Raw genomic sequence first — 113,735 nt, forward strand, 5'->3', positions numbered from 1 at the left:
ATACGGTGGTCGATGACCGGCTTGTGATTCATCAGGCCACCTCCTGCCGAGGCGTGCCCGGTGTTTTTGCGGCGGCCACCCGAGCCAGGTGCAGGCCCGTGAGGTAGCCGAAAGTCATGATCGGCCCGAGCGTGATACCGGCGGCGGGATAGTTGCCGCCCATGATGCTCGCGCGGTCGTTGCCCACCGCGTACAGCCCATCGATCGCCTGGCCCTGAAGGTCGAGCACTTCACCGCAGACGCTGGTTTTGATGCCGTCAAAGGTGCCGAGATCGCCCATGATGACTTTGAGGGCGTAGTAAGGGCCGTCGCCAATCGGCGCCACGCACGGGTTCGGCAGGTTCTGCGGGTCGGCAAGGTAGCGGTTGAAGGCAGTGGTGCCGCGGCCGAACTGCCGATCCACGCCCTGCCCCGCCGTGCGGTTGTAGTCGCGCACGGTCTGTTCCAGCCCGGCCGCGTCGAGCCCGGCGCTCTGCGCCAATTCAGCCAGGGTGCGGCCGCTGTGCAGGTAGCCATTGCGCAGCAATGGCCCGAGGGGCATCGGCGCCGGCTTGGCGTAACCCAGGCCGTACTTGGCCATGGTCCGGCGGTCGCAGATCAACCACATGGCGGTTTCGCTCTGATCGGCACAGGCTTCGATCATCGCCGCGCCGACGTCGTGGTAGGAGTTGGACTCGTTGGTGAACCGTTGGCCATTGCGGGTCACACCGATCACGCCGGGCTTGTAGCGATCGAGCAAATGCGGAAAGGCCGTGAACGTGCCGTGCCCCATCGGCACTTTCGAGACGGGCATCCAGGCAGCGGGCGCCTTGAGCCGGATATCGACGCTGCCGCCCAACGCCTCGGCCATGCGTGCGCCATCCCCGGTGTTGGTCTGCGGCACCGGTGAGAAATGCTCGCCACCGCGACGCACATGGGGATAGGCCTGCTTCAAGCGTTGCAGGTCATGGGAAAACCCGCCGCTGGCCAGTACCACCGCGTGGCGGGCTTCAAACCGCAACTCGCCGCCTTCGGTCTGAGCGATCACCCCCGTTACCCGGTCTGCGCTTTTCAACAATTGCCGGGCGCTGGTTTGCGTCAGGATCGGAATCCCCAGGTCCAGCGCCGATTTCGCCAGCCGCGCGGCCAAGGCATTGCCGCTGGTGACCTGGATGCCGCGCCGGTAAAGCAGCAATTCCTTGGCATGCGTCATCAGGCGCTTTGCGACATAAAGGAACGAGGTCAGGGATTTGGTCGCATTGAAGAAATGCTTGAGGTCGGCATTCGACGAATTGAACATCATCCCAATGAACGTGATGGTTTTGAGCGGCGGGCGCAGACGTGCCATGTCGGCGCCCAGCCGGCGAATGTCGAAAGGCGCGGCGAGGATCGAACGGCCGATATCGACGCCACCGCCCACGTCCGGGTGGTAATCCGGATAGAGGGTCGGAATGAACCGGACCTCGGTCTCTCGCTGGAAAAAGTCGATCATCTGCGGCGCGTTATCGAGAAACGCATCGACAGCCTCGGCATCGTAAAAATCGCCCGTTTCGTTCTTCATGTAGGTCAGCGCGGCCTCCCGACTGTCCGCGATGCCCTTGGCCTTGGACAGCGTGTTGCCGGGAATCCACAGCACCCCTCCCGAGAACGCGGTGGTGCCGCCGAAGTACGCATCCTTTTCAATCACAATGACTTCCAGCCCCTGCTTGCGCGCGGTGATGGCGGTCGCCAGGCCACCGGCACCGGCGCCGATCACCAGTACGTCGCACCGACGGATCGCCTCGGTAGTTGTCGTCGTCATAGTCAGTCTCACTCGGTAAAAGCCAGCCGAACGCTCGCCGTCATCGACAGCACGACAGGCACAGGTTGGCTTGGGTATTCGGAGTCGGCCATCAGCGGCCGGACGCGGGTCAGGCCTGGCGGCTGGCCATGGGGGATTCGTAGCCGGGGCGAGGAATCAACGCCATCAGCATGCTTTCCAGGCCACCGTCGACGGTCAGTTCGGCAGCGTTGACATAACCGGCCCGCGAGCTCGCGAGGAAGAGCACGGCATCGGCGATGTCCTGAGGCTCGCCGATGCGCTGGTTGGCGGTCATCGCCTTGCGCTGCTGCTCGACCTTGGGGTCGGCGTAGAACGCCGCCGACAGCGGCGTGCGGATCAGGCCCGGGCAAATGGCATTGCTGCGAATGCCCCGTGGCCCCCACTCCGCGGCGATCTGCCGGGAGAGCATGGCGACCCCGGCCTTGGCGACGCTGTAGGCGCCGCTGAAGGTTTGCGGGTAATGCGCGGCGATCGACGCGATGTGCACGATGCTGCCGCTGTGCCGGGCCAGCATCAGCCGCCCGAACGCCTGGGCACACAGCAAATAGCCCGTCAGGTTGACCGAGAGCACCCGGTTCCATTCGTCCACGGTCAGCGCTTCAAGCGCCCCGGCCTGCAGCACGCTGGCGTTGTTGATCAGCACATCGCAGCGCCCATGGAGCGCCTGCACGTGTTCGGCGGCCTGTTGCACGCTGACGGGATCGGCAATATCGCAGTGCAGCACAGAGACATCCGCTGCACTGTTTTGCGCCAGCTCGGCGGCCAGTTCACGGCATTTGTGTTCGTCGCGATCAAGCAGCACCACATGGGCGTTCTGGCGCACCAGCGCGGCGGCAATCGCGGCGCCAATACCGCCGGCCGCGCCGGTGAGCACACACACCCTGGAATCGAGGTTCAGCCAGCTTTTCTGCAGGTCGTTATTATTCATTGTTATCTCCAACACGCATTTCAAGACAGTTCGCCCACTGCACGGGAAGCCGCAGGCGCTGCTCAGGATAGAAGCGTGGGACGGCGCGCAAGAATGGACAAAACGTTCAACCGTCGAGACTTTTACGACAAATCTGCGGCAAATTGCCCAACGCGCGGATTCTTCGCTAAGGTAGAAAACTCGTGCCCGTAGACTATAAAAATAATGAACAAGATTCCCAGCTATGCCCTGTACGGCGAAGCGGCGGCGCCGATATGGCACGACTCCCTGCATGTCGAGTCGATCTCCCTGCGCTCCGGCGCCTATAACTGGGAGATCGCCGCCCATCGACACGACGGGTTGTTGCAGATGCTGTACCTGCAAAGCGGCGAAGGCGAGGTGCTGCTGGACAACCAGCGGGTCGAGGTCAAGGCGCCGTGCCTGCTGTTCATCCCTGAGCAGATCGTGCATGGCTTCGCCTGGCACGGACGGGTCGAAGGGCATGTGATCACTGCCGTGCAACACCCGCTGGAAAGCATCGTCCAAGTGCTCTCCCCGGGCCTGTTGGCGCAGATCCAGAAACCCTGCGTCGTCGCCCTGCCGCATTGGGAACCGGCCGACAATCCGCTGGAGCCGCTGTATCGGGCCTTGTACGAGGAGTATCACGGTCGTGGCCGGGAGCATGTCGCGTGCAGCATGTCATTGCTGCTCGCGCTGGTGATCCAGATGCTGCGCCTGAGCGAGCACACCCACGACCTGCATGCGCACCGTCACGATCGCCGCAGCCAGCAGATGATCGCGTTCCGCGAACGGGTGAACCGGCACTTTCGCGAACACCTTTCGCTGCATGACTACGCCAATTTCCTCGGGATCACCGTGGTCACCCTGGGCCGGCTGTGTCATGAACAACTCGGCATGACCCCCATGACCTTGATCAACGCCCGACTGATCCTCGAAGCCAAACGCGAACTGGCCCATTCGCCCCAAAGCGTCAAGCAGATTGCCCACGGCATGGGGTTTTCCGATGTCGGCTACTTCAGCCGTTTTTTTCGCAAGCACGCCCAGTGCAGCCCCAGTGAGTTTCGCCTTCAGGCCCAGGCCGCGCGGCAATGAGGCTCAGGGCGCGGCAACGCCTGCCCGTCGTACACCGCCTCAGCCTTCAGCCATCGCCCGCAGCTGCGCCAACTCCTGCTCCGCGATTGCCACGCCGTGCTGCGCGCAATGTTCGCGTTCGCGGTAACGACGTTCGCCCGGCATACGTTGCACGCCGACTTCATGCATATGCGCCACCAAGGTCTGGGCACGCTGGGCAAAACGCTCGCCCACGGACTTGCGCGGATCGATCACGATAATTAGTTGCCCGGTCCACGGGGTTTTCGCCCCGGGGTGCTGGTTCCAGTCGAACTCAAAAGAGAAGTTACCACCGGTCAGCGCGGCCGCCAGCAACTCCACCATCATCGACAGGGCCGAGCCCTTGTGCCCGCCAAACGGCAACAATGCGCCGCCATTGAGAATCGCGTTGGGGTCCTGTGTCGCCAGCCCCTGGCTATCGACACCAATGCCCGGCGGCAAGGTCTCACCGGCACGCGCAGCGATCTGCACATCGCCATGGGCCATGGCACTGGTCGCCATGTCGAAAACGATCGGATCGCTTCCCGCACAAGGCGCCGCGAAGGCAATCGGGTTGGTGCCAAACAGGGGGCGTCGAGCGCCATGGGGCACCACGCAGGTCATGCTATTGACCACGCTCAAGGCCACCAGCCCTTCCTCGGCGAAGGGTTCAACGTCTGGCCAGAGCGCCGCGAAATGGTGGGAGTTGTGAATCGCCAGCACGGCAATCCCGGCACTGCGGGCTTTTTCCAGCAACAACTCGCGGGCAGCGGCCAGGGCCGGTTGGGCGAAACCGTTGCGCGCATCGACCCGGACATAACCCGAGGCGACATCTTCCACCACCGGTACCGCCCGGCCGTCGACCCAGCCACTGGCCAGGGTCGAGACGTAGCCGGGAATCCGGAACACCCCGTGGCTGTGAGCGCCGTCGCGCTGGGCGCTGGCGCAGTTATGGGCCAGTACCGCAGCGACTTCGGCCGACGTGCCATGACGCTCGAAAATGGCGCGCAGCAACACGACCAGATCGCTGAAAGCAATAGGCTCTACAGCAGAATGTGCAGGTGAAGACATTTGAAAACTCCCGGATCGAGGTAGGGCAAAGCCAGCGCCGTTGCAAGCATTCGACTATCTAGTCATGACAGCAAACTGTCAAATGTTGACTTGGTGACAGAAAACATTCATTTTCTGTCGCAAGCAAAAAAATACAGTGAGTCGTACCGTGAGCCAACCGATCAAGCAACGTCTTGAAAACAGTCTGTCGACAGCTGCCGCTTCCGGTCGGACGATTGCCACGTACATGCTCGCCAACCTGCATGAGCTGCCCTTTCAGACCGCCGCCGATATCGCCCAGAAACTCGGGGTCAGCGAGTCGAGCGTGGGGCGCTTTTGTCGCGCACTCGGTTACAGCCATTTCAAGGATCTGAAAAACGACCTGAAAGATGACCTCGGCGATGGCCCGTGGCTGGTGGGCGACCGCTTGCAAGAATTTCGCCAGCAACAGAGCCACAACCCGCAAGGCCCTTCACGCAGCCTGGAACTGGAAGTCGCCGCGCTGGTACGCGTCTATGAACACAGCCAGACGCCCGCCTGGAATACCGTCAGCGAACGCTTGGCAAACACCCCAAAAATCTTCGTTGCCGGCTTTCAAACCGAACGCGGCATCGCCCTCTCGATGGTGCACCTGTTGCAGTACCTGCGCGATGGCGTGCAGGTGGTGGACGGCTCTGCCGGGCATTTCGGCGATGTGTTGCTGAGCAACCCGGAACACACCGCGCTGGTGGTGTTCGAGGCGCGCCGCTATTCGCGCCACGCCCTGACCCTGTGCCGCAAGGCCCGGGCGGCAGGCATCCCGGTGACGCTGATCACTGACACCTTTTGCGATTGGGCCGAACTGCACGCCGACGAGGTCTTTCGCCTGCCTACCGAATTCAATCTTTTCTGGGAATCGACGGCGACGATGTTGTCGCTGGTGCACCTGATGGTCAACGAGGTCTGCAAGAAACTCGGGCCCGATGTAGAAAAACGCTTGGAAGCAACTGCCGCGCTACACAACGAATTCGTGGGTTACACATCGTCACTCGCGAGCAAACAAGAGCAATAGGCCAGCAGATTGAGAGGCAACGATGAAACGATTCATTCGCTTTGCAAGTGTGTGTGCGGTATTCGCCGCCAGTGTCGGTGTCGCTCAGGCCGACGTCTTGAAAATCGCCACTGAAGGCGCTTACCCGCCGTTTAACTATGTCGATTCGGATAACAAACTCCATGGCTTTGACGTCGATATTGCCCTCGCCCTGTGCGAGCGCATGCAGGCCCAATGCACCCTTGTGGCGCAGGACTGGGACGGCATCATTCCGGCCTTGATGGCCAAGAAATATGACGCGGTCGTGGCGTCGATGATCGACACCGAAGAGCGTCGCAAGAAAATCAGCTTCACCCGTCACTACTACAAAACCCCACTGTCGGTTGCGGTTCCCAGCGACTCGGACATCAGCGATGCGCAGACCCACTTCAAAGGTAAAACCGTCGGCGCACAATCCTCTTCTACCCAGTCAATTTATGCCGAAGACGTGTATGGCAAAGCCGGCGCCAATGTGAAGCTCTACCCGACCCTGGACGAGGCCAACAGCGACCTGGCGTCGGGTCGGCTCGACGGTGTGATTGCCGACAAATTCCCGCTCGCCGACTGGATCGACAAGGCCGGCAAGAGCTGCTGCAAAATGCTCGGCGACGTCAACGGCACCCAGGCAGATGCCTCGATTGCGGTGCGCAAGGAAGACAACGCGCTGCGCGAACGCTTCAACAAAGCCATCGATGAAATTGTTGCCGACGGCACGTATCAGAAGATCTCCAGCAAGTACTTTGCTTTCGACATCTACCACTGATTCGTCGCCGCTCCGAGCACTGACTGTCCACCCGCTGCCTGAGCCCGGCCCTGGCCGGACGCAGGTTGGCCGATGTTCATTCCACGATGTCCTTTCACGAGGGTTCGAGCATGATCGAACATCTATCGCTGTTGTCGTTTGCCAGCGGCGGCTGGGGGCAAGCGCTGCTGGCCGGGGCGCTGGTGACCCTGGGACTGGCGCTGGCCTGCTTGCCGATCGGCTTGCCCCTGGGGCTTGGACTGGCCTTGGCCGCGCGTTCGAAAAAGCCTTGGCTGCGATCATTTTCCACGCTGTTTTCCACGGTGTTCCGTGGCTTGCCCGAGTTGCTGACGCTGCTGATCATTTACTATGGCTGCCAGATTGCGGCACAAAAAATACTCGCGGCCATGGGCTACGAAACCCAGGTCACCATCAATACCTTTCTGGCCGCCATGGTCGCCTTCAGCTTCGTCTTTGCGGCGTTCTCCAGCGAGATCTGGCTCGCTGCGTTCAAGACTGTCCCCAAGGGTCAATACGAGGCGTCTGCGGCCCTCGGCCTGAGCAAGGCGACGACCTTTCGCAAAGTGGTGTTCCCGCAACTGGTGCGCATCGCCCTGCCCGGGCTGTCGAATAACTGGTTGTCGCTGCTCAAGGACACGTCGCTGGTCTCGACTATTTCTCTGGTCGATCTGATGCGCCAGACCAACCTGGCGGTGAGCGTGACCAAGGAGCCGTTGTTCTTCTATGCCGTGGCCTGCTTCGGTTACCTGTTCTTCTCGGCCCTGTCGGGGCGCGTGTTCGCGTTTATCGAGCAGCACTTCAATCGGCATCTGCGGAGCGCACGCCCATGACGCTCGAGAGTTTTGCGCAGTTTTTTATCGACCTCGACCTGTTGCAGCGCTATGGCCCGCGCATGCTCGAAGGCTTGCTGGTAACGGGCAAACTGGTAGCCATTTCATTCACCCTCGGCGCCCTGCTCGGCCTGCTGATTGCCTTGGCTCGGGTGTCCAACAGCCTGCTGTTGCAGCGCTTGAGCGCCCTGTATGTCTACTGCTTTCGTGGCTCGCCATTACTGGCGCAGTTGTTCCTGCTGTATTACGGCCTCGGGTCGTTCAAGGGGTTCTGGCAAGACGTCGGGCTGTGGTGGTTTTTCCGCGACGCGTGGTTTTGCACGCTGCTGGCCTTCACCTTGAATACGGCGGCGTATCAGGCAGAGATTTTCCGCGGCAGCCTGCTCTCGGTGTCCCAGGGGCAGCATGAGGCGGCCAAGGCCTTGAGCCTGAAACGCTCAACGACATTCTTCAAAGTCATCCTGCCGCAATCGCTGGTGGTCGCCATCGGCCCGCTGGGCAACGAGCTGATTCTGATGATCAAGGCCAGCGCCATCGCTTCGCTGGTGACCATTTACGACCTGATGGGCGTTAGCAAGCTGGCCTTCTCGCGCAGCCTCGACTTCCAGATTTACCTGTGGGCAGCCGTGCTTTATCTGCTGATCGTCGAGATTATCCGCCGCGTGCTCAAGCGCGTCGAAGCCCGACTGGGTCGCCACCTGCTCTGATGCCTGTCGTTTACCCCCACGCCCACACGGCGCGTTACAAGGAATTTTTCATGCACTGCCAAACCATCGTTCTGGGCGCCGGGATTGTCGGCGTCTGTACTGCACTGCACCTGCAAGCGCGTGGTGTTCAGGTCATCCTGATCGACCGCCAGCAACCCGGGAACGGCACCAGCCATGGCAATGCCGGGTTGATCGAGCGCTCCAGTGTGATTCCCTATGCGTTCCCGCGAGAGCTGTCGAGCCTGGTGCGCTACGGCCTCAACCAGCAATCCGATGTGCGGTATAGCTGGCGCTACCTGCCCAAGGTCGCGCCGTGGCTGTTCACCTACTGGCAGAACTCGTCGCCGCCCAGGTTGAACCAGGCCGCCCGCGCCATGCTGCCGTTGGTGCAGCGCTGCGTGGATGAGCACGATGTGCTGATCGAGGCCGCCGGCATGGGCGACCTGATCAAAGCCAATGGCTGGATCGAGGTGTTTCGCAATCAACCGGCCTTTATCAAGGCCCAGGCCGATGCCCATGCCTTGCAGCCTTATGGCTTGCGTTATGAAGTGCTGGACGGCGAGCAATTGCGCGAGCGTGAACCGTCGTTGAACGAACAGGCGGTGGGCGGCATTCACTGGCTTGATCCGAAAACCGTCAGCGATCCCGGGGCGCTGACCCGTGGCTACGCCGCGCTGTTTATCAAGCGCGGCGGGCAGTTCATTCAGGGCGATGCGCTGACGCTCAAACAACTCGACGGCGGCTGGCAGGTTCAGACCGAACAAGGCCCGGTGAGTGCCGAACAGGCGGTGATCGCGCTCGGCCCACAGGCGCCCGAGCTGTTCAAGCCACTGGGCTATCGCATTCCGCTGGCAATCAAGCGCGGCTACCACATGCACTACAGCTCTTTGCACGATGCACAGTTGCAGCATTCAATTTGCGATGCCCAGGGCGGCTATGTCCTGGCGCCGATGGCTCAGGGTATCCGGTTGACCACGGGCATCGAGTTTGCCGAGAGCAGCGATCAGGCCAATGACATTCAGCTCAGTCGCTGTGAAGCCCTGGCGCGCAAGCTCTACCCACTCGGCGAGCGTCTGGACCCCGAACCGTGGCTGGGTCGCCGTCCGTGCCTGCCGGACATGCGCCCGGTGATCGGCCCGGCGGTGCATCACCCGGGCCTGTGGTTCAACTTCGGCCATGCCCACCACGGCCTGACCCTCGGCCCGGTCAGCGGGCGCCTGCTCGCCGAAATGCTCACCGGCGCCGCGACCTTTACTGACCCGGCGCCTTACAGCGCAGAACGTTTCCACTGATTAGCGGAGTAACCGCCATGCCAGCGACAAACACCCAACGTCACCTGCCCGGCAACGCTGGGTTGCCGGACACACGCGATGTCGTGGTCAGCATTGAAGGGCTGAACAAGTTCTACGGTGCCTACCATGTCTTGCATGACATCGAGCTGAACGTGCGCGAAGGCGAACGTATCGTGCTGTGTGGGCCTTCCGGTTCGGGAAAATCAACACTGATCCGCTGTATCAACCGCCTGGAAATCGCCGAGAAAGGCCATATCCGGGTCAACCACACCGACCTGGCGCTGGACACCCGCCAAGCGGCTCAGGTGCGTAGCGAGATCGGCATGGTGTTCCAGCACTTCAACCTGTTCCCGCACATGAGCGTGCTGCAAAACTGCATGCTGGCGCCGATGTCGGTGCGAGGCCTGTCGCGCAAGGAAGCACAAGAGCTGGGGCGTTTCTACTTGAACAAAGTCGGTATCGAGAACCAGGCCGACAAGTTCCCCAGCCAGTTGTCCGGCGGGCAACAGCAGCGCGTGGCCATTGCCCGGGCGTTGTGCATGAAACCCAAGATCATGCTGTTTGATGAACCGACTTCAGCCCTCGACCCGGAGATGGTTGCCGAGGTGCTGGATGTGTTGGTCAAGCTCGCCGACACCGGCATGACCATGCTCTGTGTCACCCATGAAATGGGCTTCGCCCGGCAGGTCGCGGAGCGGGTGCTGTTTCTCGACGGTGGCCGGATCATTGAAGACAGCCCACCAGAGGCTTTCTTCAATAACCCGCAAAGCCCCAGGGCGCAGAGCTTTCTTGCGCAGATCCTGCATTAGCGTTCAGTGGGTTCCGAAGCCACTGCATGCCCTGCGAATCGCTGCGCCATGACCCTCAACAATCGATCATCCTCCCCCGCTGCGCCAATGACCTGCAGCCCCACCGGCATCCCTCTCACCAGCCCCACCGGCAGGCTGATTGCAGGTAACCCGGTGAGGTTCCAGGCACTGGTATGACTGAGCAAGGCGGCGCGCACATCAATGTCCTGCGCGCCAACCTGCACCTCACGCGCATCAACCACCGTCGCCGTGATCGGCACGCTGGGCGAGACCAGCAAGTCATAGCGCTTGAACACCTGCGCCATCGCAGCCTTGAGGCGTGCCTGGCTGGACTGTGCGCGGATGTATTGCCAACCCCGGACTTCACACGACAACTCAAGGCGTTCGCGCACCTCGGCCTCGAACATGTGCGGCGCACTCTGCATGCGCTCGGCGTGAACATTGAAAGCCTCGGCGCGTTGTAGCACCTGCAAGGTCGCTTTCATGTCGGCCGACAGTTGCGCCAGTTCGTCGACCTCTTGCAGCCCCTCGCCAAAGAGCTGTTGCGCCGCCTGGTACACCTGGCTATCCAGTTCCGCGTCTACCGGGCCGAAACTGCCGGACTTGATCCAGCCGACCCGCAACGGCCTGGGGTTAGCCAACGGCGCGCACGTGCGCCCGGCGATCACCTCGAACAACAGGCGCGCATCCTCGACGTGGTTGGCGATCGGGCCCACATGGTCGAGACTCGACGCAAGCGGGAACACGCCGTCCAGCGGCACGCTGGCAAACGATGGCTTGAAGCCGACCACGCCGCACAACGCCGCAGGAATACGGATCGAGCCACCGGTATCGGTACCCAGCGCCAGCGGCACCATGCCGCTGGCGACTGCGGCGGCGCTGCCGGCGCTGGAGCCGCCGGTGATGCAGTTGGCGTTCCAAGGGTTGCGCGCGGCGCCCTGCAGCGAGCGGTCGCCCGTCGGCCCATAGGCGAATTCATGCGTCAGGGTCTTGCCCACGATCACCGCGCCCGCCTCGCGCAAACGCTTCACGCACACAGCATCGTGCTCGGGTTTGAAGCCTGCAAAATGCGCCGAACCGTAGGTGGTGACATAGTCGAACGTATCGATGTTGTCTTTGACCGCCACTGGAATACCCTGCAACGGCCCCAGGTCCAGGCCCTGTTCGAACAGTTCATCAGCCTTGCTCGCCTGCGCCAGCGCCACGCTTGCATCGACGCACACGAAGGCGTTCAAGATCGGATTCAGCCGCTTGATGCTGTCAAGCGTCGCCTGGGTCAGCTCGACACTGGTCAGGCTGCCCGCACGAAGGCGCTGAGCCAAATCAGTGACCGATTGAGCAAAAAAATAGCCAGCATGGGTAGGCTTCGTCAGGTTCATACAAACAGCTCCATCAAACCACGGCGGGTAAAGGGGACGGGGCAACGTGCCGACTGCCGGGGCGCACCATCAACATCGCGCCCATGCCCAGCGCAGTGGCCACCGCCGCCGCGACGAACATCGACGAGTAGCCGTAGCGGACGGTCAAGTAACCGGTCAGCATCGGTGCGATGAACGAGGCAGTGTTGGCAATGAAATGCGTCATGCCGCTGTAGGCGCCCACACGGTTCGACGGCGCGGTATCGATCACCACGGCCCAGTAAACCGAGTTCGGTAGCGCATTGAGGGCGTTGGCCACGGTCATCAGGGCAATCACACCCCACACCGTCTGGGCCTGCGAGACCAAGATGAAGCACAGCGTGGTCAACAGCAGGCAGGTCGCGGCCAGCCAACTGCGCGCCACCTTCAGGTTGCCGGTGCGGCGTAGTAGCCAGTCGGAGATCTTGCCGCCCAGCAGCACGGTGAAGCAGGCGCCGGTCCAGGGGATCATGCCCATGTACCACAGCGACGAGAGGTTGTAGTGGAACTCGTCCTGCAGGTACTTGGGGGTCCAGGTCAGCAGCAGGAAGGTCACATACACGAACGAGAAGTAACCGACAGCGTTGAGCAGCAGGTCCTTGTTCTTGAAGAAATGCCACACCGGCGTGACGCTTGTGTCAGGGGGCGAGGCATGGGTTGCCGTGGCACGCTCCTGACGCAGGAAGTCGAGCTCGGCCTTGGACATCCGAGGGTTCTCATCAGGGGTGTTGGTGAAGCGTGTCATAAAGAAAATCAGCAGCGCCAGGCTGAGCACGCCCAACACCACGAACATGCTGCGCCAGTCGCCGGTCAGGGTTTGCAGGCCCACCGCCACCGGTGCCGTGAGCAGCGCACCGAGCGGTGTGCTCAGCAGGCCGACCGAAACCACGAAGCCTCGCTCCTTGGGCGTCGCCCAGCTAGCGACGCTCTTATTGATCACCGAATACGCCGGGCCTTCGGCAAAGCCAAACAAAACGCGAATGGTGGCGAAACCGGCCATGGCCGAGCCGCCCATGAACGCGAGCCCAAAGTCGCCTGCAAACGCGGTGGCGATCTCAAAGATCGACCAGGTGGCCCCGGCAATCAGCCAGATGCGCTTGGCGCCAAAGCGGTCGGCCAGAATGCCGCCGATCAACGCCCCGAGAATGTAGCCGTAGCCGAAGAACCCCAGCACATTGCCCCAGTCAGCCTTGTCGAAGCCGTACTCCGGAAGGATGCTCGCCGAGGCATAAGAAATCGCGCCACGGTCGATGTAGTTGAGCAATGCCATCAGCATGATCAGGAAGAAAATCTGGTAGCGGAAACGTGGGATAGCGGGACTGTTCATAGGAACTGACTCTTCAAATGATGGCAGAAGTCAAAAAATCGGCCGCGTCCGGCGTTTTTTTATTGTTTTACCCAAACGTTTGGGTTGGCAAAATGTAGAGATTGAAAAAGTGTTAGTCAATCGTTTGGGTAAAGATTTATTTCGCGGGCTGGCGCGTCGATTGAGATAGAATCGCGCGCTGGAAATAGATGCTTGGAAGCCTCTCAGACATGCCGAATCAATCTCGCCCCGCCACACTGAAGTCCATGGCGACTGCTCTCGGGGTACACGTCTCTACGGTGTCGCGGGTGCTCAATGGCGACCCGGCAGGGGTCGAGCGAGCGGCTTCGACGGAGGTCGTGGCGCGTATTCGTGCGTTGGCCAAAGAACTGGATTATCGGCCGAACACGCAGGCATCCAACCTGAAATTGCGTAAAAGCCAGGAGATCTGCGTGCTCATGCCACGCCTCACCGACCTGGTGATGGCGACCATTTACGACAGCATCGACAGCGCGGCCGAGCAAGCGGGCTATCTCACATTCGTCTCCAACACCGACGACCAGCAGGCACGCCAAATGGCACGTGCCGAGCACGCTTTACGCCGCTCGGTGGCCGGGCTGATCGTCGGTGACTCTCACGTGGGTGAAACCCAGCCACTGCTTGACTTGCTTCAACGCAAACACACGCCCTACGTACTCGTCAGCCGACAGATTTGCGGGCACCTGACGGCGGGCAGCGACGACGAAATGGGCGGCTGGTTGGCGGCCGAACACCTGTACCAACAGGGCTGCCGCGATGTGGCGATACTGGCGGGCGAACGGCATGCATCCACCGGGGCAGATCGGACCCGTGGGTTCATCCGCTATTACCGCGAGCAGGGCATAACACTGCGCCCGGAGTGGACCCTCAATGGCCCTTTTGACAGCCTCACCGGGCACAAGCAAGGCGAGTACCTGTTGGGACTCAACCCTGCCCCGCAGGCGTTTTTCGCGGTCAACGACTTCCTTGCCATCGGCCTGATGGGTGCGGCGCGTGATAAGGGATTGGCGCCGGGCAAGGACATTGCAGTGGTTGGCTTCAACGACACCCCACTGGCCAAAGAACTTTTCGTGCCGCTGACCAGTGTGCGCCTCCCGCTGGCGCAGATGGGCCTGCATGCGGTGGAGTTGCTGCACAAGCGCATTCAGGGCGAACCTGCCGAGTCGATCATCCTGGCGCCGCAGTTACAGGTGCGGGCTAGCTCCTCGCTGGTGCGGCGCACGGATTGAAGGGTGACCCGCCTAGACGTCTGTGCCGGCCAGCGCTCGGCGCAGACGCCATTACCGGCCTCACGAGCCACCATCGGAACTGCGGCGTAGGTCTTAGCGCTGGTCACATCGAGGAAATCGACCCTGGGTAATCGAAACTACAGACTCAAGTAGCCCGAGAACAAGCCCAGCAGCCCCGCACACGCCATCGCTACCACCCCCAGACACACGACCCATTCCACGGGGCTGAGCTTTTGCCGCTGTTCCCGCTTGCCAAGGATAAACAGCGGTAGACCGACCATCCACACCACGGCGGCCAATAACACGTACTTCAAGCCAGCGCCGTAAAGCATGAACAACACAAAGCACACCGCAAAGCCTGCCAAGGCCATTTCCCAGTAACGCCCGGGCGCCTTTTCAGGCTCGTAGCCTCGTCCATTAAAGCCGCACTTGAACGAGTACATTGACGAGAGCAAATAAGGAAACAGCGCCAACGAGGTAGAGAACGACAGTAGCGCCAGGTAACCGGCGTTACTGAAGCCCGCCACCAGGATCATCGCTTGGGCGATGCCCGTGGTCAGCCACATGGCATTGCGCGGCGCACCGCTTTTGTTGAGTCGGCCCAGCCATTGAGTGGCACTCTTGCCGCGTCCTGCGAGCATCACCTCTTCGGCGCTCAGGGCCACCCAGGCAATTAACGCCCCGACGACCGAGACGATCAGGCACAGGTTAATCAGCAATCCGCCCCAGGGGCCGACCATCGACGCCATCAACCCCGCCATGGACGGCTGGTGCAAGGTGGTTATTTGCGCGGCCGGCATGATGCCAAGCGCCAATACCGAGGTGCCCACTAACAGCAGCGAGACAATGATTGCCCCCAATGTCGAGGCTTTGGCCACATCCGACAGTTTGCGCGCCCGCGTGGCGTAAATAGTTCCCGACTCCAGTCCGATCAGCGTCCACATGGCGGCCAACAATACCGTCTTGCTTTGATCGAAGATCGAGGTGGCATGGCGTTCGCCACGGAAATCCTCCATGAACACCCGGCTGTCGAAGTGATAGAGGGCAAAGCCAATAAACAGCACGATGGGCACCACCTTGGCGACGGTGGCGATGCTGTTCAACGTGGTACTGGTCTTGACCCCCCGCAGCACCAACAGATTGACGCCCCATAACAACGCCGAGGCGGCAAGGATCGCGGTCCAGGTGGTGCCTTCACCAAAGAAGGAAAATACCCCGAACGCCCCCAGGGCGCTGAAAATCACCACCAGATAAGAGGCGTTACCGATGGCATCCCCGGCGCCATGCCCGTAAGCCGCGATAAAACCGCCGATGTGACCGAAGCCGGCCTTGGACCAACCGTAGATGCCATCGTCGATGTCCGGTTGGCGCAGCGTCAGGTTGCGGTACACCGACACCAACGAAAGCATGCCAAACACAACAATGCCCCAGCCGCACAGAATGCCGAGGGTTCCTGCGCCGCCTGTCAGAGTGGCCGGCAGAGCGAAAATCCCCGAACCGATTGCACTGCCGACAATGAGTGCGGTCAGGCCGAATAGGCCGACCTTGCCATCGCCGACATCGCCAGCCTTGGCGTGATGAAAAACCCTCATCTTGAGTTGCTCCGTTTTCAAACATCAGTGGGTGCCGCTGCACAGGCACCATTAGAGTGTGAAATCAGGAACGTGACTTGATCTGGCGCAAGGCAACGAGGGGGGCGCCCTGACCCGCTACAACGCCAAAACCGTGAGACATGCGAGATGGCCGAATACAGCCGCCCCCCATTGGCACCGGCAGAACGGTAAAGGTTGATCTGCCGCCGGACGGGCGACCGGCCTATTGCAATGAGGCGGCGCCTAATCCTGACTCGGTAAACGCAGGAACAGCAGCGCTGACACAATGGTCAGCGCCCCCAGACTGAGATAAACCTTGGAGAAAACATCCATGACGCCCAACAGGCGCAACACGCCCTCATTCGGATTGAATAGCACCAGCAAGGCCCCCGCCGCCGAAACTGCCAGGCCAGTCGACAGTTGGGTAGTCACCGACATCAAACTGGTGCCTGCGCTTGCCTGATGATCATTCAGTTCGATCAGCGTCACTGTGCCCATGGCGGTAAACTGGACGTAGTTGGCGACGCCGATCAGCGACAGCAACGGGATAATCAGCCACAACGGTGTTTTCGCTTCGACAAGTGCCATGCTGCAAATCAGCACGCCTTGAGCCAGCGTGTTGCAACCGAGCACCGCACGATATCCGAAACGCTGTATCACTGCGCCGATAAACGGCTTGGTGGCCATTCCGGACACGGTCAGCGGGATCATGCTCATCCCCGCGACTGAGGGTGAATGGCCAAGCCCCACTTGCATCATCAACGGCGTCAGAAATGGCATTGCCCCACTGCCCAAGCGCGACATCAGGCTGCCAATGATGCCGACGGAAAAGCTGCGCAGGCGAAACAGCGACAGTGCGAACAACGGGTATTGGCTGCGGGAGGCATGTAGCCAATACAGCACCAGCGCGCTCACCGCGATGCCAAAGAACCCACCCGAGGCGTGCAGCGAGTCCTGGGACAGACTTTGCAGACCCAGGATGATTGACAGGGTAAATGCGCCGAACAAGCTAAAACCAACCACGTCAAAGCGTGTGCGTATGGCGCGGCGAAAATCGGGCATCAACTGATGAGCAGCGTAAGCGCCAAGTAATCCAATCGGCAGGTTGATCGCGAAAATCCAGCGCCAACTGGCGTACTCCACCAGCCATCCGCCAAGGGTTGGCCCCATCAGTTGGCCGACCAGTCCGGGGAATGTGACAAAGCTCATGACCCGCACCAGGTCGCTGCGCGGATAGGCGCGCAGCACCACCAGTCGTCCGACGGGCATCATCAGGGCACCGCCCAGCGCCTGGATGACACGTGCGATGATCAGCGAGTCGAGGGTGTTGACCTGGGTGCACAGCAACGAACCGGAGCAAAACAACATGATCGCCGTGTAAAAAGTCCTGCGGGTACCGAAGCGGTCGGCCAACCAGCCGGAAGCCGGGATCAGGGTGGCGACGGTAATGAGGTAGGCGATCAACACACCATGCATGCGCAGTGGGCTTTCTCCCAGGTCGACGGCCATTGCCGGCAATGCCGTGTTGAGGATGGTGCCATCCAAGGTTTGCATGAAAAACGCCACTGCCACCAACCAAGGCAATAAGCGTGCAGTGCGAGGGTCAAGCACAGCCTGTATGGTCACACATCACCTTTGCGTGGATTGTGATCGTCGATCAAAGCGAAACAGGCCACGCAGCATTGAAGTTGCGTGACCTGCGCAGTGGGGACAGAGGGTAACGCGCAAGGGCTACATCACACGGGCGCAGCGTCGGGCTGCATCACGCGAACGTCATCGGCGATCAGCAGTTCCATATCGGTCAGTTCCAGGATCTCCTCTACGGAAAAGCCTGGAGCGATTTCTTCAAGGACGAACCGGTTTCCTCGGCGCACCAGCAATGCCAGGTCAGTCACGATCACATCGACACACTGCGGAGCGGTGAGCGGGTATTGGCATTCACGCACGAGTTTGGAGCGCCCCTTGCTGTCACTGTGTTCCATCACGATGATGAGCTTGCTGGCGCCGGCGATCAGATCCATTGCCCCACCGATGCCTCCGCCGACCTGGCCCGGCACGCTCCAATTGGCGAGGTCGCCGTTCTGCGCCACTTGGTATGCGCCCAGCAACACGGCCGACAGTTTTCCCGAGCGAGCCACTTCGAACGACACCACGCTATCGAACAAGGCGCCACCCGGACGCATGTCGATGAAACCGCCAGCGGCATCGAAAAAGTCAGGATCGGGTACACCGGTATCGCCAAGCAATTCATAGCCCAGCGCCCCGTTCTCGGCATGCAGCGTGATGCTGCGCCCGCTGACATGCGAGGCGACTAACGTTGGCAAGCCGGAACCCAGGTTGACGTAACCATGCTCCGGCAACAGCGCCGCAGCGCGTTGCGCAAATTCCAACCGCGAGAGTGCCGGTTTGCCGAAATACTCGCGCCGGGTGTCTGGCGCCCGGCGGCCCAGCGCGCCTTTGGGGATTGCGATCTTCTTGGTGGCAAGCACCACCCGCGCCACAAACACGCCAGGCAAGCCGACTCTTTCCGGCGGGATAGCGCCTACCTCGACAATTTCATCAACTTCAACGATGGCGACGCGCGCGCCTTTGGCGAAGCTCGGGTGAAAATGCATGCTGCTGCCGCGAAACTCGACGTTGCCACTCGCATCCGCACGGAAACCCCGCACCAGCGCATAGTCGACCGGCAGTGCGCGCTCAAGCACATACTCCTTGCCATCAAACTCGCGCAGCTCCTTGCCCTCGGCCAGGCGCGTGCCCACGGTCACCGGGCTGTAGAACGCTGGCAAGCCGGCGCCGGCTGCACGCAAGCGCTCCACCAGAATCCCTTGCGGCACCATCTCCAGCTGCACGTCGCCGGCAGCGGCGCGTTGCTCCACCAGAGACGCAAGGCCGGGCCGCGCGGAGAACGACAAAATCACCTTACTGACCTGCCCGTTTTCAAGCAGCAGTTCCGGCCGGTATTCACCAGCCCCCAGCGAGTTGGCAACCACGCAGAGGTCACGAGCGCCCTGCTCCTTGAGGGCGATTACCAGGCTGTTCGGATAGCTATGGCCCACGCCAAAGCCGGCAATGGCAACGGATGCACCGTCGGGAATATCGGCGACAGCGGCCTCGGGAGAAGAAAATATTTTTGTCATGGGGCTTACTCAGTCAGGAGTGGACGGAATCGCAACAACGCAGCGCTGTCTCCCGCATCGCAGAACACAGCGCTCACGGGCTGACCGATCTGAAGTTGCGTGGGGTCGCAGTCGATGATGTTTGTCATCACGCGCGGGCCTTCGTGAAGGTCGACGAAGGCAAGCACATAAGACGGCGTTTCGCGGTACGCGCCTTCGCCACGGCGCACGATGGTGAAGCTGTAGATCGAACCGCGTCCGCTCGCTTCAAACCATTCGACGCAATCGTGTCCACATTCCGGGCAGAACTGGCGCGGATACCAAATCACAAAGCTGCACCGCAGACAGCGCGGCAACATCAGCCGACCGGCCTTTGTCCCCTCCCAGAAGGGCTGGGTTTCCGGGACAACCAGTGGGGTTGGCGCCGGCAGTTCAGAACCACTCATGCATCACCTCGACCAAGAATTAATGTCGCACTGCACAGGCGTGAAATCCCGCCGCCCGTGCCATGGGCCAAGGCCAGTCGGCAATTGTCGACCTGCACTTCGGGATGGGCCTCGCCGCGAAGCTGGCGAACGGCTTCAATGATTTTGATCATGCCGCCTTGATAGCCGGGGTGGTTGTTGCACAGGCCGCCGCCATCGGTGTTAATCGGAAGCCGCCCACCCACACGCAACGCCCCGTCCGCCGCGAACGCGCCGCCCTGCCCCTTCTTGCAAAACCCAAGATCCTCCAGGGTCATCAGCACCGTGATGGTGAAGGAGTCGTAAATGGACGCGTAATCGATGTCGGCCGGTGTCACCGCAGCCTCCTCGAACGCTGCGGGTCCCGACCACACGGCAGCGGTGTAGGTCATGTCCAGACGCCCACCCATGGTGTGCTTGATCGCTTCGCCATGCCCCAGGATGTCGACCGATTGACGCTGCAATCCGGCGGCTATTTCCGGCGTCGTGACGATCACGGCACCGCCGCCATCGGTGACCACACAGCAATCCATGCGCCGCAGCGGATCGGCAACGAAGGGCGACGCGAGCACCTCGTCGAGGGTGACGGGTTTTCGCAGCATCGCGTTGGGGTTGAACTGTGCATGAAACGACGCGGCCGCCTTCACTTCAGCCATTTGCCGCGCAGTCGTTCCGTATTCGTGCATGTGCCGCCGTGCGGCCAGTGCGTAGATCCCCAGGTTGGTTTCGCCGTAGGGCGCCTCGAAGGCGTACTCGGGCGTGTCCGGCGCCAGCTTCGGGCCGCGGACTATGCCGCGAACCCGCGCGCCTTGTGTCACCAAGGCGATACGGCACTTGCCGCTCGCCACGGCAAGCGCGGCGTGGCCGACATGACACAGATAGGAAGACCCGCCCGTAAACGTAGAGTCGGTGTAACGCAGTCGTTTAAGACCTATGTATTCCGCCAGCGAGATGGCGCCGAAGCCAAGTTGGCCGGTGCAGAAAAAACCATCGATATCCTGCAGCCCCAGCCCCGCATCGGCGAGCGCGCCAAACGCCACCTCCGCGTGAATCTGCTGTGCCGAGCGATCCGGTAGGTCTCGGCCCGGGTGCTCATAAGCACCCACAATTACCGCCTTTGCATTTAAGCTCACGTAGTACTCCAAGACACATTGCGATCACTACACGTTAATGGCCCTGGTACCGGGCTGCCAGGCGCAGCGCGCTAGTGTCCGCAGTGTGAATCCGCACGTAATCGGCCTTCGCTTCACACCGCCGAAGAGGCCTGTGCCTTGGCCCCTTCGAAGCGTTGAGCCAGCTTGAGCCGCCACTGCTCGATCCCTTGAAACCCGGGCTGCGTGCGGCACAACGCTTCCGTTTCGCGACGCAATACGTCTTCGGGTTGGTCCAGATCGATCGGTGCGCGAAACGGCTGGTCGACATACCACGGCGTATCGACAAACGCCTCGGCGCGATTGCCTTCGGGGTCGCGAAAGTAAATCGACCACGCCGTGCCATGGGTGATGATGTCGAGGTCTTCGATCTGCTCGCCCCTGAGCGCGCTGCCGATGCGTTTCAATTCAGCCAGGCTCGACACGCGAAACGAGATCTGATTGATGACGCGCGAGTGGTCGTCGGCCGCCCGGCCGTTGGCGATAACAAACTGGTGATGGACCTCGGGCTCCGAAGTCAGAAACACAATCGACCGCTCCGGGCCGCGCTTGATATCGCTGATCACGAAGCCGAACACGCGCTGATAGAAACCCAGCATGGCTTCGAAATCGCGCACATGAATCCCCACATGTCCCAAGTCCATAGTCTTTAACCTTTTCAGTTGGAGTAACGCGGTTCGTCAGTGACGCACAGGCAGCGGAAACCGCTCCAGGTAGGTCACGAATTCCGGTTCCAGATCGATATGAAGCGCCGCCATGATGCGAACCATGCCGTTGTATTCGCCGATGGCGATGAGTAGATCGATGAGCGATTCGGCGTCCAGTGCTTCACTCAATACCGCGAACGTCGCATCACTTAAGCTCAGCCGCTCGGTCATCTCGCGGGCGGCCTGCAACACCGCACGGGCCAGCGGTTCGAGTGTGGTTGGCTGCCCGGCGCTGTCGGCGGCGATGGCCAGGATGTCGGCTTCACTGACACCGAACGACAACGCGACATCGACGTGGTGCGCATACTCGTATTCGCTGCCGGTCGAGTAGCCCACCTGCAAAATGGCCAGCTCGCGCAGGCGCGCATCGAGCGTGCTCTCGTGCCGCAGGTACATGCCGGTGCCGGCAACATGCCGGGCGCCGCGTGGGCTGTTGGCGAGCGCACGGGTGATATTGGATTTCATGCGCGGCATGTCCTGGAATTCAGGTGCCAGGTCTTCACGGTCGAGATAGCGTACACGGGCCATGATCAGACACCCTCGCCAACGATCAACGCCAGAGGGTCAAGGCCGGCCCGCGCAAACTCCACGATCTGCTCTTCGTAACCCACTTGCGAACTGATCAAGAACTTCTCTTGCAGCAGCCCCTCGATCAACGTAGATGCCGCGAACTCCGCCGTCGCCGGCTTGCCGCGCCGAGGGTCAACGCCGTCAAGAAACTCGGCCATGCTCGGGATCGCGGTGCCCGAGGTGGTCTGGCTTTGACCGCCAGGGCGATCGGACGTAGCCGTGATGCCTGGACAGAACACCGACACGCGCACGCCATGGGGTTTCAACGCGTGCGCCAGGCCGTAGCTCATGGCCAACTGCGCGCCCTTGGTGGTCGTGTACGGAATCTGAAAGCGCGTGGGGGGATCGGGCAGGATGGCCAGTGACGACGCGGTATTGACCAGGTAACCGCTGCCCCGCTCCATCATGGCGGGCAACACGGCGCTGATCATGCGCACGTAGCCCAGCACGTTGACTTGCAGCGCGGTTTCCCAGGCAACAAAAGGAATGTCCTCGATGCGCCCGGCAATGGGCGGCATCGACGCATTGTTGATCAGCACGTCGACCGGGCCGTAGGTGGCGACGACCGTGGCTATCAACGCAGCGACGTCCGCGTCCTGGGTCACGTCGCAGCGCACGCCTATCGCATCGCCACCTTCGAGTTGAATCGACTTCGCGACTTCCTCGGCTTTTTCGCCGTTGAGATCGGCGATGACGACGCGGCTGCCCAGCAGGGCCAGTTTCTTGGCGGTCATGCGGCCGATACCGGTTGCCGCGCCGGTAATCAGGACGGTTTTATTCGCAAATTCCATCAGTCTTTTCCCATGTCAAAGGTCTCATTCAGAAATACGCCCAGCGCCGCCCAGGAACGATGATCGGACGCTGCCGAGTAACCGAAGCCGGGGCGCGGGTTGCTGCCGGCCTCGGGGCTGGTGAACCCATGGCCGGTGCCGCCATACAAGTGGACTTGCCAATCAACCCCCGCCGCAGACATCTCCTGCGTGAACGCGGTGATTTGTTCCGTAGGCACCAGGGGGTCGGATGCACCCGAGCAGACCAGCACCTTGCCCTGGATCCGGTTGGCGGTATTGGCCTGCGTCGGAATCAAGGCGCCATGGAACACCCCGACGCCCAGCAGCGGTGCGCCGGTGCGCGCCAGTTCCAGCGCACACCAGCCGCCAAAGCAGTAACCAATCACCAGCATGCGCTGAGGGTCCACCTGAGGGACCTGCGCGAGCGCTTGGAGGCTCGCTTGCAGACGCTGGATCAGTCGCTCGGGTTGGCTTTTGAGTTGGTCGATATTCGCGCGCATGGTCGTGGGATCGTCGAACAGCACGCCCTCTCCGTGGACGTCTGCGGCGAGGGCGACGTAGTTCATCCGTGCAAGGGCGCCAGCGCGGCGGATCACATGCGGCCCGACGCCTGGCGCCTCCGGAAAGATCAGGATGCCGGGCACCTTGCCTTGCACATCCGGGCAGGCCAGTTGACCGCAGAAGCTCAGGTCATCGGCGCTATAGCGAAGCGGCGTTGTACTCAAGGCTGTTGCTCCCATTCGTCGATCAGCACTGGAACGGGGTGCACCACAGCGTGCACCCCCATGCTGGTGATCAGCTTGCACACGTCGATGATTTCGTTTGGAGTTGCGCCGTTCGCCAGCGCCGCCCGCATGTGTTGTCGCACGCCTGGGCCCGACAGTTGCGTGCATTGCGCATAAGCGGCCAAGGCGATCAGATGACTGTCCTTGGGCGAGAGCAGCCCGTTGGCACCCATCGCGGCCTCGGCAAAATTCAACCAGACCTCATAGAACGCAGGATCGACATTGATGGCGGCATCGACCTCAGGCAGGGCTGCGCCCAGCAATTGGAGATGCCGGCTGTGTATTGCCTTGACATGCGCCTGATGGTCGCTTGAGGTCAGTGCACCCGGCACAAGCTCCTCAAGCGCGGCCGCCCCCAGCAGATAGGTCTGAATGCCGACCGTACTGACAATCATCGCCACCGCGATCAGCTCCTCGAGCGAGGCCCCGAATTGCCGGGCGAAACGCGCATGCTGTCGCACGCCGCGCTCGAAGAAGTGCGTGGGCGAACAGTTGGTGGCCACGTAGATCAACTCCCGCATCTTCGACGAAAGGCTGCCGCGCTCCGACGTGTAGGCGGACAACTCCAGATACGCCGCCACATAGGCCGGGTTGCTGTGCATCAGCCGTTCCCAATCATCGTTCCAATAACCGCGTCGCTGTTTGAAACTCTCCCGGATGCGGGAGGCCGTCGCTTCAGAGGGCATGGTCGCTTTCCTTAGAACGGTGACAAGGGCGCGAAGCCGAAGTGAATGCGCGCAAAGTTCACCGCGGTTCGGTCCATCTGCTGGGTGAAGTGCGTGCGTTGAATCGCCAGGTCACGGTAGTAGCGCCCAAACATCGACGTGCTTTGGCCGGTCTGGGTGCCTGCCGTAGTGAAGAGCCGGTCGGCGGCTTCGAAGGCCAGGCGGGTCGCCTGCTGGACCATCAGGAATATGCGCCGGTCTTCCTCCTCCGAGAATTCGATACCCTGTTCCGACTGCGCCGTGCAGGCATCCATGTAGTCCTGCGCCGCTTTGAGAAGCGCGGCGTCGGCGTTGTCCATCAGCGCCTGCGCCACACCGAAGTAATGCTGAAACTCGTGATGTTCCATGAGCTTGGTCTTTGGCGCGAAGCGCATGGGTTTGTTGCGCAGCAGTTCGTCGTAGAGATCGAGCATGCCCCGCGCGGTGCCCATCAACACGGCCCCGCCCTCGATCATGAAGAACCCGGCCTTGCGCCCGTTGTACATCGGATTGGGATGCACTTTGTCGCCAGCGGCCCCCACCCACATCGCCAGTGGTGCCACGCGGTGCTCCGGCACAAACAGGTTTTCCACCACCACCCGGCGCGAGCCGGTGCCCTGCATGCCGAGCATGTTCCAGTTATCGACGATCGAATAATCCTGGCGATCAATCAGCATCAGGACCGGCTTGGGCGCGGCGCCTTCCTGCGCAATCAAGCCGCTCGCCATGATGTGGGTTGCAATGTCGCAGCCAGAGGCAAAATCCCAGAACCCCGAAACCCTGTACCCACCCGGCACAGGCTGCACCGGTATCGGCGAGCCCAGGGACGGGCAACGGTATTCGCCGTCGTTGCCGTAGGCTTCGATCTGAGCCTGTTCGGAATGATCGGCCAGGATGATGGGGTGACCCGAGGTCAACGCCAGCACCCAGCCGCTTGAAGGACAGCCGCGTGCGACTTCGCTCATCACCCGGACATAGGTGGTCAGATCGAATTCGTAGCCGCCGAACCGGCGCGGCTGCACCACGCGGTAAAAGCCCGCGTTGATGAATTCCTCGTTGGTTTGCGCCAGCAGGCGACCCTCTGCCTCGGTGGCCGCCTGCCGCTCGCGCAAGGTGTGACGCATCGCCGTGGCACGGCGAATCATCTCCTGCGGCGTCAAGTTGAGCTCGGGAACCGGGATGGCGCCGCCAGCCGTCGACGCCGGTTGTGATCTCTGCCGATCACGGGCTTGTTCAGCGTCGATCACGGCTGCTTGCTCCCTTGGCGTTGGTCGCGTTCTGCGAACAATTGTCGAGCCAGGTCGGCGGCCTTCAGCTCGAACTGCAACCCAGGGTTGGTGCGAGCCATGGAGATATCGCGGAAGTAGCGCTGCATGCGCGTTCCATTTTTCGCCGCAGCGCTGGTCGCCGAGGCGCGGTACAGCATGTCGACGGCCTCGAAAGACAACTGCGCCGCATGCTGCAGCCCCGCTTGCAGACGCTGGTCATCGGAGCGCAGGTAGGTGCGTTTGCCTTCCATGCTCAGGCGTGCCAGGTCCATATATTCCTGCGCTGCGCCAACCACTGCGTGACGCGCCGCTTCAAGCTTGCCGAGGGCAATCCCATAAGGGCGCTGGTAATCGGGGTGTTCCGATTGCAGCACTGCGTTAGGGCCGAAAGCCTTGCGGGCACGGATGATGTTCTCGTACTCATCCAGCGCGGCAAAGCCAACGCCCACCATGATCGAGCTGATCTCGGTCTGGAAAAACCCCAACGTGCCGCCGGCGTACATCGGGTTGCCATGCAACCGCGCACCTTCGGTGCCTTGAGAGATATTCGGTGCGAAGAAATCCTCGCGCACCAGGAAGTGTTCCGGGATCCAGGCGCTGTGCATCTCCACGCTGTTGGAACCACTGGCGCGCATGCCGATGAAATCGCCCCAGTTGTCGAGCATCTTCCACTCCGAGCGCGGTACCAACGCCACCGCCGCCTGCGGCGCGCCGCCTTCCTCGATGATTCTGACACCGACCATCACGTGGGTTGAGTACGGCACCCCGGAGCAATAATCCCAGGTGCCTTCCAGGCGCCAGCCACCATCGGCACGGGTGGCGGTACCTGACGGAATGGCGCGTGCCGCTGCGGCGAAGTGCCCATCAACCCCAAAAGCCTCGGTCTGCGCGCTCTCGCCAAACAGTTGCGCCACATTCAGTGCGTGCCCCGCCGACAACGCCAGGCACCACGCACTCCCCGGACAGCCGCGTGCAACCTCCATGACCATGCGCGCGAACGTCGGCACGTCGAACTCGTATCCGCCATAACGTTGCGGCTGCAAGGTCCGATAAAAGCCCGCCTCCTCAAACGCCTTGTGCATTTGCGGCGAGTAGGTTCCGCGCTCCTCTGCAGCAGCCTGCCCCTCCAGCAACGCAGGACGCATTGCCACCGCGCGCGCAATCAAAGTTTCGGCAGTCAAGCCTGGCTCAGGCGGCGCCATGTAACCGGCCATGTTTTTCTTAAGCGTACTGACCATCGGTATCTCCTTAGCAATCTTCTATGGATAGCTACTATGAGAAGCCACAGTAGTCCTCCCGGATCAGGCGGAACAAGGCGCGGTTGATGGCTGTCCGGCCTGTGTATCTGAGGCCGAAATCGGCAAGCCAAACGTCGACCAGGATGCCGACAGGCGCGTCCGGCGGCGTGCAGCCGACACAGCGCCAACCCCACACGCTGCGCCGAGAGGGCTTGCGCACTCAACTCACCCAGGCCGCTGGGCGGCGCGTCGATTTACCACCACGTGTTTGGTGTATAACCTTGATCGTTGAAGAGAATGAATCACGGCAGGCTGGGTGTTATTCGACAAACACCGGACTCAGGCACGCCGCCCCTCTTCAATGGCTACTTCATCCCGCACACAAAAAATCGACCATAACGAACGCCGGGAAACGCTCATGACTTATAAGACGATTTGTTCGTTGGACCGAGGGCTCAGAGTGCTTGAGTACCTCAATACGGTTCGCGCCTCCACCGTGCACGAGATCGCTCTGGAACTCCAACTTCCACGCCCCACCGTGTATCGCATCCTCGAAACCCTGGAAGACCGCGGGCTGCTCTATCGCAGTGTGTCCGACAGCGTATTTCGCTTGACCGACGCGGTGCGCCAGTTGAGCGCAGGGTTCACCGATGAAGAGTGGATTCGCACCCTCGGGGCGCCGCTGCTGCAGCGCCTGGGCGAGAAGGTCTTGTGGCCAACCGATCTGGCGACCTTCGAGCGCGATGCGATGATCATTCGGGAAAGCACCCATAGCTTCAGCCCCTTTTCAGTCGACGTGGGGATGATCGGACGCAAACGCCACCTTCTGAAAAGTCCGCTTGGGCGCGCGTATCTCGCGTTTTGTCCCGAGGACGAACGTGAGGACATTCTCGCCTCACTGCGCTGCTCGCAGGATCCGGACAACGCCTTGAGCCGTGACGAAGCGTTCCTGCAAAAAATGATCAGCAGCTCGCACGCCAATGGCTACAGCAACTGCCGCGATCTGGAGCATCCCAAGTGCGCGAGCATCGCCGTTCCCATCATGTACCAACAGAGCGTGATCGCCTGTATCAACATTGTGTGGGTGGCCGCGACGATTGATTACGACGAGGTGGTCAGCCGTTACCTGCCTGACCTCTTGCAGACCAAGCTCGACATGGAAGCCGGCCTGATAAAGATGGGGTTCGAGCGCTCGCGGGGTTAACCGCGAGTTCCACCGCAACGCAGCGGAAGTACCGTCACATCGACCCGATACGACCTTTGATCCACCCGCGAACACATGGACGTTCGCGGGGACGGACCGTCACTCCGTGCGTGCGTTTTTTCAGTTGCCGAATTGCGTCTTCAGACCTTCCAGTGCGCCATCGATATCTGCGCCGATACCCTTGGGCGCCAACTCCACCATGGGCGGAGGAACATCCGCTTCAATGGTGTAGGTGACGTCGGAGCCCGAGCCGTCAGCGACCACTACAAAGGTTGCATCCAGGCTCTTGATCGGTGGTGCACCTGGCGGGGTTTCCTGGCCGGGAACGAGTTCGTAGGTCAACGTCTTCGACTCATCGCTCAGATGCTTGATGCGATCGAGCATGGTGTTGCCACGCTTGAATAACACCTTGCGATCGCCATTGGGCAGCATCTCTACCGAATTGATGTGGGGCTGCCAGGCGGCGAAGCCGGCAAAGTCCTTAACAAATTCCCAGACATCCGACGCGCCAGCTTTCAATTTGACACTCTTGCTCACTGTGACAATCGTCATCGCTACTTCCTCTCTCGGTGGACAGACTGCGGCGGGCAGCCGCATACGCTATTGGGCAGTCGCTAGGGTGGTTGAGCTCAGGCGACTGCCGTAGACCTTCTAAACATGCAAGACGTCTCGAAGTCTATCGTGTGCCACGCGCGCGTGATCGTATGTTCTGGCGAGTGTCCGCTGGGTGTACCGACCACCCGATTGCCGTATTCGGCGCCAGGTTCAAAACCCATCGCACGCCCCCTCCTCTAATGGCAATCGCCCTCCCCAATGTGTCTTCAGCCGCTTGCCAGTCCGCGCCCGTACACCCAGCGGACAGCAACCAGGTGTTGGGTTAACTCCATAGGGTCGCTCGTTATGCTTCAGCGCGTTGACTCAACAATAAATACAATGGAGGAAACACATGAAACGCTTCATCAATGTCACGCGTGCCAAAACAATTGTCTTCGCACTGGGATTCTCAGCCCTTACCGCGACAGCTGCCGAATCAGGTCAGCAGACGCCAATAGCTTCGACCGATGCAACAAACAACCCACTGGATGCGAGCGCTGCAGTCGCCGCCAACAGCTCAATCGATCCCACAAAAAAGCTCATCAGAGGCGTCTTCCTGCAAGCCCAGACTGAAACCGGGCAGAACCCACCCGGTGTCGCGAGCGTCAGCGTAAGACCACCGGCCGATATTCCCCCACCCACCCGAAAGGGGCCACTTAGCGAGTTAGGCGATGAACTGGAAAAGCAGGGCTTCACGTTCGGTCTGTTCTTTACCAATGGCTATTTCACAAACCCTACGGCGGGTATCAAACCGGGCAGTTCCATGGACTCCCCGGCATTGTTCATGTCGGCCAACGCCGATCTGACCAAGCTCCTAGGGGTTCCCAATACACAACTGCACATCACGGAGGCGTGGGAGCCGCTGTCTCAAAACAACGGCGATTACTCCTATAAAGTCGGTTCCTCCCTTGCGCCCTTTCCCGCGACAACCACGAGTTCGAACCTGGTCAAGCTGACACTGTCGCACGACGTCTTCGATAAACAGCTTCACCTTGAATATGGCCGCATGAATCTGGGCGATGACTTCATGGTCTCGACAATGTGCGCCGGATGCATCACATCGACCCCGCTGATCACGGTGGGCGTGCCGCCCTTCGATAAATCACTTTGGGGGGCACGCGCCTCCTACAAACTGTCGCCCCATACTCGCCTGGGATTGGGCGTGACCGAGGACAATTACGGCCTTTTCAGCCAGTCGTCCGGATGGGATTGGATCTCTGACACCAGGAAAGGCTGGATATGGCTGGGGAATATGACGTACACCAGCGACTTCTCCGACAGCCGATATCCACTGAACGCTGAAGTCGGTGTGTACCACAACACAAGTCCGTACACGGATGACCTGTACAACAAGGACGGATCGACTCAGTCGCAGAATCCCTTTGGCACCGCAGTTACACATGACAGCGGCACCTCGGGCTTTTACGGCCAGGCAAGAAAGGTGCTCTGGACCAAAGCCGACGCGGACAGCATCGTTCCACCTAACGTTGCGGTGTACGGGGGCGCATTTGTCACCCCAGGCTCCGGTCAGTCATTTCCCCTCGAACTGTACGCAGGTAGCGAATATGGTGGCTTTATCAAAGGCAACCCGGCGGCACTGGTGGGCTCGACTGTGCGCTATCTACAGCTGAGCAAGGGGCGCGCTTTAAACGAGCAACAGACCAGTGCGGCAAGCGGCTGGGGCGACGATAAGGTTCACCGAGACACGTTCACGTTTGACGTGCACGGTCAGTACGGCGTCGCCCCTGGCGTGTTGGCCAACGCCTCGGCCCAGTACTTTCTGAATCCGAACAGGCAAGGTCCAAACGCGCTGGTAGGACCGACTCAAAGCGGCTGGTTGTTCGCCCTGACGTTTGTCATCGACATTGGCCGCATCAGTGGTCTGTCCCGATAAAAGCCGTCGACGCTGACTCCGGCAGCACGTGCGTGCGCCGGAGTTCGGGCCGATCGATCATCGGCAGATAAACAGTTGAACCCATTGATTGTCGCGCCGGGCCTCATTGGCCCGAGCGCGTTTCAGACCGTCAGGCCATTTCGAATAGCTTGCCAAACCCGTGCACAGGCTCAGTTCGCCCCAGCAGGCGCAAGCAATGCCACAACATCGCCTGATTGCTCGTAACGACCGGCCGTCCCAACTCAGCCTCCAATGTGTCGATGATCGAAGACACGTTGATCGCCGTGCAGCTGAGAAAGTAAATGTCGGTGGAGTCGTCTCGATAGCTTCGCGCGAGTTCAAGCCATTTGGCAGGCGGTACCGCGGCCATGCTAGTACCTTCCAGCAGGCCTAATCCAACCTGGCTCAGCACCTCAAATCCAAAATGCTTGAGATACTCGACTTCACGCAGATTCACCTCCTCGATATAGGGTGTGATCAGTACGATGCGCTTGGCCCGCAGCACCTTGAAGGCGGCCAGCAACGCATCCGATGTCGCCGTCGCCGGACAACCGCTGGCGTCAGCAATCCGCGAAGACAGCTGTTCACCCATGCTCGGATCAAACGTCGAGACCGCCGTGCAGTTGAACACGATCAAGTCCACGGCAGCGTCGGCCAGCAGGCTGCTGGCTTCTTCGATCTTCTCGGTCATGCCCAGCAGCGCGGCCTTAGACGAGCCGGCCAGTTTCAAGCGGGTCGTCAATATATTCACGCCCGGCGGCAGCATTCGTTGAATCTCGGGTTCGGCCATGGCGTTACTCGAGGGCAACAGCATGCCAATTTTCAGCGGCCGCGCCAGGTCGGCTAGCGCTGATACTTCATGTACGGCGTGAGTGCTCATTTTCGTTTCCTCCGGGGAGATAGGTTGATACGTGATCCAACGCCTCGACACTATTGGCAACCGCCAGGATGTACCGATCGGGACGAATGATTACCGCCCTGGCATTCAGTTCGTCCAGGCACTGCTGCGCCTCGTCCGGCAGGCGTATGACGCCATTGAGGTCCCACAGCATCCTGGTCGCCGGCGAAACCGAATCCAGCAACTGGCGATCACCGATGACCGCGAAGTTCGAACCCACGAACTCATCGAGGGGCACGCCGGATTCGAGTATGGGTTGCGCGAAGATAAACCCTGCGCAGGCGTCCTCGGCCCGATGCAGCCCCGCCCCGAGCCGAGGCACGAGGGAGCTCATTTTTCGAGGCCCCTGGCCGAGTTTGGCGTCCCTTTCGCGGGCTTGTTCGGGGTCGATTGTCTGGATGATCTCGCCGACTTCGATCGCGTGTTCGATGGTCGCGCGAACGTGTGCAGAGCGCTCCTGTTCATAGGTGTCGAGCAGGTCCGCCGATGCGCGCCCCTTGATCACCCAGTCCAGTTTCCAGGCCAGGTTGGCGGCGTCCCGCAGACCTGCACACAACCCTTGACCGAGGAAAGGAGGCATCAGGTGAGCGGCATCCCCGGCCAGCATTACCCGCGACCGACGCCACGGGTGGGCAATAACCCCATGGAACATATAGGTCACGGCGCGTTCGATTTGCGCGTCGTCGGGAACCAGCCACGGAGACAACAACCCCCAGACGCCTTCAGGCGAGGTAAGTGCCTCGATGTCATCGCCCGGCATGACCATGAATTCCCAGCGTCGCCGCTGGCCAACGCATCGCATGTAGGTCGTGGGGCGCTGGGGGTCGCAGAATTGAACGGTACCGTCGGTGAGGCCCGCGACTTCGCGATTCATGATCACGTCGACCACCAGCCATTTTTCGTGGCTGCCCAAGTCCTCCAGAGGCACGTCGAGGATGCCGCGCACCGGCGATCTGCCGCCATCGCAGCCGATCAGATACTGCCCGTTGACGACCTCTGGCGTGGTCTTGCCTCGGGCGATGAATTGCGCCTGCACCCCGTCTTCCGATTGCACCACGGACAGCAGTTCGCATCCGGTCCTGAGGCTCACGTGCGCAAAACGATCGAGCCCTTTGCGCAACACCGCTTCCAGCGCGGGCTGGTGAAACCGATAGCTGGGGTGCCAGTTGTGCGGGCCGACGGTGTCCGGCCTGGGCCAACTCAAAATCACCTCGTGCTTGAGGTTCACAAAGGTCATGCCGGGGTTCACATGGGTGAACGGCAGCGCCTCTTCGGCCAGCCCGATCGACTGCAACACGCGCATGATTTCACCATCGAAATGCGTCGCGCGCGGCAGTGGAAAAGTCTCGTCGATGGCTTCTATCACCGTCACCGACAGCCCAAAGGTCCCGAGCAGATTGGCGAGCGTGGCTCCCGTAGGCCCGAGTCCAACAATAATGACGTCTGAATAATTACTCATGACAATGCTCATGATGGGGGTTGATCCAGAGGGCTTAGCGCTCCTGTAAAGCGAGCCCCGTTAGTTGCGAGGGTGAGTCAATTGCAGCGAATCCCGTTCCGACTCGCGTCGGTCGATGTCCACGAGGTGATTCCACACGCTGGCGCGAGCGTGCGCCGAGTCCGCAACCTCCAGGCAGAGGTTCTCGATCTCCAAGGCTGTGCTCGGCTCGAGCAGGTCCCTGGACAGCCGGCGAAACTTTTGTCTCGCCTCGTCGATTTGAAAGGGCCGTTGCGGATCGCCCCAGGCATGAACGATTGTCTCGCTGGCGATGATCCGCTCGCCGATGAGCAGCTCTACCACCGCCGGATAGGCGTGCGGTGTCGCCGCTTGCAGATGCTCGTCGGCCAGCACTTCAACCTTGTCGGCAAGACGCGTCATCTCAACCCCGCGATGGGCCTGCGCACGCTCGACATCCAGCAGCTCATCGGGCATGACGCCCACCAGCGCGAGGTTGTAGGCGCAACTGGTCACACGGGACAGCCGACTGATCTCCACGTCGTAATGCGCCACCATGTTCGCGTGTGACGGCGGCAAGCGAACGCGCACCGTCGTCAGCGACTCGTGGTCGATACCCTGGTCAAGCAACTGCCGGAACCCGAACATCGCGGCGATGTTGTGCTTCGCCGCGCAGTAAGGCTTGATGCTCGCCCTCAGGATCGCGGGACGGCCCTGCAAGATACGCGCAATACGCTCGTGGCAGAGGGTCAGCCCGCGCATCGGCGACGCCTGATCATTCTCAAGCAGGCCCCGGTCGCCGGTGAAGCCTGCGGCGGCGCTCATGGCAGCGGCGCAACCGGTTCGGGCGGCCATCCCGAACAGCAGCCATCTGGCCGAGGTTCCTCGCACCGATGCAACCCCGGCACTCGCATTGCCCCCCGGTCGGCCATTGGACGAGGTCAGCGCAATTGCCAGCGCGTGGGCCGTGCGCTCCGCGTCCAGGTTGAGAAGCTTCGCCGTGACGGCCGCCGCCGTGACCGGCGCGAGCAGGAGGCTCGGCCAAACGCCCTGGTGCAATATTTTCGGGCCCGACACCGCTTCCCCCAGTCCGGTCATCACTTCATAACCAACGTGAACCGCTTCGGCGAAACGCGCCTGGCCAAACCAATCGCGCGGCAGGTTCGCTGCCAGGGTCAACGCGGTCATGACCACCAGCGCGCCGGGCGTGGTGCACGACGCCATGTGGATATCGTCGACCTCGGTCAATCTTGCCGTGGCCGTAAACAGCCCTACCGCATCGAGCGTCGACGAATTGAACGGTGCATGCTCGCCTCGCAGCCCGTTGAGAAGCCGCCCCTCGCGGGTTGCGCGCCCGGCGATCCAGGCGCCCACGGTATCGAGCACATGCACCGAGAGCGTTTGCGCGGCAGATTCCATTGCGTCGATGGAAGGCCCCGCGGTCATCCTTTGAGCAAGCGTATCAATGAGGGTCATCGAGAACGTTCCTGGGCCGGCGTAGACGCCTGCGGTCACTGAGGCCTGCGGCGCAGTTGCCTCTTCTGCCTGTCGCGGCGCCGCACGTGCGCACGGCGCGCTGGACCAAAACTTAGCACACACAAAACACGAACATCAATTCAATCTTGAATTATGAGAATTGGCACAATTTTACACCCTCCATTAAAAACACTGTAACAACATGATAAATATGAATTTATTCGCACATATAACGATAAATCAGGCAATCGAACAGAATTTATATTTTACGATCAAATCTCACAGTGATAGATTTACTCGAAACAAAACCACAGCAGCCCGCTTGGCGGCCGACGAGATCCACGTGATCACACCGACGCTCAACCAGCCTCCAAACCTCGAGCCTTTGCGGGTCCCGTGTCCAATGCCTCATCAACAAGAGACTGCCGCCAATGAAACTTGCGTTCTTCGACTCCTACAGACTCGGCCTGATCATCGACGACTCGATCGTGGACATTTCGTCATTGATCAGTGGATTTCCCTACGCAAACCCCAACGATGCAATGATTCATCTGATTGAGCGGTTCGATGAATACAAGGACGCACTGGAGAAAGCGCAACGCCTGGGGCAACGGATCAACCTGTCTGGCGTTCGGCTGCGAGCACCGCTGCCCAAGCCGGGCAACATCGTCTGCATGGCGGTCAATTACATGGAAGACGGCACCCTGGCGGAGCCGCCACTGATCAATGCATTTCACAAGGCGTCCTCCTGTGTGATCGGGCCGGGAGACACTCTGGTGCTTCCTGATATCCCGGCGATCGTTTTCGAAGCGGAAGCGGAACTCGCGATCATTATCGGACGCCGGGCCGACAAGGTCGCGGCGGCGGACTGGCGGGACTATGTGTTTGGATACAGCAATTTCATGGACGGTTCGGCCCGGGGAATGAAGCCGGAAAAGAACAGTTTCTTCCAGGCAAAGTCGAGGAACACCTTCGCCCCGATGGGCCCATGGATCGTCACCGCAGACGAGATCGCCGACCCGCAGAACCTGGACATCGCCATGAACCTCAATGGCCAACCCCGGCAGCGCTTCAATACCAATGACATGGCCCACAGCATCGCAAACAGCATTGAGTGGCTAAGCCATATCCACCCGCTCGAACCCGGGGACATTATCGCGACGGGCACCAACCATCGCGGCCTTGGCGCCATTCAGGACGGCGACGTACTCGAACTCTCGGTCGAGGGCCTAGGCACGCTATCGGTCAACGTCAAAGACGACCTGCGTCGAACCTGGTCGAACGAAACGCGCCTGCAAAGGCAAACCCAGGGACTGAACGCGCTCTCCCCACAACTGACCGGCAAATATGCGGCCAGCCAATAGAACGCGTGCATTGCAGGCTCTCAGGCTCCAAGGTGGGAGCCTGCGGGCGCTGCGGCGTTTGCTTGCACGCTCAACCTGCGCTGACTACCATGCCGGCGTCCTAACTTTCCTCTGAAGCGCTCAATGTCCAGCCTAACTAAGATGCTGTCGATGCTCGACTTTTTCTCGATCGACAAGGCCACCTGGTCGCCCGAGGATTTGATCGCCGAAACCGGCCTGTCCCGGCCGACGGGCTACCGCTACCTCAAGGAACTGTGCGACTCAGGCCTTCTTCGACGCGCGGAGAACGGTTATTCGCTGGGGCCGCGAATCATCGAGATGGACTACTACATCCGTCAAAGCGACAGGCTGTTGATCGCCTGCCAACCGGTGATGAGCCGATTGGCGCAGGAGACCGGTTGCAACATTTTGCTCGCCAGCATCTATGGCGTGCGCATTCTTGCCGTTCACCAGGAGCAGGGAGAACTGGCGTGCCCCGTCGCATACGGGCGGGGCCGCCCCATGCCTCTCTTTCGCGGCGGCGGGTCGAAAGTCATCCTCGCTGCGCTCTCGCCTGCCAGGCATAAGCGACTCTATGAAAGCTACGCGGCAGAAATCGCCGAGGCGGGCCTTGGTGACACATGGAAAGCGTTCCGCGCCCAAATGCTCAAGATTCAGCACGAGGGGCATGTGATCTCGGTCGGCCAACTGGATCCCGACGCCGCCGGCGCCGCCGTTCCGCTGTACACAGGCACATCGCTGGAACCGGCGGCGTTGATTCTGGTGACGACCCGCTCGCGCTTCGCCCTCACCGATCAAGCCAGATTGATCGAGTTGATGAAGAACAGCGCCCGACAGATTGAACTTGCATCGTCACGCGACAGCGCAGCAGGCCTCGTGAGCCCGCATCACCCCGTGCAATAAACAGGCGCTGACGAATACCGATACTCCAGACAACTGCACCCCTATGTTCGGCGCTTTGCCGACCAAACAGAGGCTTCTCATGAGTCAGATTCGAGTTCCCGTTGTCACGCCAGGTACAAGGCCCGAGCTCGCCGAGCTTGAGGACAGAATCAAAAAGCAACGTGGCGGCAATATCTCCTTGCTCTACCAGGTACTGCTCAATAGCGCCCCGATTGCCAGCGGCTGGGAACAAATGCTGTCGGCGGTACGTAATCACAGCTCGATCCCGGCAGACTTGCGCGAGCTCGCGATTCTGCGAGTCGCTGTGCTTAACCGAGCCACCTATGAATTCGAGGCACACGTGCCGCACGCCCTCAGCGCTGGCGTGTGTGAGCAAGCCATCGAAAGCCTGCGCACCCCCGATGTGGTCGACGCGAAGCTGTTCAACGAACAGCAGGCCCTCGTGCTCGAACTCACGGACAGGATGACGCAAGAAGTGGCCGTGCCGGATGCATTGATGGCGCGCATGAACGCGCGGTTCAACCCACAGGAAGTCGTGGAATTGGTCGCGACGATTGCCGCCTACAACATGGTCTCCCGATTCCTCGTGGCACTTGCGATTGCCCATTGATCTGCTTGCGGCGAAAGTGATTTCGCCGCTCACTGGCAGTGTGATGAGGGGGGGACGTCTCGCGATGTTTTTTGGGCGGGGTTGCAGGTCGCCTGCACTGAATGTGCAAGCGCCCGGGCCCACTCACTCCTCTGGCCGGTGTGCCGCGACCGGGTGGTACTTGCGAGCGTAATAAGCCAGACCCGAGTGGACTTCCGGCTCTACCCGCACCGACACTATGCCGCACAGGAAAATGCTGTGAGTGCCAGCCTCGATGGTCTGGACGATGCGCGCATCGAAGTTGACCAACGCGTTCTCCAGCGCGGGGGCGCCCGTTTCCAGCACGCTCCAGCGGTCGATCTGGAAGCGCTCGTGCACCGTCGCCGCGCCTGAAAAAGTCCTGGAGATGGTCTCCTGGTCGGCTGTGAGCACATTGACGCACAGGACCCCATTGCCACTGAAAACGTTGTGCTGCCGACTGTTGCGGTTCATGCACACCAGCAGCATCGGCGGGTCGTCCGTCACGCTGCAGACAGCGGATGCCGTGAAACCGCCCTGGCCTGCGGGACCATCCGTGGTAATGACGGTGACTGCGCCGATGAGGCGAGACATGCCGTCACGAAAGCTGAGTGGATCAATCATTTGGAGCCCCGCAATGCTGGATAGGAACACAGGAAAGGTTCGTTATTGAAAACGTAACGATCCGTATCGAACGGCACTTTCGCCCTGGCTGGAACATCCTCACGCGAAAAGAAGATCACACCACTGTCATCCTCCACCGAAAGGCCTGCGGCAAAAAAAGAAAGCGGCTCATCGTTGAACAGCGCCTGTGGCGCTTTACCGCCCAGACGCAATGTCAGTGTGGCGACTGCGCGCGCGATCCAGACACCGAACCTCTGCGGACCTCCAACGTCAACACTCAGGAGCTTCATCGTCTCGTCTCTCTCTTATTAGGGTTTCAGCAATAGCGGCGATGCAACGCATCGGCCAAGCCCTCTCGGGCAAAATCAGACTAGTGCCCACGCGACCCACCAAACAAGCACGCCACCTGTTCTGTCCGTTCTGTGTATCAAGCCCCAGTCCGGCACGTTGATCGGCAACCGTCGATTTCAACCGCTCGAATCAATCGCCACCCCGTTAGCCCCCCCTGATACACACACCGGACAGAACAGGTGGCGTGCTTGTTCGCCGCTTCAGCGCGGGACTAGTCTTCATCGACCCGGGCAAGGCCTGCCTGATGCGCTGCATCACGTGCCTCTGGCCCAAGGGACGATTGCCGACACCCTGATAGAGAGAAGAGACGATGAAGCTCCTGAGTTTTGAAGTTGATGGTTCACCGAAATTCGGTGCCTGGGTCAACGGCGGGGTCGTCGATTTGACGCAACGCCTGGCCGGTAAATTTCCTGATCTGTTGAGCGTGCTGCAAGCGGGCGCGCTCCCCAACGTTGCCGAGGCTCTGGAGGGCGCTGAACCCGACTTCACCCTTGAGCAAATCACGTTTCTGCCGGTAATTCCCTCGCCGCCAAAAATCATCTGCATTGGCGTCAACTATGAAGAACACCGCTCTGAGATCGGCCGTGAGCCTACGCTCAAACCGCCGGTTTTCGGGCGTTTCAGCAACTCGCAAGTGGGCCACCTGGGCGTGATTCCGCTGCCGCCAGAATCGGTGAAGCTCGACTATGAGGGTGAAATCGCGGTCATTATCGGCAAGGCCGGACGCCGTATTTCTTCCGCTCAAGTCTGGGAGCACATCGCCGGTTACGCGCCCTACAACGACGCTTCGGTTCGCGATTGGCAAGGCCATACCCATCAGTGGACGCCCGGGAAAAACTTTTTGCATACCGGCGGGTTCGGGCCTTGGATGAGCACGGCTGACGAATTCGGCAGCGATCCCGAGCTGCATCTGAGCACCCGCTTGAACGGCCTGGAAGTGCAGCGCGCCACCAGTCGGCAAATGATCTTTTCGATTGCTGAACTCGTGACCTATTGCTCCACATTCACCCAACTCGAACCAGGCGATGTGATCGTTACCGGCACCCCCGGCGGCGTAGGCGCACGTCGCAACCCGCAACTGTTCATGAAGGACGGTGACGTGGTCGAAGTGGAAATCGCGGAAATCGGCGTGCTGCGCAATGTGATTGCAAATGAAGCGTAAGCACCGCTCATCCCAACCTAAACCAATGAAGGATTAGACATCATGGCAATCGGAATTCTGGGTGCAGGAAAAATGGCACAAATGCTTGTCCCCAAACTCGTGTCGGGCGGGCATCACGTCCTCATCAGTAACTCAAGGGGCCCCGAGTCCCTGCAGCCGCTGATCCAGCAATTGGGGAGTGGCGTGAGCGCGGCGACGCCGGAGCAGATGCTTGCTGAGGCCGATGTGGTGATTCTGGCCACGCCTTGGGAAAAAACCCCTGCCGCCATCGCCGCAGCGGGCTCCTGGGTTGGAAAGGTGGTGATCGATGCGACCAACAACCGTCGCGGCCCACGCCCTGAAGACCTGATTGATATCGGCGGCAAAGGCTCCAGTGAAGTCGTCGCACAGATGATTCCGGGGGCTCATGTGGTGAAAACCTTCAACTACGAGCCGATTCCGGTGTTTGCCGCAGGCTTGCCCGCAGAAGGCGACAGCGGTGCAATCTTCTTCTCCGGCGATGATTCCCAGGCCAAGGCCTCAGTCGCTCAGTTGATTCGCGATCTGGGGGGCGAGCCGATAGATGCGGGCTCGCTGGTTGAAGGCGGGAAATTGCACGGCATGGGCGGCCCGTTGTCGCTCAAGTTGAAATTGCTTTCGCCCAAGGAAGCGAAGGCACTGCTGAGTACGCTTCGTTAGATTCAACAGCGATAAGCCCGCCTGATCGCGGTGCGCAAACGAGATGAGTGAACCGGTTCGCGAAAGCGGATACTGGCCACGGATTTGCCTGCCGAAAATCTCACCGTCTCCGCCGCGCCATCGCTACCTGGCGGGTGGCAGCCAGTGTCTCTTCACCTCGGCGGTATGCAGCAAGGGCGCACGGCTTGCGTTTGTTCGGCGATATTTCTTGCGTTGCCGTCTCACCCAAGAACTCACTCGGCCCACGCCGAGTGATTGGACAGACCTCAGTTCTGATTGGCAGATCCTCATGACAACAATAAAAACAAACACATATTTGCACTCGCGTTGGGTTGTACTGGGCGCACTCGCGTTCATGATGTGCGTCAGCATGGCGCTGCCCATCTACGGCGGCAGCGTGCTCGGCACCTATATGACTGCAGAGCTCCACTGGGAACGCAGCACCCTGGGACTACTGATCGCTGCCAACATGGCCGCCAATGGCCTGTGTGCGCCACTGGTCGCCGCACTGACAACGAAAATCGGCGTGCGCGGGTGCCTGATCATCGGCTGTATCCTCATGGCGGCAGCCTCGATTGCGCTGGCAACCTGGGTCACCGCGCCGTGGCAAGCGGCGGTGACGTTCGGGGCGATTGGCGTGGCTGCAACATTCGCCAGTATCATCCCGTGTCAAACGGCCGTCACCGCCTGGTTCGGCCACCGGCGCCCGTTTGCGTTGTCATTGCTCTATGCGGCCATGGGCATCGGCGGTTTCATCTTCGTGTGGTTGATGACGTGGGCAATCCAAGGCTCGACAATCGGCTACCGAATGGGCTGCTGGGTGTTCTTCGGTTTTTCGGTTATCGGCCTGGTGGTCACCCTGCTGTTGGTCCGCAACAAGCCCGACGCCGATCAATTCAACGCATGGGAGCTTGCTGACAGCCACCGACTGGCCGCACGACCGTTCGCTCCGCCCCCCGCGCCGCTCAACCTTGATCAGGGGCTGCGCAAAGTACTTTGCTCACCGGCCTTGTGGGCGATCTACTTCAGCATGTTTGCGACAACCTGCGGCTCGGCGTTCGTCATTGCACATGCGCAGGCACATTTGCGCGATATCGGGCACTCACCGGTGCTGGCTGCCGCGACCATTTCGATCATTTCCGCAGCCATGGTCGTCGGCAACTTTGGTATCGGCTCGGTGGCGCAACGTCTTGGCCCACGCCGCGCCTACTTCGGTGCCCTGGTGTTGTTTGGGGTCGGCCTTTTCACATTGATCTACGCGACCGGCTCAGTCGGTCTGTACGGCTACGCGATCCTGTACGGGCTTGGTTTCGGCGCCGCACAGGTCGGTCCCATGGTGCTGCTGAGCGGTTACTGGGGTGTCCAGGTGTTCCCGATGCTGACCGCGCTCGGGCTGCTGATCCAGACCGCCGGCGCCGCCGTCAGCCCTATCGCGGCGGGCGTGTATTTCGACAGCTCCGGTCGCTACCAGCCGGTCATCCTCGTGATTGTGATCATGACGGTGGTCGCGATGGTCTTGCTCCGCGTGATCGGCCCGCCGAAGGCCAGTGGCGTGCAAGGATGGGGCCTGCCCTCCTCCCCTGAGCGCATGGAACACTCCTCCAAGCCAAACGCCTGAAACCCAAAAAAAGGCGGGGAGCATCAAGCTCCCCGCCTTTTTTTTCAAACCGCTCGGTGCGTGACCTACCACTCGATACCCGCGGTTTCGAGGTTATGTTCTATTTCCGCCTTGGCCTCACGCAATACCGGTAGGCAGCGCGCGATGGCAGCATCCGGACTGATCAGCGTAGAAGGCCACACGGTGCTGATGCAGCCGAACACCCGGCCCTGGCACAACACCGCCAGCGCAATGCTGTTGCATCGCTTGTAGGGAACATCATCGGACGTACAGTAGCCCTTCACCTGGACCGAGCGGATCATATGAACGATGCGGTGTGAGTCACGGGCTGCCTGGTCTTCCGGGGCCTGGGACTTGCGCAGATGCGCGAGAATTTCACGGCGCTGCTCGTCACGGGCGAACGCCAGGTAAGCCCAACCCAGCGGGGTGGACAACAGCGGAATCCGCCTGCCGACCGCACTCAATCCAATCGACTGCGGGGTGAAGCGGTCCGTGCTCTCACGCACGACGATGCCATCGTCCTCGAACGTCGACACTGCGCTTGGCCACTTCAGTTGTTGTCGACGCCCAAAAAGCACCGGCGTGGCCACCGAGACGAACACCGATTCACAGGTCATCCCACCGCTCAGACGACGAACCGCGATGGTCAGGTGATAGGTATTTTCATCGGGGTTCACTCGCTCGACAAAACCACCTTGAGAAAGCGTTTCAATGATTCGATAGACAGTTGGCAAGGGTAACTTCAGCGCCTTGGCGATATTTTGCGCCGAGGCGGACCGTACTTTATTGAGATACCCCAGAACGTCCAGGCCACGATCAAGGGTTCGCAGTCGCGTTATCATTCGGCCACTCCAATCAGGTTACACAGATCAACCTACGCTCACCCATCGTGCCTCGCAAGCCCACCCGATGCGTGAGCAAAGGCTCTATCGGGTCGCAGGAAGGAGGCGCAGGATTGCGCGGCAAAACAGGGGGGCTACGGCTAGCGTTCGAGATCCAGCACCAATCGATCTTCGACCCAACGCACCGGCACAGGCTCCAAGCGCGCGCCCTTGCACGGCCCATCGATGCAATGCCCGTCTTCAAAACGGAACATCGCGCTGTGGTGAGCGCACATCAGGATCTTGCCGCGATAGGTGCAGAACGCTTGCGGACGATAATCCAGAGGCACAGAAAAATGCGGGCATCGGTTGACGTACACCCGCACCTGTTCGCCTTGGCGCACCGCCACCAGCCCGCCGGGGTGCAGTTGCTGCTGTTCGGGCAGCCCCAGGGCACCGCCATCGGCAATATCATCCAATCGGCACAACGTAATGACGTTCACGATCAGCCGCGCAATTGTGGGTTGCCAAGGCTCCAGTGCCACGGCCGGATCTGAATCGTGGCAAACAGCCCGGCCCGGACATAGGGGTCTTCCTGGATGAACGCCTCGACCTCCGGCAAACTGCCCGCCTCGATCACCAGCAAGGTGCCATTCATCGCCTCCCCCGCATCATCGAGCGTCGGACCGCCAAGCCAGACAATCACCCGATGCATCTCGGTAGCGCGCAAGTGAGCCTGGTGACTGGGGCGCAAGCGCTGGCGCAAGGCCAGTGAGTCCGGACGGTCCGTTGCGAATACCGCAAAAAAATGCCCCATGATTCACTCGGCCTCCATGACGAACTCGTAACACGCCCGCTTGAACGGCAATTCGAGGCCAAGGCTCTCGGATAAGTCGTCGTGAGTGACGCGGTGTTCATAGATCACTTGCAACGACTGTTTGACGCCAAATACCGCATCGGAGTCCAGGTAAGGATCATCGTGATTGAACAGGTGGGTGACCAGTTTGCGATAGCCTGGTCTTTGGATCATGAAATGCAGGTGTGCGGGCCGCCAGGGATGCCGATTGGCGGTATTGAGCATGCGCCCCACCGGACCGTCGGTGGGGATGGGGTAGCACACCGGGACAATCGTGCGAATCGCAAAATAGCCGTCGGCATCGGTGCGATAGCGACCGCGCAAGTTGCCGAACGGCTGCGTGCTGTCCTGACCCGAATACATGCCGTTTTCAGCGGTCTGCCAGACATCCAGCACAGCGCCCGCCAGTGCGTCGCCGTGGGTATTGACCACACGTCCACGCACCAGGGCAGCCTCACCTGCGGTGAACGCCATGTTTTCGCCATACTCGCGATCCGGCATCCCTTCGATATAGAACGGACCGAACACCGTGGTCTCGGTGGCGTTTGCACTGTGTCGATGATTGATTGCATCGACCAGCATCGACACACCCAAGGTGTCCGACAGCAGAATGAATTCCTGGCGCACCAGGCCATCGCAGGTCTGGCCGGTTTCGGTCAAAAAGCGAATGCCCTCAAACCACTCCTGCTCGGTCAGCTCGACGTCGCTGACAAAGGCGTGCAGATGACGCACCAGGCTTTGCATGATCTGCTTGTAACGCGCATCGGGAGCGCCGTTGAAGCTGTTCACCGTCTGTTCGGAGATCAGTGACTCTATAACGTTGTCTTGATCGGTCATTATTGTTATTCCGACGAGGATAGACACACCGAAGGATCAGGCCGGCGCGAGGCCATGCATGGCGCGGGTCAACAGCGCTTCGATCGGGCCTTGTTCAAAGGGCCGCGGGTTGTAATACGGGCTGGCACAGGCAATTTTCGCCGCCTCGGCCGCCCCATTTTCAGGCAGCCCGATGTCGGCCAGCGCCAACGGAATACCCAGCTTCTGGTTCAGTGCATACAACAAGGCGCCCACCTCGTTCGCTTCGCTGCCACCGAGCGCGCGGGCAGCGCGTTGCAAAGGGCCGGCCGCCGCTTCGCGATTGTAGTGCGCGGCGTGCGGCAGCACGATCGCATGGGCCTGGGCGTGCGGCAGGTTGAACGTTCCGCCCAAGGTGTGGCAAAGCTTGTGGTGCAGGGCCATGCCCACCGATCCGAGGCAAATCCCCGCCAGCCACGCGCCATACTGCGCCTGGCTGCGGGCTTGCGGATCGTTTGGATCATTGACCACACCCGGCAGCGCCAGCGCCAGCGCGCGAATCGACTCCTCGGCCATCAACCCGATGATCGGATTGGCGTCCTCGGCATACAGCGCTTCAATCGCGTGCGCCATGGCATTCATCCCCGAGCAGGCGGAGATCTGCGCTGGCAAGGTCAGCGTCAGTTGCGGGTCGTAGATCACGGTCTTGGGCAAAACCCTCGGATCGCGCCCGGTTTTCTTCAGGCGGTTTTCCGTGAGCCCGTAGATCGGGGTCATTTCCGAACCGGCATAGGTGGTCGGAACCGCCACGATCGGCAGGCCCGAACCCATCGCAATCGCCTTGCCCAGGCCTATCGTCGAACCGCCGCCCACGGCCACACAGCAATCGGCATCAAGCCGAGCCGCTTCGATACGCGCCGCTTGCGCCACCTCCAGCGGCACATGCATCACGGCTTGGGGATAGACGCCCGCCGCACGGTCGCCGAGCAAGGCCGCGACCTGTTCACCCAATGCCTGTTGCTCAGGCGTGGTGAGAATCAGCGCGCGCCTGGCGCCGAGGCGTTCGATCTCATCGGCCAGCGCCGAGAGCTTGCCCCAGCCAAAGACCACGCGGGTAGGCAAACTTTGGTACACAAAAGGATTCATGGCAGGCCTCAACGTTTGAAGTGCGGAGCAATTTTGGCGTCGACATTGACCCATACCGAGCGAGCTTCGGTGTAGTCATGGATCGCCTCGAACCCCATCTCACGGCCATAACCAGACTGCCCAACGCCACCAAACGGGCTGCCGGGGCTGACGCGTTTGTAGCAGTTGACCCAGCACATTCCCGCATGAATGGCGTTGGCCATTTTGTGCGCGCGGGTCAGGTTCTGCGTCCACAGGCCACTGCCCAGCCCGTACTGCGTGCTGTTGGCGATGGCCAGGGCTTCTTCGTCGGTACTGAATCGCACCACGGTGACGAATGGACCAAAGACTTCTTCCTGGCACACACGATCCTCGGGCGAGGCTTCGACAATCGTCGGCTCAACATAAAAGCCACCTGCCAATGCCTGATCGTCCGGCGCCTTGCCCCCAGCGAGAACCCGGCCGCCCTGCTCGATGGCGATATCGATATAGGCCAGCACACGGTCGCGGTGCAGCGCCGAGGTCAACGGCCCCATTTCGGTCTCGGGATCCATCGGGTCGCCAAGGCGTATAGACTTGGCTAACGCGACAAACCGTTCGAGGAAGCGCTCAGCAATGTCTTTATGCAGGATCAAACGCGACCCCGCGATGCAGGCCTGGCCCTGATTGTGAAAGATCGCCCACGCCGCGCCGTTGACGGCCGCTTCAAGATTGGCGTCCTCAAACACGATGTTCGCGCCCTTCCCGCCCAGTTCCAACTGAATGCGCTTGAGGTTGCCGGTCGAGGCTTCAACAATCCGGCGACCGGTCGCCGTCGAGCCGGTGAAGGCGATCTTGCCGACGTCAGGATGCTCGGCCAGCGCCTGCCCCGCGGTATGCCCATAACCCGGCACCACGTTGACCACGCCTTTGGGGATGCCAACTTCGGTCATCAACTCGACAATGCGCAAGGTCGACAGCGGCGTGATTTCCGACGGTTTGATCACGATGGTGTTACCTGCGGCCAGCGCCGGGCCCATTTTCCAACTGGTGAACATCAGCGGAAAATTCCACGGCACGATTTGCCCGACCACACCGATCGGCTTGCGCTGCACGTAATTGAGAAACCCGGCTTCGACCGGAATCACCGACCCTTCGATCTTGTCCGCCATGCCGCCGAAATACCGGAAACAAGCGGCCGTGCGTGGAACGTCGAGGCCGCGGGAGTCACGAATCGGGTGGCCGGTATTGAGGGATTCAAGCTGCGCCAGTTCTTCGCTGCAGGCTTCGATTCTGTCTGCCAACTTCAGCAACAAGCGCCCGCGTTCGGCGGCGCCAAGGCCGGACCAGGCAGGAAAAGCGCGTTTGGCGGCGGCGACAGCAAGGTCGATGTCAGCCGCTTCGGCGGCGGCAACTCGAGTGATCAACGAACCGTCATGGGGTGAAATGACGTCAATCGTGCCGCCCGCGACCGCATCAACAAATCGTCCATCTATATACAGCTGATTTTGCATAATATTTTCCTCGCACCGCGCCAATGGCGCAGTGTCTGACGATTTGATCCGGATACATCGCCCGGCGAGCGCCGGGCCGAAGAAGGGGCTTAGAACGCGATCGGATAAGGCGTGAGTTCGCCGCTTTCATAACGTTGCGGCAGGTTCGGCGTGGCGTTTTCCCACACCAGCAGCATCGAGCGCTTGGTCGAATAGCCTTGGTGGCGAATGTCCGCCGGCATGGCGCAGATGTCGCCAGCACGCATGGTGATGCGCGCGCGTGGACTGCCGTCATCCTTGTCGCCAACATCCCAGAGGATTTCATCGGACAGTTGCAGGAACCACTCGACCCGGTCATTGCCGTGGAACACCGGCAGAATGAATTCTTCGGTGGTCGGGCAGAACAGGCTGGCCTTGCACACCGAGGTGACCGACGGGTTCCACGTCACGTCAGAGCGCGACAAGTATTTGAACAGGCTGAAGGCATGCAGCTCACCTTCAAAGCCTTCGGCGGCGTGTACTTCCGGTTCGCCTTGAGAAACATCGGTGAACTGGCGATTGACCGGCAGATCGTCACGCAACGGCGAATCATCCGCCAGGCCAGGCATGCGTTTGGTGGCAATGCGGAAGCGCTCAATGGCTTCGATGTTACTGCCGTTTTTGCGGCCGAACGCCGTGCCGGTCTCTTCCGGCGCCGCGAACGGGTCGAAGGTGGCGTTGGTCCAGTCGCGCAAGATGGCTTTAAACGTGGCCATGATCAGCGGTGTTTCAAAGTTTTCGGTGTAGTTGACGCCTGCGGCTTTCAACGTGCCGTTGAAGGTGCCGGCATACAGGTCGACCTTGCCGTAGTAATTGCGCGTGCCGATCACGTGGTCGAAGTTGACCCAGCCGTAGAAAAAGCCCCAGGCCACATCGCGCATCATCGCACGCAGAAAGGCATCGATAGGAATCAGGTGCGAACGCGTCTGACCTTTGGCGGGCCAGGTGATACGGGCAAAATACTCGTCGCGCGACAGCTCGAAAGCGCCGAGCTTGAAAGCACAGTAGCCGGTGACGGCATGGGGCAGGCTGACCTGGACTTCATCCTCGGCAAAAATGGCGTTATCGACAGCGTTTTCAAGCATGGCCATGACAGGATTCCTCAAGTTTTTCTGATTATTCTGAGTGGAAAACGGCGGTGATCACTTGAAGCAGATGTCTGCCCACTTCTCGACCGACAGCGGGCCTTTAATGGTCTGCTGCAATAACACGCCAGGACGGCTGGATTCGAAGCGATAGGCGGTGCCGTGCGGCAACAGGCATTGATGGCCGCGCTTGAGCAGCACGTAGCCCATCGGCTTGCCTGCGGGGATTTCGCCCGCCAACCGTGTGCCCTCGCCGTCGCTCAAAGGCGTATCGAGCTTGAGGAAATCCACGCGTACTTCGCCGTCCATGACGATAGCGAACTCATCGTGCGCCGCCGTGTACCAAGGCGACTGACCTTCCGCGCGCAGGGTTTCAATGACGTAGCCCAGGTTGAGGCCGACGACGACTTTTTCGTAGGGAAGGGATTTTTCCGCGACCTCGAAGACATTTGAAAAGGCGTAATGGCTGGCCTGGCCGCTGATGATTTCAACCGACCCTTTGCTGTAGTTGTCCAGCGAGCCGAAGACCGTTTCGATTGCAGCGCTGCTCATGGTTTTTCACCGTTTTGTTGTTGTAGTAACAGTGGCCCCACAGTACGTCGTGCTTTCTTCAGGAACAATGAGAGTGCTGGCGACAACAGTGTTTGCAAAACGCAAACAATACGCTGGCAACGCCCTGATCAGCGGATCCAGCCGCGCTCCAGCAAGGGCTTATCCCAACACGGCTCATCGCCAAAACTTTCCACAAGAAAATCAATCAGGGTGCGTACTTTCAAGGCCCGCCGCTGGGTTGCGGGGTACACCGCAGAAAAGCTGAAGGAGGACAGCGCATACTCAGGCAGGACAGGAATCAGCCGGCCGCTGAGCAGATCATCACTGGCGACCAGGGTCGGCAGGCAGACAATGCAGACCCCGGTCGACGCGTAGTCGCGCAGTAGATGCACCGAGTTTGATCGTACATGCCCTGGCAGGCTCAGCTCGACCTGCTCGTCTGCCCCAGTGAAGACCCAACGGTTACGCGAGGGATAGCCTTCGTACAACGCAATCTTGTGTTGCAACAGTTCCTGCGGGTGCGTGGGCATGCCGAACTCGGCGGCATAATCGGGGGACATGCAGAACAACCGACGCACACTGAACAACCGGCGCTCGATCAGGGTCTCGGCCAGTGGCGGGAACATCTGGAACGCCACATCAAAGCCTTCTTCGATAGGGTCCACCACCCGATCATTGACGATAACGTCGACCTCAATGTCCGGATAAAGCCGTGTGAATTCAGCCAGCATCCTGCCGAAGTGGCCGATGGCAAAACCCGGCAGCATCTGCACGCGCAATTTACCGGTGGGTTTGGCGCGCAGCTCGCGCATATGCTCAGTCAGCGAGTTGAAACTCGCGACCATGTCTGCGCACTCCTTGTAGTACGTCTCCCCCACCTCGGATAGCCGCACATGACGAGTGCTACGGTGGAACAGCGGCGCGTTGATGAACTGTTCCAGTTGTTGAATGCGGTGAGTGATTACCGAGCGGGTGACGCCCAATTGCTGAGCCGCCTTGGCGAAGTTTCCAGTCTCGGCAACGCGGACAAAGGCTTCGACACTGAGTAAACGATCCATGGGGGCAGGCTCTCTGGAGTTTATGTTCTTATAGGAGCAGCAGGTTAGCCTGTCGGCAGTTGGCTCTCCACAACCGTGATTACAAAGCAGGATTTAACAACCCAAGCGATAAAGGAAATCGACAGTGAGTATCAAACCTGGCCCTAAAAGAACAAACAAGGATGGCAGCCCGGACAAGAGGCAGAGAGTCACGCCCGAAAAGCAGAAGGATCATCCAGGCCTGAAACCCCATAAGCATAAAAGGGGGGAAATAGAATCGAAAAGCAGCTCCCGAGAGCTGCTTTTTTATTTGCGTAGGAATATGCCTGTCATACCGGACTCAATTACAGCGTATTCATGGGGCATTCCTCATACTTTCGCCAGGCGATAGCGAGTCGTAGCCGGCCGAATCGGGGCGAGTTCTAAACGATTTTTTTGTCAGTGGCCTCGGGATACTGCTTTGACGACCTGGGTAAGTTGATGGGTGCCACTGTACGAACACGAGCACGCGGGGAGAATCGCTGCCCTGTGCAAGGCTTCATAGCGCATTCGGCAGCGCTGGTAGTGGCCGGCACGCACAACACGGTCTTACCTGATGCACAGGACGTGTTTAGGGCGCGAGTATTTCATGCAGAAACTCTATGAATACACTGATGCGGCTGGAACCACGGTGGTTGGGCAGATACAGCGCATTGATGCAGGTGCTTGCACTGCCTGGGTTGACTTCATATTGCTCCAACACCCGCGTCAGCCGACCTGCGCTGACATCCTCACGTACCAGCCAATCGGCCAATAGCGTCACCCCGCCACCGGCCAAGGCAGCCTCGCGCAGAATGTCGGCATTGTTGCTTTGCAGCCGTCCCTGCACATTCAAGCGGATGACGTCCTCATCGCCCTGGAATGTCCAGTTGTGGTGGCCCATGTGGTAATCGAAACGCAAACACTGGTGCTCCAGCAAGTCGCGAGGGTGTAGGGGCAGTCCGGTTCGTGTCAGGTATTCGGGACTCGCCACAACCCAACGCTGGAAATCGCCCAGCCGCTTGCTGACGATGTCATCACTGACAACCGATGAACCGAGACGTACTGACACATCGATTTGTTCGCTGAGCAGGTCACTGACCTCGTCACTCAGCGAGAGACTGATTTCCAGACCGGGATGGCGTTCAAGCAACCGCCCCAAGTGCGGGGCGATGATTCGCCGGCCGAATTCCACCGGGACACTGACCCGCAAACGCCCCTGCGCTTCGCTGCCACGGTCGGCAACGACGGCATCCGCTTCATCGATGGCCTCAAGGATCGCCACGGCTTTATCGAAATAGTGCTGCCCCGCCACCGTGACGCTCGTATTGCGCGTGGTGCGGTTGAGCAGGCTGGCGCCCAACTCACTTTCCAGCCCTGCGACCTGCCGCGTCACAGACGACGTGGAGATGCCGAGCTTACGCGCCGCAGATGAGTAACCCCCACAGCGCACCGTTTCGACAAACATTTTCAGCGCCAGCAACTTGTCCATGAACGGATTCCGAGATCGAAAGGTAAAGGTAGCGACTGTGCATGACCAGGCAATGGGAATCTTGCATGGCTGTGCTCAATGGCCTGATTGATTAAAGAGGCTTGCGATCTTCCAATTGATCGAATGATAATCAAAATTCACCAAATGATCGATTGATTAATTAATAGAGCGGCATCTCGGAGCAGGTACATGCCACGACGGGCACGTGTCTGGAACGATGCTGCGTCGACGGTCCATCGCCAACACCCACAACGTTTTGTGGTGCTGGCCACGTTGCCGATGCTAGAGGCTGACGACGCCATTGCCGAGTTGGAACGCGCTGCCGAATTGCCTGGCGTTCGTGGGGTGTACATGGGCACCAACATCAACGGCCAGGCGCTCGCCAATAAGTCCGATGTGAACAGCTACATCAGGCTTGGGCGATACCCATAATCCGATTGCCCATACTCACCCCCCAATCGGCCATGCGCTTGCCTTCTGCAAGTTGTTGTTGCTGCCAGGCTAGCAGGGCTTTATCAATGTCGCCGACGTCGTCGATTGCTTGAGCCAGAGACAGTGCATTGCGGGCTGCCTTGGCCGTGCTTCCGGCGGTATGAGGACGCGGCACAAAAGCAGCGTCGCCAGTCAACAGCACACGGCCAAACACCATTTGCGGGACGTCGAGATCAAGGATCGCCTGCACAAAAATATCCTTGGTCTGGCGAATCAGTTCCCGAAAAGCCGGATTCGCCTGCCGCTCACCCATTTCCCGTATATATGCATCCTGCCCGGTGGCCAAAGCCCCGGGTGGAATGGAGTGAGTACGCCGATGGCCATTGCTGTCAGTGAGCACAGCGTCCAGTTCCGACCCTTGTGCAGCTTTCAAATACCACAGCCAATTGAACCGACGCTCGCCAGGATTAACGGAGCCACTCACGCTCGGCACCATGTATTCCAGCATCAGCGATTCAGGGTCTTGTTGAAAAACAAAGTCCTCGTAAAGCTGCATTTTGGCGAAGTCTGGAAGTTGCTCTTCATCGACCAGCCCGCGCCACACCACATACCCCGAATAGCTAGGTACTGTTCCAGGCAACACCACGCTTCGCACGGTTGAACCCGCGCCATCAGCGCCAATCAGCAGGTCTGCCTCGGCAGTGCTGCCGTCGGCAAAAATCGCAGTCACTCGGTGTTCATTCTGAGTCAGATCCACCAGCGTCTTGCCACGGTGATAATGCTCAGCAGCAAATGCAGAAAATAGTGAGCTGTACAGTGTGTTCCAGGACGTCTGAGTTTGCGGCATCGGCTCTTTATGCACGACGCTGCCAGCTCGATCCAGATAGAGACGATCATGGGACCGGACGCCGAGCGCTCCTGCCGGATGAATGTCCACATAACGAAAATGGTGCAGGACATCCGCTTGCAGAACGATGCCCCCGCCACGACTATCCATCGCCGCAGGGGATCGCTCGTAAATATCGACCTGCCAACCAATCGCGCGTAACGCCGTGGCAGCGAACAGCCCTCCCAGGGATCCTCCAATGACCAAGGCCTTCGGAACGCCTGAACTCTTCATTACCTTTCTCCTCATTGCAGGGTGATTCCCCCAGCTCCGGTTTACCGTTGCGTTATGCCAACACCGGATAGTCGATGTACCCCTTGGCGTCGCCGCCAAAAAAGCTGTTGCCGTCAGCCACGTTGAGTTCGTTGCGATCGCGCAAGCGAGCCGGTAAGTCGGGGTTGGCAATGAACGGGCGACCAAACGCAATGAGGTCCGCACGGCCCTGCGCAATGGCCTGTTCGGCCGTTTCGCCGGAGTAGCCACCCGCCAACATCAGAACGCCGTGGAAGTCCGCACGCAGTTGCTTGATGATCGCGTCCCAGCGTGGATCGTTACTTTCATCGAGCACTGTGCCGACCATCATCGGTTCTACCAGGTGCAGGTAAGCGAGATTCCAGTGATTGAGCCGGGATGCGATGTAGCCAAAGGTTTGTTCCGGGGTGTCATCGCCCATTCCCATGAAACGTCCCATCGGTGTCAGGCGGACAGCAACGCGTTCGGCACCTACTTCCGCGGTCACGGCTTCCACGACTTCAAGCAGCAACCGCGCACGGTTTTCGATACTTCCCCCGTAGCGATCACTTCGCTGATTGCTGGCGCTGTTGATGAATTGGTCGAGCAGGTAGCCATTGCCCGCGTGAATTTCCACACCGTCCATACCGGCCAGAATCGAGTTGCGAGCGGCCTTGCGGAAGTCGGCAACGATCGCTTCGATCCCCGGAATGTCCAGCGCCTGAGGAACAGGTACATCACCCCAGACACCCTCGCCTTGTTCATTAAGGATGAAGGTTTTGCCGGGTACAGGCTGCGCGGTCGGCGCCACCGGCAAGCCGCCGTTGGGCTGGAATACCGGGTGCGACACTCGCCCCACATGCCAGAGCTGCAGGAAAATGCGCCCGCCTTCAGCGTGCACGGCCTCGCTGACAGCTCGCCACCCCTGAATCTGCTCGTCGCTATGGATGCCGGGCGTCCAGGCGTAACCCTGGCCTTGCTGCGAAATCTGCGTAGCCTCGGTAATGATCAATGCGGCACTGGCACGTTGACGGTAGTACTCAACGTTCATCGGTGTCGGTACGTTGCCCGGTTGCCCCGCTCGCGAGCGAGTCAGAGGCGCCATGACGACGCGGTGATCGAGGGTGAATTGGCCGAGTTTGATAGGGCTGAACAAGTGATGAGTCATGATGATGTCCTGAATGGATTGGGATTGAAAAACCGCCTCAGGCGGCTTGGCTTCGCTTCAGTATCTGGATCATTATTTCGATGGGCTGCGCGCCACTGATCACGTCATCTGCGATCTGAATACTCGGCACCGAGCGCACACCGGACGCCTTGGTTAGGGCTTCGAGCTTCAAGACTTCAGCCGTGCCCTCATCGGCCTTGAGAAAGTCGACAATGACCTCTCGGTCCAGCCCGGTTTCGGCAGCAATGTCGGCCAGCACAATGAGGTCGCCGATATCCCGCCCTTCGCCGAAGTACGCCTTGAAAATGGCCTTGACCAGCAAAGAAGCGTCTCGACCCGCCTGTTGCTCGCGCCATACCAACCGATGCGCGGCCAGGGTGTTGGGCGTTTTTTCGACTCGCTCATAATCGAACTCAAGACCGACGGCCTTACCGGCGTGGGTGACCTGTGCGTCCATGGCCTGGCTACGCGCCCAGCTGCCGAACTTGCCAGAGCGATAGGCTTTGCGATCCACGCCTCGAACAGGCATGTCCGGGTTCAACTGATAAGGCAGAAAACTGATGGGGCGGTCCGTTGAAAAACCTGAAGCGGCCAGCGCGCGTTCAAGATTTTCCTCACCGATCCAGCACCATGGGCAGATGAAATCGTAAGTCACCTGAATTTTGGATGAGTGCAAACTCATGACGGTCTCCGTGGTTGAATGTTTCACCTCCCCACGGTAGGTGCCGGAGCGCCGTCAGAGAATCCATCTGCTGCACAACGTTGCTTTTCGCAAAACGCAACGATGAGCCGATCACGCCTTCGGTTGGCTTTGCGACTGGAGTAATTCGGTGAGGAACTCAATGAGCGCGTTGATACGTTTCGAGCCGCGGTGATTGGGCAGGTACAGGGCTGAGATCGCCGAACTGGCGCTGTTCGGATTGACGACAAAAGCGTCGAACAAGGACGTGAGTCGACCACCGTCGATGTCATCATTGACCAACCAATCGGGTAACAGCGCCACCCCGCACCCGGCCAGTACCACTTCGCGCAGGACCTCGGCATTGTTGCTCTTGAATTGCCCTTCGACGGGCACGCGCATCTCTTGGCCCTGCTCTGTAAATGTCCAGAACTGCTGCGGCGCGCCATAGTTGAAACACATGCACTCGTGCTGCATGAGGTCCATGGGGCGGTCGGGAAATCCTCGAGCGTTCAGGTACTCGGCGCTGGCGACTACTCGGCGTCGAAAGCTGCCGATGCAGCGGCTGACCACCGTTTCCATCGCCGCTGGCGACCCCATCCGGATCGATAGATCGATGCGTTCGCCGAGCAAATCGACGATGTCGTCCGATAGCGTCATATCCAGTGCGAGCAATGGATAGCGCGCTAAAAGCGCACCGATGTGGGGGGCAATGAGACGGTGACCCAACGCCACGGGCGCTGAGATACGCAACTGGCCCGCGGGCACGTCACCGCGGTCCGAGACTGACTCGTCGGCGTCAGCCATGGCGCTCAGAATATCCCGGCTTTTCAGGTAGTACACACCACCGGCATCGGTCAACGTGACTTGCCGGGTAGAGCGATTCAGCAGCACGACACCCAGGTCATCCTCAAGCCTGTCGATCATTCTGGTCACTGAAGAGGTGGCCAGATTGAGGTGCCTGGCGGCAGACGAAAAGCCCTTGGAATCTACCGACTGTATGAACATTTTCAGTGCGAGCAGCTTGTCCATAAATCCCCTCGGTGACATCGATACGATCCTTGAGGGCCTATCTTTGGGCATGGGCGCACGCTGCGCGAGTTAACGGTTGTTAATTCTGCCGCCATTGCGCCTGGCGCAATGTAGCGTTGCGCATTGATGGGGTACTCCATCACAAGCGCTCTCTCTAAGCTCACTCCATGGAAAATCGCCGTACGCCAATCGCTCGCGGCGGATTGAAAAATCTGTCGTTAATTCAGCTTGAGAGGTAAGGCGATGAAGCGCAAGACGATCATCGGTGCCGTTCTGGCAATCAGCGTCGTGGGGTTAGGGTTTGCGTTCTGGATGATGTGGAGGCCGGAAATTGCCACTGTCAGCCAATCCCTGAATGCCGATCGCGAGACGCTGGACAGAGGCCGCCGCGTCGTCGAAACGGGCGACTGTGCGGTCTGCCACACGCGGCCAGGGGGCGCCTACATGGCCGGCGGTTTGCCGCTGGTAACGCCCTTCGGAACCCTCTTCACCACCAACATCACCCCGGACCCGGAATCCGGTATCGGAAAGTGGTCGCTGGACGCCTTTGAACGGGCCATGCGCGAAGGCATCGCGCGTGACGGCCATTTTCTCTATCCGGCGTTCCCCTACGTGCATTACCGGAAGATGAGCGATGCCGATATTGCCGACGCCTATGCCTTCTTGATGAGCGTGGACCCGATCAAATACACCGCACCGGAAAATCATATGGTCTTCCCCATGAACTTCCGTCCGCTGGTGTCCTTCTGGAACTTGCTGTTCCTGCATGGGGATCCGCTGGAACCACTTCCCGACCGGTCAGCACAATGGAACCGCGGACGCTATCTGGTCGAGGGAGCGGGGCACTGTTCATCCTGCCATTCGCCCCTGAATCTGATTGGCGGGGAAAAAGGCAGCGAACTGTTCAACGGTGGCGTCGTCGACGGCTGGACAGCCCCTGCCCTGCGCGGAATGACCGAGGCGCAACACCCCTGGAATGAAGCCCAGTTGGTCGCCTATCTGACGGGCGAGGTCGCCGAAGGACACGGCGCAGCGGCGGGCCCGATGTTGCCGGTCAGCCTGAGTATGGCGCAATTGCCGACGGAAGACGCCCATGCCATCGCACAGTACATTCTTGACCTCAAGAAAACCTCATCGGACGCCCCATCGCCGCCCTGCACCTCCGGGGTCAAGCCCAGCGCCAGGGCACTTCTAGGCGCCGCATTGTTCGACGGGGCCTGCGCGAGTTGCCACGGCAGCGCAGCACCGATGCGCGTCATTGAATCGCGGCCGGCACTGACGAACACCTCGGCGGTGATGGCGGACTCGCCACGTAATTTGATCCAGACCCTCCTACAGGGCATCCCGATGTCCGGCGCCGCTTCCAGCCACTACATGCCTGCCTTCGCCCATAGCCTGGACGACACCCATGTGGCTGCACTTGCCGAGTACTTGCGCAATGAAAGCTGTGCAAACCGACCCTGGACGGATCTCGACAAGACAATCAAAAGCATTCGGGCTCAGGAGCAGCAACCGTGATCACACTCGACATCAACGGCAAGACTCACGAACTGGACATCGCGGACGACATGCCCCTGCTGTATGCCTTGCGCAACCAGGTGGGGCTCAATGGCGCCAAATACGGCTGCGGCCTGGGTCAGTGCGGCGCCTGCACTGTGTTAGTGAACGACAAACCGGTGTTTTCCTGCCTGACACCCTGCGGCGCGCTGGCGGGCAAATCGGTGCGTACCGTGGAGAGCCTGGGCAGTGCCGACCAACCGGGGGCGTTGCAGAAAGCCTTTATCGATGAACAGGCCGCCCAGTGTGGTTATTGCATCGCGGGAATGATCGTACGGGCACAGGCGCTGCTGGAGGCCAACCCTCATCCAGACGATGAAACGATCCGCCGCCACATGGCACCCAACTTGTGCCGCTGCGGCACCCATGTGCGGATCTTCGCCGCGATCAAGTCGGTCGTCGCACAGGGAGGCAAGGTATGAAAAGCGCCACGCAAAACGTCAATCTGAGCCGCCGCGCCTTCGTGATAAACGGGGCATTGGTGATGGGGTTCGCGATGCTTCCAGGTATCCCCCGCGCCTTCGCTGACACCGAGGTGGACACCTTGGGTACGACAATCCTGGCGCCTGATCTGCCCGGCAGCCTGCGGGCCACGCCCTATCTGGACGCCTGGATCCGCATTGATGCGAAAGATGGCATCACCGTCTACACCGGCAAAGTGGAGCTGGGCACTGGCGTTAAAACTGCGCTCCTGCAGATCGCCGCCGAACGCCTGGAAGTGCCACCTGGGCTCATCCGTTTTCTCACTGCCGACACCGCACTGACACCCAATGAAGGTTATACCGCCGGGAGCCATACGATCGTCGACAGCGGCACCGCGCTGTTCAACGCCGCGGCTCAGGTGCGTCAGTTGTTACTCGAGTCCGCCGCGCGGCAATGGCAACGCCCCATCGACAGCCTGACCACGCGGGATGCGGTGATCTACGATGCACAACACCGCAGCATGACCTACGCACAAGCCGTGGTAGGCGTTCAACTGCATCGCTTTGCATCGGCCAACTCGCCCTTCAAGCCAGCCAGCAGTTTCACTCTGATCGGTAAATCGTTGCCTCGGCTGGACATCCCGGCCAAAGTCAGCGGCGGTGCGGCCTATGTGCAGGACATGCGCCTGCCCGATATGCTGCATGCCCGTGTGATACGCCCACCCCGGCGCGGCAGTCAGCTTCTGGACATTGACGAGGCCGCCCTCAGGCAACTTCCCGGCGAGGTGAAACTGATCCGCAACGGCAGCTACCTCGCCGTGGTCGCCACCGATGAATGGCTGGCGATCAAAGCGATGCGCGAGGGCTACGCCACGGCCCGCTGGACAGAAGGTAACCCGCTACCTGACTCGACACACATCCATCAACTCCTCACCGAATTGCCGGCGCGGCACTACCCGGTGGGTGCCAAGGGTGACCTCCCGCAACCGCTGCCGCGTGCTTACAAGGCTCGAGTGACCAAGCAATACCTGATGCACGGCTCCATCGGGCCCTCCTGCGCAGTGGCCTGGTTCAAGGATGGAACACTGACCGTCTGGACCCATACCCAAGGTGTCTACCCTCTGCGCATGGGCATCGCCGAGATGGTCGGCCTGCCGGTGGCTCAGGTGCGTTGCATCCACGCTGAAGGTTCCGGTTGCTATGGCCACAACGGCGCCGATGACGCCGCCGCCGACGCCGCGCTGATTGCCATGGCCATTCCCGGCAAGCCGATACGGGTGCAATGGATGCGCGAACAGGAAAATCTCTGGGAGCCCTACAGCTCGGCCATGCTTGCCGAAGTGGAAGCAGGACTGGACGACAGCGGGCGCATTCGCGACTGGAAATACGAACTCTGGAGTACGCCGCACAACGAACGTATCGTCAATGCCGGGCGCCTGTTGCCGGCGTGGCTATTGGCCAATCCCTTCACCCCGGCACCTTCAGTGCCGATCGCTCAGCCCGAAGGTGACGGCGACCGTAATGCCGTTCCGTTGTATGAGATACCCAATCTGAAGGTCGACATGAACTTTGTGCTGACCATGCCATTCAGGACCTCGGCCATGCGTTCGCTGGGTGCCCACATCAACATCTTCGCCATCGAGAGCACCGTCGATGAACTGGCGGCTCGGGCCGCCGTGGACCCGGTGCAATTTCGCCTGAATCACTTGAGCGATCCGCGAGCACGGGCGGTGGTGGAGCGCGTGGTCGCAGAGTTCCGCTGGCCGCAAAAAGCAACGGGACCCGGTAGCGGAATCGGCTTCGCCTTTGCCCGCTACAAAAACATCATGGGTTACTGCGCGATCGCCGTGCAGTTGCATGTGCAGCGCCAGACCGGGCAAGTGATGATCGATCGCGTAGTCGCCGCCGTCGACGTGGGGCAAATTGTCAGCCCCGACGGGCTGCTCAATCAGATCCAGGGCGGCATCGCGCAGTCCGCGAGTTGGACGCTCTATGAACGAATCCTCTACGACACCAGCGGCATACACAGCTTCGACTGGAGCGGCTATCCGATCATGCGTTTTCCGGATTTGCCGCAACAGGTCGAGGTCCACATGATTGATCAGCCGGATCAGCCATTTCTCGGAGCTGCGGAAATCGTCCAAGGCCCCATGGCAGCAGCACTGGGCAATGCCATCAACGATGCCACCGGCAAGCGCTTGCTCGATCTGCCCCTGGCACGACGAGGCTGGCAGGATGTACTGGGGTCATGATTGATCCGGGTGCAGGCGCAACCGGATCCTTCGGATAGTCGAGGCACCCTTTTGAATTTGAGCCATCTAGGCCGGATCAGAATCCGCCAGACCACCGCTCACAAGGGCGACATTTTTCGGCAACGTATCGACAACTGGAACGATGAGTATCTGGAACAACTGATTCAATTGCTGCGTCGATTCAACGGACTATCAGCGTGCCGGAATAAAAAAGGCGGTGAAGGATCACTTGCCCCGCTCAGTTGAAGGCTGAAAGAGGTGATGAGTGGTCGACAAAAAAGCGGGGGAAAATAGGTGATCCGGAGGCAACAAACAGGAAATCGAAACCGATCAATTCAAGCGAGCTTCTTACCCAAATCGTTATCGACTTGCTGCAATACGTGGGGACTGCCGTTAAGGAACGCATCGACCATTTGCTCGATCAGCGCATCTATGTCTTCAGTCACTGGAAGATCGTAAATCCATTTGCGAACACCGATATAGAAAATGCTGGCATGCAGACTCCAGATCAGCTCGAGCTCTTTTTCATTGATCGTTTCACCTGAGGATGGCGCCAATCCATGAGTCTGGCGGATTTCTGCAATGACAGGGATGAAGACCCGCTCACGCAATTTAGCCAGATACCGATCATTGATACCTTCACGTGTCAGCCCGGCGAATACGAAGATACGAATCCACTCTCGCCGCAGAATCACACGAGCGTATGAGGTGTAGAAATGAACCAGGCGAGACTGAAGGGGTTCGGAGCGATCCTTGATCATCGCCTCCCACGAGGAATCCCACTGATAGACCTCGTCGTACACGCGGTCTATCAGTGCCTCTTTGCTGGGGAAATATCGATAGAGTAACGGTTGGGTAATATCCAGTTGTCGCGCCAGCTCACGGGTACTGCCCGAGAACCCGCACGTCGCAAAATGCTCGATAGCTTTCTGCACGATTTGCTTTTCCCTGACCTCAGGCGAAAGGCGTCGAGTCGTCGATTTGACGGGGTCTGCTGGTTTCGCTGATTTTCCCGACTCGTTCTCGTCTCTATCTTTTGAGTCTTGCATAACGCCTCGCTGGAGCTTCATTAAGGCATCATACAAAACAAAAGAATGCACTGACTATGAACCATACCTATTTGGCCAGACGACTTTCAATATCCTTCTTGAACAACGCAGGTCGGCTTAAATAATGCCCCATGGCCAACACTTCCATTTGGCCATCGATCTCCAGCGCAAATGCCGGAAAGCCGCGCGCATTCAGAGTTTCAAGCATCTCGTTGCTGCGGTCGATGTGGTCCTGCAATGAGTCTGCAGTGATCAAATCAAAAGTTGCCATAAACGATTCGGGTTCAAACCCCAGCTCATTGGCAATGCTGGCGATTACCCCTCGGTCAGCAATGGCCTGACCTTCTTGGTAGTAGGCAATTTGCAGGCGTTTGAGCATTTCGATGCCACATCCGGACAGCTGTTGAGCGGTCAACATCGCTGCAATCGGTGGTGAAGAGTCCAGCTGGACATTTTCATGTTCCAGTACGCCTTGAACATAGGCGTCTGCGAAGGTCTGTTTGCTGAATGCCGTAATCCGGGCTTCGTGAGGACGAACAAAATCGCGCCACTCACCCGACATCAACTTGCTTTTGTCCCCCGAGAGCATGCCCACGCCATGGGCCTGAATTTCCAGGCCAGGAATAGCGGTGGCCGCCGTGATCATCGGCGCCGCCCCATAGCACCAGCCACAGAACGGGTCGTAGACGTAATGCAATGTCGCAGTGCTCATTCAAATCTCCGGGATCTGCCGTGCCACACGGCGAAAAGGCTTCGTTACGTCGTGGATCAAACGTTCGAAAACAGCAATGAGGCGATCAGCTCTCGGCTAAGCCTTCAGGCCCGAGTAATTCGCTGATGAATTCGATAAATGCATTGACGCGTTTGGAGCCACGATGATTGGGAAGATACAACGCAGAAATGGCCGAACTGGCGTCGTTCGGATTGATAACAAACGGCTCGAATAATGAAGTCAAATCACCGCTGCCAATATCGTCGTTGACGAGCCAGTCAGGTAACAGAGCCACCCCGCCACCCGCCAGCGCAACCTCACGTAAAACTTCCGCATTGTTGCTTTTGAATCGCCCCTCAATCGGTACTCGAGTCTCCTCACCTTCCTTTAAGAAAGTCCACACCTGTTGCTTTGGGCCATAACTAAAACGCAGACACTCGTGCTGCATGAGTTCCATGGGATGTTCAGGAAAACCATGTGCATTCAGGTACTCGGCACTGGCCACCACCCGGCGTCTGAAATGACCGACGGGACGACTGACGACACCATCCATGGCTGCTGCCGATCCCAATCGGATCGCCAGATCGACGCGCGCTCCCAGTAATTCAACGATGTCGTCGGAGAGCGTCATGTCCAACACAAATTGAGGGTATCGCTTCAACAGCGAGGCAATATGAGGCGCAATCAGACGACGCCCCAGCGCTACAGGCACGGAAATACGAAGATGACCCGCAGGGAGTTCCCCGCGGTCAGTGACCGCGGCATCCGCCTCGGCGACAGCATTCAGCACCTCCCGCGCTTTCAAGTAGTAGGCAGCCCCGGCATCTGATAATGAGATTTGACGCGTGGATCGATTAAGCAGGACAGCGCCTAGTTCCGCCTCAAGCCCATCGATCATCCGAGTCACAGAAGACGTCGCCAGGCCTAACTGTCGAGCGGCAGAAGAAAAACCCTTCGAATCCACAGCCTGGACGAACATCTTCAATGCGAGCAGCTTGTCCATGACACTCCTTGTCTCACCCGTTGTTCATCTTGAGCATTTCGCCAGTTCGGGTCCGACGAGAAACCACCGAGAAGACGACCAAAGCCACCAGTGACAATCCGCTTCCCACCGCAGCAATCGCCAACCAGCCGACATGTTCATAAAGCGAACTGGCGACCGAAGAACCGATTGCACCACCAATAAAGATACTGATCATGTACAACGCATTCAGACGGCCTCTGTTAGCAGTGCCCAAGGCGTAGACGGCTCGCTGACCCAGCACCATGTTCATTTGCACTGCAAAATCCAGCGCTACACCGGTGACCGCTAATCCAATCACGCCGTAAAGGGGATTGATGAAGGCCGGCAGGAAACTCAATACGCCGAGCACCATGGCCAACTGCGACGCTCGTCGAGTATGTCCTGCATCAGCGAGTCGACCACTGATAGGTGCGGCAATTGCACCGACGGCGCCGACCAGAGAGAAAATCGCAATCTGACTTTGCGTGAGGCCGAACTCACGACTCAATATCAACGGCACAGCGGTCCAGAACAAACTGAACGCCGCAAACATCAGCCCTTGATAGAGCGCGCGTTGACGCAGCACGGGCTCGCGACAAAACAGTTGTCCCAGGGACATCAGCAATTGACCGTACGACGCGCGATGGGTCGGTTGCCATTTAGGCATGGTCATGCCAATCACGATGGAGATAACGAGCATCAAGGCGGCGGCCCCGATAAACACTGCCCGCCAGCCCAAATGATCGGCAACCAGACTCGACAGCGGCCGCGCCAGCAGAATTCCTAGCAGCAAGCCACCCATAATCCCGCCAACCACCCGACCGCGAGAGTCTTCCGGTGCCAGATGTGCCGCCAACGGGATAAGCATCTGCACGGAGACTGAGCTGAAACCGATGAGTGCCGACACCACTAGAAATACACTCGGCTGCCTGGACAAACCGGCGGCTACCAGGCTGAAGATCGTAATCACAATTGTCGCAATCATCAGCCGACGGTTTTCTACCAGATCCGCCAAGGGCACCAGGAAAAACAATCCGAGCGCATAACCAATCTGAGTCAGCGAAACGATGAAACTCGCGCTTCCACTCGACATGCCGATATCCGGGGCGATCAAGCTAATAATCGGTTGTGCGTAATAGATGTTGGCCACAATGGCACCGCAACAAAAAGCAAATAGAAGCACGAGCCCCTTTGTCATTGACGCTTTTTGTATCGTCGCTGCTGTATCTCTTGTAGAAACGCCCATGCCATAGACTCCTGAGGTTCGACCGCGGTGACGCTTCAGAAAAGGTCACTCGCATTCATGTTTTCCAGGCCAACAACATAGGCGGCAGCGCACCTTGAGAGAATATGGCCAAGACGCAATGTCGTGTTGCGTCTTGCGCAAGAGATACCCAGGCTCGGTGAGCGCCCCCGCTTGATTCGAGGACGAGGAATTGATCGAGACGCCTCATTGTCGGCCCCTCCGCCTCATAACTTTTGACTTGCCTGGCCCCGCTCATCTGATGACCACAACTCACCTATCAGCCGACTGGTGAACGACGGGCGAGGAATCGCCACGCGCCCAGTAAACTGAATCGCCGATGATCCAAAGGCCAAATACAACTTCCGATGGGATCCGGCTACTTACACGGTGGCCGAGAAACTAACCGGCTTTCGGCTGGAACGACGCACCAATTACCTGATCAAGCGGAATGGCCAAGACAAGCAGATCCAGACATGCACGCTCGAGTGCAGTGGATGTTCGTGTGATTGCGGCGCTGAATACCGTTGCTCGTATGAAGCAAGCGACTGCTCAAAATGCGGCCACACCGGCAAGAGGCGAATGACCTTTGGTTTTCCCGGCAGACCCCTTTTGGAGCGGGAAGCAGGCGTGAAAAATAGAGGAGTCACGCAAAAGTCACGCACACGAAAAAGGCCAATGCTGTGAACATTGGCCTAAGTCATTGAATAATATGGTCGGGACGGAGTGATTCGAACACTCGACCCCTAGCACCCCATTCAGTTAAGCATTAGACATCCTTGGCTCGCGCCACTCTCCTATAGAATCCTCAAGCCCAGTAGAAAAGGCTTTTCAGCGCTTCATTCTTCCAACGACCTCTATCCTGATCTACCTTTAGCTGACGAATCAGTGGGAGTAAATGTGGGAGTAAACTTATCAGGAGGTTGATTATGGCCAAGCTCACTGCCAAGGAATTGGAAGCACTGACCGAGCAGGATGTCGGAATCATCATACGCGACGAAGGCAGCCTCGCGGGCAGAGTCTCACTCCGCAAAAAAGGTATCGCCATCCCCTTTTATTTCCAGTTTCGCTGGGAAGGGATTTACACCCGCTTCTCGTGCGGTACCTGGCCAAATAAGTCGTTGACCGAAATCCGCAAGGAGCGCAACGAAGCACGAGACCTTGTAGCCAAAGGGATCAATCCAAACGAGAACAAGCGCGCAGGGAAGGTTAGACAAAAAGCGGAACTGGCTGCACAACTCGCAGAGGCCGATCGGCAAAAGTCTAAGGAGCTAACGCTACTAGACCTCGCGGGAGAATGGCTTCGCGATGGTGTGGCGCGCAAGGATGGTAATGCCGAGCTACGGAGAAAATTTGCGAAGGATCTTTACCCCGCCCTTGGCTCAAAAGTCATCAGCTCAATTAGTGAGCATGACCTGCGGAACCTGGTGCGATCCGTAATGGCTCGCGGCGCTACTCGTCAGGCCATCAGTCTTTTTTCGGATATCGTTCAGATGCTTGGATGGGCTCAGAAACGCCAGCCATGGCGAACACTGCTGATTGACGGAAACCCAGCAGACTTGGTCGAAATCAACAAGCTTGTACCCAGTGACTACCAGGAGGAGCGAACTCGGATCCTCTCCTCTATCGAACTTCAAGAATTATACCAACGCTTTCAAAAAATGACTGCGGACTATGCAGCACTACCTGCCGGCGAAAAGTACGATGGGATTCGCCCACTTAAGCCAGAGTCCCAACTTGCGCTTTGGATCTGTTTGGGAACGTTATGCCGGATTGGTGAACTGCTTCAGGCCGAATGGAAAAACGTTGATTTGGAAAATGGTGTCTGGTTTATTCCCGTGGCAAACGTCAAAGGTAGCCGGGGAAAAAAGCAGGACCACCACGTTTTCCTATCTGCGTTTGCGATCCACTATTTCAGCAAGCTTCGGCTGCTCACAGGAAACTCTCAATGGTGCTTTCCCGCAAAACATCATGATGGTCATGTCGATCTCAAGGTCGTCAGCAAACAGGTGGGAGACCGCCAATCACGCTTCAAAAATCGCAAGCCGCTTTCACGTCGCCGACATGATGACACCCTGGTGCTGTCCGGTGGTGCCAATGGGGAATGGACACCCCATGACTTGAGACGAACGGGTGCAACCATGATGCAAGCCTCGGGCATAAGCCTTGACGTGATAGACCGGTGCCAGAACCACGTGCTGGCAGGTTCCCGGGTCCGCCGTCACTACTTACACCATGATTATGCCGAAGAGAAAAAAGAAGCTTGGAACCTGCTGGGCGAGAAGCTCACCGACATCATGATCGGCCAGGACGGTCTGGAGGGACTAGGTAGAGGCAATTCAAATGGGCACAAAGCGCCCATGACGACGTCTGCCTCGACCACCGGAAAATTGAACCCTAATGAATCAACATCTGAACGGCAATAGTCGTCCGTCGACCGTAAGCTCTTATTTTTCCCCACGGGGTGAGCTATGAATCACACAGCCAAGGTTGACAGGCAGTATGCAGAGAGACTGACGGATCTTGAGCCCTGGCAACAGGACGATGCCCTAGGTCCACAAAAACGTTGCGTGAGCATTTTCCAGCACAGCACCTAGGCCTAGTTCCCCTCTCTCGACCAGGAACCAGACCCGCTACCCTGCGTTGATGCACTTAGATCAGAAGCGATAGAAATAGCCGAAGCCAACACCATACTGGGTGCTCTTTTCAACCAATGGGCTGTCTTGGATACCCCCTCCCATTCGGGTGGCGCCCAAGTCAACGAACAGCGAGTGATTTTGCGCCGGGCGCCAATCCATCCGTATGCCGGCCTCGGTATTGACTGTTGAAGCACCCTGGTAGCTTGGGCGCCCGGCAACCACCTCACCCTCCGTGATACCGTAGTAGTAATCCACATAGTTGCTGTCCACCCACTCGGCTGCCAATCGAGGCGTAACACCGAAGGCTCCGGCAGCGAATCGACGATCAATCTGCAGTTTTGCCCGAGATCCTTTGCTGTTATTCATGGCGTCTGTAAGAACTTCGGCCGACAGCCTGGCCCAGTCCGTTCTCCAGGTGGCAACGCCACCTACCCAAAAACTGCTATCGCGATCACGCATACCTCGAAGGAAAGGCGAGTCGCCTGATTCGTAACCTTCACTGATGTATTTCCCGCGCAGACGGAAGGTCACAGGCCCTACCGGTGGCAGCTTTATGTCGACACCGGAACCGAATACGTGAACATATTCGCCCTCGTAGGTCACCATCGGAAAGCCGCGTACTTTGTTGTCAAAATCACGGTAGACCCGATAATTCATACCGCCTGCGAACCCGATGGCCCACTTTGAATTGCGGGTATCCGCTTCCGACCAGTTCTCGCCGGATGACTTGGCCGTGGTGTCTGTGGTTTGCGCAAACACAGAAGTCATGGGCAGGCCACCGGAGGCAAGGAGAGCCAGGGTCGCCGGCAGGGTGCGAACCAGCTTCAGTGAAACGGCAGAGAAAGCACGTGATGACATAATCTAATCGTCCGGAGAAGAGTGCTGGGAAGGCCTGGCCGGAACTCGGTAGGCGCCATAAAACATCCATCAAAAACGCGCTAACGACCGATCGGTCATTAGCGAGCAAGATACTACCGAACGATCGGTCAGTAAATCATCAATTTAAAACTAAACATTGCAGGCAGCACCCCAGGCTAGCGCCTTGACCCATTGCTGACTTCAGCGGTTGAACAGCTTGTGGATGCGCAGCCTGATGCAGAGCAGACCTGCGGGTCGAGCGCTCGCTAAACCATACACTCACGCTAGGTATTTGATTTAACGAGGAAAATATTGGAGGTTCGAGCGCGCGTGGACGAGATATTCGGCCGCAACTGCTGTTCCGTTAACACGGGAGAGCCTGCGCCGTTGCGAATGGCCGGATGAGGGGATGTCGGTTACGACGTTGATCCTGAACAACATTGCGTTGTCATTGCCTTGGGTAACGGGATCAACAGTTTTTCTGATATCGCTGCCAGCCCCAGAAAAAACAGGGTCTTAGACTGTCAGCGTGCAATCTCATTGGCACTCACTCGCAGAGCCTCCGCTAATCACTGCTGTCGGGTCGCAACAGCAAGGCCAACAACTGGCGATGTGAATGCTTGACCGCCTGTATTTCAGGTTGCGCTTTATCCTTGCCCATGACCATTTGCGCCACTGCCGAATAGACCACAGGCGCCATCACTAGGCTGAAATGGTCGGTCAAGGGACTGGACTTCACGATGCCGTTCGCCACATAGCCATCGATCAGCGCCTGGCGATCCATACGACCATGCATGTCCTTGGCTTCCCACTTCGCCAGCAGGTGCGGCACACGATGGCCCTCGGTAATCAGCAGCCGGGCAATCGCAACCGTGTCATCGGTAAGCCCGCTGTAGGCAAAGTCGATAAGGCGCTCGATAAGGTCATCGGCAGAGGTGAGATTCTGTAACTGACTCCAGTTACGTTCCGAGCGGCTCATCAATTGCTCAAGGAGCGTTTCAAACATGTCGTCCTTGCTAGCGAAATGAGCATAGACATTAGCCTTCGAGATTCCCGCTCTTTCGGCAATCTTGGCAATACTGGCACCGGTAAAACCCAAAGCGTTGAACTCAATCAGCGCCGCGTCGAGAATCTGCTGGCGACGAACCTCAGGGAGCAGACGCGTCCTTTTCTTTTTTGGTTCAGGCTGGAGTTGGAGCACTATCGGATTTGTTTTTTTCATACTGCCATGTCGTGTAGGAGTCAGAACGTGGTGCAGAGGATGCCGACGGAGTTTTTAACTGTGTGCGAGAGCGCATTTATAACGTTTGCGGATCATTAATAATGCACCTTCGGATAACGCTATACACCGTGCAAAATCCCGCGGGGGCTTACGTGCCGAGGGGCAAGTCTAGACCACAAAGCTTTGCGGACGCTCAATTTTCTACTTACATCCTCTGTATTCCTGGCCTTGGCAGCGAACTTAGACATCCATGTGTTGCCGAAATAAGCCGACATGGTATTCCAGCTTCGTGTGCTCAAAAAAACAGCCCCCTAACATGCGGCTACACCTCAACGATAACGCTCAAGCCAGTGAGCATAGGGCGCAGGTAGTGTCCAGGAGGACCTTTCAACACCCAGCTCCTTTACCGCAAAGTAAGCTCAGTTTGGGTCGGCCAGATGCGCACGGCCCACTGACACCAATTCGAGTTGCCCGGCCTGCAACGCCCCTTCGGCTAGTTGCGGCGTACCAACCTGACGCTCAGAAGGTTCCCGCCGACTGTAATGCAAGCACGCTTTCAGCTCATCGCCGCAACTCCCCCGCCTCCCAAACCATCCGTTTACTGCACCTTTTCTGAAAAATACTTTTATAAACACTTATAGTTTCTATAGAGTTCTCTAGGCACTGAACAGCCGATCTCGAGTATTGCCAAGCCCATGACGCAAAAGACCACCAAGGCTACGCCTACCAAACCCCGGAGCCGATCTTCGATCGGTGCCGTGCGCAGCCCGCAAAGCACCGAGGCGATCCTCGAAGCGGCGGCCGCCATCCTTGAAGAGCAAGGGTATCGGGCGTTCACCATGGACGCGCTGGTCGAACGCGCCGGCTCCAGCAAACCGACCATCTATCGGTGGTGGCGCAGCAAAGGCGCGTTGTTGCGCGACGTTTACGAACGCGCAGCGCTGACGTTCGTGACCTCCCCCGACACCGGCAACCTCGAACAGGATCTGGTCGTGCATTTACGCTCGCTGTGGAACTGGTGGCGCACGTCGAGTGCCGGGGAGACCCTGCGCAGTTTCTTCATTGAGATCCAGCTGGATTCCAAGGCCATTGCCGAGTTTCGCGATGGGTTTCTACCGCGCCGCGAGCGCACGCTGCGCAGGATCTTCGCCCGAGCCGTCGCTTCCGGGGACATTGTCGACGGCCCTGCGGTGGAGATGGCCGTCGCCATGCTGACCGGCATGTCCTGGCTGCACCTGATTACCGCGAACCTGGAGAACCTCGATGACATCGACCATTGCGTCGCGGTCCTCGTCAAAGGCCTGAGAGTCCGCTAGCCAGCGGGCCCGGGCGTTTTTTTTGCGCATAACGACACTGACAGTTTTTATTGAGCTATCGCTGCCCTACCCCCCGTATGGGTTACACGCCAGAGAACACCGTTGATGAACAATCGAAAAATCCCGGCGTCCCGACGCTCGGTCGCCGTCAGGACATCAGCTATCGTACTGTCGATCCTGCTGGCGGGATGTTCCTACCATGACTTGAAGCCCCAGGCCCGCCTGCTACCTGCCGGGGATGCCGGTGAAACCCTGGCCCACAGCGGGATCACACTCTCGCCGGCGGCCTGGCCAACCGAAAGCTGGTGGACCCGCTTCAACGACACGCAACTCGACCGCCTGGTTGCAGAGGCCCTCGCCCAGAGCCCCACCTTGCGCTCCGCCGCCGCCCGCGTGCGTCAGGCTGGCGCGCTGGAAGCCATCGAAGGCGCTTCGCGGCTGCCACGGGTGGACGCTGCCGCCAGCACCACCCGCGAGCGATTCAGTGCTAACGGCACGACGCCCGCCCCGGTCAAAGGCACTTGGCAAAATGTCGACCAGGCGACCCTGAACATCGGCTATGAACTGGATTTCTGGGGCAAAAATCGCGCAGCCGTCGAGGCCGCCGTGGGACGCCGTCATGCCCTGGAAGTCGACAGCCGAGCAGCCGCGCTAATGGTCTCGGCGGCCGTGGTGCAAACCTATATCGACCTGAACGATACCTACGCGCAGTTGGACGTCGCCCAAGCGCTGCTGGACCAGCAAGTGCAGATCGAACAGCTCACGCAGCAACGTTTTGCCGCGGAGTTGGGCACCCAGATCGATATCAAGCAATCCCAGGCCTCGCTGCCCGCCAGCCGGGCCAGCATTGCAGCGCTCAAGGAAATGATCGAGCTGCACCAAAACAAGCTCGCCTCATTACTGGGCCAGGGGCCGGACCGTGGGCGCTCGATTACGCGCCCTCACCTGCAAGCCGGCAACAGCGTGGTGCTGCCCAGCCATATTGCCGCCGAACTCGTGGGCCATCGCCCCGACGTGGTCGCCCAACGCTGGCGGGTCGAGGCCTGTGGGCATGAGATCGACGTGGCGAAAGCGCGCTTTTATCCGAACGTGAACCTCACGGCGTTTGTCGGTTTGCAAAGCCTGGCGTTCGATACGTTCAACGACCACAGCAGTCGAATCCTGGGGTTTGCACCGGCGATCAGCCTGCCCATCTTCGAAGGTGGCCGCTTACGCGGCAATCTGGATGCACAGGACGCGGCGTATGACCTGGCCGTGGAAAACTACAACCAGACCGTCGTCGATGCGCTGCGCGATATCGCCGATCAACTGTCATCGCTGCGCTGGTTGAAAGAACGCCTGGCTCAGCAACAGGAAGCGGTCGACACCGCCCAGGCGGCCGCCGACCTGGTCAACCTGCGCTATCGCGCAGGCCTGGCCACTTACTTGCAAGTGTTGGCGACCGAGAACGCGACTCTGGCCCAGAAGCGCCAACTGGTCACCTTGGCGTCTCGCGCCCTGTCGCTGCAAGCCAATTTGAGCCGGGCGCTGGGCGGCGGCTACCGCCCCGAGTTCCGCGCCTCCGTCCCTGCCCTCCCAACCGTAGCAGATCACTCATGACCACCCCGACGTCCGCCCCCACGCCTGTCAAACCGTCCTATCGCCCGCAGCGGCTGCTGATCCTGGGGATCGTGCTGCTCCTGGCCGCCCTCGGCGGCGGGTACCTGCTCGGGCTGGGCAACCAGTCCACCGACGACGCCTACGTGGACGGCAACATCGTTCAGGTCACCGCCCAGGTCAGCGGCACCGTGACCGTCATCGGCGGCGACAACACCGACCATATCGACGCCCATGCGCCGCTGGTCACGCTCAATCCCGTGGATGCCGAGATCCAGTACCAGCGCGCCCAATCCAACCTGGCCCGCGCCGTGCGCCAGGCGCGCACCCAGTATTACCAGGTTCAGCAACTGCAGGCGCAAGTCAGCCAACGGCAAAACGACGTGCGCAAAGCCCAGGACGATGTGCGCCGCCGCAGCCAACTGGCCGCCAGCGGCGCGGTGTCCCGTGAAGAAATCAGCCATGCCGAGGAAGTCCTCAAAAACGCCCTCGCCGGCCTCGACGGCACACAACATGCGCTGGCCGTGCGCCTGGCGATGGTCGACAACACCACACTGCGCACCCACCCCGATGTGCTGGTGGCAGCCGCTAACTTGCGCGATGCGTACATTGCACTGCACCGCACGCAGATCTACTCGCCGGTCAGCGGCCTGATCACCAAGCGCAGCGTGCAAGTGGGTCAGCGCATCAACCCCGGCGTGGCTTTGATGTCGGTGGTACCGATCGATCAAGTGTGGGTGAACGCCAACTTCAAGGAGTCGCAGATCGAAGATCTGCGCATCGGCCAACCTGCCGTGCTGCGCGCCGACGCCTACGGACGCAAGGTGGTGTTCCACGGCACGATCGTCGGCCTGGATGCCGGTACCGGCAGTGCGTTTTCATTGATGCCCGCGCAAAACGCCACCGGCAACTGGATCAAAGTCACCCAGCGCGTGCCGGTGCGCATTGCGCTGCGCGCCGATGAAATTGCCGCTCACCCGCTGCGCCTGGGGCTCTCCATGCGCGTGTCCGTGGACACCACCGACACCCGTGGCCAGGTGCTCAACACCACCTCGCCGGCCCAACCCGCCTACAGCACCGATGTGTTCGAAAACGAACTCAAGGACGCCAATGCGATGGTCGAACAGGTCATCAGCGCCAACGAAGACCGCGGCCAGGTCGCTCAGTCGCTCAAGCCTTGACGGGGTCCCTGCATGTACCGGAAAAACGCTGCCTTGTTGATGACCGTAGGGCTGCTCTGCGCGCTGGAATACCTGCAGGCCGGTATGATCGCGTTTGCGTCGGCGCCGATCCGGGGCGAAATCGACGCCAGCCCCGAGGAGTTCACCCTGGTCGCGGCGCTGTATGCGTGTATCGCCGTGGTGGTGATCTCCAAGCAGCGTTGGTTGGTGGAACGGCTCGGCTGGCGCAACTTCATGCTCGGTTCGATCAGCATTTACGTGCTGGGCGCCGTTGTGTGCGGGATCAGTGGTGACCTGACCAGCTTCACCGTCGGCCGGGTCGTCATGGCGCTGGGGGGAGCCTCCTTTATGACCTCCGCGCGCCTGATGGTGAACCTGCTGCCACCGGGGCCCGGGCGATTCGTGGGGGTCAAAGTGTTTGCCACCGGCCTGGCCAGCGGCACGGCGGCAGCGCCGTTTCTGTCCTCGTTGGCGGTGGTCGAAGACACCTGGCACGCAATCTTCTGGCTGCTGATCGCCGGCGCGGTGGCCGCAGGCGTGCTGTGCATGCGGTTCTTGCCCAGTGAGCCGATTCACGAAGACGAACGCTCACCGTCCAGCCCGGCGAATATCCTGCTGTTGTCCGTGAGCACCTTCTTTCTGTTGTATGTGCTGCAGCGCTCCTACTACGACTTCTACAATGAGTCGATCATCCTCCTGGCCTTCGCGCTGCTGGCGGCATTGGGCGTGTACATTTTCTTCCATGCCGAACACGCGAAAGACGAGCCCTTCCTCAAGGTCAAAGACTTGATGCAGTCACGCTATATCCTCGGCGTGGGTTTGTTTTGCTTCACCTATATCGTGCTGGGCAGCAACAACTACATCCTGCCGTACTTCCTGCAGAGCGGGCTTGGCTATTCTTGGGACACCATCGGCACGTTCCAGGCATTCGGCCTTGCCGGCGCCTTGTTGACCTGGTTCGCGATGGCCCTGGTCATCCCCAAGTACCCGGCGCCCAAGAAGTTCTTCGTGGTCGGCTTTGCCGCGCTGATCAGCTTCGGCCTGTTGCTGTCCTCCCTGACCCTCGACGCCAACATGTGGAGCCATATCTTGCCCGCGCTGGTGCTCAACGGCTGCTTTGTGATGCTGGTCCTCGCCACCGCCGCGATGCAGACCTTTCGCGACGTGACCCATCACGACACCTTGTTCGCCCATGCTTACCAGATCAAAAGCATGCTCGGGCAAATCGCGATGGCCATCGGCACGACCCTCGCCACCTTGTTCCTGCAATGGCGCAGCACGCTGCAGTACAACAACCTCAACGGGCATTTCAACCCAGGCGATCCGCTGTACCAAGACAGCGCACAACGCCTGACCCTGGCCCTCACCCCCGCCGTCGGCGCAGGCCCGGCCAACCAGATCGCCGTCGCGACGCTGGCCCAGGACCTGCACCAACAGGCAACCCTGGTGGCCAGCATGGAGTATTTCTGGGTGGTTATCGTGGTGGCCGGGGTGGCGTTGGGGGTTTCGATGGTGCAGAAGACTTTTAAGTGAAGGTTGTCGCAGGGGCTTGGGCGGGACGTTCACGATAAAAACCGGCTCTGCAGAGCCGGTCTCACTGCCTTGGGATCAGAACGGATAAGGCTGGTCGGAAGGCTCGACCGTGACCCATTTCACTTCGGTGAACTCCTCAATCACCGCGCTGCCGTCGAAGCGGCCATAGCCGCTGTTCTTCATGCCGCCATAGGGGGCCTGCGGCTCGTTTTGCACGGTGGCACCGTTGATATGCACGCAACCGGCATCGAGGCGGCTGGCCAGGTCCAGGGCCAGGCTGACATTGCGACTGAAAATCGCCGATGACAGGCCGAATGCCGTGTCGTTGGCCACCTGCAGCGCGTGCTCGGCGCCGTTCACACGAACCACGGTCGTGACCGGGCCGAAGGTTTCTTCATCGTAGATTTCCATCGCCGACGACACGCGATCCACCAGGGTAGGCACCATTTGCGCGTCTTGCGCCCGCCCACCCGTCATAATCTCGGCACCTTTGGCGACAGCATCATCGAGCATCTGGTTGATGCGCTTCACCGAGCCCTGGGAAATCATCGGGCCCACTACGCTGGCCGGGTTGGTCACCGGATTACCATGCTCAAGGCCGCGGATGCGTTGCGCGAATTTGCCCACGAACTCATCAGCCACCGCCTCATCGACCACGAAGCGTTCGGTGGACATGCAGATTTGCCCCTGGTACAGAAACGCACCGAAGATCGCGGCGTTGACGGCGCCGTCGAGGTCGGCATCTGCCAGCACGATAAACGGCGCCTTGCCACCGAGTTCCAAGAGCGAGCGTTTGAGGTATTTCGCACAGGTCTGGGCAATCATCCGGCCGACGTTGGTCGAACCGGTGAAATTCACCCGGCGCACCGTATCGTGGGCAATCAGCACTTCGGTCACCGCACCGGCATCTTCGGGCGCAGAGATGATGAAGTTCACCACACCGGCCGGGAAGCCAGCGTCATAGAAGGCCTGGGCCAGCAGTTCGTGAGTGCGCGGGCTGTTCTCCGAACCCTTGAAAATCACGGTATTGCCGCAGGCCAACGGGTAAGCGACAGACCGCGTGCCGAGCAGGACGGGACCGTTCCAGGGCGCAATGCTCAGCACCGTGCCAACGGGCTGACGCAAGGTGACAGAGAGCGTGCCGGGCTTGTCGGTGGCCAGGGTCTCGCCTTTGATTTGCGTGGTGAGTGATGCTGCCTCTCGCAGCAGGTTGGCTGAACCCTGCACGTTGAACTGCGCCCACAGGCGCGACGCACCGATCTCTTCGGCCATCACCGCGCAAAACTGCTCCATCTTGCTTTCCAGTGCATCGGCGGCGGCCAGCAGCAGGCGGCGGCGCTCGGTCGGGCCGACCTTCGACCAGGTCTTGAACGCTTGCTGCGAAGAAGCTGCAACGCGGCGTGCGTCTTCTACGCTACAGGCGGCGCCAGTGGTGACAACCTTGCCGCTGACCGGATCGATACGCTGGTAGGTCTTACCGTCCGAAGCCGCTTGCGGGATGTTGTCGATGACGAGTTGAACATTCATCTTGGGTTCCTTTGATGGGCTTGAAAAATCACGCCACGTCGGCCGTAGCCGGCATGCGCAATATCGGTTTGATGGTGATGCCGCTTTCGCTGTCGGCCATCGCTTCGTTGACTTGGTCGAACGTGTAGAAGCGGCACAACTTATCGAACGGGAAACGGCCTTGCAGGTGCAGGTCGACCAGGGTGGGAATGAACGCGTTGGCGACCACGTCGCCCTGGACGATGCCCATGATTCGCTTGCCGGGGATCATTACGTCGTTGACGTTGAACGCTACTTCGGTGCCCATCCGGGTCGCCCCGACGATCCCGCAGGTGCCCAGCGTGGTGAGGGCGTCGATGGCCTGGCGCAGCACTGGGGCGCGTCCCGAGCATTCGAGGCTGTAGTTGACCCCGCCGCCGGTGATCTCGCGAATGCGCGCCACCGGGTCTTCTTCGCGGCTGTTGATGACATGAGTGGCGCCCACTTCCAGCGCCAGGCTCAGACGGCTCGGGGTCACGTCGACCGCAATAATGGTGGTCGCTCCGGCAACCTTGGCAGCCATCACCGCCGCCAGGCCCACGGCACCGGCGCCGAACGCGGCGAAACTGGCGCCCGCCTCCACCTTCAGCGCTTTGAGCACCGAGCCTGCGCCGGTCTGAATGCCGCAACCCAGCGGGCCGAGCAATTCCAGCGGGGCCGCTTTGGACACTTTCACCACGTTGCGCTCATTGGCGATGGCATAGGTGGAAAAGGACGACTGGCCGAAAAAGTGGTCATGTATCGGTGCACCGGTGCCACAACTGCAGGTCGATGTGCTGCCGTCCTGGCGGGCGCCGCCGAAATTCAGCGGGTGCATGTGCGAGCAGTGCGCGGGATGTCCGGTCTCGCAGGGCAGGCACAACCCGCAGGACATGTAGGTCATGACCACGTGATCGCCAGGAGCGATGGTGGTCACCGCCGCCCCCACCGCCTCGACAACGCCCGCGCCTTCATGGCCCAACACGATGGGCAACGGTGTGGGAAACAGCTGGTCACGCACGACCATATCGGTGTGGCAGACACCGGTGGCGACCACACGCACGCGCACTTCGTCCGGGCGTGGAACCGCCAGTTGCGCCTGTTCGAACAGGAGTTTGCTGCCGCTTTCGCGCAGCACCGCGACGGTCACTTCGATGGGTTGGAGGGTGCTTTGGGGCATCGGTTTATCCTCTTGGGGCGAAGTCATCCCAGCGGCACGGGGCGCGGGGTACGTTGATCGGGTTATTCACACGCGGCCCAGCCCAGCTGTGCGCGAGCCGCTATCAGGTCCGATTGCAGGTCGTGGTGCCACAACCAGTCGAAACGGCTGGCCAGGGTGCTCGACAAAAGGGGCTCGCAGTCCTCGACCTGAACGTCGCGAAACTCATAGAGCTCGCCCGCCTCGCGGGAGGTTCGCTGCACACGGCAGGCACGCGGCCGGCGGATGGCGTCGTACACCTGCAGCACGCGCTGGGCGTGACCTTCCAGCACACGTGGATCACCCAGCAGCCGCGCGAGCAGCCAAGCGTCTTCGAGCCCTTGCCCGGCGCCGGCGCCCTGGTGGGGAAGCATGGCGTGGGCCGCGTCACCGATCAGCGCAACACGGCCATGGGTATAGCCGGCCAACTCGTCCAGTTCGTGAAGGGCCCACAACGTCGGTTCGGGAATGCACCCAAGCAGCACGCGCACCGCATCGTCCCACTGCGCGAACGCATCCAGCATTTGCGCCTGGCTGGTACTTTTGACCCAGGGCGTGCCGGGCGGCCATACCGGGTTGGGCTCGCTGCGATCGGAAAGAAACGCCACCACGTTGATCAAGCGGCCCTGCTTGACCGGAAACGTAAGGATGTGGGCATCGAGGCCCAAGTACATTTGCGGCACGTTGATCAGGTGCTCATCTACGCCAGCCGAGCGATAGGCGGCGCGCAGTTGATCACTGTCGATCATGCCGCGATAGGCGCAGGTACCGCTGAAACGAGGGGCGACCGCAGGCTGGCCCAGCCCCTGGAGAACATAGTCGCGTAGCGAAGACTTGATGCCGTCTGCCGCGATCAGCAGGTCGCACTCGTAGTCCGTGCCATCGGTGAACCGAACGCTGACGCGGTCACCCGTCTCCTCGGCGCCGACTGCGCGCTTGTCGAAGCGGGCGACACCTTCGGGTAATTGCTGGGCCAGGGCGTCGAGGAAATCCGCGCGGTGTACGGAGGACTGTCCGACACCCGGGGCGAGGCTGGCACCGAGATAACCGGCATCGACGCCACGGCGCCATTCAAACCAGATGTCTTGCCAGGGTTGCAAAGTGCGGTCGGCAATCCGCTCGTAGGGCTTGCCGATTCCCAGTCCCTCGATGGCGCGCACGGCGTTCGCACCGAACGACACACCGGCACCGACCTCACCGAAGGCGCAGGCCGCTTCAAACAATGTCACCTGCAGGTGCGGGTGACGGCAGAGATCAAGAGCCAAAGCTACGCCGGCGATACCGCCGCCGACGATGCCCACTTGCAAGACAGAATGAGGGCGAGTCATGGGAAAACCTTTTTAGTGTTTTTTTTGGAATAGATCGATCATGACTATTCACAAACCATTGATAAATGCCCTCATACCCATACAAGCTATCACCAGCCTGAATACACATAGCCATTGGTAAGGCCACGGAGCGATAAACCGAGATGAACCTGCGCGAGCTTGATCTGAATCTGCTGGTGATTTTTAACCAGTTGCTGGTGGACCGAAGCGTGTCGGTGGCGGCCGAGAGCCTGGGGCTGACTCAACCCGCAGCCAGCAATGCGCTCAAGCGTTTGCGCACCACCTTCAACGACGAGTTGTTCGTGCGCACGCCAAAGGGCATGCAGCCCACACCCTATGCCGCGCAACTGGCGGAGCCGATCTCCCAGGCGATCGGCCTGCTGCATGGCGCGATCAACCGGCAGGACGAATTCGACCCAGCGACCAGCCAGAAGCGCTTCGTGGTGGCAATGACCGATATCGGGGAAATTTACTTTATGTCGCGCTTGATCCAAGCGCTGCTTGAACAGGCCCCCGGCATCTCGGTGACCACCCTGCGAAGCACCGCGGATCTGTCCGAGAACCTGGCCAATGGTGAAGTGGACCTGGCCGTCGGCTTACTGCCGGACCTGCAGGCAGGCTTCTACCAACGACGCCTGTTTCACCATCGCTACGTGTGTCTGTGTCGCAAGGACCACCCGCTGACTCAACAGCCGATGACCCGGGAACGCTTTTGCGCATTCGGGCATGTCAGGATCTTGGCCGCGAGCACCGGGCACGGCGAAATCGACACGCATATGCAACGCGCGGGCTTGCAACGCGAGATTCGGCTCGAAGTGCCGCACTTTGTCGCGGTCGGCCATATCCTGCAGAACACTGACCTGATCGCCACGGTGCCCGAGCGCTTCGCCACCAGCTGTGTGGAGCCCTTCGGCCTGACGAGCCTGCCGCTACCCCTGCCGTTGCCCGAAATCGCCATCAACCTGTTCTGGCACGGTAAATACAATCGCGACCCGGCCAACAAATGGTTCCGCCAACTGATGTTCGAACTGTTCAGCGATTAAGCGCCACTCACTGCCAATGCGCACACAGCCTGACCAGCTCATCGACCACATACCGCACCTTCGGCCGCAGATGGGACACCTTCGGCCACACGGCATGCACATCGACCGGTTCGGGCTCATACGCTTGCAGCACTTCCACCAGCCGGCCCGCGTCAATGTCGTCCTGGAACAGGCTGCGCGGCATCTGGCACAGGCCGGCACCGGCCACGGCGGCGAGGATCATGGCCTCGCCATCGCCGATCTGATGGGTGGAAGGGGGGGCGTAACGCACGGTCTGCCCGGCCTGCGTGACGCGCCAGGCCAGCGGCTGGCCGCGTCGATGGCCGACAATGCAGCGGTGCTGGCTGAGGTCTTCCAGGGACGTGGGGACGCCGAAGCGCGCCAGGTACTCAGGGGCGGCGCAGATGGCCCAGCGTTGCCTCGTCAAGCGCCGCGCCACCAGGCCGCTGGTGTCTTGCAGTTCGCCGAAGCGCACCAACAGGTCGATGCCCTCTTCGAACGGGTCCACCAAGTGGTCGGAAAACGTCAGGCTCAATTGCAGCGCCGGGTATTGGTTGGCGATCTGGAACAGCAACGGCGCCACGACCCGCCGCCCGAAGGCCACGGGCACATCGACGCGCAAGCGCCCGGAAGGCTCTCCGCCACCAGGGCCCAGGCCGCTTTCGGCGGCGCCGATTTCCTCCAGTGCCGCGGAACACGCGACGAAATACGCTTCGCCATCGGCGGTCAGTGAAATGCGCCGGGTGGTGCGATGAAACAACTGCGTGCCCAGGCGCTCTTCCAGGCGCGCGATGGCTTTGCCCACGGCGGATTTCGACAACCCCAGGCGCTCGGCGGCCTGGGTGAAGCTGGATGAACGTGCAGCCACGACAAAGGTGATAACGCCCTGGAAGGAATCGATAGGAACCATGCAGCGCTCGCTGATTGTAGAGTTTTAGTCTACCCAGATTATAGCCAGAGGCCGTTTATCGCCAGCTTGTTCAACAGTACGATGGATTCCAGTCAGACAACGGTGCACTACCCGCACCTTTCCCAGATCAATGTCCCAAGAGGAATACATCATGCCCGTCGTCCGTGTGAGCTGGTTCGAAGGTAAAGAACACGCGCAGAAAGCCGCAGTGGCCGCTGACATCACCGAAAGCATCGTCAAGCACACCGGCACCGATGCCAACTACATCTACGTGATTTTCGAAGACGTCGCCGCCTCCGACTGGGCCGGTGCCGGCAAGCTGTTCGGGGACGCGCCCGACAAGTCCTGAGCCTCTCCCACTCCACAGGCGCCGCCCGGCGCCTCTGACGGAAACACTCATCATGCATCCCTATATCTCCTGCCTGTTCAGCCTCGCGGTAAAACCCGCAGAGTTCGCCGAATTCAAGGCGCTGATCGCGACTATCGTGGCCGCCACCCGCGCCGAGCCAGGCACTCTGGTCTACGAATACAGCGTCAACGAACACAACAGCACCGTGCACATTCTTGAGCGCTACAACGCCGACGCCGTGGTCAGCCACGTCGACACCACCTTCGCCCCCTTCGGCCAGCGCTTCCTCGAACTGTGCAGCATCACCAGCCTGGTGGTGTACGGCACGCCGGATGCGCAAATCCGCAAGCGTCTGGACCCGTTCGGCGCGGTGTATATGACCCCGTTCGACGGCTTCAGCCGCTGAGTCGGGCGACCGCGCCCCCTCCTTTTACCCACAGAGATCACCATGTCCGGTATTGCCGAAGTTATTAAGTCCCGAATCTCCGCCAACAGCTACGACACTGCACGTCAATTGACCGATGCGCAGATCGCTGAGCTGATCGACCTGGCCACCCACGCTCCGTCCGCCTTCAACCTGCAAAACTGGCGATTCGTGGCGGTACGCAGCACCGAGGCCAAGGCCCGTCTGCTGCCATTGGCCTTCGGCCAGCAGAAGGTCGTGGACGCAGCCGTGACGTTTATCGTCTGCGGCACCCTCAACCCCCAAGCCACCTTGCCTGCCTCGCTGAAACCGACGCTGGACGCCGGCATCATCGACCAGGCGATCTACGACATGTGGCTCGGTGCCGCACAGGGCATGTACGCGCAAAACCCGCAGTTGCAGCGCGACGAAGCGATCCGCTCGGGCTCCCTGGCCGCGATGACACTGATGCTGGCCGCCAAGGGCCAAGGGTTAGTGTCGACCCCAATGATCGGCTTCGATCAGTCGGCGGTGGCCCAGGCGTTCGGTCTATCGGACACCGAGATTCCGGTGATGCTGGTCACCGTTGGCTACCCGGGCGCGACCAACTGGCCGCAAAAGCCGCGTAAAGCCGTGAACGACGTGTTGCAGTTCGTCTGAATGGAGGGCGCCTGCGCGGCCTGGCCGCGCCGACGCTCAAGGTAAACGCCTGACATGACCCCCTCCCCTTCGTTACGCGCGATTCTGATCGCCGCCTGCCTCGGTTTTCTGGTTGTCCAGCTGGACGTCAGCGTCGTCAACGTTGGCCTAGGCGCACTCAAAGAGGCGTTCAATACCGACCTCACGGGCCTGCAGTGGGTCATCAACAGCTATGCACTGCCGTTTTCCGCCCTGCTGATCCTGGGAGGCGCTTGGGGCGACAAGTGGGGGGCCAAAACCGTTTTCGCAGTCGGTTTCGCCATCTTCACCCTCGCGTCGATCGGTTGTGGCCTGGCCAACAGCACGACCCAGCTGATCGCGATGCGTGTCATCCAGGGCATCGGTGCCGCATTGCTGATCCCCACGTCACTGACGTTGATTCGCGTGTCGTTCCAAGACCCCGACAAACGCCGCTCCGCCGTGGCGCTGTGGGGCGCCTGCGGAGGTATCGCATTGGCGGCCGGCCCCGTGATCGGCGGCCTGATGATCGAGTACTTCGGCTGGCGCAGTGTGTTTCTGCTCAACATTCCGATCGGCCTGCTGGCTATCGCGCTGATCCTGCGCTACGCCCCCGCCTCCCCGCGAGTCGACAAGCACATCGATATTCCCGGGCAAATCAGCATTGCCATTTGCGTGGCGGCGCTGACCTACGGCTTGACCGAATCCAGCGCACAAGGCTGGGTCGCTGCGACCTTTTCCGCCCTGGCGGTGGCGTTGATCTGTGCCGTGGCGTTCATCCTGATCGAGCGTCGGGTCGCGCACCCAATGCTGCCCCCGCACCTGGCCCGGAACGCCGTGCTGGGCAGCATGGCGCTGGCCGGCGCGGCGATCAATCTGACCTTCTATGGAACGGTGTTCGTTTTCAGTATTTACTTCCAGACCTTCCTGCACTACGACGCGTTCACCACCGGTTTGTCGTTTATCCCGTTGACCGCCGTGCTGACCCTTTCAACCCTGCTCTCGTCACGCTTCGCCAAACGGTTCAGCGCCCCGCGCATCATCACCACCGGGTTCAGCGTACAGATCATCGGCTTCCTTGCGCTGTCGCAGACCAGCGCACACGGCTCGCCCTGGCTGCTCAACGGCGCGCTGATGCTGGTCGGCATCGGCAGTGCCATGTCGGTTCCGTCGATTACCAATGCGATGCTCTCGTCCGTCAGCCAGCACGATGCGGGTATCGCGTCGGGGTTGATGGCCTCCGCCAGACAGTTGGGCGGCGTGATCGGCGTCGCCGTTTCCGGGGCGATGATCGCCAGCGCTGATGCCACCGCGTTCGCCCAGGGGATGTCGAACGCGATGTTGCTGTCAGCGCTGGCCCTGCTCATCTGCATTGGCGTGGTGGTCTACGTGTCACGCCGCCCCTGAACGCAGGTCAGACAATATCGTCGACGACCCCACCATCGACCCTGAGCGCAGCGCCGGTGGTGGCGGAGGCCTGGGTCGAACACACGTACACAATCATATTGGCCACTTCTTCCACGCTGGACGCGCGCTGGATGATGGAGCTGGGACGCCGCTCGAGGACGAAATCACGCATCACGGCTTCGAGGGGCTTGCCGGTGCGTTCGACTTCGCCCTTCATCATCTCGGCCACGCCATCGGAAAGCGTCGGCCCCGGCAGCACGCTATTGACGGTCACACCGCTGCCGGCCACGCGTTTGGCAAGGCCACGGGCCAACGCCAATTGCGCGGTTTTGGACACGCCGTAATGGATCATGTCGGCAGGAATGTTGCGTGCCGACTCGGACGCGACAAACACCACCCGTCCCCAGCCGCGCTCGACCATCGCCGGCAGCAGCGCGCGACTCAGGCGCACGCCGGACATGACGTTGGTCTGCCAGTGGTTGTTCCAGACGTCATCGCCGGCCTCGAAGAAGTCCTGGAGCTCATAAATGCCGGCGTTGTTCACCAGGATGTCGATAGCGCCAAGCCCGGCCAGCAGGGTTTCAACCCCTTGCGCAGTGCTCAAGTCAGCGGCGACACCGCTGACCACCGCATCAGGCACCTCGGCGAGCAAACGCGCAATGGCGTCGTTCACCGAGCGTTCGCTGCGACCATTGATAACCACCGCAGCGCCTGCTTGCGCCAACCCCTTTGCCACCGCAAAACCAATACCACCGGTGGAGGCGCTAACCAATGCGCGCTTCGTCTTCAGTTCGATATTCATCATCGCTCCTTCAGCATGAACAGGCCTATGTGTCCCTCAACAGTTGACGCCGCGAACCTGCCGACGACTGCGGGGGTTGATCAAGCATAGACACACGTCCAGGGCGACGGATGATCTGGAACAGGTGGTTTTTCGAAAAAACTCAGGCTCTACAGCGCTATCGCTCCCAATGGGGATGGCTGAAGCGCTCAGCCAGAAAATTGATCAACACCCGCACCTTGCTCGCCAGGTGTTTGCGCGAGGGATAGACCACGTAGATGCCCAACTCGATGGAACGGTACGCCGGCAGGATCTCCACCAGGGCGCCGCTGCGCAAATCCTCGGCGACCATGAAGCTCGGTTGCAGGGCAATACCGGCCCCCGCGAGGGCGATGCTGCGGCAGGTGTCGCCGTTGTTGCAGCGCGCGGTCGAGCGCGTGCGCACCGTCTCGCTGCCGTCAGGCCCTTCGAATTGCCACTCATTGCCCATGGCGAAGTGGGTGTAGGCAATCACGCCGTGGTCGGCCAGGTCGGACAAGGTGCGAATCGGCGGATGACGGTCCAGGTAGTCGGGAGACGCAAACAGGCACATCCGCGTCCCCGCCAGGCGTCGTCCCACCAGCGACGAGTTTTCCATGCGCGCGATGCGCACCGCCGCGTCAAAGCCCTCCTCCACCAGATCCACCAAGCGATCGTTCAAGCTGATGTCCAACTCGACATGGGGGTAGGTCTTGATGAATTCGCCCCACAGCGGCGCCAGGTGCAGCACGCCGAAACTGACCGGCGCATTCACCCTCAACACGCCGCTGGGTTCCGGCGCGGTGGACGACACGGCTTCTTCTGCCTGTTCCATCAGCGCCAGCACCTCACGGGCCTGATGGTAGAACTGGCGCCCCTCCTCCGTCAGCGAAAGCCTGCGTGTGGTGCGGTGCAGGAGCCGCGCCCCCAATCGCTCCTCAAGCGCACTCACATACCGCGAAATGGCGGCCTTGGACATCGCCAGGGGTTCGGCTGCGCCCACGAAGGTGCCTTTATCAACCACCGTGCAAAACACCTGCATCTCCAGCGCCCGATCCATAACTGTCTCACTTAGTGGAACTATTAATCACATCTGGCCTTATTTATCTCAAAATCACAACCTATAGACTGAACCCATCGAAACACACATCAACGCACACGAGGTCGACATGAAAATCACAGTAGTGGGTACCGGCAACATGGGTTCGGCGTTTGCCAAACAACTGTCGGCCGCTGGGCATATCGTTCGGATCACCGGGCGTGACATCGGCAAGGCCAGCACCCTGGCCGCGCAGTTCGTGAACGTCAGCGCCTACCCGGCGGCCGAGGCGTTGGCTGACAGCGACGTCGTGGTGGTTGCTACCGCCTATGAAGACGCTGTCAAGGCTCTGCAAAGCCTGGGCGACCTGACGGGCAAAGTGGTGATCGACATCACCAACCCGCTGAGCGCCGACTACATGTCGCTGACTATCGGGCATGTCACCAGCGCCAGCGAAGAAATCGCCAGGGCGCTGCCGCAGGCCCAGGTGGTGAAGGCCTTCAACACCCTGTTCGCCCAAGTGCTGGCCGACGGTCCGACCTTTGCCCATGACCAGACCGGCAGTGTGTTTGTCGCCAGCGACAGCGAACGCGCCAAGCAGACCGCCATCGCCCTCGCGCACAGCCTGGGCTGGAACACGGTGGACGCCGGCGCACTGGTGAATGCCCGCTACCTGGAGCCATTGGCCGGGTTCAACATTTACCTGGGCTACGGCGCAGGCCTGGGCACCTCGATCGCGCCGGCCTGGCTGAGCAAATAACCCACGAACCGAGGCATCACGCACCATGAACACGTCATTCCCGCTGTTGTTTGTGTCCCATGGTGCTCCGCTGTTTGCCATCGAGCCCGGCCAGGCAGGTCCACGCCTGGCCCAGCTCGGTCGTGAACTGCCACGCCCTGATGCCATCGTCATCCTTTCTCCGCACTGGATGACCCATGGCGAAGTCAGCGTGACGTCGAGCACCGCCCCGGCAACCCTTCACGATTTCGGTGGGTTTCCCGACGCGCTGTACCAGTTGCAGTATCCGGCGCCCGGCGCACCGGCACTGGCGGCGCACATCGTCGAGATGCTGCAGGACGCCGGCTGGAAATCCCGCCTGGATGCCCGCCGCGGCCTGGACCACGGCGCCTGGGTCCCGTTGTTGTATCTGGCACCGCACGCCGACATCCCCGTGGTTCAGGTGTCGATGCCCGCCAGCCTCGATACCCGCCAGGCGTGGAAACTGGGCCAGGCGCTCAAGCCTCTGCGGGAGATGAACGTATTGATCGTCGCATCCGGCAGCCTGACCCATAACCTGTATGAGTTCCGCAGTGCCTCCGGCCTCGGCGCCGACTACGTCAAGGCGTTCGCCGCCTGGACCGCAAAGACGCTGCAGGCAGGCAACACCGAGTTTTTACTGGACTACAAACAGCACGCACCGTCGGCTGAACGGGCCCACCCGACGGATGAGCATTTCCTGCCGCTGCTCATCGCCCTCGGCGCGGCCGGTGAACACTACGACACCCGCGTGCTGCAAGGCGGCGTGAGTTACGGCGTGCTGTCGATGGACAGCTACCTGTTCTCGTCCGCCACCCCTCAACCTCATCAAGGCGTTACAGACCATGCGTGATACCCATTTTTCCGACGTCTGCCGCGAGCCACAGACCGGCCTGTCTTTGCGCAAGGGCGGCAACACAACCGCGCCCAAGGCCCGCTTGATTCTGCTGCATGGCGTGGGTTCCAACGAAGCGCACCTGGCGCCCCTGGCCGATGCATTGCCTGAGGCGCTGGAAGTGATCCTGTTGCGCGGCCCGCTGCAAATCGGCCCACAGGGTTTTGCCTGGTATCAGGTGAACTTCACCAGCAACGGCCCCTCGTTCAACCAGGAACAGGCTGAATCCAGCCGGCAACTGTTGAGCCGCTTCATTGATGCGCTGCCAGCGATGCCGACCGTGATCGCTGGCTTCAGCCAGGGCGGCATCATGAGCGCCAGCGTAGGGCTCACCGAGCCTGAACAGGTAGCCGGTTTTGCCCTGTTGAGCGGGCGCATGTTGCGCGAGCTTGAGCCACGCATCGCCTCCGCCGAGAGGCTAAAATCCGTGCGAGCATTCATCGCGCATGGTTATCAGGATAACGTTCTACCCGTCGCATGGGCGCAGGAGGCCGATACCTGGCTGGAACGGATCGGCGTCGTCCATGAAACCCATTTCTACAACATGGCCCACGAGATCGTCGCGCAGGAACTGGCGGATTTTTCTCAATGGCTGACTCAAACCTTGCCGCTTTCTCACTAAACAAAAAGGAACTGCACCATGATCGACTACCGTACTGCTCCCTATGCCGCCTTCGTTTTACGCCTTGCCTTGGGCATCATGTTCATCGCCCACGGCCTGACCAAAGTGCTGGTGTTTACCCCCGCCGGCACCGCAGGCTTTTTTGAATCCATCGGTTTCCCAGGCTTTCTGGCCTACCCGGTCATGGCCTTTGAAGTGATCGGCGGCCTGATGCTGGTACTGGGCATCTACGCGCGCTGGATCGCCGCCCTGGCCGTGGTTCAGTTGTTTGTCGCCGCCACCGTACACTTCGGCAACGGCTGGAGCTTCACCAACGCCAATGGCGGCTGGGAATATCCGATCTACCTGTGCGTCACCGCGTTGGTCGTCGCGCTGCTGGGTGACGGTGCCTTTGCCGCGAAGTCCTCCAGCAAAGCCTGATCGACTCGACTCAGACCCGCCGATGCTCCGTAAAAGCGGGCGCGTCGGCAGTTTGCGTTGGGCCGTTCAGGTCAGGCGCAACGACATGAAACTGACAAACGCCTTGATCTTCGGCAACGGCTGGCGGCTGGACGGCCAGAGGATGCTGAAGGTGCGGTGGTCGCTGAGGTGACGGTCGAGCAGCGGCACCAAGCGCCCGGCGGCAATCGCTTGTTCGACGAAAAAATCCGGCAGGCACGCGATGCCAAGCCCCGCCTCGGCCATGGCGAGCAACGGTTCGATCGCATTGGCCGTGGCGGACTGCCCCAGCTCAACGCTTTGCTGGCCGTTTTTTACCACCAGAGGCCAAGGGTCAAGCTTACCGCTGGTGGGATAGCGGTAACGCAGGCACGAATGGCTGGACAGCTCCGCCGGCCGTGAGGGCACCCCGCGAGTCGACAGATAGCCGGGAGACGCCACCAGGCGATGGCTGTAGCCGTTCAGCGTGCGCATCATCAAGCGCGAATCCTGAACTTCGCCGATGCGCATCACCGCATCAAACCCCTCCTCGATGACGTTGACCAATCGGTCGCTGAACTCCAGTTCGAGCTCGATCTCCGGATAGGCCTGCTGAAACGCAATCAAGTGTGGCATCAGGCGCATGCCCAACTGCGGCAAACCAAGGCGCAACTTGCCTTGGGGCTTGCCGGCGGCCTGGGTGAGTTCACGCTTGGCCACTTCGTACTCGGCAAAGATCCGATGGCAACGTTCCAGAAACAGGCTGCCTTCGGACGTCAGCGTAATGGCGCGGGTAGAGCGGTGAAACAAGCGCACGCCCAACTCTTCTTCCAGCCGTGCCACCGCCTTGCCAACCGCCGAGGACGATACCCCGGTGCGGCGTCCGGCCTCGGTAAAGCTGCGGGTTTGCGCGGCCTGTACGAATGCGCCGAGCGCTCCAAAATGATCCATGGCCACCTCAGGTTATTTGAGCGTTTTATTCACAAATGATCGGAACTTCATCCTATTTTTCTTTCGAATCATACAACTTATAGTCGGCGCAATCGTGACTTCAACCGCTGCAATGCTCAGCGAAGCCACCGCCGTCCGACTCTACGAGACTCCTCGAATGACCTCGATGCCGTCCAACCTCGTGCTTGCGCCCGAGCTCAAGCAACACCCCGGCTATGCTCGCGTGTTCCAGCCCGGCCACTTGACCTTCGGCTTTATCGCACCGCTGGAAAGCTACCCCAACAGCCCTGGCCCGACCCTGCAGGACCACGCGCATATGGCGCAAAAAGTCGATGAGGCGGGGTTTTCTGCCATCTGGCTGCGAGACGTGCCCTTCTACGACCCGAACTTCGGTGACGTCGGCCAAATCCTCGACCCACTGGTCTACGCCGGCTTCCTCGCCGCCGTGACCCAGGACATTGCGATTGGTACCGCTGGCATCGTCTTGCCGCTACGCGATCCGCTGATTGTGGCCAAGCAGGCAGCAAGCGTCGATCAATTGCTCGGCGGGCGTTTCATCATGGGCCTTGCCACCGGCGACAGGCCGGTGGAATACCCCGCTTTCGGCCTCGACTTCGACAACCGCGCCGAACGATTTCGGGATGCACTGGCGATCATTCGCGCCACCACGCAAACCCACTGGGCCACCCACACGTCGCGTTTCTATGGGCAATTGAACGGCGATATCGACCTGGTGCCCAAAGCCTTCGGCGCGCGCATGCCCACGATTATCGTGGGCCAGGCCGGGCAGTCGCTGGAGTGGATCGCGCAGCACACCGACGGCATTCTTTCGTACATTTCCAACCCGGCATTGATCCCGCAGATCATCGAGCGCTGGCGCGCCGCCTGCGGCCCCAACGTCTACAAGGCGTATGGCTACGGCACGCTGTTCGACCTGGACCGTGATCCCGACCATCCGCTGCAGGCGGGGCGCGTGCTGCGTGCCGGTCGAAACAGCCTGATCGAACACTGGAAACGCCAGCAGGACCAGGGGGTCGGTCACGTTGCCCTGCACTTCAAGCCCCAGCACCGCCCGGCCGCGGAAGTCATCGACGAGCTCGGTGAATACCTGCTGCCGCACTTTCCCAGCGCCGTCTTACCCGTCGAGCCATCGCCAGCACAGGCCCACTCATGAATCGCACGTTGCATCATATGGATTTCATCTTCCAGACCACCCTGGGCACCTATCCCTTGGCCGCGCAATGCGAAATGCTCGCCGAGCTCGGCTATCAGGGCATGACCATGTCCGCGTGGAGCAAAGACCTGAAGTCGATCCCCCAAGTAAAACCTGCGTGGGGCCTAGATGTGGGCGCGGTGTACCTGATCTATCGCAAGGGTCTCGAAGCCGTTGTGATCAATGTGTTCGAGACCCTCGAAGGCTGCAGCACCATCGAATTGGCCCTGCATTCCGGCGACGACGTCACGAACTTTGATCGCCGGATGCTCGAGCGCCTATTGCCGATCTGCGAGCGCCGTGGGTTGGAGATCAACCTTTACCCACACGCACGTTATGGCCTGCAAACCACCACTCAAGCGGTGGCGTTGTGCAAGGAATTCAATCATCCGCGCTTGAACATCGTCTTCAACGGTTACCACTGGTACGCAATGGAGGAAAAGGCCCTGGAGCAGCGCCTCGACGCCCTGTGGCCATGGCTCAAACAGGTGAACATCGCCGGCACGCGTCGCTCCCCACTCGGCTGGGGCGGCCTGGCCACCATCGAACCGTTGGATGAGGGTGAAATGGACAACTTCGTGCTGCTCGGCGCCCTCGAACGTCGGGGCTTTGCAGGACGCTTCGGCGTGCTTGGCTGGGAAAGCATGGGCGGTGACGTCTACGGCAATCTGCGCCGCTCCGTCACGGCCTTCCGCTCCATGGAACAGCGCTTGACCGCCCACCCCGAATGGGCCGTCCTCGCCGACGCGCCTTACTGAGTCAGGAGAGCCGCCATGACTCATCGTATCCATGCACTTGACTCGTTCTTTTACTCGTCCATGGGCGTGTATGCCTTCCAGACCCAGTGCGAAATGCTTGCCGAACTCGGCTATGACGGCATTACCGTCGCGGCCTGGGGCGGCACACCGCTGACCGATCTCTCGCTGCTGCCGAACGTGCCACAACAACATGGCCTGCGGATCGAAGGGCTGTACCTGGTGCTGCATGAAGGACGCAACGACGCGCTGATCCAACGCCTGGTCGAAACGGTCGAAGGCGTCGAACTGATAGAGCTGGCCGTGCAGACGTCGGTCAACGGCCACCCCGCGATCATGCGCTTCATCGAATCGCTGCTGCCGATTGCCGAACGTCGCGGCTTACGCATCGCGTTGTATCCGCACTTGCACCACGTGACCCAGACCACCGCGCAGGTGGTCGAGATCTGCCAGCACTTCGCACACCCGCGCCTGGGCGCTTCGTTTAACGGCTACCACTGGTACGCCAGCCAGGAAGGCGAATTGGAGCAACGTCTGGCGGCAATGAAGCCCTATCTGATGCAAGTGGTCACCTCCGGCAGCGCGCTGTCGCAACTGGGTTGGGGTGGCGTGGCCACCATGGAGCCCGTTGATCGGGGCGAGATGGACAACTTCGCGCTGATCGCAGCCCTCAATCGCGTCGGTTACACCGGCAGCCTTGGCGTGCTCGGCTGGGATTACGGCGGTGACATTTATCTCAAGCTGCAGCGCTGCCTGGCCACCCTGCGCGATATCGACCAACGCCTGGAACACCACCCTTCCTGGGCGGACTTCCCACTCAAATAGTGGCCTGTCCAATCACCTTGAAACGGAGCCTGCAATGACAGCCTTGTCTGTGCTTGACCTGATGATGATCGGCGAGGACAAAACCTTCGCCCAAACCCTGGATGAAGCGGTCGCCCTGGCGCGACATGTGGAAACCCACGGCTACAAACGCTACTGGATCGCCGAGCACCATGACTTGCCGGGCATCGCCTCGTCGGCAACCAGCCTGCTTATCCAACACCTGGCGGCGAACACCACAACCCTGCGCGTGGGAGCCGGCGGCATCATGCTGCCCAATCATTCGCCGCTGATGGTGGCCGAACATTTCGGCACCCTGGACACCCTGTTCCCCGGGCGCATCGACCTCGGAATCGGTCGCGCACCGGGCTCAGCCGGACCGGCGATCCGGGCATTGCGCGGCGATGCCTCCGAGCGCGACTTCACCCAGGACATCCGCCAACTGACCGACTACCTGGCCGATGAAGGTCGTCAGCCTGTAAGGGCGATCCCCGGCAAACACAATGTCCCTCTCTGGCTATTGGGCTCGAGCCTGAACAGTGCCGAACTCGCGGCAAAATCAGGGCTGCCTTATGCGTTCGCCTCGCACTTCGCCCCGCATTACCTGATGGATGCCATTGCGTATTACCGCCACAACTTCCGTCCCAGCGCCACGTTGCAGCAACCCTATGTGATTGTGGGCGCCAATGTCTTCGCCGCGCCCACTCGCGCTGAAGGCGAGTACCTGGCCAGTTCTCACCGCCAGTGGGTCAGCCGCCTATATGCAGGCAAACCGGGCCCCCTGCCACGGCCCGAAGAAGGGTATATGGAGAGACTTGCCGAACGCGACCGCTACAGCCTGGCCCAGGCAATGGCCTGTACCGCGGTGGGTGACCAGCAGGATGTGAGCGATTGGCTGCGCCGGTTCATCGACACCACCCAGGCTGACGAGGTGATGATCGACGCGCGGATCTATGATCCCCAAGCACGCTGCCGCTCCTACCAACTGGCCGCCGAATCGATTGCGGACTTATTGGACTGATGCCGCTGGTGGCACTCAGCCTGCCGCTGAAACGCCTCAATAGCGCAACCCGCCTTGAGGCGTCGTCAATCACTCAACCCGGTTGACGACGCCGGCGCGCTGGAAACTAGTGCGCACACTTCTTCTGTTTAAAGGCGCGCAACATTGCATCCGTTGCCACTATGGCGTCATAGACCAGATTGGGCGTGACCGTAAACGGCATGTTGTGAATCGTGTCGTTTTTATCACAGGCCACCTCAGCCACCTTGCGCCACTCCTCCTCTTTGAAGGTCTTCAGGCCCAGGTCCTCCAGTGTCAACGGCAAGCCGACTGCAATCGCAATATCCACGACCTCCTCGATCTCCTCCATGGAGGCAGCTTCCATCACCAGTTGCGTGAACAGGCCAAATACCACCTTTTCACCATGCTGTGCGCCATGGAGATCATGCACGGTGGTCATCCCGTTATGAATCGCATGCGCCGCCGCGCAGCCGCCCGACTCGGCCCCCACCGCAGACATGTAAATGGTCGCCTCAATGGTATTTTCCAGCGCAGACGTAATGACTTTATTCTCAACGGCATAAGCCGCCTGCGCCGAGTATTTCTTGATGGTTTCATAGCAGGTTTGGGCAATCGCAAAACCAATCAATGTCGGCTTCAACATGTTCCCGTCATTGCCCAGTATCAGGTTGTCGCGTTGCGCGGCAAAACAGGCTCTGGCCTCAAAGTAGGTGGCCAAGCCATCCCCTACGCCAGCCGCAAAAAATCGCGCTGGCTGTTCTGCCAGAACCCGCGTGTCCGCCAACACCACGTCAGGATTCTTGGATAAAAACAAGTAGCGATTGAACGTATCGTCGTCATTGTAAATCACTGAAATCGCCGTGCATGGCGCATCCGTAGAGGCGAGCGTCGGCACGATCAATACCGGTTTTCCCAAGAAATGCGCGGCCGCCTTGGCCGTATCAAGGGTCTTGCCGCCGCCGATACCGACAATGTAGTCAAAGTTACGGGCAGCCTGAACGTGCTTATCGATTTCACTGTCCGAACATTGCCCGCCAAACACGACCAGTTCAGCCGCCTGTTCATTCGTGAATCCCGGCAAGGCTTTCTCATGAACGCGGTTAACAATGAACTGATCACAAATCAAATACGCATTGGCCCCATACGGTTTGCCATGCAGGGATAAATCCATTAATGCGTCGGCCTGCAGCAGGAATTTAGCTGGCGATGCAATGCCCTTGGTAATATTCATCTCATCTACCCTCACGTTGTACTTGGCGCCTTAAGCGCTTAGTTGAATACCATTCCACCATCGATAATCACGGCCTGGCCGGTCATGTAGTCCGAATCCGGACCGGACAGGAATGACACACAGGCCGCTACATCTTCCGGCTGCGAAAGTCGCTTCAACGTAATGTGCTGGGCAAACTGCTCCATCCCCCACTCCACGCTTTGATTGGCGTTGTCCGCGACATCCTGGGCAACTTTGCGCATCATCGGCGTGTTGACGATGCCGGGGCAGTAGGCGTTCACGGTAATGCCCAGGTGGGCCAACTCTCGGGCCGCAGTCTGGGTGATGCCACGCACGGCAAACTTTGTCCCGCCATACACCGCCAGGTCCGGATTGCCGATATGACCGGCCTGGGACGAAGCACTGATGATTTTACCGCCGTGGCCCAGGGTTTTGAATGCGTCCACTGCAGCCTGAATGCCCCATAGAACGCCACCAACGTTGATATCGAAGGTTCTGCGGTACATCTCGGGCGTAATCGCTTCAATCGGGGCGATTGGCGCGATGCCGGCGTTGTTGATGACCACATGCAGGTCGCCAAGGCCATCCACCGCTTCCTTTACAGCCTTGAAGACATTGTCTCGATCAGCCACATCCACGCTGATGGCCAGGGCTTTGCCGCCGGCTTTGTTGATGCGTTCGGCGACCTGACGAGCGGTTTCAATATTCATGTCCGCGCAGGCCACGGCAAACCCATCTGCCGCCAACCGCACGGCAATGGCCTCACCGATCCCTTGACCGGCGCCGGTAACAAACGCAACTTTTCCCAAGGACTTGCTCATTTTTATATTCCTTCTCAATCGTGATGGGGATATTGGCTAGCGATGACTGACGGTTCAGGTGCAGACAACGGCTTAAAAGCTCGCTTGCAGTTTCAGGCCGGCGACCCAGGCGTTATCCACTTCATACACACCGCCAGGATTGCGCACGTACTGCACGTTCGGGCGCACAGTCAGCCAGTCGGTGACATGCACGCCATAGTTGAGCTCGATGTTGTATTCGCTGTGCTGCACCGGGACGTAGAGCGGGTCGTCGTAGTCGGTGATGCCCGTGCTGTCATTGATCAGGCGCTGGCGCTTGGTGACGTCGTCGTTGACCTTCAGGCGGGCAACCCCCAGGCCGATGTCATCCTTGGGACGCGCATCGAACGGGCCTTTGTAGACCGCACCGATGTTCTGGAAACTTTCGATGCTGCTGGTGGCCTTGTCATGCACGGTCAGGCTGGCAAACACACTCAACCCCCGTGATGCATCGCCATGATGGGCGGTGAATTGCTGCTGGCCCATGATCCACGCACCGTGTTTGCTGCTACGGGATTTGGGCGCCTGGCCGGTCAACGCCTGCGGTGCGCCGTTGATATCCTCGTACACGTCATTGGCGGCGGCGCTGCTGTGGTAGTAGCCCAAGCGGTATTCACCGGGCAACGCTTGCTGGCCCACCGTTGGCTTCCAGATCACTTCGACCGGCACCAAGGCGCCTTTTGTGCCACTGCCGCTGAGCTTGAAACCGTTGCCGGTGCTCAGGTACGACGGGTTCTGCTCATACGCCCCGACCTGCACCGCCCACTGTTCATTCAGGTTGTAGCGAACGCGCGCCCCCCATTGGCTGACGGGGCCGCTGTACCAGACATCTCCGGCCACGTTACCGATGGGCGCACTGCAGAACGACAAACTCTGGAAGTCGCACGGGAAGCTGGCAAAGTCTTCATTGACTCCCAAACGGCCCAGCTTGAGATCCAGGGCGCTGTCGAAAAACTTCTGGCGATACCACATCTGAGTCAGGCGCCAGGTCTGTCCCCTGCCCCACACTTCCTGCACCGAGCTGAGCTGCGGGGCGCGCGGGTCGGAGACGCGTTCGTTGGAGAGGTTATTGCCATTGCGCTCCGTCACCAGCAGTTGGAACTCGGCGTCGTTCCAGCCCAGCAACTTTTGCAGGTCCAGGTGAGTGCCAAGTGCCCATTGCGCGGTGTAGCGTGCGGTGCGGTCATGGTTGTAGCCGCCGTGAACGTTGGTGGCCCCTTCACCGACGTAGCCAACGATCACGTCAACGCCCTGTTCCAGCAGCTCACTGCGTAACCCGCCCCAATCACCCGTGCCCCATTGCGAGGAAGGGTCAGCGGCGGATGCGGGTACAGCAATGCACGACAGGAGCCCAAGCCCCAGCGGCAGTTTCCAAGCGATGTTCATGTCGATATTTCCTATTGTTTTTATGTTTTACGACACAGCGTGAAGCGGGCCGCGGGGCAAGGCCCGCACGGCCATCAAGCAAAAAACGGACAGCGACGGATCAGCTCAAATGCCGGCCAGGCACAGGTATTTGATCTCCAGGTAATCCTCAAGGCCGTACTTGGAACCCTCACGACCGACGCCCGAGGCCTTGACCCCACCGAACGGCGCGGCCTCGGAGCTGATGATTCCGGTGTTGACCCCGACGATGCCGTACTCCAGCGCCTCGCCCACCCGAAACACGCGACTCAGGTTGGCGGTATAGAAATACGCCGCCAGGCCGAACTCGGTGTCGTTGGCTTTTTTGATGACTTCGGCGTCATCAAAAAAGCGGAACACCGGCGCCAGCGGGCCGAAGGTTTCTTCCTTGGCCACCCGCGCGTTGTCTGGCACGTTCACCAAGATGGTGGGCTCGAAGAAGTTCTCGCCCTGAGCATGCGCGCCGCCGCCCTGGACAACCTTGGCGCCCTTGGCCAGCGCATCCTCGATATGCTCGCGCACCTTGGCCACGGCCTTGCCGTCGATCAGCGGCCCGAGGGTCACGCCGTCGGTAAAACCATCACCGACCTTCAGGGCCGCGACCGCCGAGGTCAGCTTGTCGACGAACGCGTCATACACCTTGTCATGCACGTACAGGCGGTTGGCACACACGCAGGTTTGCCCGGCGTTGCGGAATTTGGAGGCCAGCGCACCGTCCACGGCGGCATCGAGATCGGCATCCTCGAACACGATAAACGGCGCGTTGCCGCCCAGCTCCAAGGAGACCTTTTTGATGTCGTGGGCGCATTTCTCCATGATCTGGCGGCCGATCTCGGTGGAGCCGGTAAAGGAAATCTTGCGCACCACCGGGTTGCTGGTCAGCTCTTCGGCGATCTCCGCTGCGGCGCCGGTAACCACCGACAGCACGCCCTTGGGAATGCCCGCCAACTCGGCCAGGTAGACCAAGGCCAAGGCCGAGAACGGCGTCTGCGAGGCCGGCTTGATCACCATCGTGCAGCCGGCGGCCAGGGCCGGCCCGGCTTTGCGGGTAATCATCGCGCTGGGGAAGTTCCACGGCGTAATGGCGGCGCACACGCCCACCGGTTGTTTGATCACCAACAGGCGTTTGTCGGTCGCGCCGGGGATCAGGTCGCCATAGACGCGCTTGGCCTCCTCCGCGTACCACTCAATGTACGACGCACCAAAAACGATTTCGCCCAAGGCTTCCGGCAACGGCTTGCCCTGCTCCAGGGTCATGATATGGGCCAGGTCGTGCTGGTGTTCGATGATCAGGTCGTACCAGCGGCGCAAGGCATTGGCACGGGCCTTGGCCGAGAGTTCGCGCCAGGCCGGCAACGCACGCTCGGCGGCCTCGATGGCCCGGCGGGTTTCCGCCTGGCCCATGCGCGGGACTTGGCCGATGGTCACACCGGTCGACGGGTTGACCACGGTGATCGTGGCCTCGTTGTCGGCAGCCAGCCACACGCCGTCGATAAAGGCCTGATGGCGCAAGAGCTGGGGGTTGTTCAACGTCATTGCTGATTCTCCGTTACACGACGCGGTTGCGCGCCTTCGACACTCACGGCCTTGAACTTGAAGCCCAGGTAGTCGTCGTGCTTGACCGCCGCCAGCTGTTCGCTGAACGCGCCCAGGCCACCCATGTAGAAGTACACCTTGTTGCTTTTGCCCGGGATGTTCGCGCCGAAGATCCACGAGTCGGTCTTGGCGAACAGCGTCTGGTCAGCGATGTCCTGGCAGATAACTCCCCATTCCTGCTCGCTTTGCGCAGAGGGCTCCACGCAGGCCAACTCGTTCTGCTCCATGAAACCAATCAGGTCGGACACCCACTCCACTTCGGTTTCAATGGTCGGTGGAAGGTTGGTAAACGGACCGTTGGGGCCCAGGATCATGAACATATTGGGGAACTTGGCGGTGGCGACCGACAGGTAGCTCGACGGGCCGTCAGCCCAGTGATCCTTCATCGAGACGTTGTCGCGCCCGCGAATGTCGATGCGCTTGTAATTGCCGTCCACGGCATCGAAACCGGTGGCGAACACCAGTACATCCAACTCGTGCTCGACCCCGTCCGCCGTGCGAATGCCCTTGGCGGTGATTTCTTCAATCGGGTTGGCCTTGACGTCCACCAGCGACACATTGGGGCGATTGAAGGTGGCGTAGTAGCCGCTGTCGCACAGCGGACGCTTGGCGTAGAGATCGCGCGGCATCAACTTGCGGGCAGTTTCAGGGTCCTGGACGATTTCAGCGATTTTCTCGCGCACGAAGTTCTGGGCTTCGATGTTGGCTTCTTCGCTGGTGGCAATGTCGTTGAAGGTCTGGAACATGTAGCGGAAACCGCCGCCACCCTCCCAGGCGCGCTGGAAGATGGCTTTGCGTTCGGCGGCGCCCACGCTCATGGTGGGGATGTCGCTCTCCGGGAAGCCGAACGCCAGCCGCGAGGAACGCACTTCCTTCCAGATCGCATCGTAGTTGCGCTTGATGTCGTCGACGTATTCACGGCTGACCGGGCCGTTGCCTACCGGCACGGTGTATTGCGCGGAACGCTGGAACACCGTGAGGTGACCGACAGTCGGCGCGATCGCGGTAATGACTTGGCAGCCCGTGGACCCAGTACCGATCACGCCCACCCGCTTGCCTTCGAGCACGGCATCGGCCGGCCAGTTGGCGGTGTGGTACATGTGCCCCTTGAATTGGTCCAGGCCGTTGATCTTCGGCACGTTCGTCGCCGACAGCAGGCCCAGTGCCGTCACCAGGTACTTGGCGCTGTATTGATGGCCGTCATCGGCGGTGACCAGCCAGCGACTGCTGTGCTCATCGAACACCGCAGCGGTGATGCCGGTTTCCAGTTGGATATCACGACGCAGGTCATGGCGATCAACCGCGTGATTGAGGTAGGACAGAATCTGCGGCTGGGTCAGGTAGCGCGTGGTGATATCCCACTCCTGGCACAGCTCGCGATCCCAGGAGAAGCAGTACACAAACGATTCACTGTCGGATAACGCGCCAGGGTAGCGGTTCCAGAACCAGGTGCCGCCGATACCGCCGGCCTTGTCGAAGGCACGCACCTTCAGGCCCAGTTCATCGCGCAACTTCTTGAGCATGTAAATGCCGCCGAAGCCTGCACCAATCACAATGGCGTCGTAGTGGATGATGTCGGTGCCAACCGAACGTTTGGCCAGAACTGTAGTTGTCATTATGTTCTCCTGTTTCGATCAGTGCGCCTGCGGCTTGAACAAAGCTGCAGGCAAGCCGTATCCGTTCCCCCGAATCAAGGTTTCAGGGGACGTAAACTCAATAAGTAAGCGGGGTTCAACTAAAGCGAGAAGCCGCCATCAACGGCGATCGCCTGCCCGGTCACGTGGGGCGCGCAGGCGAGGTAAACCGCAAGTTGGCCCATGTCTTCCACGGTTTGCGCTTCGCCTTGGGGCAGCAGGCTGGACTGGTGCCGTTCCCAGGACTGCACTTCGGTTTCGCCAGGCTGGGCCCAGCGTGCGGAAAGCCCTTCGTCACCGCGCCACATGCCGGTGCCGACCACACCCGGACAAAGGGCGTTGACAGTGATGCCCTCGCGGGCGACCTCTTTGGCGAAGGCGTTGGTAAATCCAATCACTGCAAACTTGGAGGCGCTGTAGTGGGACAGGTCCGGGAAGCCGACTTTGCCGGCAATCGACGCCAGGTTGATGATGCGGCCGAAGTTGTGCTCGCGCATCAACTTGAGCTCGGCCTGGCAGCAGAGGAATACGCCACGGGCGTTGATGTTCATGATGCGGTCCCACTCGCTGACCGCCAGCTCGTCAACGCGGCCAAGGCTGACTACACCTGCGTTGTTGACAGCCACATCCAGGCGACCAAATTCTGCCCGAACTTGCTCGATCAGGCTGACGACGCTCTCGGGCTTGCTGACGTCAACTTGCAGGGCTACCGCCCGACGACCCAAGGCCCGTACCAGGGCGGCGGCCTCTTCGGCGATGCCCAAGTCATAATCAGCAAGCACCAGGTCTGCGCCTGCCTGGGCCAGGCTCAGCGCAATGCCCTGGCCAATACCACGACCGGCACCCGTCACCAGGGCAACCTTGCCGTTCAGGGAGAAATTCACAGCATTGAATTCGCTCATGTACTGCCTCTGTCATTATTTTTGTTGAGTTGCGACCGTTCGACGCGGCCTGCTGAGACTGACAGAGCAAGGCGAATGCCAATACCGTAATACTTGGCTGTAAAGGCCGGAATAGAGGGATCGTCAGCTTAATTAACGTACCCCGCGTCAATGCCTGCGCAAGACATAACCGCTCGTACCTTGCGTGGGACGCTGCGAATACTGAGCGGTTATGTCTCACCGGCACCGGCTGACGGATTCAGCTTGAAGGGATCGGCCAAGCCGCCTTTAATGGCCATCAACAGAAAAATAAGATCCAACCTTCGGAGGTACCATGTCCTCTGGTTTTTCGAAGACTCATGTGGAACACGTGAGTCGCGTATTGCGCACTGCCCAACATGCACCGACCCTGCCGGTGCCCAATGCCATCCTCGATTCCTGGCGACGCTCGGTACAGCACTACAAGCTCGACCCGGGTTCATTACAGGGCCCGAGGGTTCTTGAGGCCCACCAAATCCATGAACACCGCCAGCGTGTCGACGACTTCCTGCACCTGGCAGGTGACGAAATGTCACGGTTGCACAGCCGCGTAAGAGACGCCGATTACTGTGTGATGCTCACCGATACGCTGGGCTGTACCGTCGACTACCGGATCGAGTCAGCCCTGCGCGGCGAGTACCGCCGTTCCGGCATGGACGTCGGCACTTGCTGGTCGGAAAAGGAAGAAGGTACGACAGCTGTCAGCGCGGTGTTGATCGACAAACTGCCGGTCACCGTGCACAAGCTGGATCACTTCCGTGCGGCGTTCATCGGCAACACCTGCTCTGCGGCGCCGATATTTTCACCCCGCGGAGAGATCCTGGCGGTATTGGACGTCTCTTCGGTTCGTGCTCCGGATGACCGGCGCAGCCAGTATTTGATTCGGCAAATGGTCATTCAAAGCGCCACGGACCTCGAAAATGCCTACTTCATGTACAGCACCCAAGATCTATGGGTGTTACGTGCTCACCCCCTGCCAGGTTATGTCGACAGCCAGCCTCAATGCCTGTTCGCCTGGGACCGTGATGGTCGGATTGAAGCGCTCAACCCTGCCGCGCGGCGCCTGCTGTTGCAGCGCTGTGGCCGGATCCCCGCGCATATCGACGAAGCCTTCGCCTCAGCGCAACTGCCCGCCGCCGGGGATGACAGCCTCCACTATTTGCCGTCGATGGGGCTGCATGTGCGCCTCAAGATGCCTCGCCGGCCCATCAGCGCCCCCGTGGTCAGCCATCCGGCGTCAGCGCTCGACCCCAAGGTTGCGCAGGCGTTGGAGCTGGCGGTACGGGTCAAGGATCGTGGCCTGCCAGTGTTGATCCATGGTGAAACCGGTGCAGGCAAGGAACACTTTGCATTGCAACTCCATGCTGCCAGCAAGCGCCGTGACAAACCCTTTGTTGCGGTGAACTGCGCGGCGATTCCCGAGAGTCTGATCGAGAGTGAACTGTTCGGTTATGCCGCAGGTGCCTTTACCGGCGCCTCAACCAAAGGCATGCGTGGCTTGTTGCAACAAGCCGATGGCGGCACCTTGTTTCTCGATGAGATCGGCGATATGCCCCTGCCCCTGCAAACCCGCCTATTGCGGGTGCTCAGCGAGGGTGAAGTGGCCCCCTTGGGCGGAGCTCGCACCCAGTCCATCGATATTCAGGTGATTTGCGCCAGCCACCGCGATATCGCCACGCTGGTTGAAACCGGCAGCTTTCGTGAAGACCTGTTTTTCCGCCTGAGCGGCGCACGCTTTGATATACCGCCGCTACGCGAACGCAAAGACAAACTGGCGTTGATCAACAAACTGTTGGGCGACGAATGCCAGCGCTCAGGCGAACGCCTTGAACTGAGCGAAGCTGCACTGGAAATGCTCTTGAACTACAGCTGGCCCGGCAACATGCGGCAACTGCACCACGTACTGCGTTACGCGTGCGCCGTGTGTAAAGGCCAGGTGATCGGGGTGGATGATCTGCCGGTGACGCTCGGCGCGAGCGCGCCGGTAAAGGGCCAGGAGACCGTCAGCGGCAGCCCGGAGCGCCAGGCTTTGATCGACACGCTTGTGCGCAATCGATGGAAACCCCTTTTGGCCGCCCAAGAACTGGGGATCTCCCGTGCAACGCTGTACCGCAAGGTCAACTTGCACGGCATCAAAATGCCAGGCAAGGGTTCGTACAACTGAACCTGCGGCAGGCGCGCTCTTCGCCCGCCTGCCGACTGGTTATTACAGCGCCTGTTGCAGCGCCGGTACGGCTTCGAACAAGTCCGCCACCAGGCCGTAATCAGCCACCTGGAAGATCGGTGCTTCTTCGTCCTTGTTGATCGCCACGATCACCTTGGAGTCTTTCATGCCGGCCAAATGCTGGATCGCACCGGAAATACCGACCGCGATGTACAGCTGTGGCGCAACGATCTTGCCGGTCTGGCCGACCTGCATGTCGTTGGGCACGAAACCTGCGTCGACGGCCGCGCGGGAAGCGCCGACCGCAGCGCCCAGCTTGTCGGCCAGGGCGTACAGGTGCTTGAAGTTGTCACCGTTCTGCATGCCACGCCCGCCCGAAACGACGATCTTGGCAGCGGTCAGCTCAGGACGATCCGACTTGGCCAGCTCTTCGCCAACAAAGCTGGAAAGGCCAGCGTCGTGGGCAGCGGAGACGGCTTCAACGGCAGCCGAACCACCTTCGGCGGCAACCGGGTCGAAACCGGTGGCACGCACGGTGATGACCTTGACCGCAGCGCTCGATTGCACGGTGGCAATGGCGTTACCGGCGTAGATCGGGCGCTTGAAGGTGTCAGCGCTTTCGACCGAGATGATCTCGGAGATCTGGTCAACGTCCAGTTGCGCGGCAACGCGCGGCAGGATGTTTTTGCCGTTGGAGGTAGCGGCGGCCAGGATGTGGCTGTAGCCAGCACCACCCGCCTCTAAACAAAGAGCAGCTACCAGAGGCGCGACGTTTTCCGGCAACTGGTGAGCATAAGCGGCGTTGTCGGCCAGCAGTACTTTGCTCACGCCGGCGATTTTCGCCGCGGCTTCAGCCACGGCGCCAGCGCCCTGACCGGCAACCAGCACGTGGATGTCGCCACCGATTTTCGCAGCGGCAGCCACGGTGTTCAGGGTGGCCGGAGCCAGTACCTTGTTGTCGTGTTCTGCGATTACCAAGATAGTCATGATTCGGCTCCCCAATTCAAAGCACCTTCGCTTCGTTTTTCAGTTTCTCGACCAGTTCAGCCACCGACTTGACCTTGATGCCCGCGCTGCGTGCAGCCGGCGCTTCGACTTTGACGGTCTTGTTGGTAGAGGCGGTGGAAACGCCCAAAGCGTCCGCAGTCACTACTTCGAGAGGCTTCTTCTTGGCTTTCATGATATTTGGCAGAGACGCGTAGCGCGGCTCGTTCAAACGCAGGTCGGTGGTGATGATGGCCGGCAGTTTCAGCGAAACTGTTTGCGCGCCGCCGTCGATTTCGCGGGTCACGGCAACGCTGTCGCCGCTCACTTCGACTTTCGAGGCGAAGGTGCCCTGGCCGTAACCGGTCAGTGCAGCCAGCATCTGGCCAGTCTGGTTGTTGTCGCTGTCGATGGCCTGTTTGCCGAGGATCACCAGCGATGGCTGTTCCTTGTCGACAACGGCTTTGAGCAACTTGGCAACGGCCAGGGAGGTCAGCTCTTCAGCCGACTCAACCAGGATGGCGCGATCAGCGCCCAGTGCCAGGGCGGTACGCAACTGCTCTTGAGCAGTGGTCGGGCCGATGGAAACCACGACGATTTCAGTCACCACGCCTTTCTCTTTCAGGCGTACAGCTTCTTCCACGGCGATTTCGCAGAAGGGATTCATCGACATTTTGACGTTAGCAAGGTCGACGCCGGACTGGTCCGCTTTGACCCGAACCTTGACGTTGTAGTCGACCACCCGCTTGATGGCTACGAGGACTTTCATGGAGCACTCCATTACAAAAAAAATGACTCACCCCGGCAGCGAAGTACCGGAAAAAGCAGATCAGCGCTCGCCCAGTTGCTCAATGACACCGCTGGCTTTCAACTGCGCCAGACGCTCGTCATCCAACCCCAACCGACGCTTGAGCACTTCATCCGTATGCTCACCGAGCATCGGCGCCGGGCGCAGGTATTCCACCGGCGTGCCGGACAGTTTGATCGGGCTGCCGACGGTGACAAAGTCCGGTTTCAGCGGATGGGGAATCGTCACCAGCATATTGCGCGCCTTGACCTGGGGTTCATCCAGAGCCTGGGCGATGCTGTTGATCGCGCCGATCGGCACACCCCGGGGATGCACGCGATCAATCCACTCCTCGGCACGCCCCTGAAGGAAGTGCGCCGACAGAATCTCGATAATCGCCTCGCGATTGGCCACGCGCTCGGCGTTACGCGTGAAGCGCGGGTCTTCGGGCAGGTGCGCCAGGCCGATGGCCTCGCACAGTGCGACGAATTGCGAGTCGTTGCCGCAGGCGATAATGAAGTCCTGGTCGCTGGCGCGGAACACCTGGTACGGCACGATGTTGGCGTGGGCGTTGCCGTAACGGCCAGGGGCCTTGCCCGAGGCCAGGTAGTTCTGGCTCTGGTTGCACAAGGTGGCAACCTGCACATCCAGCAGCGCCATGTCGATGTGCTGGCCCAGGCCGGTTTTTTCGCGGCTGAGCAATGCCGCCTGGATCGCGACCGTCGAATAAAGCCCAGTCATCAAATCGGAAAACGCCACGCCGACCTTTTGCGGCCCGCCGCCGGGCAGGTCATCGCGCTCGCCGGTGATGCTCATCAGCCCGCCGATGCCCTGCACGATAAAGTCGTAGCCCGGTTCCGCCGCACGCGGCCCGGTCTGCCCGAAGCCGGTGACCGAGCAGTACACCAGGCGCGGATTCAGTTGCGCCAGCGAGGCGTAATCCAGGCCGTACTTGGCCAGGGAACCGGCCTTGTAGTTTTCGATCAGCACATCGCAATCGGTCGCCAACGCCCGCACCAGCTCCTGCCCTTGCGGGCTGGCCAGGTTCAGGGCCACCGATAACTTGCCGCGATTGGTCGACTGATAATAAGAGGCTTCCGAGGTGCGCTCATCGTTCTGGCCTTTCATCCACGGCGGGCCCCAGCCACGGGTGTCGTCGCCCACGCCCGGCCGTTCGACCTTGATCACTTCGGCGCCCAGGTCGGCCAGGGTTTGCCCGCACCAGGGGCCGGCAAGCACACGGCTCAAGTCGAGCACGCGGTATCCAGTCAAAGCACCCATGTCATTTCACCTCTGCTGGAGCGCGTTTACACACGCTCGATAACCATCGCCAGCCCTTGGCCGACACCGATGCACAGACTGACCACCGCATAGCGTTTGCCACTCTCCTGCAACGCCCGTGCGGTGCTCAGCGCCAAGCGCGCACCCGAGGCGCCCAAGGGATGACCGAGCGCAATCGCGCCGCCGTTGGGGTTGACCCGTGGGTCGTCCAACGCCAGGCCCAGCCCCTTGAGGCAGCCCAGTACCTGGCTGGCGAAGGCTTCGTTGATTTCGATGATATCCATGTCGGCCAGCGTCAGCCCGGCACGGGCCAGGGCTTTGTTGATCGCCTCCACCGGGCCGATGCCCATGATGCGCGGCGCGACACCCGCTGCGGCACTCGACAGGATGCGTGCCATGGGCACCAACCCGTGACGCTCACCGGCGGCGACGGTGCCGATCAGCAGCGCGGCGGCGCCGTCGTTGACCCCGGAGGCATTGCCGGCGGTGACGATACCGCCTTCGTGCAACGGACGCAGGCGCGTCAGCGCGGCCAGGTCGGATTGCGGGCGCGGGTGTTCGTCCTGCTCCACGAGGTTGGGCGGCGTCTTGCGGCCGGTGGGCACACTGACGGCGAGGATTTCGTCGTTGAAGAAACCGCGCTGGCGTGCGGCTTCGTAAAGGGCCTGGGAGCGTGCGGCGAACCCATCGGCCTGGGTGCGCTCGATGCCGTACTCCTGGGCCACGTTGTCACCGGTCTGCGGCATGCTGTCGTTACCGAATTCGGCGACGATCCTGGGGTTGGGAAAGCGTGCGCCGATGGTGCTGTCGTACATCGTAAAATCGCGGCTGTAGGCGCTCTCGGCCTTGGCCATGACGAACGGCGCCCGCGACATGCTCTCCACCCCGCCGGCCACGAACAGTTCGCCTTCGTTACAGGTGACGGCGCGGGCGGCATCGATCACGGCGGCCAGTCCACTGGCACACAACCGATTGACCGTCTGCCCCGGCACCGTCACCGGCAAACCGGCGAACAGTGCGGCATGGCGCGCGATGTTGCGGCTGTCTTCGCCGGCCTGGTTGGTATTGCCGAGGATCACGTCTTCGATGGCGTCGCCGGGGATCGCATAGCGGGCCAGCAGTTCGCGGATCACATGGGCTGCAAGATCGTCAGGCCGCACAGGCGCCAGTGCGCCGCCGTGGCGGCCGAAGGGTGTGCGCAACCCCGCAAAAATATAAGCATCGAGCATGGCAGTTTCCTAAGTGTCAAGGTTTCAGGGTTGGTTCGGGGTGGCACAACGACAGGCCCAGCGTCGCGCGACGGCGCAGCCAAGGCCCGGGCCGGTAGCGCGGGTCCCCGGTCAGTGCCGTCATGCGTTCCAGGATGGTCAGCAAGCGTTGGGCGCCGACGCTGTCCCCCCAGGCCAATGGCCCCTGCGGGTAGCCCAGCCCGCGGCGCACGCCTTCGTCCAGGTCGTCGACACTGGCAATGCGCTGTTGCACGATATCGCCCGCCAGGTTGACGATCATCGCCAACACCCGCTGGGCGACAAAGCCGACGCTGTCGTTGATCACGCTGACGCCCACGCCATCGCGGGCCAGCAGCGCGTGTGCGGCATTGCACATGTCGACGCGGGTTGCCGGTGTCAGCATCAGCGTGCGGTAGCGTGTGCAGTCGAGCAGCGGGTCGATGCAGACCGTGCGCGTCGGGTCGGTGGCGAACCGTTGCGCTGCGCTGGTCGCGTCCAACCCATAGGGCGCCAGCAGGCACAAGGCTGCATCCGAGGGTGCAGCGCCCTGCTCCACTTGCGCGCCCAGTCGTTCCAGCATCGCGCCAAGGCTGGCGCGGTCAGCATCGCTCTCGGTGCCCAGCCACACCGGCGGCAACGCTTCAACCACCGGTACCGCCTGGGCTTGGGGGGCATCAATCATCTGGCCGTTGGCATAGCGATAGAAGCCGCGCCCGACCTTGCGTCCGACGTAACCGGCTTCCAGCATCTGGCGGGTCAGCGCGGCCGGTCGGTAACGCGGTTCCTGGTAGAACTGGTTGTAGATGGATTCGATCACCGGATGGGAAACGTCCAGCGCCGTGAGGTCGAACAACTCCAGCGGTCCCATGCGAAACCCCAAGCCTTCGCGCAAGATGCGATCCACTTCCGCCGCGTCCGTGACGCCCTCCTTGAGGATCTGCAACGCTTCGGTGCTGTAGGCGCGCCCGGCATGGTTGATGATGAAACCGGGGGTGTCCTTGGCCCGAATCCCACGATGCCCCATGCGCGCGGCCAATGCCTGCAAGGTATCGCCGACACGCGGATCGCTGGCCAGGCCATCGATGACCTCCACCACTTTCATCAGCGGCACCGGGTTGAAGAAGTGGAACCCCGCCACCCGCTCAGGGTGCCGACATTCACGGGCGATGCTGGTCACCGACAGCGATGAGGTGTTGGTCGCCAGGATGCAGTCGTCGCGCACGACGGCTTCAAGTTGTGCAAGCAACGCCTGCTTGGCATCCAGGCGCTCGATAATCGCTTCCACTACCAGGTCAACGTCACTGAGGTCAGTCAGCGCCGTCGCGACCCGCAGACGCTCAAGCGTTGCCAGGGCATCGCCGTCGGCGATCTTGCCCTTGCTCACCAGCTTGTCCAGGGTTTGGCGCAGGTTTTCGCGGGCCGCCTCGGCGGCGCCTTCGCGGTTGTCGAACAGCACGACCTCGATGCCGGCCTGGGCAGCAATCTGGGCGATGCCGGTGCCCATGATGCCGGCGCCCACCACCGCCATGCGCTTGATTTCACGTGTCATGGGTCATTCCCCCAAGAAGCTGGCTTTGCGTTTTTCAAGAAAGGCACTGGCGCCCTCTTTCTGATCCCGGGAGTCGAACAGCAACTGAAACGCCTTGCGCTCCAATGCCAGCGCACTGTCCAGGGGTAAGTCGGCACCGAGCAGCATCACTTCCTTGATCTGCGCGACCGCCAGCGGTGGCAACGCAGCGATTTGCGCGGCCAGTTCAAGCGCCCGAGGCAGCGTGCGTTCATCACTCACCACCTCGCTGACCATGCCCATGGCCAGCGCCTCGGGCGCCGGCACCAGGCAGCCGGTCAGGGCAATGCGCATGGCCTGGAACTTACCGACGGCGCGGATCAGGCGCTGCGTGCCCCCGGCGCCCGGCATCAGGCCCAGCTTGACCTCCGGCTGGCCGAATCGCGCCGATTGCCCCGCGACGATGATGTCGCAGTGCATCGCTAGCTCGCAGCCGCCGCCCAGGGCAAAACCATTCACTGCGGCGATCACCGGTTTGGGGCAACGCGCGATGGCGTCCCACAGGTATTCCGTGTGACGGCGATACATCTCGATCGGGCTGGCCTGGGCGAACTCGCGGATGTCGGCCCCCGCGACGAAGCAGTGCTCGCCGCCGGTGAGCACGATCGAGCGCACGCGCTCATCGGCAGACAACAGGCGAAAGCTGTCAGCCAGTTGTTCGCGCACGGCGCTGTTCAGCGCGTTCTTGACCTCGGGCCGCTCGATGCGGACGACCGCGACGGCATCCTCTCTTATCTGGACATGCACGACCGGTTCTGGATGGGAGTTCATAGCGACCTCTTATTATTGTTTCGCCAGGCGAAACTGAATACCGTAATTACGCTTAATCATAAGGACGCTTACAAAATCCTGTAAACATAAAAAGCAAAAAATCTGTTTAACCCCAATAATTGCTTGGTTTTAAGTCAACAAAACAAACCCGTTGGTTTTTAAAGAAACAACGAATATAATTTCGCCAGGCGAAACTGCGTTTTATTTTCTTGCATTTTTTCAAAGTGAGGTTCTACCATGGCTCGCATCAAGGCAGATCGGCAGGCCGCTGACACGGCAAAGGGAGCGGATGAAATCGGGTTACTGAAGATGGGCATGCTCGATCCCGCCAGCGCATTGAGCGACGAAGAAAACAGTGGCCAGTTTGTAACGGCATTGGCGCGCGGGCTGGAACTGATGAGGTGTTTCACCCCGCGCGACAACGTGCTGGGCAATCAGGACCTGGCGCGCATGACCGGCCTGCCCAAACCGACCGTGACGCGGCTGACCAATACGCTGATGCGCCTGGGCTGCCTTAAACGCGAAGTGCATTCGGGCAAGTACCAGCTGGATGTCGGGGTGTTGGGTTTTGGCTACGCCATGCTGTCGAACCTGGCGATTCGCACGGTGGCTCATCCGTTGATGGAGGACCTGGCCAATCATGCACAGGCGGCCGTCGCCATGGCATCCCGTGATCGCCTGCAGATGGTGTACCTGGATGTGGTTCAGGGTCAGGGCAACATGACCATGCGCCGTCAAATCGGCAGTTACTTGCCGCTGGCACAAAGTTCGGTAGGCCGTGCGTGCCTGGCGGCGATGCCGGAGACCGAGCGGGAGTTTTTGCTCGATCACATTCGCCAGCGCGAATCGGAACAGTGGCCAACCATTCGCAAAGGGTTGGATCGGGCGTTCAGGGATTACGCCGACTACGGCTTCTGCCTGTCGATCGGTGAGTGGCATCGCGACGTTAACTCCGTGGCCGTGCCGTTGCTGCACCCGCAGTACGGGTTGTTGACCTTCAACTGCGGCGGGCCGAGCTTCCAACTGCCCCGCGAACAGCTCGTGGACGATATCGGGCCTCGCCTGATCAACATGGTGAACAACATTGGCGCCGCTGCTCGCTGACGCAACGGAGTAACGGCGCCCCAATAAAGAACCGCTCGCCTGCGAGCGTTAGGAGCGCACATGATCCGTGATACCGAAACCCTGCAGATGCTGTTGGATTCCCTTCGTCAGTTTGTCGGCGAAGTGCTGATCCCCCGTGAAAACGAAGTGGCTGAGACCGACGCGATTCCCCAGGACATCGTCGAGCAGATGCAGGCCATGGGCCTGTTTGGCCTGACACTGCCGGAAGCGTTTGGCGGGCTGGGCGTCACGATGGAGGAAGAGGTGAATATCGCCTTCGAGCTGGGGCGCACCTCCCCGGCGTTTCGCTCCTACATCGGCACCAACAACGGGATCGGTTCCATCGGCATTCTGCTCGATGGCACTGAAGAGCAGAAACAACACTACCTGCCCAAGCTCGCCAGCGGTGAGCTGCTCAGTTCCTTCTGCCTGACCGAGCCCGATGCAGGATCGGATGCCGCCTCGCTCAAAACCACCGCCGTGCGCGACGGTGACAGTTACATCCTCAACGGCACCAAGCGCTTCATCACCAACGCCCCGCACGCTGGCATCTATACGGTGATGGCGCGCACCAGCACTGACATCAAAGGCGCAGGCGGTATCAGCGCATTCATTGTCGAGCGCGGCACACCGGGCGTGTCCCTGGGCAAGCCCGACCACAAAATGGGCCACAAAGGCGCCCATACCTGCGACGTGATCTTCGAAAATGCCCGAGTACCTGCCAGCCAATTGATTGGCGGTGTCGAAGGCGTGGGCTTCAAGACCGCGATGAAAGTCCTCGACAAGGGTCGCCTACATATCGCGGCATTGAGTGTCGGTGCGGCTGAGCGGATGCTCGATGATGCCCTGCGCTACGCACTGGAACGTAAACAGTTCGGCCAGCCCATCGCCGAATTTCAATTGATCCAGGCGATGCTGGCCGACAGCAAGGCGGAAATCTACGCCAGCCGCTGCATGGTGCTCGATGCTGCACGCAAGCGCGACGACGGCCGTAACGTCAGCACCGAAGCCTCCTGCGCGAAAATGTTCTCGACCGAAATGTGCGGCCGCGTCGCCGACCGTTGCGTGCAGATCCACGGTGGTGCCGGCTATGTCAGCGAATACGCGATCGAGCGTTTCTACCGGGATGTGCGCCTGTTCCGCATCTACGAGGGCACCACCCAGATCCAGCAGATCGTCATTGCGCGAAACATGATCCGCGACGCTCAACGCTAGATCAGCGCGCAACACTCAACTCTAGTCCCACCCCATAAATACAATAAAGGTAACTCCATGGACGCTGCTGCTCAGGCAAGTGCGACTGCCCACGCCAAATCCAGCACTTGGGTGCTGGTGTTCATTTTTTGCTTTCTCGGATTATTGATCGACGGTGCCGACTTGATGCTGCTGTCCTACAGCCTCAATAGCCTGAAGACTGAATTCGGTCTGACTAACGTCGAAGCCGGCAGCCTGGGCAGTTTTACCCTGGCCGGGATGGCGATCGGCGGTATCTACGGCGGCTGGGCCTGTGACCGCTTCGGTCGGGTGAAAACCGTGGTCTGGAGTATTTTGCTGTTCTCCGTCGGCACTGCGGTGCTGGGGCTGACCCACAGCTACTGGGAGTTTGCGCTGATCCGATTCCTGGCCTCGCTGGGCATCGGCGCGCTGTACGTGGCGTGCAACACCCTGATGTCCGAATACGTGCCCACCCGCTACCGCACCACGGTGCTCGGCACACTACAGGCAGGTTGGTCGGTGGGCTACATCGTCGCGACCTTGCTGGCCGGCTGGATATTGCCCATCCATGGTTGGCGCTGGCTGTTCTACATCGCGATCATCCCAGTGGTTCTTGCCTTGGTGATGCAACGTTTCGTGCCGGAACCCCAAGCCTGGATCAACGCCCAGGCCGAGCGCGCCAAGCAAACAGTCGCTGGAATACGCAGCGGCTCGGCACAAAAGCGCGACAGCATGTACAAACAGATTTTCGCTGACCCGCAATCGCGCCGCATGTTCATCTGCTGGGCGCTGACCGCGGGCTTTCTGCAGTTCGGCTACTACGGCGTGAACAACTGGATGCCAACCTACCTGGAAAGCGAACTGGGCATGAACCTCAAGTCCATGACCAGCTACATGGTCGGCACCTACACCGCCATGATCCTCGGCAAAGTCCTCGCAGGCATGGCCGCCGACCGTATCGGTCGGCGCACCGTGTTCGCCTTTGGTGCCCTGGGGACGGCCGTATTTCTGCCGGTGATCGTGCTGTTCCAGAGCCAGGAAAACATCCTGTGGATGCTGATCGTGTTCGGCTTTCTGTACGGCATTCCGTATGGCGTCAATGCGACCTACATGACCGAAAGTTTCGAGGCAAAGCTACGCGGCTCCGCGGTGGGTGGCGCTTACAACATCGGTCGTCTGGGGGCCGCAGTGGCGCCTGCCACGATTGGCTTCCTGGCGTCCCATGGCTCGATTGGCGTGGGCTTTCTCGTGATGGGCGCGGCGTACTTCATCTGCGGCGTGATTCCGGCCCTGCTCATCAAGGACAAGCAATTCGATCCGCAAAAGCAATAGACCCGGTAATTCAACAATTCAGCAGCTGCCAGTCGGAGTTCCTTATCCGACTGGCAGCTACTATTGAATATGCTCCAAAAACATAACTTTTTTGTTCAACGCTGTTTGAACTGCCATATTCCCCGCGACAAAATTCGAGCATTTAACCCGGATCGTTCTAGCACTTTCGAAAACTTATCTTTTCAACCGTTGTGCAGCAGGCCGGACAGCCCCCCCTTATTCACTGCTGGATATTCGATGGGGGCAGAATAGGGCAACCATTCATCGCGTCGTGGCAACCATCCAGCTCAGCACGAGACGATGCCGTTCGTTGCCTGCGGCAGGCGCTTGCCCGACAGATAACCCAAGCGATCTCAAGCGGAAAGACCGCCACCGTACTCTCGCCGCAGACTGAGCATTCGCGCGAAGCGCCGCCCGTACCCTGATTGAGGAGATCAGTCCTCGAGTGCACGCACCCGCTCGTGACGCTGCTGCTCTTGCGGCTGGGCGGACGACTGGAGGAAGAAGTCGAACTCGATTTCGGCAAACCGACCGCTGACGCCATGCCCCGCGGCGCGTTGCTGATCATCGCTGAAAGTGATTTTCGCGATCAACTCATCACGGGTGGCATAGGCGAAATCATCATGCAGGTACTGATCGCCGTCGAGGTTGATCTGGGTGGTCAGGTGACGATGATCCGGCGCCGAGATGAAGAAGTGAATGTGCGCCGGACGCTGCCCGTGACGGCCCAGTTGATCGAGCAAATGCTGGGTCGGACCGTCCGGTGGGCAGCCGTAACCAGACGGCACGATGCTGCGAAAGCGATAACGACCCTCGGCGTCCGTGACGATGCGTCGACGCAAGTTGAATTCCGATTGAGCGGTATCGAAATACGAATAGGTGCCGCCAGTATTAGCATGCCAGACATCTACCACAGCCCCGGCCAACGCTTCACCAGCGGTGTTGAACACCCGGCCCTGCATGAACAACGTTACACCTGGATCGACACCATCATCCAACCGCGCTTCGACATTCGACAGTGGCGCCCCGGCAACATACAGCGGGCCTTCGATGGTCCGCGGCGTGCCTCCGGATTTGCCAGCCTGCTCGTCTTCCGCGTCCATCAACAGGTCGAGATAATGCTCAAGTCCAAGCCCGGCGACCAATAGCCCCGCCTCCTGCCGCGTACCCAGCACGTTGAGGTAGTTGACCGCTTTCCAGAACTCTTCCGGCGTTACAGCCAAATCTTCGATGATGTTTACCGAATCACGCAGGATGCGGTAAACCAGGGCCTTGACCCGAGGGTCGCCAGCGTCGTTGAGCAAACCGCTGGCCTCTTCGAGAAACTTCTGGACACTGGCTGTGTGGGAAATCTTGACGTTCATGGGTGGTTCCTCATCTTGTAATTATTAGCTTGGAAAACTGAACAGGCCGGATTCAGCGGTCATCCTCGCGGATCGAAGAAGGATGCCGGCACATCGCGGTGACTTCGATCGCCATATACGGGTATAATGGCAGTTGCATGAGCAAGTCGTGCAGCTCTTGAACGCTGGCGACATCGAACACGCTGTAATTGGCATAGAGCCCGGCAATGCGCCACAGGTGACGCCACTTGCCTTGGTCTTGCAGGCGCTGCGCGAGGGCCTTTTCGTCAGCCTTCAATTTGGCGGCAACTTCAGGATTCATATCGACCGGCAGGTTAACGGTCATTTTTACGTGGAAAAGCATGGTGCTCTCCTCAGGCTTGATGAATGGCAG

At 60.2% G+C, this 113,735-nt stretch carries 108 protein-coding genes and 1 pseudogene (2 of these 109 cut by a window edge); 42 read left to right on the top strand and 67 right to left on the bottom strand.

Annotation, left to right across the window (positions count from 1 at the left end):
• From J2Y83_RS17790 to J2Y83_RS17800, 3 genes are all read right to left on the bottom strand, one after another.
• On the bottom strand, positions 1-32 hold the 5' end (the start) of the coding sequence (locus J2Y83_RS17790; protein WP_253397177.1) for an NIPSNAP family protein. The gene continues 301 nt to the left of window position 1, outside the view; the window shows 32 of its 333 coding nt (coding positions 1-32); it begins with the start codon at positions 30-32; the stop codon falls past the left edge of the window.
• Entirely contained in the window at positions 32-1,780 is a 1,749-nt protein-coding gene (locus J2Y83_RS17795) for an FAD-dependent oxidoreductase (protein WP_253397179.1), read from the bottom strand. The genes J2Y83_RS17790 and J2Y83_RS17795 overlap by 1 nt, the downstream gene beginning before the upstream one ends.
• A 109-nt stretch (positions 1,781-1,889) precedes the next feature.
• Positions 1,890-2,729, bottom strand: a complete 840-nt coding sequence (locus tag J2Y83_RS17800; protein ID WP_253397180.1) for an SDR family NAD(P)-dependent oxidoreductase — start codon at positions 2,727-2,729, stop codon at positions 1,890-1,892.
• A gap of 204 nt (positions 2,730-2,933) precedes the next feature.
• Between J2Y83_RS17800 and J2Y83_RS17805 the strand changes: the two genes are divergently transcribed.
• The gene (locus J2Y83_RS17805; RefSeq protein ID WP_253397181.1) at positions 2,934-3,821 is read left to right on the top strand and encodes a helix-turn-helix domain-containing protein; all 888 of its coding nucleotides are present in this window, start codon (positions 2,934-2,936) and stop codon (positions 3,819-3,821) included.
• A 39-nt stretch (positions 3,822-3,860) separates the two neighbouring features.
• Here J2Y83_RS17805 and J2Y83_RS17810 read toward each other — a convergent pair whose 3' ends face one another.
• The gene (locus J2Y83_RS17810; protein WP_253397182.1) at positions 3,861-4,889 is read right to left on the bottom strand and encodes an Ldh family oxidoreductase; all 1,029 of its coding nucleotides are present in this window, start codon (positions 4,887-4,889) and stop codon (positions 3,861-3,863) included.
• A gap of 148 nt (positions 4,890-5,037) precedes the next feature.
• Here J2Y83_RS17810 and J2Y83_RS17815 point away from each other — a divergent pair, with 148 nt between their 5' ends.
• From J2Y83_RS17815 to J2Y83_RS17840, 6 genes are all read left to right on the top strand, one after another.
• The gene (locus J2Y83_RS17815; protein WP_253397183.1) at positions 5,038-5,919 is read left to right on the top strand and encodes a MurR/RpiR family transcriptional regulator; all 882 of its coding nucleotides are present in this window, start codon (positions 5,038-5,040) and stop codon (positions 5,917-5,919) included.
• A 22-nt stretch (positions 5,920-5,941) separates the two neighbouring features.
• On the top strand, positions 5,942-6,700 hold the full coding sequence (locus J2Y83_RS17820; RefSeq protein ID WP_253397184.1) for a transporter substrate-binding domain-containing protein: 759 nt from the start codon (positions 5,942-5,944) through the stop codon (positions 6,698-6,700).
• A gap of 110 nt (positions 6,701-6,810) precedes the next feature.
• Positions 6,811-7,530 carry an ABC transporter permease gene (locus J2Y83_RS17825; RefSeq protein WP_253397185.1) on the top strand — a complete coding sequence of 240 codons (720 nt, stop codon included), beginning with the start codon at positions 6,811-6,813 and terminating at the stop codon, positions 7,528-7,530.
• The gene (locus J2Y83_RS17830) at positions 7,527-8,237 is read left to right on the top strand and encodes an ABC transporter permease (protein WP_247404188.1); all 711 of its coding nucleotides are present in this window, start codon (positions 7,527-7,529) and stop codon (positions 8,235-8,237) included. Before J2Y83_RS17825 ends, J2Y83_RS17830 begins: the two co-directional genes overlap by 4 nt.
• 50 nt (positions 8,238-8,287) lie before the next feature.
• The gene (locus tag J2Y83_RS17835) at positions 8,288-9,529 is read left to right on the top strand and encodes an NAD(P)/FAD-dependent oxidoreductase (protein WP_253397186.1); all 1,242 of its coding nucleotides are present in this window, start codon (positions 8,288-8,290) and stop codon (positions 9,527-9,529) included.
• A 17-nt stretch (positions 9,530-9,546) separates the two neighbouring features.
• On the top strand, positions 9,547-10,338 hold the full coding sequence (locus tag J2Y83_RS17840; protein WP_301295025.1) for an amino acid ABC transporter ATP-binding protein: 792 nt from the start codon (positions 9,547-9,549) through the stop codon (positions 10,336-10,338).
• Here J2Y83_RS17840 and J2Y83_RS17845 read toward each other — a convergent pair.
• Together J2Y83_RS17845 and J2Y83_RS17850 are read right to left on the bottom strand one after the other, a co-directional pair.
• Positions 10,335-11,717 (bottom strand): amidase, encoded by a 1,383-nt coding sequence (locus J2Y83_RS17845; RefSeq protein ID WP_253397188.1) that lies wholly within the window; start codon positions 11,715-11,717, stop codon positions 10,335-10,337. The two genes, J2Y83_RS17840 and J2Y83_RS17845, sit on opposite strands and share 4 nt — an antisense overlap.
• 13 nt (positions 11,718-11,730) lie before the next feature.
• Positions 11,731-13,062 (bottom strand): MFS transporter, encoded by a 1,332-nt coding sequence (locus J2Y83_RS17850; protein ID WP_253397191.1) that lies wholly within the window; start codon positions 13,060-13,062, stop codon positions 11,731-11,733.
• Positions 13,063-13,307: 245 nt separating this feature from the next.
• On the opposite strand from J2Y83_RS17850, the gene J2Y83_RS17855 reads away from it, so the two are divergent.
• Complete coding sequence (locus J2Y83_RS17855) at positions 13,308-14,309, top strand: LacI family DNA-binding transcriptional regulator (RefSeq protein ID WP_253397193.1); 1,002 nt, start codon at positions 13,308-13,310, stop codon at positions 14,307-14,309.
• A 137-nt stretch (positions 14,310-14,446) separates the two neighbouring features.
• On the opposite strand, the gene J2Y83_RS17860 is transcribed toward J2Y83_RS17855, so the two are convergent.
• From J2Y83_RS17860 to J2Y83_RS17915, 12 genes are all read right to left on the bottom strand, one after another.
• Positions 14,447-15,901, bottom strand: coding sequence for an amino acid permease (locus J2Y83_RS17860; RefSeq protein WP_253397195.1), 1,455 nt, complete (start codon positions 15,899-15,901; stop codon positions 14,447-14,449).
• Between the two features lie 243 nt (positions 15,902-16,144).
• Positions 16,145-17,527 (bottom strand): multidrug transporter subunit MdtD, encoded by a 1,383-nt coding sequence (mdtD, locus tag J2Y83_RS17865; protein ID WP_253397197.1) that lies wholly within the window; start codon positions 17,525-17,527, stop codon positions 16,145-16,147.
• Positions 17,528-17,637: 110 nt separating this feature from the next.
• The gene (locus J2Y83_RS17870) at positions 17,638-19,041 is read right to left on the bottom strand and encodes a 3-oxoacid CoA-transferase (protein ID WP_253397199.1); all 1,404 of its coding nucleotides are present in this window, start codon (positions 19,039-19,041) and stop codon (positions 17,638-17,640) included.
• 5 nt (positions 19,042-19,046) lie between these two features.
• The gene (locus tag J2Y83_RS17875; RefSeq protein ID WP_253397201.1) at positions 19,047-19,466 is read right to left on the bottom strand and encodes a Zn-ribbon domain-containing OB-fold protein; all 420 of its coding nucleotides are present in this window, start codon (positions 19,464-19,466) and stop codon (positions 19,047-19,049) included.
• Entirely contained in the window at positions 19,463-20,617 is a 1,155-nt protein-coding gene (locus J2Y83_RS17880; RefSeq protein WP_253397203.1) for a thiolase domain-containing protein, read from the bottom strand. The genes J2Y83_RS17875 and J2Y83_RS17880 overlap by 4 nt, the downstream gene beginning before the upstream one ends.
• 113 nt (positions 20,618-20,730) lie before the next feature.
• Positions 20,731-21,279: a VOC family protein gene (locus J2Y83_RS17885; protein WP_253397205.1), complete on the bottom strand. Its 549-nt coding sequence runs from the start codon at positions 21,277-21,279 to the stop codon at positions 20,731-20,733.
• Positions 21,280-21,315: 36 nt separating this feature from the next.
• Positions 21,316-21,870, bottom strand: a complete 555-nt coding sequence (locus J2Y83_RS17890) for a carboxymuconolactone decarboxylase family protein (RefSeq protein ID WP_253397206.1) — start codon at positions 21,868-21,870, stop codon at positions 21,316-21,318.
• Positions 21,871-21,872: 2 nt separating this feature from the next.
• Positions 21,873-22,703, bottom strand: a complete 831-nt coding sequence (locus tag J2Y83_RS17895) for an SDR family NAD(P)-dependent oxidoreductase (RefSeq protein WP_253397207.1) — start codon at positions 22,701-22,703, stop codon at positions 21,873-21,875.
• Positions 22,703-23,428, bottom strand: coding sequence for a dienelactone hydrolase family protein (locus J2Y83_RS17900; protein ID WP_253397208.1), 726 nt, complete (start codon positions 23,426-23,428; stop codon positions 22,703-22,705). Before J2Y83_RS17900 ends, J2Y83_RS17895 begins: the two co-directional genes overlap by 1 nt.
• Positions 23,425-24,174 carry a carboxymuconolactone decarboxylase family protein gene (locus tag J2Y83_RS17905; protein ID WP_253397209.1) on the bottom strand — a complete coding sequence of 250 codons (750 nt, stop codon included), beginning with the start codon at positions 24,172-24,174 and terminating at the stop codon, positions 23,425-23,427. The genes J2Y83_RS17900 and J2Y83_RS17905 overlap by 4 nt, the downstream gene beginning before the upstream one ends.
• Positions 24,175-24,185: 11 nt before the next feature.
• On the bottom strand, positions 24,186-25,439 hold the full coding sequence (locus J2Y83_RS17910) for an acyl-CoA dehydrogenase family protein (RefSeq protein WP_253397210.1): 1,254 nt from the start codon (positions 25,437-25,439) through the stop codon (positions 24,186-24,188).
• Entirely contained in the window at positions 25,436-26,698 is a 1,263-nt protein-coding gene (locus J2Y83_RS17915) for an acyl-CoA dehydrogenase family protein (protein ID WP_186354553.1), read from the bottom strand. The genes J2Y83_RS17910 and J2Y83_RS17915 overlap by 4 nt, the downstream gene beginning before the upstream one ends.
• A 418-nt stretch (positions 26,699-27,116) precedes the next feature.
• Here J2Y83_RS17915 and J2Y83_RS17920 point away from each other — a divergent pair, with 418 nt between their 5' ends.
• The gene (locus J2Y83_RS17920) at positions 27,117-27,902 is read left to right on the top strand and encodes a helix-turn-helix domain-containing protein (protein ID WP_253397212.1); all 786 of its coding nucleotides are present in this window, start codon (positions 27,117-27,119) and stop codon (positions 27,900-27,902) included.
• Positions 27,903-28,022: 120 nt separating this feature from the next.
• Here the strand turns inward: J2Y83_RS17920 and J2Y83_RS17925 are convergent, their stop codons facing one another.
• Positions 28,023-28,454 (bottom strand): SRPBCC family protein, encoded by a 432-nt coding sequence (locus tag J2Y83_RS17925; RefSeq protein WP_253397214.1) that lies wholly within the window; start codon positions 28,452-28,454, stop codon positions 28,023-28,025.
• 394 nt (positions 28,455-28,848) lie between these two features.
• Here J2Y83_RS17925 and J2Y83_RS17930 point away from each other — a divergent pair, with 394 nt between their 5' ends.
• Complete coding sequence (locus J2Y83_RS17930) at positions 28,849-30,390, top strand: carbohydrate porin (protein WP_253397216.1); 1,542 nt, start codon at positions 28,849-28,851, stop codon at positions 30,388-30,390.
• 130 nt (positions 30,391-30,520) lie between these two features.
• Here the strand turns inward: J2Y83_RS17930 and J2Y83_RS17935 are convergent, their stop codons facing one another.
• Genes J2Y83_RS17935 through J2Y83_RS17945 form a run of 3 tightly spaced genes read right to left on the bottom strand, consistent with a single transcriptional unit; the run spans position 30,521 to position 34,220 of the window.
• Entirely contained in the window at positions 30,521-31,270 is a 750-nt protein-coding gene (locus J2Y83_RS17935) for a maleate cis-trans isomerase family protein (RefSeq protein WP_253397218.1), read from the bottom strand.
• Positions 31,248-32,759 (bottom strand): bifunctional 3-(3-hydroxy-phenyl)propionate/3-hydroxycinnamic acid hydroxylase MhpA, encoded by a 1,512-nt coding sequence (locus tag J2Y83_RS17940; RefSeq protein WP_253397219.1) that lies wholly within the window; start codon positions 32,757-32,759, stop codon positions 31,248-31,250. The genes J2Y83_RS17935 and J2Y83_RS17940 overlap by 23 nt, the downstream gene beginning before the upstream one ends.
• Positions 32,760-32,807: 48 nt before the next feature.
• Positions 32,808-34,220, bottom strand: coding sequence for an MmgE/PrpD family protein (locus tag J2Y83_RS17945; RefSeq protein WP_253397221.1), 1,413 nt, complete (start codon positions 34,218-34,220; stop codon positions 32,808-32,810).
• Positions 34,221-34,651: 431 nt separating this feature from the next.
• Here J2Y83_RS17945 and J2Y83_RS17950 point away from each other — a divergent pair, with 431 nt between their 5' ends.
• The 3 genes from J2Y83_RS17950 to J2Y83_RS17960 all read left to right on the top strand — a co-directional run bounded on the left by J2Y83_RS17950 (position 34,652) and on the right by J2Y83_RS17960 (position 37,097).
• Positions 34,652-35,584 (top strand): fumarylacetoacetate hydrolase family protein, encoded by a 933-nt coding sequence (locus tag J2Y83_RS17950; RefSeq protein ID WP_253397222.1) that lies wholly within the window; start codon positions 34,652-34,654, stop codon positions 35,582-35,584.
• Positions 35,585-35,707: 123 nt separating this feature from the next.
• Entirely contained in the window at positions 35,708-36,487 is a 780-nt protein-coding gene (locus J2Y83_RS17955; RefSeq protein ID WP_253397223.1) for an IclR family transcriptional regulator, read from the top strand.
• A gap of 79 nt (positions 36,488-36,566) precedes the next feature.
• Positions 36,567-37,097 carry a carboxymuconolactone decarboxylase family protein gene (locus J2Y83_RS17960; RefSeq protein WP_253397224.1) on the top strand — a complete coding sequence of 177 codons (531 nt, stop codon included), beginning with the start codon at positions 36,567-36,569 and terminating at the stop codon, positions 37,095-37,097.
• A gap of 123 nt (positions 37,098-37,220) precedes the next feature.
• On the opposite strand, the gene J2Y83_RS17965 is transcribed toward J2Y83_RS17960, so the two are convergent.
• Positions 37,221-37,718, bottom strand: a complete 498-nt coding sequence (locus J2Y83_RS17965; protein ID WP_169881644.1) for a flavin reductase — start codon at positions 37,716-37,718, stop codon at positions 37,221-37,223.
• The gene (locus tag J2Y83_RS17970; RefSeq protein ID WP_253397225.1) at positions 37,715-38,008 is read right to left on the bottom strand and encodes a hypothetical protein; all 294 of its coding nucleotides are present in this window, start codon (positions 38,006-38,008) and stop codon (positions 37,715-37,717) included. Before J2Y83_RS17970 ends, J2Y83_RS17965 begins: the two co-directional genes overlap by 4 nt.
• 371 nt (positions 38,009-38,379) lie before the next feature.
• On the opposite strand from J2Y83_RS17970, the gene J2Y83_RS17975 reads away from it, so the two are divergent.
• From J2Y83_RS17975 to J2Y83_RS17985, 3 genes are all read left to right on the top strand, one after another.
• Positions 38,380-39,231 (top strand): fumarylacetoacetate hydrolase family protein, encoded by an 852-nt coding sequence (locus J2Y83_RS17975; RefSeq protein ID WP_169881646.1) that lies wholly within the window; start codon positions 38,380-38,382, stop codon positions 39,229-39,231.
• A 42-nt stretch (positions 39,232-39,273) separates the two neighbouring features.
• Entirely contained in the window at positions 39,274-39,909 is a 636-nt protein-coding gene (locus J2Y83_RS17980) for an NADPH-dependent F420 reductase (protein WP_253397226.1), read from the top strand.
• Between the two features lie 355 nt (positions 39,910-40,264).
• The gene (locus J2Y83_RS17985; RefSeq protein WP_341850605.1) at positions 40,265-41,527 is read left to right on the top strand and encodes an MFS transporter; all 1,263 of its coding nucleotides are present in this window, start codon (positions 40,265-40,267) and stop codon (positions 41,525-41,527) included.
• Positions 41,528-41,592: 65 nt separating this feature from the next.
• Here J2Y83_RS17985 and J2Y83_RS17990 read toward each other — a convergent pair whose 3' ends face one another.
• The 10 genes from J2Y83_RS17990 to J2Y83_RS18035 all read right to left on the bottom strand — a co-directional run bounded on the left by J2Y83_RS17990 (position 41,593) and on the right by J2Y83_RS18035 (position 50,819).
• Positions 41,593-42,369 (bottom strand): helix-turn-helix domain-containing protein, encoded by a 777-nt coding sequence (locus J2Y83_RS17990; protein ID WP_169881649.1) that lies wholly within the window; start codon positions 42,367-42,369, stop codon positions 41,593-41,595.
• Positions 42,370-42,509: 140 nt separating this feature from the next.
• A complete protein-coding gene (locus J2Y83_RS17995; RefSeq protein ID WP_253397229.1) occupies positions 42,510-42,851 on the bottom strand; it encodes a Rieske (2Fe-2S) protein in 342 nt (113 codons plus the stop codon).
• A 2-nt stretch (positions 42,852-42,853) separates the two neighbouring features.
• Positions 42,854-43,165, bottom strand: coding sequence for a YciI family protein (locus tag J2Y83_RS18000; protein WP_253397231.1), 312 nt, complete (start codon positions 43,163-43,165; stop codon positions 42,854-42,856).
• Positions 43,166-43,168: 3 nt separating this feature from the next.
• Complete coding sequence (locus J2Y83_RS18005; protein ID WP_253397233.1) at positions 43,169-44,041, bottom strand: dioxygenase; 873 nt, start codon at positions 44,039-44,041, stop codon at positions 43,169-43,171.
• 36 nt (positions 44,042-44,077) lie between these two features.
• Complete coding sequence (locus J2Y83_RS18010; protein ID WP_253397236.1) at positions 44,078-45,145, bottom strand: maleylacetate reductase; 1,068 nt, start codon at positions 45,143-45,145, stop codon at positions 44,078-44,080.
• Between the two features lie 8 nt (positions 45,146-45,153).
• Positions 45,154-46,617: an aldehyde dehydrogenase family protein gene (locus J2Y83_RS18015; protein WP_169881654.1), complete on the bottom strand. Its 1,464-nt coding sequence runs from the start codon at positions 46,615-46,617 to the stop codon at positions 45,154-45,156.
• 89 nt (positions 46,618-46,706) lie between these two features.
• The gene (locus J2Y83_RS18020) at positions 46,707-47,726 is read right to left on the bottom strand and encodes a hydroxyquinol 1,2-dioxygenase (RefSeq protein WP_253397238.1); all 1,020 of its coding nucleotides are present in this window, start codon (positions 47,724-47,726) and stop codon (positions 46,707-46,709) included.
• A 51-nt stretch (positions 47,727-47,777) separates the two neighbouring features.
• Positions 47,778-48,272, bottom strand: coding sequence for a hydroxyquinol 1,2-dioxygenase (locus J2Y83_RS18025; protein WP_253397240.1), 495 nt, complete (start codon positions 48,270-48,272; stop codon positions 47,778-47,780).
• Positions 48,273-48,400: 128 nt separating this feature from the next.
• Entirely contained in the window at positions 48,401-49,330 is a 930-nt protein-coding gene (locus J2Y83_RS18030; RefSeq protein WP_253397242.1) for a LysR family transcriptional regulator, read from the bottom strand.
• 589 nt (positions 49,331-49,919) lie between these two features.
• The gene (locus J2Y83_RS18035) at positions 49,920-50,819 is read right to left on the bottom strand and encodes a LysR family transcriptional regulator (RefSeq protein WP_253397245.1); all 900 of its coding nucleotides are present in this window, start codon (positions 50,817-50,819) and stop codon (positions 49,920-49,922) included.
• Positions 50,820-51,008: 189 nt separating this feature from the next.
• On the opposite strand from J2Y83_RS18035, the gene J2Y83_RS18040 reads away from it, so the two are divergent.
• Entirely contained in the window at positions 51,009-51,251 is a 243-nt protein-coding gene (locus J2Y83_RS18040; RefSeq protein WP_253397247.1) for an amidohydrolase family protein, read from the top strand.
• Here the strand turns inward: J2Y83_RS18040 and J2Y83_RS18045 are convergent.
• The 4 genes from J2Y83_RS18045 to J2Y83_RS18060 all read right to left on the bottom strand — a co-directional run bounded on the left by J2Y83_RS18045 (position 51,229) and on the right by J2Y83_RS18060 (position 55,247).
• Entirely contained in the window at positions 51,229-52,371 is a 1,143-nt protein-coding gene (locus J2Y83_RS18045) for an FAD binding domain-containing protein (protein ID WP_253397249.1), read from the bottom strand. The two genes, J2Y83_RS18040 and J2Y83_RS18045, sit on opposite strands and share 23 nt — an antisense overlap.
• 52 nt (positions 52,372-52,423) lie before the next feature.
• On the bottom strand, positions 52,424-53,536 hold the full coding sequence (locus tag J2Y83_RS18050; RefSeq protein ID WP_253397251.1) for an alkene reductase: 1,113 nt from the start codon (positions 53,534-53,536) through the stop codon (positions 52,424-52,426).
• A gap of 37 nt (positions 53,537-53,573) precedes the next feature.
• Complete coding sequence (locus J2Y83_RS18055) at positions 53,574-54,245, bottom strand: DsbA family oxidoreductase (protein WP_253397253.1); 672 nt, start codon at positions 54,243-54,245, stop codon at positions 53,574-53,576.
• A gap of 84 nt (positions 54,246-54,329) precedes the next feature.
• On the bottom strand, positions 54,330-55,247 hold the full coding sequence (locus J2Y83_RS18060; RefSeq protein ID WP_253397255.1) for a LysR family transcriptional regulator: 918 nt from the start codon (positions 55,245-55,247) through the stop codon (positions 54,330-54,332).
• A 243-nt stretch (positions 55,248-55,490) separates the two neighbouring features.
• Between J2Y83_RS18060 and J2Y83_RS18065 the strand changes: the two genes are divergently transcribed.
• From J2Y83_RS18065 to J2Y83_RS18075, 3 genes are read left to right on the top strand one after another with little or no spacing between them, the layout of a single operon-like run.
• On the top strand, positions 55,491-56,765 hold the full coding sequence (locus J2Y83_RS18065; RefSeq protein ID WP_253397258.1) for a c-type cytochrome: 1,275 nt from the start codon (positions 55,491-55,493) through the stop codon (positions 56,763-56,765).
• Complete coding sequence (locus J2Y83_RS18070) at positions 56,762-57,226, top strand: (2Fe-2S)-binding protein (RefSeq protein ID WP_307513377.1); 465 nt, start codon at positions 56,762-56,764, stop codon at positions 57,224-57,226. The genes J2Y83_RS18065 and J2Y83_RS18070 overlap by 4 nt, the downstream gene beginning before the upstream one ends.
• On the top strand, positions 57,223-59,478 hold the full coding sequence (locus tag J2Y83_RS18075; protein ID WP_253397260.1) for a xanthine dehydrogenase family protein molybdopterin-binding subunit: 2,256 nt from the start codon (positions 57,223-57,225) through the stop codon (positions 59,476-59,478). Before J2Y83_RS18070 ends, J2Y83_RS18075 begins: the two co-directional genes overlap by 4 nt.
• 335 nt (positions 59,479-59,813) lie before the next feature.
• Here the strand turns inward: J2Y83_RS18075 and J2Y83_RS18080 are convergent, their stop codons facing one another.
• From J2Y83_RS18080 to J2Y83_RS18095, 4 genes are all read right to left on the bottom strand, one after another.
• Positions 59,814-60,527 (bottom strand): TetR/AcrR family transcriptional regulator, encoded by a 714-nt coding sequence (locus J2Y83_RS18080; protein ID WP_253397262.1) that lies wholly within the window; start codon positions 60,525-60,527, stop codon positions 59,814-59,816.
• A gap of 67 nt (positions 60,528-60,594) precedes the next feature.
• Entirely contained in the window at positions 60,595-61,239 is a 645-nt protein-coding gene (locus tag J2Y83_RS18085; RefSeq protein ID WP_253397264.1) for a DsbA family protein, read from the bottom strand.
• Between the two features lie 85 nt (positions 61,240-61,324).
• On the bottom strand, positions 61,325-62,242 hold the full coding sequence (locus tag J2Y83_RS18090; RefSeq protein WP_253397266.1) for a LysR family transcriptional regulator: 918 nt from the start codon (positions 62,240-62,242) through the stop codon (positions 61,325-61,327).
• 13 nt (positions 62,243-62,255) lie between these two features.
• Positions 62,256-63,488 (bottom strand): MFS transporter, encoded by a 1,233-nt coding sequence (locus tag J2Y83_RS18095; RefSeq protein ID WP_253397268.1) that lies wholly within the window; start codon positions 63,486-63,488, stop codon positions 62,256-62,258.
• Between the two features lie 926 nt (positions 63,489-64,414).
• Here J2Y83_RS18095 and J2Y83_RS18100 point away from each other — a divergent pair.
• A complete protein-coding gene (locus J2Y83_RS18100; RefSeq protein ID WP_253397270.1) occupies positions 64,415-65,911 on the top strand; it encodes a tyrosine-type recombinase/integrase in 1,497 nt (498 codons plus the stop codon).
• 231 nt (positions 65,912-66,142) lie between these two features.
• Here the strand turns inward: J2Y83_RS18100 and J2Y83_RS18105 are convergent, their stop codons facing one another.
• The 3 genes and pseudogenes from J2Y83_RS18105 to J2Y83_RS18115 form a co-directional block, all read right to left on the bottom strand.
• On the bottom strand, positions 66,143-66,982 hold the full coding sequence (locus J2Y83_RS18105) for a MipA/OmpV family protein (RefSeq protein ID WP_253397272.1): 840 nt from the start codon (positions 66,980-66,982) through the stop codon (positions 66,143-66,145).
• Positions 66,983-67,547: 565 nt separating this feature from the next.
• Positions 67,548-68,204, bottom strand: a complete 657-nt coding sequence (locus J2Y83_RS18110) for a TetR/AcrR family transcriptional regulator (protein ID WP_058822725.1) — start codon at positions 68,202-68,204, stop codon at positions 67,548-67,550.
• Between the two features lie 329 nt (positions 68,205-68,533).
• Positions 68,534-68,713, bottom strand: a pseudogene (locus J2Y83_RS18115) (NADH:flavin oxidoreductase/NADH oxidase); the annotation flags it as partial.
• Positions 68,714-68,899: 186 nt separating this feature from the next.
• Here J2Y83_RS18115 and J2Y83_RS18120 point away from each other — a divergent pair.
• From J2Y83_RS18120 to J2Y83_RS18135, 4 genes are all read left to right on the top strand, one after another.
• On the top strand, positions 68,900-69,520 hold the full coding sequence (locus J2Y83_RS18120; RefSeq protein WP_253397274.1) for a TetR/AcrR family transcriptional regulator: 621 nt from the start codon (positions 68,900-68,902) through the stop codon (positions 69,518-69,520).
• A gap of 105 nt (positions 69,521-69,625) precedes the next feature.
• Complete coding sequence (locus J2Y83_RS18125) at positions 69,626-71,119, top strand: efflux transporter outer membrane subunit (protein ID WP_253397276.1); 1,494 nt, start codon at positions 69,626-69,628, stop codon at positions 71,117-71,119.
• Positions 71,116-72,297 carry an HlyD family secretion protein gene (locus tag J2Y83_RS18130; protein WP_253397278.1) on the top strand — a complete coding sequence of 394 codons (1,182 nt, stop codon included), beginning with the start codon at positions 71,116-71,118 and terminating at the stop codon, positions 72,295-72,297. Before J2Y83_RS18125 ends, J2Y83_RS18130 begins: the two co-directional genes overlap by 4 nt.
• Positions 72,298-72,309: 12 nt before the next feature.
• A complete protein-coding gene (locus tag J2Y83_RS18135; protein WP_253397280.1) occupies positions 72,310-73,830 on the top strand; it encodes an MFS transporter in 1,521 nt (506 codons plus the stop codon).
• A 75-nt stretch (positions 73,831-73,905) separates the two neighbouring features.
• Here the strand turns inward: J2Y83_RS18135 and J2Y83_RS18140 are convergent, their stop codons facing one another.
• The 3 genes from J2Y83_RS18140 to salA all read right to left on the bottom strand — a co-directional run bounded on the left by J2Y83_RS18140 (position 73,906) and on the right by salA (position 77,880).
• Positions 73,906-75,357, bottom strand: a complete 1,452-nt coding sequence (locus J2Y83_RS18140) for an aldehyde dehydrogenase (protein WP_253397282.1) — start codon at positions 75,355-75,357, stop codon at positions 73,906-73,908.
• A 28-nt stretch (positions 75,358-75,385) separates the two neighbouring features.
• Complete coding sequence (locus J2Y83_RS18145) at positions 75,386-76,534, bottom strand: NAD(P)-dependent alcohol dehydrogenase (RefSeq protein WP_247404100.1); 1,149 nt, start codon at positions 76,532-76,534, stop codon at positions 75,386-75,388.
• Positions 76,535-76,596: 62 nt separating this feature from the next.
• Positions 76,597-77,880: a salicylate 1-monooxygenase gene (gene salA, locus J2Y83_RS18150; protein WP_058822718.1), complete on the bottom strand. Its 1,284-nt coding sequence runs from the start codon at positions 77,878-77,880 to the stop codon at positions 76,597-76,599.
• A gap of 143 nt (positions 77,881-78,023) precedes the next feature.
• Here salA and J2Y83_RS18155 point away from each other — a divergent pair, with 143 nt between their 5' ends.
• Positions 78,024-78,923, top strand: coding sequence for a LysR family transcriptional regulator (locus J2Y83_RS18155; RefSeq protein WP_058822717.1), 900 nt, complete (start codon positions 78,024-78,026; stop codon positions 78,921-78,923).
• A 7-nt stretch (positions 78,924-78,930) separates the two neighbouring features.
• Here the strand turns inward: J2Y83_RS18155 and J2Y83_RS18160 are convergent, their stop codons facing one another.
• Positions 78,931-79,833, bottom strand: coding sequence for a LysR family transcriptional regulator (locus J2Y83_RS18160; RefSeq protein WP_058822716.1), 903 nt, complete (start codon positions 79,831-79,833; stop codon positions 78,931-78,933).
• A 151-nt stretch (positions 79,834-79,984) separates the two neighbouring features.
• Here J2Y83_RS18160 and J2Y83_RS18165 point away from each other — a divergent pair, with 151 nt between their 5' ends.
• From J2Y83_RS18165 to J2Y83_RS18180, 4 genes are read left to right on the top strand one after another with little or no spacing between them, the layout of a single operon-like run.
• Positions 79,985-80,182, top strand: coding sequence for a tautomerase family protein (locus tag J2Y83_RS18165; RefSeq protein ID WP_058822715.1), 198 nt, complete (start codon positions 79,985-79,987; stop codon positions 80,180-80,182).
• A 52-nt stretch (positions 80,183-80,234) separates the two neighbouring features.
• Complete coding sequence (locus J2Y83_RS18170) at positions 80,235-80,588, top strand: putative quinol monooxygenase (RefSeq protein WP_058822714.1); 354 nt, start codon at positions 80,235-80,237, stop codon at positions 80,586-80,588.
• Between the two features lie 42 nt (positions 80,589-80,630).
• Positions 80,631-81,245, top strand: a complete 615-nt coding sequence (locus J2Y83_RS18175; RefSeq protein WP_058822713.1) for a nitroreductase family protein — start codon at positions 80,631-80,633, stop codon at positions 81,243-81,245.
• Positions 81,246-81,299: 54 nt separating this feature from the next.
• Positions 81,300-82,649: an MFS transporter gene (locus tag J2Y83_RS18180; protein WP_253397283.1), complete on the top strand. Its 1,350-nt coding sequence runs from the start codon at positions 81,300-81,302 to the stop codon at positions 82,647-82,649.
• Positions 82,650-82,656: 7 nt separating this feature from the next.
• Here the strand turns inward: J2Y83_RS18180 and J2Y83_RS18185 are convergent, their stop codons facing one another.
• Positions 82,657-83,451: an SDR family NAD(P)-dependent oxidoreductase gene (locus J2Y83_RS18185; protein WP_058822711.1), complete on the bottom strand. Its 795-nt coding sequence runs from the start codon at positions 83,449-83,451 to the stop codon at positions 82,657-82,659.
• 157 nt (positions 83,452-83,608) lie between these two features.
• Positions 83,609-84,508 carry a LysR family transcriptional regulator gene (locus J2Y83_RS18190; protein WP_058822710.1) on the bottom strand — a complete coding sequence of 300 codons (900 nt, stop codon included), beginning with the start codon at positions 84,506-84,508 and terminating at the stop codon, positions 83,609-83,611.
• A gap of 109 nt (positions 84,509-84,617) precedes the next feature.
• On the opposite strand from J2Y83_RS18190, the gene J2Y83_RS18195 reads away from it, so the two are divergent.
• The 4 genes from J2Y83_RS18195 to J2Y83_RS18210 are packed head-to-tail and all read left to right on the top strand — an operon-like array spanning position 84,618 to position 87,181.
• The gene (locus tag J2Y83_RS18195) at positions 84,618-85,247 is read left to right on the top strand and encodes an NADPH-dependent F420 reductase (protein ID WP_253397284.1); all 630 of its coding nucleotides are present in this window, start codon (positions 84,618-84,620) and stop codon (positions 85,245-85,247) included.
• Positions 85,248-85,272: 25 nt separating this feature from the next.
• Positions 85,273-86,097: a DODA-type extradiol aromatic ring-opening family dioxygenase gene (locus tag J2Y83_RS18200; RefSeq protein ID WP_058822708.1), complete on the top strand. Its 825-nt coding sequence runs from the start codon at positions 85,273-85,275 to the stop codon at positions 86,095-86,097.
• Positions 86,090-86,761, top strand: coding sequence for an alpha/beta hydrolase (locus tag J2Y83_RS18205; protein ID WP_253397285.1), 672 nt, complete (start codon positions 86,090-86,092; stop codon positions 86,759-86,761). Before J2Y83_RS18200 ends, J2Y83_RS18205 begins: the two co-directional genes overlap by 8 nt.
• Before the next feature lie 18 nt (positions 86,762-86,779).
• Positions 86,780-87,181, top strand: a complete 402-nt coding sequence (locus J2Y83_RS18210) for a DoxX family protein (RefSeq protein WP_058822706.1) — start codon at positions 86,780-86,782, stop codon at positions 87,179-87,181.
• 66 nt (positions 87,182-87,247) lie between these two features.
• Here the strand turns inward: J2Y83_RS18210 and J2Y83_RS18215 are convergent, their stop codons facing one another.
• Positions 87,248-88,129 (bottom strand): LysR family transcriptional regulator, encoded by an 882-nt coding sequence (locus J2Y83_RS18215; RefSeq protein WP_058822705.1) that lies wholly within the window; start codon positions 88,127-88,129, stop codon positions 87,248-87,250.
• Positions 88,130-88,286: 157 nt separating this feature from the next.
• On the opposite strand from J2Y83_RS18215, the gene J2Y83_RS18220 reads away from it, so the two are divergent.
• From J2Y83_RS18220 to J2Y83_RS18235, 4 genes are read left to right on the top strand one after another with little or no spacing between them, the layout of a single operon-like run.
• On the top strand, positions 88,287-89,303 hold the full coding sequence (locus tag J2Y83_RS18220) for an LLM class oxidoreductase (protein ID WP_253400414.1): 1,017 nt from the start codon (positions 88,287-88,289) through the stop codon (positions 89,301-89,303).
• A complete protein-coding gene (locus tag J2Y83_RS18225) occupies positions 89,300-90,100 on the top strand; it encodes a sugar phosphate isomerase/epimerase family protein (RefSeq protein WP_253397286.1) in 801 nt (266 codons plus the stop codon). Before J2Y83_RS18220 ends, J2Y83_RS18225 begins: the two co-directional genes overlap by 4 nt.
• Before the next feature lie 15 nt (positions 90,101-90,115).
• On the top strand, positions 90,116-90,922 hold the full coding sequence (locus tag J2Y83_RS18230) for a TIM barrel protein (RefSeq protein ID WP_058822702.1): 807 nt from the start codon (positions 90,116-90,118) through the stop codon (positions 90,920-90,922).
• A 34-nt stretch (positions 90,923-90,956) separates the two neighbouring features.
• On the top strand, positions 90,957-91,940 hold the full coding sequence (locus J2Y83_RS18235; protein WP_253397287.1) for an LLM class flavin-dependent oxidoreductase: 984 nt from the start codon (positions 90,957-90,959) through the stop codon (positions 91,938-91,940).
• Positions 91,941-92,046: 106 nt separating this feature from the next.
• Here the strand turns inward: J2Y83_RS18235 and J2Y83_RS18240 are convergent, their stop codons facing one another.
• The 6 genes from J2Y83_RS18240 to J2Y83_RS18265 form a co-directional block, all read right to left on the bottom strand.
• Entirely contained in the window at positions 92,047-93,171 is a 1,125-nt protein-coding gene (locus tag J2Y83_RS18240) for a glycerol dehydrogenase (RefSeq protein WP_253397289.1), read from the bottom strand.
• 38 nt (positions 93,172-93,209) lie between these two features.
• Positions 93,210-93,992, bottom strand: a complete 783-nt coding sequence (locus tag J2Y83_RS18245) for a (S)-acetoin forming diacetyl reductase (RefSeq protein WP_058822700.1) — start codon at positions 93,990-93,992, stop codon at positions 93,210-93,212.
• Between the two features lie 72 nt (positions 93,993-94,064).
• On the bottom strand, positions 94,065-95,396 hold the full coding sequence (locus J2Y83_RS18250; protein ID WP_253397291.1) for a carbohydrate porin: 1,332 nt from the start codon (positions 95,394-95,396) through the stop codon (positions 94,065-94,067).
• A gap of 105 nt (positions 95,397-95,501) precedes the next feature.
• A complete protein-coding gene (gene gabD, locus J2Y83_RS18255; RefSeq protein WP_253397293.1) occupies positions 95,502-96,950 on the bottom strand; it encodes an NADP-dependent succinate-semialdehyde dehydrogenase in 1,449 nt (482 codons plus the stop codon).
• The gene (locus tag J2Y83_RS18260; protein ID WP_253397295.1) at positions 96,947-98,626 is read right to left on the bottom strand and encodes a flavin-containing monooxygenase; all 1,680 of its coding nucleotides are present in this window, start codon (positions 98,624-98,626) and stop codon (positions 96,947-96,949) included. Before J2Y83_RS18260 ends, gabD begins: the two co-directional genes overlap by 4 nt.
• Before the next feature lie 119 nt (positions 98,627-98,745).
• Positions 98,746-99,546, bottom strand: a complete 801-nt coding sequence (locus tag J2Y83_RS18265; protein WP_058822696.1) for an SDR family NAD(P)-dependent oxidoreductase — start codon at positions 99,544-99,546, stop codon at positions 98,746-98,748.
• 313 nt (positions 99,547-99,859) lie between these two features.
• Between J2Y83_RS18265 and J2Y83_RS18270 the strand changes: the two genes are divergently transcribed.
• A complete protein-coding gene (locus J2Y83_RS18270) occupies positions 99,860-101,728 on the top strand; it encodes a sigma-54-dependent Fis family transcriptional regulator (protein WP_253397297.1) in 1,869 nt (622 codons plus the stop codon).
• 42 nt (positions 101,729-101,770) lie between these two features.
• Here J2Y83_RS18270 and J2Y83_RS18275 read toward each other — a convergent pair whose 3' ends face one another.
• The 6 genes from J2Y83_RS18275 to J2Y83_RS18300 are packed head-to-tail and all read right to left on the bottom strand — an operon-like array spanning position 101,771 to position 108,347.
• A complete protein-coding gene (locus J2Y83_RS18275; RefSeq protein WP_253397299.1) occupies positions 101,771-102,715 on the bottom strand; it encodes an electron transfer flavoprotein subunit alpha/FixB family protein in 945 nt (314 codons plus the stop codon).
• Between the two features lie 16 nt (positions 102,716-102,731).
• Entirely contained in the window at positions 102,732-103,481 is a 750-nt protein-coding gene (locus J2Y83_RS18280; protein ID WP_253397301.1) for an electron transfer flavoprotein subunit beta/FixA family protein, read from the bottom strand.
• A gap of 60 nt (positions 103,482-103,541) precedes the next feature.
• A complete protein-coding gene (locus tag J2Y83_RS18285) occupies positions 103,542-104,780 on the bottom strand; it encodes a CaiB/BaiF CoA transferase family protein (protein WP_253397303.1) in 1,239 nt (412 codons plus the stop codon).
• A 26-nt stretch (positions 104,781-104,806) separates the two neighbouring features.
• Positions 104,807-106,009, bottom strand: a complete 1,203-nt coding sequence (locus J2Y83_RS18290) for a 3-oxoadipyl-CoA thiolase (RefSeq protein WP_253397305.1) — start codon at positions 106,007-106,009, stop codon at positions 104,807-104,809.
• A 16-nt stretch (positions 106,010-106,025) separates the two neighbouring features.
• Positions 106,026-107,558, bottom strand: coding sequence for a 3-hydroxyacyl-CoA dehydrogenase (locus tag J2Y83_RS18295; RefSeq protein WP_253397307.1), 1,533 nt, complete (start codon positions 107,556-107,558; stop codon positions 106,026-106,028).
• A gap of 3 nt (positions 107,559-107,561) precedes the next feature.
• Positions 107,562-108,347 (bottom strand): enoyl-CoA hydratase, encoded by a 786-nt coding sequence (locus tag J2Y83_RS18300; RefSeq protein WP_058822689.1) that lies wholly within the window; start codon positions 108,345-108,347, stop codon positions 107,562-107,564.
• Between the two features lie 237 nt (positions 108,348-108,584).
• Here J2Y83_RS18300 and J2Y83_RS18305 point away from each other — a divergent pair, with 237 nt between their 5' ends.
• From J2Y83_RS18305 to J2Y83_RS18315, 3 genes are read left to right on the top strand one after another with little or no spacing between them, the layout of a single operon-like run.
• Positions 108,585-109,451, top strand: coding sequence for an IclR family transcriptional regulator (locus J2Y83_RS18305; protein ID WP_253397309.1), 867 nt, complete (start codon positions 108,585-108,587; stop codon positions 109,449-109,451).
• Positions 109,452-109,511: 60 nt separating this feature from the next.
• Positions 109,512-110,666, top strand: a complete 1,155-nt coding sequence (locus tag J2Y83_RS18310) for an acyl-CoA dehydrogenase family protein (RefSeq protein WP_058822687.1) — start codon at positions 109,512-109,514, stop codon at positions 110,664-110,666.
• Between the two features lie 57 nt (positions 110,667-110,723).
• Positions 110,724-111,998 (top strand): MFS transporter, encoded by a 1,275-nt coding sequence (locus tag J2Y83_RS18315; protein ID WP_253397311.1) that lies wholly within the window; start codon positions 110,724-110,726, stop codon positions 111,996-111,998.
• A 434-nt stretch (positions 111,999-112,432) separates the two neighbouring features.
• Here J2Y83_RS18315 and catA read toward each other — a convergent pair whose 3' ends face one another.
• The 3 genes in view from catA to J2Y83_RS18330 are tightly spaced (at most 52 nt apart) and all read right to left on the bottom strand, a layout consistent with a single transcriptional unit that may run on beyond the window.
• Complete coding sequence (catA, locus tag J2Y83_RS18320) at positions 112,433-113,362, bottom strand: catechol 1,2-dioxygenase (protein ID WP_253397313.1); 930 nt, start codon at positions 113,360-113,362, stop codon at positions 112,433-112,435.
• 52 nt (positions 113,363-113,414) lie between these two features.
• Positions 113,415-113,705, bottom strand: a complete 291-nt coding sequence (gene catC / locus J2Y83_RS18325; protein ID WP_253397315.1) for a muconolactone Delta-isomerase — start codon at positions 113,703-113,705, stop codon at positions 113,415-113,417.
• A gap of 10 nt (positions 113,706-113,715) precedes the next feature.
• Positions 113,716-113,735 carry the end of a muconate cycloisomerase family protein gene (locus J2Y83_RS18330; RefSeq protein ID WP_253397317.1) on the bottom strand. Its footprint extends 1,129 nt past the window's final position, so 20 of the gene's 1,149 nt are visible here — the last part of the coding sequence; the start codon falls outside the window, past its right edge; its stop codon occupies positions 113,716-113,718.

Origin of the sequence: Pseudomonas marginalis, from assembly GCF_024169655.1 — a bacterium.
GTDB lineage: Bacteria > Pseudomonadota > Gammaproteobacteria > Pseudomonadales > Pseudomonadaceae > Aquipseudomonas > Aquipseudomonas paraveronii.

Bases quoted from the DNA above. Each gene is read 5' to 3' on its own strand.
- J2Y83_RS17795 (WP_253397179.1), bottom strand. From the start codon at position 1,780: ATGACGACGACAACTACCGAGGCGATCCGTCGGTGCGACGTACTGGTG.
- J2Y83_RS17800 (WP_253397180.1), bottom strand. From the start codon at position 2,729: ATGAATAATAACGACCTGCAGAAAAGCTGGCTGAACCTCGATTCCAGG.
- J2Y83_RS17805 (WP_253397181.1), top strand. From the start codon at position 2,934: ATGAACAAGATTCCCAGCTATGCCCTGTACGGCGAAGCGGCGGCGCCG.
- J2Y83_RS17810 (WP_253397182.1), bottom strand. From the start codon at position 4,889: ATGTCTTCACCTGCACATTCTGCTGTAGAGCCTATTGCTTTCAGCGAT.
- J2Y83_RS17820 (WP_253397184.1), top strand. From the start codon at position 5,942: ATGAAACGATTCATTCGCTTTGCAAGTGTGTGTGCGGTATTCGCCGCC.
- J2Y83_RS17825 (WP_253397185.1), top strand. From the start codon at position 6,811: ATGATCGAACATCTATCGCTGTTGTCGTTTGCCAGCGGCGGCTGGGGG.
- J2Y83_RS17830 (WP_247404188.1), top strand. From the start codon at position 7,527: ATGACGCTCGAGAGTTTTGCGCAGTTTTTTATCGACCTCGACCTGTTG.
- J2Y83_RS17835 (WP_253397186.1), top strand. From the start codon at position 8,288: ATGCACTGCCAAACCATCGTTCTGGGCGCCGGGATTGTCGGCGTCTGT.
- J2Y83_RS17840 (WP_301295025.1), top strand. From the start codon at position 9,547: ATGCCAGCGACAAACACCCAACGTCACCTGCCCGGCAACGCTGGGTTG.
- J2Y83_RS17845 (WP_253397188.1), bottom strand. From the start codon at position 11,717: ATGAACCTGACGAAGCCTACCCATGCTGGCTATTTTTTTGCTCAATCG.
- J2Y83_RS17850 (WP_253397191.1), bottom strand. From the start codon at position 13,062: ATGAACAGTCCCGCTATCCCACGTTTCCGCTACCAGATTTTCTTCCTG.
- J2Y83_RS17855 (WP_253397193.1), top strand. From the start codon at position 13,308: ATGGCGACTGCTCTCGGGGTACACGTCTCTACGGTGTCGCGGGTGCTC.
- J2Y83_RS17860 (WP_253397195.1), bottom strand. From the start codon at position 15,901: ATGAGGGTTTTTCATCACGCCAAGGCTGGCGATGTCGGCGATGGCAAG.
- J2Y83_RS17870 (WP_253397199.1), bottom strand. From the start codon at position 19,041: ATGACAAAAATATTTTCTTCTCCCGAGGCCGCTGTCGCCGATATTCCC.
- J2Y83_RS17875 (WP_253397201.1), bottom strand. From the start codon at position 19,466: ATGAGTGGTTCTGAACTGCCGGCGCCAACCCCACTGGTTGTCCCGGAA.
- J2Y83_RS17885 (WP_253397205.1), bottom strand. From the start codon at position 21,279: ATGGACTTGGGACATGTGGGGATTCATGTGCGCGATTTCGAAGCCATG.
- J2Y83_RS17890 (WP_253397206.1), bottom strand. From the start codon at position 21,870: ATGGCCCGTGTACGCTATCTCGACCGTGAAGACCTGGCACCTGAATTC.
- J2Y83_RS17895 (WP_253397207.1), bottom strand. From the start codon at position 22,703: ATGGAATTTGCGAATAAAACCGTCCTGATTACCGGCGCGGCAACCGGT.
- J2Y83_RS17905 (WP_253397209.1), bottom strand. From the start codon at position 24,174: ATGCCCTCTGAAGCGACGGCCTCCCGCATCCGGGAGAGTTTCAAACAG.
- J2Y83_RS17915 (WP_186354553.1), bottom strand. From the start codon at position 26,698: ATGGTCAGTACGCTTAAGAAAAACATGGCCGGTTACATGGCGCCGCCT.
- J2Y83_RS17920 (WP_253397212.1), top strand. From the start codon at position 27,117: ATGACTTATAAGACGATTTGTTCGTTGGACCGAGGGCTCAGAGTGCTT.
- J2Y83_RS17925 (WP_253397214.1), bottom strand. From the start codon at position 28,454: ATGACGATTGTCACAGTGAGCAAGAGTGTCAAATTGAAAGCTGGCGCG.
- J2Y83_RS17930 (WP_253397216.1), top strand. From the start codon at position 28,849: ATGAAACGCTTCATCAATGTCACGCGTGCCAAAACAATTGTCTTCGCA.
- J2Y83_RS17935 (WP_253397218.1), bottom strand. From the start codon at position 31,270: ATGAGCACTCACGCCGTACATGAAGTATCAGCGCTAGCCGACCTGGCG.
- J2Y83_RS17940 (WP_253397219.1), bottom strand. From the start codon at position 32,759: ATGAGCATTGTCATGAGTAATTATTCAGACGTCATTATTGTTGGACTC.
- J2Y83_RS17945 (WP_253397221.1), bottom strand. From the start codon at position 34,220: ATGACCCTCATTGATACGCTTGCTCAAAGGATGACCGCGGGGCCTTCC.
- J2Y83_RS17950 (WP_253397222.1), top strand. From the start codon at position 34,652: ATGAAACTTGCGTTCTTCGACTCCTACAGACTCGGCCTGATCATCGAC.
- J2Y83_RS17955 (WP_253397223.1), top strand. From the start codon at position 35,708: ATGTCCAGCCTAACTAAGATGCTGTCGATGCTCGACTTTTTCTCGATC.
- J2Y83_RS17960 (WP_253397224.1), top strand. From the start codon at position 36,567: ATGAGTCAGATTCGAGTTCCCGTTGTCACGCCAGGTACAAGGCCCGAG.
- J2Y83_RS17965 (WP_169881644.1), bottom strand. From the start codon at position 37,718: ATGATTGATCCACTCAGCTTTCGTGACGGCATGTCTCGCCTCATCGGC.
- J2Y83_RS17970 (WP_253397225.1), bottom strand. From the start codon at position 38,008: ATGAAGCTCCTGAGTGTTGACGTTGGAGGTCCGCAGAGGTTCGGTGTC.
- J2Y83_RS17975 (WP_169881646.1), top strand. From the start codon at position 38,380: ATGAAGCTCCTGAGTTTTGAAGTTGATGGTTCACCGAAATTCGGTGCC.
- J2Y83_RS17980 (WP_253397226.1), top strand. From the start codon at position 39,274: ATGGCAATCGGAATTCTGGGTGCAGGAAAAATGGCACAAATGCTTGTC.
- J2Y83_RS17985 (WP_341850605.1), top strand. From the start codon at position 40,265: ATGATGTGCGTCAGCATGGCGCTGCCCATCTACGGCGGCAGCGTGCTC.
- J2Y83_RS17990 (WP_169881649.1), bottom strand. From the start codon at position 42,369: ATGATAACGCGACTGCGAACCCTTGATCGTGGCCTGGACGTTCTGGGG.
- J2Y83_RS18000 (WP_253397231.1), bottom strand. From the start codon at position 43,165: ATGGGGCATTTTTTTGCGGTATTCGCAACGGACCGTCCGGACTCACTG.
- J2Y83_RS18005 (WP_253397233.1), bottom strand. From the start codon at position 44,041: ATGACCGATCAAGACAACGTTATAGAGTCACTGATCTCCGAACAGACG.
- J2Y83_RS18010 (WP_253397236.1), bottom strand. From the start codon at position 45,145: ATGAATCCTTTTGTGTACCAAAGTTTGCCTACCCGCGTGGTCTTTGGC.
- J2Y83_RS18015 (WP_169881654.1), bottom strand. From the start codon at position 46,617: ATGCAAAATCAGCTGTATATAGATGGACGATTTGTTGATGCGGTCGCG.
- J2Y83_RS18020 (WP_253397238.1), bottom strand. From the start codon at position 47,726: ATGGCCATGCTTGAAAACGCTGTCGATAACGCCATTTTTGCCGAGGAT.
- J2Y83_RS18025 (WP_253397240.1), bottom strand. From the start codon at position 48,272: ATGAGCAGCGCTGCAATCGAAACGGTCTTCGGCTCGCTGGACAACTAC.
- J2Y83_RS18030 (WP_253397242.1), bottom strand. From the start codon at position 49,330: ATGGATCGTTTACTCAGTGTCGAAGCCTTTGTCCGCGTTGCCGAGACT.
- J2Y83_RS18035 (WP_253397245.1), bottom strand. From the start codon at position 50,819: ATGGACAAGTTGCTGGCGCTGAAAATGTTTGTCGAAACGGTGCGCTGT.
- J2Y83_RS18040 (WP_253397247.1), top strand. From the start codon at position 51,009: ATGCCACGACGGGCACGTGTCTGGAACGATGCTGCGTCGACGGTCCAT.
- J2Y83_RS18045 (WP_253397249.1), bottom strand. From the start codon at position 52,371: ATGAAGAGTTCAGGCGTTCCGAAGGCCTTGGTCATTGGAGGATCCCTG.
- J2Y83_RS18050 (WP_253397251.1), bottom strand. From the start codon at position 53,536: ATGACTCATCACTTGTTCAGCCCTATCAAACTCGGCCAATTCACCCTC.
- J2Y83_RS18060 (WP_253397255.1), bottom strand. From the start codon at position 55,247: ATGGACAAGCTGCTCGCACTGAAAATGTTCATACAGTCGGTAGATTCC.
- J2Y83_RS18065 (WP_253397258.1), top strand. From the start codon at position 55,491: ATGAAGCGCAAGACGATCATCGGTGCCGTTCTGGCAATCAGCGTCGTG.
- J2Y83_RS18075 (WP_253397260.1), top strand. From the start codon at position 57,223: ATGAAAAGCGCCACGCAAAACGTCAATCTGAGCCGCCGCGCCTTCGTG.
- J2Y83_RS18080 (WP_253397262.1), bottom strand. From the start codon at position 60,527: ATGCAAGACTCAAAAGATAGAGACGAGAACGAGTCGGGAAAATCAGCG.
- J2Y83_RS18085 (WP_253397264.1), bottom strand. From the start codon at position 61,239: ATGAGCACTGCGACATTGCATTACGTCTACGACCCGTTCTGTGGCTGG.
- J2Y83_RS18090 (WP_253397266.1), bottom strand. From the start codon at position 62,242: ATGGACAAGCTGCTCGCATTGAAGATGTTCGTCCAGGCTGTGGATTCG.
- J2Y83_RS18095 (WP_253397268.1), bottom strand. From the start codon at position 63,488: ATGGGCGTTTCTACAAGAGATACAGCAGCGACGATACAAAAAGCGTCA.
- J2Y83_RS18100 (WP_253397270.1), top strand. From the start codon at position 64,415: ATGGCCAAGCTCACTGCCAAGGAATTGGAAGCACTGACCGAGCAGGAT.
- J2Y83_RS18105 (WP_253397272.1), bottom strand. From the start codon at position 66,982: ATGTCATCACGTGCTTTCTCTGCCGTTTCACTGAAGCTGGTTCGCACC.
- J2Y83_RS18110 (WP_058822725.1), bottom strand. From the start codon at position 68,204: ATGAAAAAAACAAATCCGATAGTGCTCCAACTCCAGCCTGAACCAAAA.
- J2Y83_RS18120 (WP_253397274.1), top strand. From the start codon at position 68,900: ATGACGCAAAAGACCACCAAGGCTACGCCTACCAAACCCCGGAGCCGA.
- J2Y83_RS18125 (WP_253397276.1), top strand. From the start codon at position 69,626: ATGAACAATCGAAAAATCCCGGCGTCCCGACGCTCGGTCGCCGTCAGG.
- J2Y83_RS18130 (WP_253397278.1), top strand. From the start codon at position 71,116: ATGACCACCCCGACGTCCGCCCCCACGCCTGTCAAACCGTCCTATCGC.
- J2Y83_RS18135 (WP_253397280.1), top strand. From the start codon at position 72,310: ATGTACCGGAAAAACGCTGCCTTGTTGATGACCGTAGGGCTGCTCTGC.
- J2Y83_RS18140 (WP_253397282.1), bottom strand. From the start codon at position 75,357: ATGAATGTTCAACTCGTCATCGACAACATCCCGCAAGCGGCTTCGGAC.
- J2Y83_RS18145 (WP_247404100.1), bottom strand. From the start codon at position 76,534: ATGCCCCAAAGCACCCTCCAACCCATCGAAGTGACCGTCGCGGTGCTG.
- salA (WP_058822718.1), bottom strand. From the start codon at position 77,880: ATGACTCGCCCTCATTCTGTCTTGCAAGTGGGCATCGTCGGCGGCGGT.
- J2Y83_RS18155 (WP_058822717.1), top strand. From the start codon at position 78,024: ATGAACCTGCGCGAGCTTGATCTGAATCTGCTGGTGATTTTTAACCAG.
- J2Y83_RS18160 (WP_058822716.1), bottom strand. From the start codon at position 79,833: ATGGTTCCTATCGATTCCTTCCAGGGCGTTATCACCTTTGTCGTGGCT.
- J2Y83_RS18165 (WP_058822715.1), top strand. From the start codon at position 79,985: ATGCCCGTCGTCCGTGTGAGCTGGTTCGAAGGTAAAGAACACGCGCAG.
- J2Y83_RS18170 (WP_058822714.1), top strand. From the start codon at position 80,235: ATGCATCCCTATATCTCCTGCCTGTTCAGCCTCGCGGTAAAACCCGCA.
- J2Y83_RS18175 (WP_058822713.1), top strand. From the start codon at position 80,631: ATGTCCGGTATTGCCGAAGTTATTAAGTCCCGAATCTCCGCCAACAGC.
- J2Y83_RS18180 (WP_253397283.1), top strand. From the start codon at position 81,300: ATGACCCCCTCCCCTTCGTTACGCGCGATTCTGATCGCCGCCTGCCTC.
- J2Y83_RS18185 (WP_058822711.1), bottom strand. From the start codon at position 83,451: ATGAATATCGAACTGAAGACGAAGCGCGCATTGGTTAGCGCCTCCACC.
- J2Y83_RS18190 (WP_058822710.1), bottom strand. From the start codon at position 84,508: ATGGATCGGGCGCTGGAGATGCAGGTGTTTTGCACGGTGGTTGATAAA.
- J2Y83_RS18195 (WP_253397284.1), top strand. From the start codon at position 84,618: ATGAAAATCACAGTAGTGGGTACCGGCAACATGGGTTCGGCGTTTGCC.
- J2Y83_RS18200 (WP_058822708.1), top strand. From the start codon at position 85,273: ATGAACACGTCATTCCCGCTGTTGTTTGTGTCCCATGGTGCTCCGCTG.
- J2Y83_RS18205 (WP_253397285.1), top strand. From the start codon at position 86,090: ATGCGTGATACCCATTTTTCCGACGTCTGCCGCGAGCCACAGACCGGC.
- J2Y83_RS18210 (WP_058822706.1), top strand. From the start codon at position 86,780: ATGATCGACTACCGTACTGCTCCCTATGCCGCCTTCGTTTTACGCCTT.
- J2Y83_RS18215 (WP_058822705.1), bottom strand. From the start codon at position 88,129: ATGGATCATTTTGGAGCGCTCGGCGCATTCGTACAGGCCGCGCAAACC.
- J2Y83_RS18220 (WP_253400414.1), top strand. From the start codon at position 88,287: ATGACCTCGATGCCGTCCAACCTCGTGCTTGCGCCCGAGCTCAAGCAA.
- J2Y83_RS18225 (WP_253397286.1), top strand. From the start codon at position 89,300: ATGAATCGCACGTTGCATCATATGGATTTCATCTTCCAGACCACCCTG.
- J2Y83_RS18230 (WP_058822702.1), top strand. From the start codon at position 90,116: ATGACTCATCGTATCCATGCACTTGACTCGTTCTTTTACTCGTCCATG.
- J2Y83_RS18235 (WP_253397287.1), top strand. From the start codon at position 90,957: ATGACAGCCTTGTCTGTGCTTGACCTGATGATGATCGGCGAGGACAAA.
- J2Y83_RS18240 (WP_253397289.1), bottom strand. From the start codon at position 93,171: ATGAATATTACCAAGGGCATTGCATCGCCAGCTAAATTCCTGCTGCAG.
- J2Y83_RS18245 (WP_058822700.1), bottom strand. From the start codon at position 93,992: ATGAGCAAGTCCTTGGGAAAAGTTGCGTTTGTTACCGGCGCCGGTCAA.
- J2Y83_RS18250 (WP_253397291.1), bottom strand. From the start codon at position 95,396: ATGAACATCGCTTGGAAACTGCCGCTGGGGCTTGGGCTCCTGTCGTGC.
- gabD (WP_253397293.1), bottom strand. From the start codon at position 96,950: ATGACGTTGAACAACCCCCAGCTCTTGCGCCATCAGGCCTTTATCGAC.
- J2Y83_RS18260 (WP_253397295.1), bottom strand. From the start codon at position 98,626: ATGACAACTACAGTTCTGGCCAAACGTTCGGTTGGCACCGACATCATC.
- J2Y83_RS18265 (WP_058822696.1), bottom strand. From the start codon at position 99,546: ATGAGCGAATTCAATGCTGTGAATTTCTCCCTGAACGGCAAGGTTGCC.
- J2Y83_RS18270 (WP_253397297.1), top strand. From the start codon at position 99,860: ATGTCCTCTGGTTTTTCGAAGACTCATGTGGAACACGTGAGTCGCGTA.
- J2Y83_RS18275 (WP_253397299.1), bottom strand. From the start codon at position 102,715: ATGACTATCTTGGTAATCGCAGAACACGACAACAAGGTACTGGCTCCG.
- J2Y83_RS18280 (WP_253397301.1), bottom strand. From the start codon at position 103,481: ATGAAAGTCCTCGTAGCCATCAAGCGGGTGGTCGACTACAACGTCAAG.
- J2Y83_RS18285 (WP_253397303.1), bottom strand. From the start codon at position 104,780: ATGGGTGCTTTGACTGGATACCGCGTGCTCGACTTGAGCCGTGTGCTT.
- J2Y83_RS18290 (WP_253397305.1), bottom strand. From the start codon at position 106,009: ATGCTCGATGCTTATATTTTTGCGGGGTTGCGCACACCCTTCGGCCGC.
- J2Y83_RS18295 (WP_253397307.1), bottom strand. From the start codon at position 107,558: ATGACACGTGAAATCAAGCGCATGGCGGTGGTGGGCGCCGGCATCATG.
- J2Y83_RS18300 (WP_058822689.1), bottom strand. From the start codon at position 108,347: ATGAACTCCCATCCAGAACCGGTCGTGCATGTCCAGATAAGAGAGGAT.
- J2Y83_RS18305 (WP_253397309.1), top strand. From the start codon at position 108,585: ATGGCTCGCATCAAGGCAGATCGGCAGGCCGCTGACACGGCAAAGGGA.
- J2Y83_RS18310 (WP_058822687.1), top strand. From the start codon at position 109,512: ATGATCCGTGATACCGAAACCCTGCAGATGCTGTTGGATTCCCTTCGT.
- J2Y83_RS18315 (WP_253397311.1), top strand. From the start codon at position 110,724: ATGGACGCTGCTGCTCAGGCAAGTGCGACTGCCCACGCCAAATCCAGC.
- catA (WP_253397313.1), bottom strand. From the start codon at position 113,362: ATGAACGTCAAGATTTCCCACACAGCCAGTGTCCAGAAGTTTCTCGAA.
- catC (WP_253397315.1), bottom strand. From the start codon at position 113,705: ATGCTTTTCCACGTAAAAATGACCGTTAACCTGCCGGTCGATATGAAT.